Annotated in this window: 95 protein-coding genes, 1 tRNA gene and 3 pseudogenes (1 of these 99 cut by a window edge); 31 read left to right on the forward strand and 68 right to left on the reverse strand. The window is 73.7% G+C overall.

The genetic code is table 11. The features are described from left to right. The 9 genes from ACGFIG_RS06450 to ACGFIG_RS06490 form a co-directional block, all read right to left on the reverse strand. A protein-coding gene (locus ACGFIG_RS06450) for an SIS domain-containing protein (RefSeq protein WP_392999864.1) crosses the window boundary here: on the reverse strand, positions 1–867 show its 5' portion. Its footprint begins 330 nt before the window's first position; only the first 867 of its 1197 coding nucleotides appear in the window; its start codon is at positions 865–867; its stop codon lies off the left edge, out of view. Beyond that, positions 864–1046 carry a Trm112 family protein gene (locus ACGFIG_RS06455; RefSeq protein WP_089001904.1) on the reverse strand — a complete coding sequence of 61 codons (183 nt, stop codon included), beginning with the start codon at positions 1044–1046 and terminating at the stop codon, positions 864–866. The genes ACGFIG_RS06450 and ACGFIG_RS06455 overlap by 4 nt, the downstream gene beginning before the upstream one ends. 62 nt (positions 1047–1108) lie before the next feature. Continuing rightward, on the reverse strand, positions 1109–2494 hold the full coding sequence (locus ACGFIG_RS06460; RefSeq protein ID WP_392999866.1) for a phosphomannomutase/phosphoglucomutase: 1386 nt from the start codon (positions 2492–2494) through the stop codon (positions 1109–1111). 69 nt (positions 2495–2563) lie between these two features. Next, a complete protein-coding gene (locus ACGFIG_RS06465) occupies positions 2564–3703 on the reverse strand; it encodes a hypothetical protein (RefSeq protein WP_392999868.1) in 1140 nt (379 codons plus the stop codon). Positions 3704–3928: 225 nt separating this feature from the next. Continuing rightward, entirely contained in the window at positions 3929–4639 is a 711-nt protein-coding gene (gene nfi, locus ACGFIG_RS06470) for a deoxyribonuclease V (protein WP_393001337.1), read from the reverse strand. A 221-nt stretch (positions 4640–4860) separates the two neighbouring features. Then, complete coding sequence (locus ACGFIG_RS06475; protein WP_392999870.1) at positions 4861–5316, reverse strand: hypothetical protein; 456 nt, start codon at positions 5314–5316, stop codon at positions 4861–4863. Continuing rightward, positions 5313–9662 (reverse strand): toxin glutamine deamidase domain-containing protein, encoded by a 4350-nt coding sequence (locus tag ACGFIG_RS06480; RefSeq protein ID WP_392999872.1) that lies wholly within the window; start codon positions 9660–9662, stop codon positions 5313–5315. Before ACGFIG_RS06480 ends, ACGFIG_RS06475 begins: the two co-directional genes overlap by 4 nt. Before the next feature lie 18 nt (positions 9663–9680). Continuing rightward, positions 9681–10019: a hypothetical protein gene (locus ACGFIG_RS06485; RefSeq protein WP_392999874.1), complete on the reverse strand. Its 339-nt coding sequence runs from the start codon at positions 10017–10019 to the stop codon at positions 9681–9683. Beyond that, positions 10019–10438 (reverse strand): YbaB/EbfC family nucleoid-associated protein, encoded by a 420-nt coding sequence (locus ACGFIG_RS06490; protein ID WP_392999876.1) that lies wholly within the window; start codon positions 10436–10438, stop codon positions 10019–10021. Before ACGFIG_RS06490 ends, ACGFIG_RS06485 begins: the two co-directional genes overlap by 1 nt. 74 nt (positions 10439–10512) lie before the next feature. On the opposite strand from ACGFIG_RS06490, the gene ACGFIG_RS06495 reads away from it, so the two are divergent. After that, positions 10513–11745 (forward strand): SUKH-3 domain-containing protein, encoded by a 1233-nt coding sequence (locus ACGFIG_RS06495; protein ID WP_392999878.1) that lies wholly within the window; start codon positions 10513–10515, stop codon positions 11743–11745. Between the two features lie 96 nt (positions 11746–11841). Here the strand turns inward: ACGFIG_RS06495 and ACGFIG_RS06500 are convergent, their stop codons facing one another. Further along, positions 11842–13281: an aldehyde dehydrogenase family protein gene (locus tag ACGFIG_RS06500; RefSeq protein WP_392999880.1), complete on the reverse strand. Its 1440-nt coding sequence runs from the start codon at positions 13279–13281 to the stop codon at positions 11842–11844. Positions 13282–13500: 219 nt separating this feature from the next. On the opposite strand from ACGFIG_RS06500, the gene ACGFIG_RS06505 reads away from it, so the two are divergent. Next, on the forward strand, positions 13501–15438 hold the full coding sequence (locus ACGFIG_RS06505) for a proprotein convertase P-domain-containing protein (protein ID WP_392999882.1): 1938 nt from the start codon (positions 13501–13503) through the stop codon (positions 15436–15438). Between the two features lie 61 nt (positions 15439–15499). On the opposite strand, the gene ACGFIG_RS06510 is transcribed toward ACGFIG_RS06505, so the two are convergent. The 7 genes from ACGFIG_RS06510 to ACGFIG_RS06540 all read right to left on the reverse strand — a co-directional run bounded on the left by ACGFIG_RS06510 (position 15500) and on the right by ACGFIG_RS06540 (position 21920). After that, on the reverse strand, positions 15500–16288 hold the full coding sequence (locus ACGFIG_RS06510; protein WP_392999884.1) for an ABC transporter permease: 789 nt from the start codon (positions 16286–16288) through the stop codon (positions 15500–15502). A 79-nt stretch (positions 16289–16367) separates the two neighbouring features. Further along, positions 16368–17282, reverse strand: a complete 915-nt coding sequence (locus tag ACGFIG_RS06515; RefSeq protein WP_392999886.1) for an ABC transporter permease — start codon at positions 17280–17282, stop codon at positions 16368–16370. Next, the gene (locus ACGFIG_RS06520) at positions 17279–18445 is read right to left on the reverse strand and encodes an ABC transporter ATP-binding protein (RefSeq protein WP_392999888.1); all 1167 of its coding nucleotides are present in this window, start codon (positions 18443–18445) and stop codon (positions 17279–17281) included. Before ACGFIG_RS06520 ends, ACGFIG_RS06515 begins: the two co-directional genes overlap by 4 nt. Before the next feature lie 5 nt (positions 18446–18450). Next, the gene (locus tag ACGFIG_RS06525; protein ID WP_392999890.1) at positions 18451–19635 is read right to left on the reverse strand and encodes a spermidine/putrescine ABC transporter substrate-binding protein; all 1185 of its coding nucleotides are present in this window, start codon (positions 19633–19635) and stop codon (positions 18451–18453) included. Positions 19636–19928: 293 nt separating this feature from the next. Next, a complete protein-coding gene (locus ACGFIG_RS06530; RefSeq protein WP_392999892.1) occupies positions 19929–20123 on the reverse strand; it encodes a DUF397 domain-containing protein in 195 nt (64 codons plus the stop codon). Further along, on the reverse strand, positions 20114–20881 hold the full coding sequence (locus tag ACGFIG_RS06535; protein ID WP_393001339.1) for a Scr1 family TA system antitoxin-like transcriptional regulator: 768 nt from the start codon (positions 20879–20881) through the stop codon (positions 20114–20116). The genes ACGFIG_RS06530 and ACGFIG_RS06535 overlap by 10 nt, the downstream gene beginning before the upstream one ends. Positions 20882–21551: 670 nt before the next feature. Continuing rightward, positions 21552–21920, reverse strand: coding sequence for a DUF3499 domain-containing protein (locus ACGFIG_RS06540; protein ID WP_392999894.1), 369 nt, complete (start codon positions 21918–21920; stop codon positions 21552–21554). Between the two features lie 152 nt (positions 21921–22072). Here ACGFIG_RS06540 and ACGFIG_RS06545 point away from each other — a divergent pair, with 152 nt between their 5' ends. Next, positions 22073–22522: a metallopeptidase family protein gene (locus ACGFIG_RS06545; protein ID WP_089001916.1), complete on the forward strand. Its 450-nt coding sequence runs from the start codon at positions 22073–22075 to the stop codon at positions 22520–22522. Positions 22523–22557: 35 nt separating this feature from the next. Here ACGFIG_RS06545 and ACGFIG_RS06550 read toward each other — a convergent pair whose 3' ends face one another. The 3 genes from ACGFIG_RS06550 to ACGFIG_RS06560 all read right to left on the reverse strand — a co-directional run bounded on the left by ACGFIG_RS06550 (position 22558) and on the right by ACGFIG_RS06560 (position 27098). After that, on the reverse strand, positions 22558–22815 hold the full coding sequence (locus tag ACGFIG_RS06550; protein ID WP_007455784.1) for a WhiB family transcriptional regulator: 258 nt from the start codon (positions 22813–22815) through the stop codon (positions 22558–22560). Positions 22816–23411: 596 nt separating this feature from the next. Further along, a complete protein-coding gene (locus ACGFIG_RS06555; RefSeq protein ID WP_392999896.1) occupies positions 23412–25919 on the reverse strand; it encodes a bifunctional FO biosynthesis protein CofGH in 2508 nt (835 codons plus the stop codon). A gap of 192 nt (positions 25920–26111) precedes the next feature. Beyond that, a complete protein-coding gene (locus tag ACGFIG_RS06560; protein ID WP_392999898.1) occupies positions 26112–27098 on the reverse strand; it encodes a hypothetical protein in 987 nt (328 codons plus the stop codon). A 99-nt stretch (positions 27099–27197) separates the two neighbouring features. On the opposite strand from ACGFIG_RS06560, the gene cofD reads away from it, so the two are divergent. Both cofD and ACGFIG_RS06570 read left to right on the forward strand, forming a co-directional pair. Next, positions 27198–28145: a 2-phospho-L-lactate transferase gene (cofD, locus tag ACGFIG_RS06565; protein ID WP_392999900.1), complete on the forward strand. Its 948-nt coding sequence runs from the start codon at positions 27198–27200 to the stop codon at positions 28143–28145. Continuing rightward, positions 28142–29230 carry a coenzyme F420-0:L-glutamate ligase gene (locus ACGFIG_RS06570; RefSeq protein WP_392999902.1) on the forward strand — a complete coding sequence of 363 codons (1089 nt, stop codon included), beginning with the start codon at positions 28142–28144 and terminating at the stop codon, positions 29228–29230. The genes cofD and ACGFIG_RS06570 overlap by 4 nt, the downstream gene beginning before the upstream one ends. A gap of 174 nt (positions 29231–29404) precedes the next feature. Here ACGFIG_RS06570 and ACGFIG_RS06575 read toward each other — a convergent pair whose 3' ends face one another. Both ACGFIG_RS06575 and ACGFIG_RS06580 read right to left on the reverse strand, forming a co-directional pair. Further along, entirely contained in the window at positions 29405–30409 is a 1005-nt protein-coding gene (locus tag ACGFIG_RS06575; RefSeq protein WP_392999904.1) for an ArsR/SmtB family transcription factor, read from the reverse strand. Between the two features lie 283 nt (positions 30410–30692). Further along, positions 30693–31727 (reverse strand): hypothetical protein, encoded by a 1035-nt coding sequence (locus ACGFIG_RS06580; RefSeq protein WP_392999906.1) that lies wholly within the window; start codon positions 31725–31727, stop codon positions 30693–30695. Positions 31728–31847: 120 nt separating this feature from the next. On the opposite strand from ACGFIG_RS06580, the gene ACGFIG_RS06585 reads away from it, so the two are divergent. Continuing rightward, entirely contained in the window at positions 31848–32456 is a 609-nt protein-coding gene (locus tag ACGFIG_RS06585; protein WP_393001341.1) for an NUDIX hydrolase, read from the forward strand. On the opposite strand, the gene ACGFIG_RS06590 is transcribed toward ACGFIG_RS06585, so the two are convergent. Beyond that, on the reverse strand, positions 32425–33516 hold the full coding sequence (locus tag ACGFIG_RS06590; RefSeq protein WP_392999908.1) for a mannose-1-phosphate guanylyltransferase: 1092 nt from the start codon (positions 33514–33516) through the stop codon (positions 32425–32427). The genes ACGFIG_RS06585 and ACGFIG_RS06590 overlap by 32 nt on opposite strands. A 62-nt stretch (positions 33517–33578) precedes the next feature. After that, complete coding sequence (locus tag ACGFIG_RS06595; RefSeq protein WP_392999910.1) at positions 33579–34724, reverse strand: glycosyltransferase family 4 protein; 1146 nt, start codon at positions 34722–34724, stop codon at positions 33579–33581. Between the two features lie 148 nt (positions 34725–34872). Between ACGFIG_RS06595 and ACGFIG_RS06600 the strand changes: the two genes are divergently transcribed. Beyond that, positions 34873–35562, forward strand: coding sequence for a TIGR03089 family protein (locus ACGFIG_RS06600; protein ID WP_392999912.1), 690 nt, complete (start codon positions 34873–34875; stop codon positions 35560–35562). Positions 35563–35585: 23 nt separating this feature from the next. Here ACGFIG_RS06600 and ACGFIG_RS06605 read toward each other — a convergent pair whose 3' ends face one another. Both ACGFIG_RS06605 and ACGFIG_RS06610 read right to left on the reverse strand, forming a co-directional pair. After that, positions 35586–37625 carry an acetoacetate--CoA ligase gene (locus ACGFIG_RS06605; RefSeq protein WP_392999914.1) on the reverse strand — a complete coding sequence of 680 codons (2040 nt, stop codon included), beginning with the start codon at positions 37623–37625 and terminating at the stop codon, positions 35586–35588. 197 nt (positions 37626–37822) lie between these two features. Further along, entirely contained in the window at positions 37823–38341 is a 519-nt protein-coding gene (locus ACGFIG_RS06610; protein WP_392999916.1) for an acyl-CoA thioesterase, read from the reverse strand. Between the two features lie 23 nt (positions 38342–38364). On the opposite strand from ACGFIG_RS06610, the gene ACGFIG_RS06615 reads away from it, so the two are divergent. Next, a complete protein-coding gene (locus ACGFIG_RS06615) occupies positions 38365–39021 on the forward strand; it encodes a hypothetical protein (RefSeq protein WP_392999918.1) in 657 nt (218 codons plus the stop codon). An 87-nt stretch (positions 39022–39108) separates the two neighbouring features. Here the strand turns inward: ACGFIG_RS06615 and ACGFIG_RS06620 are convergent, their stop codons facing one another. Then, the gene (locus ACGFIG_RS06620) at positions 39109–40272 is read right to left on the reverse strand and encodes an acyl-CoA dehydrogenase family protein (protein ID WP_392999920.1); all 1164 of its coding nucleotides are present in this window, start codon (positions 40270–40272) and stop codon (positions 39109–39111) included. 247 nt (positions 40273–40519) lie between these two features. Here ACGFIG_RS06620 and ACGFIG_RS06625 point away from each other — a divergent pair, with 247 nt between their 5' ends. Together ACGFIG_RS06625 and ACGFIG_RS06630 are read left to right on the forward strand one after the other, a co-directional pair. Further along, positions 40520–41947 carry a UDP-glucose dehydrogenase family protein gene (locus tag ACGFIG_RS06625; RefSeq protein ID WP_392999922.1) on the forward strand — a complete coding sequence of 476 codons (1428 nt, stop codon included), beginning with the start codon at positions 40520–40522 and terminating at the stop codon, positions 41945–41947. 162 nt (positions 41948–42109) lie between these two features. Beyond that, on the forward strand, positions 42110–47023 hold the full coding sequence (locus ACGFIG_RS06630) for an SCO7613 C-terminal domain-containing membrane protein (RefSeq protein ID WP_392999924.1): 4914 nt from the start codon (positions 42110–42112) through the stop codon (positions 47021–47023). A 981-nt stretch (positions 47024–48004) separates the two neighbouring features. Here ACGFIG_RS06630 and purE read toward each other — a convergent pair. From purE to mca, 7 genes and pseudogenes are all read right to left on the reverse strand, one after another. After that, complete coding sequence (gene purE, locus ACGFIG_RS06635) at positions 48005–48496, reverse strand: 5-(carboxyamino)imidazole ribonucleotide mutase (RefSeq protein ID WP_392999925.1); 492 nt, start codon at positions 48494–48496, stop codon at positions 48005–48007. Positions 48497–48542: 46 nt separating this feature from the next. Further along, positions 48543–49724: a 5-(carboxyamino)imidazole ribonucleotide synthase gene (locus ACGFIG_RS06640; protein WP_392999927.1), complete on the reverse strand. Its 1182-nt coding sequence runs from the start codon at positions 49722–49724 to the stop codon at positions 48543–48545. A gap of 78 nt (positions 49725–49802) precedes the next feature. Beyond that, a pseudogene (locus ACGFIG_RS06645) lies at positions 49803–50525 on the reverse strand (hypothetical protein); the annotation flags it as partial. A 65-nt stretch (positions 50526–50590) separates the two neighbouring features. After that, positions 50591–51848: pseudogene (locus tag ACGFIG_RS06650) on the reverse strand (thioredoxin domain-containing protein); the annotation flags it as partial. An 85-nt stretch (positions 51849–51933) separates the two neighbouring features. Next, positions 51934–54402, reverse strand: coding sequence for a putative bifunctional diguanylate cyclase/phosphodiesterase (locus ACGFIG_RS06655; RefSeq protein WP_393001343.1), 2469 nt, complete (start codon positions 54400–54402; stop codon positions 51934–51936). 243 nt (positions 54403–54645) lie between these two features. Next, complete coding sequence (locus ACGFIG_RS06660; protein WP_392999929.1) at positions 54646–54939, reverse strand: hypothetical protein; 294 nt, start codon at positions 54937–54939, stop codon at positions 54646–54648. A 48-nt stretch (positions 54940–54987) separates the two neighbouring features. Continuing rightward, positions 54988–55869, reverse strand: coding sequence for a mycothiol conjugate amidase Mca (gene mca / locus ACGFIG_RS06665; protein ID WP_392999931.1), 882 nt, complete (start codon positions 55867–55869; stop codon positions 54988–54990). Positions 55870–56059: 190 nt separating this feature from the next. Between mca and ACGFIG_RS06670 the strand changes: the two genes are divergently transcribed. Then, positions 56060–56494 carry a DUF4307 domain-containing protein gene (locus ACGFIG_RS06670; RefSeq protein WP_392999933.1) on the forward strand — a complete coding sequence of 145 codons (435 nt, stop codon included), beginning with the start codon at positions 56060–56062 and terminating at the stop codon, positions 56492–56494. A 143-nt stretch (positions 56495–56637) separates the two neighbouring features. After that, positions 56638–57135: a transcription elongation factor GreA gene (gene greA / locus ACGFIG_RS06675; protein ID WP_392999934.1), complete on the forward strand. Its 498-nt coding sequence runs from the start codon at positions 56638–56640 to the stop codon at positions 57133–57135. Between the two features lie 95 nt (positions 57136–57230). Here greA and ilvA read toward each other — a convergent pair whose 3' ends face one another. Genes ilvA through ACGFIG_RS06690 form a run of 3 tightly spaced genes read right to left on the reverse strand, consistent with a single transcriptional unit; the run spans position 57231 to position 61057 of the window. Next, complete coding sequence (gene ilvA / locus ACGFIG_RS06680; protein WP_392999936.1) at positions 57231–58451, reverse strand: threonine ammonia-lyase; 1221 nt, start codon at positions 58449–58451, stop codon at positions 57231–57233. Positions 58452–58500: 49 nt separating this feature from the next. After that, a complete protein-coding gene (locus tag ACGFIG_RS06685; RefSeq protein WP_392999938.1) occupies positions 58501–59898 on the reverse strand; it encodes an amidase in 1398 nt (465 codons plus the stop codon). 16 nt (positions 59899–59914) lie between these two features. Further along, a complete protein-coding gene (locus ACGFIG_RS06690; protein WP_392999940.1) occupies positions 59915–61057 on the reverse strand; it encodes a cystathionine gamma-synthase in 1143 nt (380 codons plus the stop codon). Between the two features lie 148 nt (positions 61058–61205). On the opposite strand from ACGFIG_RS06690, the gene ACGFIG_RS06695 reads away from it, so the two are divergent. The 8 genes from ACGFIG_RS06695 (at position 61206) to ACGFIG_RS06730 (ending at position 72503) form a co-directional block, all read left to right on the forward strand. Then, positions 61206–63371, forward strand: a complete 2166-nt coding sequence (locus ACGFIG_RS06695) for a S8 family serine peptidase (RefSeq protein WP_392999942.1) — start codon at positions 61206–61208, stop codon at positions 63369–63371. Positions 63372–63552: 181 nt separating this feature from the next. After that, the gene (locus ACGFIG_RS06700; protein ID WP_392999944.1) at positions 63553–63963 is read left to right on the forward strand and encodes an HIT family protein; all 411 of its coding nucleotides are present in this window, start codon (positions 63553–63555) and stop codon (positions 63961–63963) included. Between the two features lie 955 nt (positions 63964–64918). Continuing rightward, the gene (gene msrA / locus ACGFIG_RS06705) at positions 64919–65581 is read left to right on the forward strand and encodes a peptide-methionine (S)-S-oxide reductase MsrA (RefSeq protein WP_392999946.1); all 663 of its coding nucleotides are present in this window, start codon (positions 64919–64921) and stop codon (positions 65579–65581) included. Between the two features lie 359 nt (positions 65582–65940). Further along, positions 65941–67725 (forward strand): N-acetylglutaminylglutamine amidotransferase, encoded by a 1785-nt coding sequence (locus ACGFIG_RS06710; RefSeq protein WP_392999948.1) that lies wholly within the window; start codon positions 65941–65943, stop codon positions 67723–67725. Positions 67726–67727: 2 nt separating this feature from the next. After that, positions 67728–69542: an N-acetylglutaminylglutamine synthetase gene (gene ngg / locus ACGFIG_RS06715; RefSeq protein WP_392999950.1), complete on the forward strand. Its 1815-nt coding sequence runs from the start codon at positions 67728–67730 to the stop codon at positions 69540–69542. Continuing rightward, positions 69539–70723 (forward strand): osmoprotectant NAGGN system M42 family peptidase, encoded by a 1185-nt coding sequence (locus tag ACGFIG_RS06720; RefSeq protein WP_392999952.1) that lies wholly within the window; start codon positions 69539–69541, stop codon positions 70721–70723. Before ngg ends, ACGFIG_RS06720 begins: the two co-directional genes overlap by 4 nt. A 344-nt stretch (positions 70724–71067) precedes the next feature. Beyond that, a complete protein-coding gene (locus ACGFIG_RS06725) occupies positions 71068–71997 on the forward strand; it encodes a ribonuclease Z (RefSeq protein WP_392999954.1) in 930 nt (309 codons plus the stop codon). Then, positions 71994–72503, forward strand: coding sequence for a GNAT family N-acetyltransferase (locus ACGFIG_RS06730; RefSeq protein WP_392999956.1), 510 nt, complete (start codon positions 71994–71996; stop codon positions 72501–72503). Before ACGFIG_RS06725 ends, ACGFIG_RS06730 begins: the two co-directional genes overlap by 4 nt. A 69-nt stretch (positions 72504–72572) precedes the next feature. Here the strand turns inward: ACGFIG_RS06730 and ACGFIG_RS06735 are convergent, their stop codons facing one another. Both ACGFIG_RS06735 and ACGFIG_RS06740 read right to left on the reverse strand, forming a co-directional pair. Beyond that, a complete protein-coding gene (locus tag ACGFIG_RS06735; RefSeq protein WP_392999958.1) occupies positions 72573–73943 on the reverse strand; it encodes a cystathionine beta-synthase in 1371 nt (456 codons plus the stop codon). 77 nt (positions 73944–74020) lie between these two features. After that, positions 74021–74377: a YkvA family protein gene (locus ACGFIG_RS06740; protein ID WP_392999961.1), complete on the reverse strand. Its 357-nt coding sequence runs from the start codon at positions 74375–74377 to the stop codon at positions 74021–74023. 149 nt (positions 74378–74526) lie between these two features. On the opposite strand from ACGFIG_RS06740, the pseudogene ACGFIG_RS06745 reads away from it, so the two are divergent. From ACGFIG_RS06745 to ACGFIG_RS06755, 3 genes and pseudogenes are all read left to right on the forward strand, one after another. Continuing rightward, positions 74527–75602, forward strand: a pseudogene (locus tag ACGFIG_RS06745) (SGNH/GDSL hydrolase family protein); the annotation flags it as partial. Continuing rightward, on the forward strand, positions 75576–76379 hold the full coding sequence (locus tag ACGFIG_RS06750) for an SGNH/GDSL hydrolase family protein (protein ID WP_393001345.1): 804 nt from the start codon (positions 75576–75578) through the stop codon (positions 76377–76379). The pseudogene ACGFIG_RS06745 and the gene ACGFIG_RS06750, both read left to right, overlap by 27 nt. 158 nt (positions 76380–76537) lie before the next feature. Next, complete coding sequence (locus ACGFIG_RS06755) at positions 76538–77800, forward strand: acetyl-CoA C-acetyltransferase (RefSeq protein WP_392999963.1); 1263 nt, start codon at positions 76538–76540, stop codon at positions 77798–77800. 75 nt (positions 77801–77875) lie between these two features. On the opposite strand, the gene ACGFIG_RS06760 is transcribed toward ACGFIG_RS06755, so the two are convergent. The 3 genes from ACGFIG_RS06760 to ACGFIG_RS06770 all read right to left on the reverse strand — a co-directional run bounded on the left by ACGFIG_RS06760 (position 77876) and on the right by ACGFIG_RS06770 (position 79641). Then, entirely contained in the window at positions 77876–78196 is a 321-nt protein-coding gene (locus tag ACGFIG_RS06760) for a hypothetical protein (RefSeq protein WP_392999965.1), read from the reverse strand. Between the two features lie 437 nt (positions 78197–78633). After that, entirely contained in the window at positions 78634–79449 is an 816-nt protein-coding gene (locus tag ACGFIG_RS06765; RefSeq protein WP_392999967.1) for a Bax inhibitor-1/YccA family protein, read from the reverse strand. Between the two features lie 111 nt (positions 79450–79560). Next, positions 79561–79641: transfer RNA gene (locus ACGFIG_RS06770), tRNA-Leu, on the reverse strand. Positions 79642–79743: 102 nt separating this feature from the next. Here ACGFIG_RS06770 and ACGFIG_RS06775 point away from each other — a divergent pair. Next, the gene (locus ACGFIG_RS06775; protein WP_392999969.1) at positions 79744–81579 is read left to right on the forward strand and encodes a hypothetical protein; all 1836 of its coding nucleotides are present in this window, start codon (positions 79744–79746) and stop codon (positions 81577–81579) included. A 169-nt stretch (positions 81580–81748) separates the two neighbouring features. On the opposite strand, the gene ACGFIG_RS06780 is transcribed toward ACGFIG_RS06775, so the two are convergent. From ACGFIG_RS06780 to ACGFIG_RS06840, 13 genes are all read right to left on the reverse strand, one after another. Continuing rightward, complete coding sequence (locus ACGFIG_RS06780; protein ID WP_392999971.1) at positions 81749–83080, reverse strand: NAD(P)/FAD-dependent oxidoreductase; 1332 nt, start codon at positions 83078–83080, stop codon at positions 81749–81751. A gap of 104 nt (positions 83081–83184) precedes the next feature. After that, positions 83185–83745: a hypothetical protein gene (locus ACGFIG_RS06785; RefSeq protein ID WP_392999973.1), complete on the reverse strand. Its 561-nt coding sequence runs from the start codon at positions 83743–83745 to the stop codon at positions 83185–83187. Positions 83746–83918: 173 nt separating this feature from the next. Then, entirely contained in the window at positions 83919–85331 is a 1413-nt protein-coding gene (locus ACGFIG_RS06790; RefSeq protein ID WP_392999975.1) for a DUF58 domain-containing protein, read from the reverse strand. After that, a complete protein-coding gene (locus ACGFIG_RS06795; protein ID WP_392999978.1) occupies positions 85331–86335 on the reverse strand; it encodes an AAA family ATPase in 1005 nt (334 codons plus the stop codon). Before ACGFIG_RS06795 ends, ACGFIG_RS06790 begins: the two co-directional genes overlap by 1 nt. Next, positions 86332–86919 carry a hypothetical protein gene (locus tag ACGFIG_RS06800; RefSeq protein WP_392999980.1) on the reverse strand — a complete coding sequence of 196 codons (588 nt, stop codon included), beginning with the start codon at positions 86917–86919 and terminating at the stop codon, positions 86332–86334. The genes ACGFIG_RS06795 and ACGFIG_RS06800 overlap by 4 nt, the downstream gene beginning before the upstream one ends. Positions 86920–86983: 64 nt before the next feature. Beyond that, a complete protein-coding gene (locus tag ACGFIG_RS06805; RefSeq protein WP_392999982.1) occupies positions 86984–87730 on the reverse strand; it encodes a DUF4129 domain-containing protein in 747 nt (248 codons plus the stop codon). Between the two features lie 78 nt (positions 87731–87808). Further along, positions 87809–88549: a uracil-DNA glycosylase gene (locus tag ACGFIG_RS06810; RefSeq protein WP_392999984.1), complete on the reverse strand. Its 741-nt coding sequence runs from the start codon at positions 88547–88549 to the stop codon at positions 87809–87811. Further along, on the reverse strand, positions 88542–89228 hold the full coding sequence (locus ACGFIG_RS06815; RefSeq protein WP_392999986.1) for a dienelactone hydrolase family protein: 687 nt from the start codon (positions 89226–89228) through the stop codon (positions 88542–88544). Before ACGFIG_RS06815 ends, ACGFIG_RS06810 begins: the two co-directional genes overlap by 8 nt. Positions 89229–89426: 198 nt before the next feature. After that, complete coding sequence (locus tag ACGFIG_RS06820) at positions 89427–89909, reverse strand: hypothetical protein (RefSeq protein WP_392999988.1); 483 nt, start codon at positions 89907–89909, stop codon at positions 89427–89429. A 117-nt stretch (positions 89910–90026) separates the two neighbouring features. Further along, positions 90027–91067: an HAAS signaling domain-containing protein gene (locus tag ACGFIG_RS06825; protein ID WP_392999990.1), complete on the reverse strand. Its 1041-nt coding sequence runs from the start codon at positions 91065–91067 to the stop codon at positions 90027–90029. Then, positions 91064–91396, reverse strand: coding sequence for a PadR family transcriptional regulator (locus ACGFIG_RS06830; protein ID WP_392999992.1), 333 nt, complete (start codon positions 91394–91396; stop codon positions 91064–91066). Before ACGFIG_RS06830 ends, ACGFIG_RS06825 begins: the two co-directional genes overlap by 4 nt. Before the next feature lie 159 nt (positions 91397–91555). Then, entirely contained in the window at positions 91556–93484 is a 1929-nt protein-coding gene (locus tag ACGFIG_RS06835) for a protein kinase (RefSeq protein WP_392999994.1), read from the reverse strand. Between the two features lie 132 nt (positions 93485–93616). Continuing rightward, the gene (locus tag ACGFIG_RS06840) at positions 93617–93916 is read right to left on the reverse strand and encodes a hypothetical protein (RefSeq protein ID WP_392999996.1); all 300 of its coding nucleotides are present in this window, start codon (positions 93914–93916) and stop codon (positions 93617–93619) included. Positions 93917–94069: 153 nt separating this feature from the next. Here ACGFIG_RS06840 and ACGFIG_RS06845 point away from each other — a divergent pair, with 153 nt between their 5' ends. Beyond that, a complete protein-coding gene (locus ACGFIG_RS06845; protein ID WP_392999998.1) occupies positions 94070–94879 on the forward strand; it encodes a Scr1 family TA system antitoxin-like transcriptional regulator in 810 nt (269 codons plus the stop codon). Continuing rightward, positions 94870–95073 (forward strand): DUF397 domain-containing protein, encoded by a 204-nt coding sequence (locus tag ACGFIG_RS06850; RefSeq protein ID WP_393000000.1) that lies wholly within the window; start codon positions 94870–94872, stop codon positions 95071–95073. Before ACGFIG_RS06845 ends, ACGFIG_RS06850 begins: the two co-directional genes overlap by 10 nt. On the opposite strand, the gene ACGFIG_RS06855 is transcribed toward ACGFIG_RS06850, so the two are convergent. The 4 genes from ACGFIG_RS06855 to ACGFIG_RS06870 form a co-directional block, all read right to left on the reverse strand. Then, on the reverse strand, positions 95074–95469 hold the full coding sequence (locus tag ACGFIG_RS06855) for a fluoride efflux transporter FluC (protein ID WP_393000002.1): 396 nt from the start codon (positions 95467–95469) through the stop codon (positions 95074–95076). Next, positions 95469–95867, reverse strand: coding sequence for a fluoride efflux transporter CrcB (crcB, locus tag ACGFIG_RS06860; protein ID WP_393000004.1), 399 nt, complete (start codon positions 95865–95867; stop codon positions 95469–95471). The genes ACGFIG_RS06855 and crcB overlap by 1 nt, the downstream gene beginning before the upstream one ends. 92 nt (positions 95868–95959) lie before the next feature. Next, positions 95960–96889, reverse strand: coding sequence for an exopolyphosphatase (locus tag ACGFIG_RS06865; RefSeq protein WP_393001347.1), 930 nt, complete (start codon positions 96887–96889; stop codon positions 95960–95962). 22 nt (positions 96890–96911) lie between these two features. Continuing rightward, complete coding sequence (locus tag ACGFIG_RS06870; protein ID WP_393000006.1) at positions 96912–97943, reverse strand: ArsR/SmtB family transcription factor; 1032 nt, start codon at positions 97941–97943, stop codon at positions 96912–96914. Positions 97944–98039: 96 nt separating this feature from the next. Between ACGFIG_RS06870 and ACGFIG_RS06875 the strand changes: the two genes are divergently transcribed. Continuing rightward, entirely contained in the window at positions 98040–98939 is a 900-nt protein-coding gene (locus tag ACGFIG_RS06875; protein WP_393000008.1) for an alpha/beta hydrolase family esterase, read from the forward strand. Positions 98940–98972: 33 nt separating this feature from the next. Here the strand turns inward: ACGFIG_RS06875 and ACGFIG_RS06880 are convergent, their stop codons facing one another. Genes ACGFIG_RS06880 through eno form a run of 4 tightly spaced genes read right to left on the reverse strand, consistent with a single transcriptional unit; the run spans position 98973 to position 102059 of the window. After that, entirely contained in the window at positions 98973–99509 is a 537-nt protein-coding gene (locus ACGFIG_RS06880) for an amino-acid N-acetyltransferase (protein ID WP_393000010.1), read from the reverse strand. Positions 99510–99511: 2 nt separating this feature from the next. After that, entirely contained in the window at positions 99512–100069 is a 558-nt protein-coding gene (locus ACGFIG_RS06885; RefSeq protein ID WP_393000012.1) for a DUF501 domain-containing protein, read from the reverse strand. Between the two features lie 35 nt (positions 100070–100104). Beyond that, on the reverse strand, positions 100105–100743 hold the full coding sequence (locus ACGFIG_RS06890) for a septum formation initiator family protein (protein ID WP_393000014.1): 639 nt from the start codon (positions 100741–100743) through the stop codon (positions 100105–100107). A gap of 32 nt (positions 100744–100775) precedes the next feature. Then, complete coding sequence (eno, locus tag ACGFIG_RS06895; protein ID WP_393000016.1) at positions 100776–102059, reverse strand: phosphopyruvate hydratase; 1284 nt, start codon at positions 102057–102059, stop codon at positions 100776–100778. Positions 102060–102292: 233 nt separating this feature from the next. On the opposite strand from eno, the gene ACGFIG_RS06900 reads away from it, so the two are divergent. Then, entirely contained in the window at positions 102293–102982 is a 690-nt protein-coding gene (locus ACGFIG_RS06900) for a hypothetical protein (protein WP_393000018.1), read from the forward strand. Between the two features lie 13 nt (positions 102983–102995). Here ACGFIG_RS06900 and ACGFIG_RS06905 read toward each other — a convergent pair whose 3' ends face one another. The 4 genes from ACGFIG_RS06905 to mfd form a co-directional block, all read right to left on the reverse strand. Continuing rightward, complete coding sequence (locus ACGFIG_RS06905) at positions 102996–104615, reverse strand: DUF885 domain-containing protein (protein WP_393000020.1); 1620 nt, start codon at positions 104613–104615, stop codon at positions 102996–102998. Between the two features lie 9 nt (positions 104616–104624). Beyond that, the gene (locus ACGFIG_RS06910) at positions 104625–105596 is read right to left on the reverse strand and encodes a nucleoside triphosphate pyrophosphohydrolase (protein ID WP_393000022.1); all 972 of its coding nucleotides are present in this window, start codon (positions 105594–105596) and stop codon (positions 104625–104627) included. Positions 105597–105598: 2 nt separating this feature from the next. After that, positions 105599–106369, reverse strand: coding sequence for a hypothetical protein (locus tag ACGFIG_RS06915; RefSeq protein ID WP_393000024.1), 771 nt, complete (start codon positions 106367–106369; stop codon positions 105599–105601). 211 nt (positions 106370–106580) lie between these two features. Further along, the gene (mfd, locus tag ACGFIG_RS06920) at positions 106581–110231 is read right to left on the reverse strand and encodes a transcription-repair coupling factor (RefSeq protein ID WP_393000026.1); all 3651 of its coding nucleotides are present in this window, start codon (positions 110229–110231) and stop codon (positions 106581–106583) included. Between the two features lie 151 nt (positions 110232–110382). Between mfd and ACGFIG_RS06925 the strand changes: the two genes are divergently transcribed. The 3 genes from ACGFIG_RS06925 to ACGFIG_RS06935 all read left to right on the forward strand — a co-directional run bounded on the left by ACGFIG_RS06925 (position 110383) and on the right by ACGFIG_RS06935 (position 113975). Beyond that, positions 110383–111276 carry a helix-turn-helix domain-containing protein gene (locus ACGFIG_RS06925; protein ID WP_393000028.1) on the forward strand — a complete coding sequence of 298 codons (894 nt, stop codon included), beginning with the start codon at positions 110383–110385 and terminating at the stop codon, positions 111274–111276. 521 nt (positions 111277–111797) lie between these two features. Beyond that, a complete protein-coding gene (locus ACGFIG_RS06930; protein WP_393000030.1) occupies positions 111798–112724 on the forward strand; it encodes a cyclase family protein in 927 nt (308 codons plus the stop codon). Positions 112725–113063: 339 nt separating this feature from the next. Next, positions 113064–113975, forward strand: a complete 912-nt coding sequence (locus ACGFIG_RS06935; RefSeq protein WP_393000032.1) for an endonuclease domain-containing protein — start codon at positions 113064–113066, stop codon at positions 113973–113975. Positions 113976–114213: 238 nt separating this feature from the next. On the opposite strand, the gene ACGFIG_RS06940 is transcribed toward ACGFIG_RS06935, so the two are convergent. Then, positions 114214–115254 (reverse strand): S66 peptidase family protein, encoded by a 1041-nt coding sequence (locus tag ACGFIG_RS06940; RefSeq protein WP_393000034.1) that lies wholly within the window; start codon positions 115252–115254, stop codon positions 114214–114216. Between the last annotated feature and the right edge of the window lie 89 nt (positions 115255–115343).

A 115343-nucleotide genomic window follows, 5' to 3' on the forward strand; every position in this document is an offset into this window, starting at 1 on the left:
CTCCCCCTCGGCCAGGCCGCCGAACACACCGTCGAGCAGGCCGACCCGACCACGGCCCGCCTCGCCGAGCGCACCGCTGACCACGGGGTAGCGGGCGTTGGCGGACAGGGTGTCGCCGAAGCGGCGGGCCGCGACGGTGGCCAGCGGTGACGAGCCCCAGACGATCGGCACCGAGCCGGCGAGGCCCAGGGCCAGCGACTTCGCCGGGTTGACGAAGGACTCGGCCGTCGGGCGGCAGCGGTCGGCGTCCGCGTCCAGACGGGCCGCGGTCTCCGCCAGGTCCGCCTCGTTGACCTTCACGAGCCCGAGCGTACGGGCGGCGAGCAGGACCGGCACGGTGAGCGCCCAGAGGCTGGCGCGGGCCGGGGCGCGCCGGGGCACCGGGATGAACGGCGCCCGGGCCCGCTCGGCCACGGACTGCAACTGCGAGTCGGGCGCGCCGACGGCGACCAGCCGGGCGCCCCGCCGGTGCGCGGCCTCGGCGGCGCCCAGCGCCTCGGGGCTGCGACCGGAGGCGCTGACGGCGATGACCACGTCGGCGGCGCCCACCCAGCCGGGCACGCCGGCGCTGCGGTGCGGGATGACCGGCACCGGGCAGCGCGGCCCGGCGACGGTGGCCAGCACGTCACCTGTACGCCCGGCGGTGCCGATGCCGGCGATGACGACGGCCCGGGGGCGCCCCTCGTCGGCGAGCAGCTGGAGGTTGGCCTCGGCGGCCAGGGCGGCCGACTCGCGGACCTGCGCCCCGGCGGAGGCGGTGTGCCGCAGCATGCCGCCCGGGTCGTGCTCGGCCAGCGCGGCCGGGTCGTCGAGGAGTGCCTCGTCGGGCTCGCGCCGGCCACTCACTCCCGCCGTACCGTCGATCACGACTGCTCCGCGGGGCCGCGCGCCTCGTCGAGCAGCAGCACCGGCACGTCGTCGCGGACCTCGAAGATCCGGCCGCACTCGGTGCAGGTCAGCGTCTGCGCCTGCGCGTCGTAGTCGAGCGGGGCGTGATGCGTGTCCGGACAGGCGAGGATTTCCAGCAACTGCGGGTCCAGGGCCACGGCGCGGCTCCTTCCACGTATGCGGTTTCACCGATCGACGGTGCCGACCGGCGCGAGCGATCCTATCGGCGAACCCGGTCGAGCACCTCGTCGCGGAGGGCGGCCATCCGCTCCCGCGTCGGGGCCTCGACGTTGAGCCGCAGCAGCGGCTCGGTGTTGGAGGCGCGCAGATTGAACCACGCGCCGTCCGGGAAGCGCAGGGTGAGCCCGTCCATCTCGTCGGCGTCGGCCTGCGGGTACGCGGCCCGCACCTCGGCCACCTTGGCGGCCTGGTCGGTCACCGTCGAGTTGATCTCGCCCGAGGCGACGTACCGCTCGTACTCGCCGGCCAGCACGGACAGCGGCAGCGACTGCTCACCCAGTGCGGCCAGGGTGTGCAGCGCGGCGAGCATCCCGGTGTCGGCGAACCAGAAGTCGCGGAAGTAGTAGTGGGCCGAGTGCTCGCCGCCGAAGATCGCGTTCGTCCGGGCCATCTCCGCCTTGATGAAGGAGTGCCCGACCCGCGCGACGACCGGCTCGCCGCCGTGCTCGCGGATGATCTCCGGTACGGCGCTGGAGGTGATCAGGTTGTGGATCACCGTCGAGCCGGGGTGCTTGGCCAGCTCACGGGCCGCCACCAGGGCGGTGATCGCCGACGGCGAGACGGGCTCGCCCCGCTCGTCGACCACGAAGCAGCGGTCGGCGTCCCCGTCGAACGCCAGGCCGACGTCGGCGCCGTGCTCACGCACCGCGCGCTGGAGGTCGACCAGGTTGGCCGGGTCCAGCGGGTTGGCCTCGTGGTTGGGGAAGGTGCCGTCCAGCTCGAAGTAGAGCGGCACGATCTCCAGCGGCAGCGCCGGCAGGACGGTGTCGCCGAGCACGGCCGGGACGGTGTAGCCGCCCATTCCGTTGCCGGCGTCGACGACCACCTTCAGCGGGCGGATGGTGGAGAGGTCGACCAGTTGCCGCAGGTACGCCGCGTAGTCGGCCAGCAGGTCGCGGCGCTCGGCCGGCGCGTCCGACGGGTCGGCCGCGCGGGTCTCGCCCTTGTCCAGCAGGGCCTGCGCCCGCTCGCGGATCTCGGCCAGCCCGCTGTCCTGCCCGATCGGGCGGGCCCCGGAGCGGCACATCTTGATGCCGTTGTACTGCGCCGGGTTGTGGCTGGCGGTGAACATCGCGCCGGGCGCCCCCAGCGCGCCGGAGGCGTAGTAGAGCATGTCGGTCGAGGCGAGGCCCAGCTCGACGACCGCGCGCCCCTCGGCCCGTACGCCGGCGGCGAAGGCGGCGGCCAGGCCCGGACCGGTGGCCCGCATGTCGTGCGCGACGAGCACCGCCTCGCCCTGCTCGCCGAAGCCGTCCAGCACCTGCGCGAAGGCCGCGCCGAGGGCCTCGGCGGTGCGCTCGTCCCACTGGTCCGGCACCGTCCCACGGACGTCGTAGGCCTTCACGATCTGGGACAGATCAGACACCGGTCTCGCTCCTTGCGCCGCAGGTCCTCAACGGCCTGAGCGTATCGGAGGGGCGGCGCGTGGCCCGGCTCAGCCGGGGAGCCGGGGCATGAACGCAGTGTGGTCGCCACCGTCGGCCTCCGGCGGCGGGTCACCGGGCTTGCCCCCGGCGGGCGGCGCGGCCGGCGATCCGTACTGCCCGGGAGCGGGCGGCACGGCCGGCGGACCGTACTGCCCGGGAGCGGGCGGCACGGCCGGTGCGCCGGGCACCACCTGGGTGGCCTCCGGGGTGGGGCGGCTGCCGTACACCCCACCGGCCGGGCGCGGCGCGGGCGTGCCGCCGTACAGGCCGGGGGTGGCGGGCTGCTGGCCGTACATCTGGCCGGGTGGGCCGGGCGCGGCGGCCGGGCCCTGCCCGGAGCGGTAGGTGGTGCCGCCGGGGCTGCGGGGCAGCGGGACGTGGCCGGGGCCGCCGGTGGGTTCCTTGTCCGTCCGCGACCGGCGGAACAGCAGGACGATGAGCAGGATTCCGACGGCGACCATGGCGATGCCGAAGAACATGATCATCGAGCCACCGGAGGACTTCTCCTCGGCGGCGTTGCTGACCGCGCCCGCGCCCTGGCCGGGCGCTGCGGTGAGGCTCGGGCCCTCCACACCCGTCACCTCGGCCGCGACCGCGCTGGGCGTGGGCGAGGGCTTCTTCGAGGGCTTCGGCGTCGGCGAGGCCGTGACCCGGCCGCCGACCACCCGGGACGCATCCGCACCCCGGCCCAGGACCCGCCCACGTGCGTCGCTGCCCACGCCGCTCACGGTCAGCCGGCCGCCCGGGGCCTCCGCCGCGAACGCCACCCGGTAGCGCACCGTGATGCTCTTGCCCTTGCAGAGCCTCGGATTCAGCGGCGAGGTGGCCGACGTGGCCGCACTGCCGCCGCCGCCCGAGAGCGGCACCGGGAACCAGCTGCCGCCCACGTTGACCTGTGCGCTGGCCTGGTCGGCGCGCAGGCCGGTGAGGCGCAGCCCCACGGCGGTACGCAGCAGCACGCAGCCGTCACTGCGCTTGCGCACCTCGACCGAGACGCTGCCGGCGGAACCGCCGGCGGTGAAACTGCCCGCCGACCGGACCCGGACCGAGTCGTTGGCGGCGAGCGCTGGCGTCGCGCCGAGCGCCACCAGGCCGCCCAGCAACGCGCAGACCGTCGCAAGCCGCGCCGCGTGCCGACGTACCGCCATGATCACCTCGCCGTTCCTCCCCCGCGACGGGGGGTCCGCCGGTCAGGCTACTACCGGGTCCTGTCAGAGCCGGGTCATCGAGCGCTCCGGATGTGTTCCGCATTACCCGGTCGCCCGGGCGGCAACGGCGGGTCCGGGCGGCCGGTCACACGCCCGCTGGTCCCGGTCGCCGGCAGCTGGCGGCCGAGGTCCCGCTCGATGATGTGCAGCCGCACGGGCGCGGTCTCAGGTGGCGGGGTCCCGGTCGGCCGGGCGGGTTGGCGGCGACGGGGCCGCTCCGGCGGCGGTCAGGGCGTCGCGGCAGAGCCGGTCGGCGGTACGGGTGGTCTCCGGCAGCCGGTAGCGCGGCGTCAACGCCAGCACGTGTGCGGTCGCCTCGTCGAGGCTGAGCCGGTGGCCGACGCTGACGAAGACCGGCTTCACGCCGTCGCGGGTACGCAGCACCCGACCCACGACCTCGTCGCCGTCGCGCAGCGGCGCCCACGCGCCCCGGCGGTCGGCCGGCGGCGTCCACGTGCCCAGCAACGGCGTCTTGCCCACGCCGATCGCCGGCAGGCCGGTCACCACGCCCAGATGGCAGGCGAGCCCGAACCGGCGCGGATGGGCCAGCCCGTGCCCGTCGCAGACCAGCAACTCGGGCCGCACGGTCAGCCGGTCGAGCGCGTCGAGCAGTGCGGGCAGCTCGCGGAAGGCGAAGAGCCCCGGCACGTACCCGAACGCGGGCCGGCCCACGCTCACCGCCGAGTCGACCACCGCGAGGGTCCGGGCGTCGAGCACGGTCACGGCCGCCGCCAGCCGGTCACCGCTCTCGGCGTACGCCACGTCGAGGCCGGCCACCGTCGCGGGATCGGCCGGGCCGGGCCCGGTCAGGTCCACCAGCGCCCGCAACCGCTCCTGTACGGCGAGCGCCTCCGCCACGCTGCCCGGCCTGTCCATCCGGGGGTCCGACTTCTCCACCTGGCGGCTCCCGCTCTGTCCGACGTCACGACAACCTATCGGTACGCCGCCCGCCACGACGCTGCCCGCCAGCGCCCTGCCCCTGCGCGTTTCGGCTCACGGCGTGCTGACTCCCGGAATACTGGTTGGCGGCGGTTAGGACGCCGCCTCCCAGAGCCCAGGACCTGCGGATTACACTGTCCGCGTTCGTGCAGTAGGAACTAGGCCTGCTCTTGCGAGCCCAAGCTAGGGTCCGCCGCCGGATCTCCCAATTGTTGAAGTTGCTCCTCGAACATGACGAACGTCCTGCGTTGAATTCCGGCGATCAGGGCGAGTTCGGTGGCGTTCGGATATCGCCTCTCGCGCGCCACTTCGTCGTGAATCGCCCGGACTGTTTCGTACAGGGCGAAGACAGGACCGTCGCCGCGAAGGTAGTACCCACGGTCATGCTCAGTACGTTGGATGAACTCTTCAGGGGTCAGTTCCTCAACTTCATCACTTTCGGCAGAGAGCAGCTTACCCACGAGGTGATCCACTGGATTCCAACCTCCCGTGTCCTTCGACAATCGCCAGGCAGCGACTCCGCCGTCGCCCGTTACGACGATTTTGACAGGGGATTCGTAATAGCTGTAAAAGGCCGGCACAACGAGGCCCGGGGGGAGCTTCACGACCGTCATTTCTCCCTCCGGTTATCGTCCATCGCCTGCCAATAGGCTGCCTGCCCTTCACGGCTCAGCCCGTACCGCACGGCTTGCTCAGTTGAGGTCAGTGGCCGATCCTGCGCTTCGGCGAGCGCCTCGATATCTCGTCGGACCTCGTACAGAGGATGTTCCCACTTGGCAACCTCGTCTATGGCGGCGAGGTGCAGACGGAGTTCAGCAACGTGCCCGTTTGACATCCGGAGGTTTACAAGGATGTCCCGGTACCCGCTCCGCATTGGCCTCAGGAAACGATCCTTGATCCCGACGATCACTACGCGGGGATCTCGATTCAGCTCATCCAGCGCGTCGTAGAGATCGTCCAGCCGCTGAAACTCCACCTTTGCCGCTGCCAGGTCTTTGAGTCGGGACGCGTCGTTCTCGTACTCGACAAGCTTGTCCTTCACCCGATCTACACCCTTCGGCTTGGCACGCCAGCCTGGCCTGCCGACGTCACGGGACAGACTACTCGCCATCCGGTTCAGCTCTTGCTGAGCATCCTTCGAATCAGCAAATAGACGTTGCACGAAAGCCCACCGATAGGCGTCGTCGTGACGCCTTGTCGTGTCGAAGCCCGACTGGACCGGTGATTGCCCTCGGGCTGCCACACGTTCGCTCAGCAGACGCTGTTCGTTGGTGAGTTCCGCAGGTCGCGGAGAGGCAACGCCCTCTCCGATGACAGCCGAGGCGCCTCGCCGCCCAATGTCTTCGAGGACAGCTCCGAGGACGTCGATTGCCTGTTGCTGGTCAGCTAGATGGAGCATCGTCAACGGCCTAGCTGTCATTGAATTCAACAGGTCGGGTGTAGCGAGGACCATCCGTGCCAGGTCAGGTCGCTGCGCCAACTGTCGGACGAGGCTCTCGGCGAGCATCGGCTCATCCTTGGGCGGCTGTCGCCACGCCTCGTCCAGCATGCGCTGGACGCGCGGATCCGCAAACAGCCTCGCCACGTCTCCGGCGGCCGCCTCTTCGAGCTGTGGTACGAGTCGCCGGAGGGCCGGTGGGTCGGCCTCCGCCGCGACCTCGGCTGGCGTCACGCCGGCAGCGAACACCCGTTCCAGGTCCGTTTCCGCAGCAAGGATCGCGCTGACCGGAATGGGCCTCTCCACCCGCTCCGCCTGCGCCCGTTGCCGCGCCGCTCGCAGATCCTCGGGGGCACCACTCGGTTCGAGGGCTGGGCCCGACTGGTCGGGCTGTCGGGGAAGCCCTGGTGGCTTGGACCCGTCCGAGAGGCCCGAACCCGGCCCGTCGAGCAGGTGGGTGCGGTTGAGGTGCAGTTCGCCGTGCCCCTGGTCGGTTTCGACGGGTGGGTAATCCGGCAGGTCCGGTCGCTGGCTGAACTGTCCCCGCCTGAGCCCTCCCAGGGGCATGGGTCTGCCGTCCGAGCCGAGCGCCAGGACCTCGGTGTCGACCGCGTTGTGCGGATCTGGAACGCCCTGGTGCCGGTACAGGGGCGTGGTCGACACCGCCCCGGTCTGCGGGTCGAGGTAGAGGATGGTGCCGTTCTGGTTGAGGGCGACCCAGATGTGGGCACCGCCCTGCTCCCAGTTGTTGACGACGAAGGCGAAGCTGCCGTGCCCACCCATGCGGAGTTGGGCGTGGAGGTTGCGGTATCCGGTGTCGACGGCCCACTGTCGCTCGACCCCCTGGATGTCCTCCGTCGGCTGGCAGAGGCGTTGGAAGCGTCCTCCGGTGATGTCCTCCACCCGCCCGATGCCGTCCCGTTCGCCGTTGATGGGGCGCGTGACGTCGCCCGCCACGTACGCGTCGAAGGTGCGGGGAGCGGCCACCCGGGGGCGGCCGTGCATCCAGGTGTCGAACAGCGACAGAGTGCAGTCGATGCAGTTGATGCCACGGGTGGGATCGGCCTGCGGTCCGCCGTCGTTGACCAGGCCGAACCAGCCACCCGTGCGTGGGTCGGCGTTCCGCCGGACGCTGCCGTCAGGTTCCCGGGGCACCTGCCGTTCGATGTCGGTCTGGTGCAGGGCGAGCGGCGGGCGTAGACCCCCTGGCTGGCCGTAGTTGCGGGACAGGTCGATCGGCGGCGGGTAGTCGTCGCCCGTCAGCGCCGAACGGTTGCCGGTCTCCACCGCGCCGTGCGCCAGGTCGCCGACATCGTCGTTGATCCGGCGGAAGTCAGCGGGATCGACGACACCTACGACTGACGGCACGACACCGCCGGCCAGGACGGCTTCCGCGTAGTCCAGGTAGTGCCCGTACGCCCGCATCTCGTCGTTAGCTGCCCACTGCCACCCGTCAGCCTGGCGCCCCTGGCCCGTCTGGTGCAGATGAAAGGCGTGGGCGGCGAAGTCCCGTGCCCTCTGGTGGTGCTCGTCCGCGCGCGCCCTGAGGCGCACGGCTTCGTCAAAGCGGCGCTTGTCCTCGAACCAGGCTCGCTGTGACTCGTAGTAGCCACGGTAGCGACGTCTCTCGAACGCCTCCCGGTCGAGGGCCCACTTTGCCGCGTACCACTCGGGGGTGCGGGCCCGGGGGCCGGCCGGGTCACCCCGGTCGGCCGCCGTCGGCATGTTGTGATCGCGTTGTTTCTGCCCGGGTGCCGACACACCGCGCGAGGGCAGGGGCGTCAGCGGTGCTGGCTGCGCCGGTACCGCCGCGGTCGCTCCCCGCGCCATGGCGGACTCAGGGACGACGGCCGGCGGAACATGACCCGTACCTGGGACGGACGTTCTCGGCTCGGGAAACGGGGCCGGGGCCGGGCCGACGGTCATGGTGCCCGCGCCCGCGCTGGGCGCGGCTGTGCCTGGTCCGCTTGCCGGCACCGCCGCAGCCTGCGTGGTGGACAGTCCGGAAGAGGTCGCGACATTGACGGAACCGGCGCCACTCGCAGCACTTCCGGAAATGGGCGACTGACCGTCCACACCGGCCGAAATGCCTCCGGTGCCGACGAGGGGTGCTGCCGTCGTGACCGAGGAGAGAGTCGGGCTGGGCGTGGACTCCGGCGGCGCGGACGACGGGGTCACGGCGTCCGTGCCGGTACGTTCGATTCCAGCAGCAGTCGCCGGCGCGGTCGCGTCGTCGACCCGGGCGGCGACCGTCGTCGCAGGACCGGTCTGCTCTGTACGGGCCTCCGGAGCTTGCTGGGCCGACGGTGCCGCCTCAGCAAGGTGCGCCCCTCGTTGGCCCTCGCCTGGCGCACTTGAGCCGAGTTCCGCTCCCGCACTCTGCACGGTGACGGTTGGCGCGGCTGGCACGTTGGGCTCGGCGACGGATGGCCCGTCCGTTGCCGGCACTGCGGCCGGCGGAGGAGGCACACCGGCTTCCGACAGCGTCAGTGGCATTCCGGCCAGTGCGCTCATCTGGCCGCTGAGCCGCGCCTGCAACGCCGCGTCGGCCTGGGCGGTGGCCGAACCCCGGACGCCGGACACAGCCGCGCGGGCCGCGTCCTCGACGGAGGTCAGTCCCTGGCCGGTGGCGAGGCTGGCGGCCTGGTCGGCCATGACCTCGCCGGCCATCTCGCGGCCGAAGTGCTCCCCGATCCGGGCGCCCCGGCCGGTGGCGTGCCGCCCGAGACCGGCCAGCGGTGCCACCGCCCCGCCGGCCATGCCGCCGAGCGCCGTGGTCCCCAACTCCGTCACGTCCAGCCCGTGCCGGCGGCCGGTCGAGTTCTGGTAGGCCTGGGTGGCGAGGTTGATGCCGCTCTCCTCGGCCGCCTCGGACACCCCGCTCAGCGCCGCCCGCCGGCTGAACCCCCGCACGCCGCCCTTGGTGACCTCCTTCGCCGCCCGCTCGCCGGCCTCCTTGAGCCCCTGCTTGATCGACTTGCGGGCGAGCTGCGCCATCAGCCGTTTGAAGATCTGCTGCACGATAAGCCTGGTGGCGGTGATCGCCGCCCCGGCGGCGGGCGAGGCGGCACCTGCGGTGAGCACGGCCGCTACGGCCAGCGCCAGCAGCTCGACCACCAGGATGCCCAGCTCGATCCAGACCTCGAGCTTGGCGCCCTCGATGTCGCAGCCGCACTCCTCCACGAGCCGCCCCAGCTCGGTGCTGACGGCGAGCAGCACGGGCAACGGCGCCTCGTCGCCCTCCGCCACCCGGCGCCAGGCGGTGTCGAAGGCGGCGGCGACGGCCCCGACGCCGCCGTAGCCGTCGCGCACCTCCCGGGCGGCGGTAACAGCGTCGGCCCGCGGCCCGGACAGCGCTGCCGCCACCGCGTACCACTGGTCGGCGAGGTCCCAGACCGCGCGTTCGTTCCCCTCCGGCCACTCGACACCGATGACCCAGTCGAGTGCCTCGTAGACCCAGCCGGGCAGTTGCCAGGGCGAGTAGTCGAGCGGGTGCGGGATGGGGCTCGGCAACAGACTCATCCGGGTCTCCTCGGCGGATCAGCGCTGCTGGTGCCGGTCGCCGACGCGGCCGAGCCGGCCCGCACTCGCCGCGTCCGTTCGCAGGTTGGCGTCCACCGACCGGACAACGTCGGTGCCGAGGCCCTCCAGGTGCCGGCCGACGCCCTCCCACACGCGCAGGACCAGCTCCTCGAAGCCGCGGTACTTCTGCTCGAACGCGGCCCCGATGTCGTCCTTGCCCCACGGCGACCGGGCGCTCGTTGCCGCGATCGCGCCGCCCACCTGGCGACGACGCGCCACGATCGCCTCGCCGGACGAGGAGAGGTCGACGCCTCCGCGTCGAGCGCGCTGCGGGTCGAGCCAGAGCTGGCTGTCCATCACTCGCTCCGGCGAAGCACGGCGTCGGCCCGGCCCAGCAATGACCCGAAGTCACCCGTACGCAGGAAATCCGTGGCCCCGGAGCCGGCGGGCAGGTAGCCGGCCACGAGTTGCTGGCTGGCCGCGACCGCCGCCTCGCCGGCCCGGCGGACGGTAGCGGTGATCTTCCGGCTCAACGCCTTCGCGTCCCGGTCGTGGAAGGCGGAGGGGTGCAGCTCAACCGAGATCACCTCGCCACGGGCGCCTGCCGTGGCGGTCACCTGGCCGTCCTCGGAGCGCTCGGTCACCCGAAGCTCGGCGAGCCGGCCCTGCAACTCGTCCAAACCGGATCTCAGTCGCTGGTAGTCGCCGTACACCTCGTCGAAGCGCGCCCGTAGCGCGCGATTGGCGTCGCGGTCCACACTTTCGGCCAACGCCACCCTCCCCCGGTTACCGTCGGTAGGGCGAACCATACCGGGCGCCACGAATCCGTGGGGTCCGGTACTTTCAAGCCGTGATCGATCGCCAGCAGGCCGAACAGCTCGCCGCCGTGTGGGCCCGCCGCGAGTCACAGCGCCTCGGACACGAGTGCCGCGCGAGCGTCGACGAGTTCGAACTCGGCTACATCATCACGTCCACCGTGCCCGTCGAGGTCAGGACGGTGCCGGGCGACCTGCCGACCACGGTGGTGGACAGGGCCACCGGCGAGGTGACCACCTGGCCACGCGTGCCGGTCGACGTGGTCGCGCAGATGTACCGCCGGAGTCGGCCGGAGGGCCAGGCTGCGCCCCGCACGGTCGATCCGGCGAGTCAACTGCTCCGCGAGATCCGCCGTCTGCCGACTCCCACCACGGCGGCGCACCTGACGGTCGAAGGGCGACTGTTCCGTGCGCAGGGCGCCAAGGGCGACGTCGCGTTGAACCACCATCCGCTGGTGCGGTCCTACCTGGACGGACTACCTGCCGGCCACCTGGTTCGCGGCGCCGACCGGCACGCCGAGCTGATCGTCGTCTCCGACGTCCTGCACGACTACGACCACCGCCGCGCCGCCGAGGGCATCGCCCCACTCGGCGTGGCCGACGCGAAGGAGATCCTGCAAACCGCCCGGTTCGAGGTCTACCGGGTACGCGAGCCCGGCGATCCGAACGGCGGTCTCGCCGACCGCCCATGCGACTCGTGCGTCGACATCCTCGTGGAGTTCAACGTCCTGCCCTGGTCCGACCGGGCCTTCACAATGCCCTGGCAGCCGGACCCACAGCCGGACCCTGTCCCAGGTCGCTTCCACCCCGACGTCGCGCAGGCACTCGTCGCCGCTGGTTGGCGACCACACTTCGGCGACGAGATCGTCGCCCTGTCCGCCATCAGGGATGTCAGCGCCGTCAGGGGCGAGACGTCCGAGCACGCCGACTTCCCCGCGGTCCTGTCGACACTCACCGCCTTCCCGAGCCTGGTTGGCGCGCGACGCGGCCCCGGCGAACAGGTGTGGATCTCCCGCTTCGACATCCGTCCGCGACAGGTCGCGCACACCGCCGACACGCTGGCCGACTTCGCGGCGGTGCTCGGCGTACGGCTCTTTCCCATCGGCACCGAGCGGCAGGACAGCGTCTTCGCCGTCGACGAGCGGGGTCGGGTCTTCGCGTTGGACCAGGCCGGCGAGTGGTTCCTCGGCGAGGACATCGACGCCGCGCTGACCACCCTGCTGCTCGGCCGGGCACCCGCCCGCGTCCGCGACGACGGCACCTGGTGAGCGGACGACAACCGGTGGCCGCCGGTGAGCGGACGACAACCGGTGGTCGCTGATGAGCAGGGCGGAAACCGGTGAGCGGGCGGCAGCCGGCGAGCGCTAAAGCGACAGGCCGGTCAGCACCATGACCCGGGGTTCGGTGTAGTCGTCCATGGCGCTGCGTACGCCCTCCCGGCCGACGCCGCTGCCCTTCACCCCGCCGTACGGCATCTGGTCGGCCCGGTACGACGGCACGTCGCCGACGATCACCCCGCCCACCTCCAAGGCGCGGTGTGCCGCGAAGGCCGTGTCGAGGCGGTGGGTGAAGACGCCCGCCTGCAGCCCGTACGCCGAATCGTTGACGGCGGCGAACGCGGCCTGGTCGTGCGCGACGCGGGCGACCACCAGCACCGGTCCGAAGACCTCCTCGGCGTGGACCCTGGCGTCCGCCGGTACGCCGGAGAGCACGGTCGGCGGGTAGGTGGCGCCCTCGCGCCGCCCGCCCACCTCGATCGTGGCGCCGGCGGTGACGGCCTCGTCCACCCACGCCTCGACCCGCTCTGCGGCGTCGGCGGAGATCAGCGGCCCGACGTCGGTACGCGGGTCGGACGGGTCGCCGACGCGCAGTTCCTGCACCGCCGCGACGAGCCGGGGCAGGAACGCGTCGTAGAGCCATTCGTGCACGTAGACCCGCTGCACGGCGATGCACGACTGCCCGGCCTGGTAGTTGGAGAACGTCGCGATGCGGTGCGCGGCGAAGGTCAGGTCCTCGTCGGTGTTCCAGTCCTCGCAGATCACGGCGGCGGCGTTGCCGCCCAGCTCCAGGGTGACGTGTTTCTCGGGCACGGAGCGGCGGATCGCCGCGCCGACCGGCCCGGATCCGGTGAACGAGACCACCGGCAGCCGGGGGTCGGTGACCAGTTCGGCGGCGCGCTCGTTGGGCAGCGGCAGGACCGAGAACATCCCCTCGGGCAGGTCGGTCCCGGCGAGCAGCTCGCCCAGCAGCAGTGCCGACAGCGGGGTGGCGGGGGCGGGCTTGACGATGATCGGCGCGCCGACGGCGATGGCCGGGGCGACCTTGTGCGCGACGAGGTTCAGCGGGAAGTTGAACGGCGCGATGCCGAGCACCGGCCCCTTCGGCACCCGTCGGACCAGGGCGATCCGCCCGGTGGCGGTCGGGTCGGTGTCGAGGCGTTGCAGCTCGCCGGAGAAGCGCCGGGCCTCCTCGGCGGCCCAGCGGAAGGTGGAGACCGCCCGCCCGACCTCGGCGCGGGCCCACCTCACCGGCTTGCCGTTCTCGGCGGTGATCAGCCAAGCGAACTCCTCGGCCCGCTCCGCGAGCTGCCGGGACACGTGGTCCAGGGCCGCCGCGCGGGCGTGTGCGGGCAGGGCCGCGGCCTGCGCGGCCACTCCGGCGGCTGCCGCGACGGCCGCTTCGACCTGCGCGGCGGTGGCGAGGGTGGTACGCCCCACGGCCCGCCCGTCGTACGGGTGGTGGACGGTCAGCTCACCCTCGCCGTGGGCGGGGCGGGAGGCGACATGGAAGGCGACGGAGTCCACACGCAGCAGCGTAGACCCTCCGCAGGGAGCTGATCCGCACGCGCGGGCGACAGCCGGGGCCACGGCGATCCATCGATGCTTACCGCAGTTCACCCCCCAAACACAAGGGGCTCTCACGTCTCCACTTTTTGCCGTGGAGGCCCTACGCTCGTGCTCACTTTGATCAATTGCGATCGATGGTGGGACCCGCCGTCGTGTAGCGAGAGGAACACCCGAGGTATGACACTCCCCTATCCAGCCGTGCGTCGCTGGCGCGCCGGTGTGTTGACCGCCGCCGTCGCCACCGCCGTGGCGTTCGGTGCCCCGGCGACGGCCGCCCCCGCCGAGGGACAGATTCTCATGGCCGGCGGCGCCACCGCCGTCGATGAGTCGTACATCGTGGTGTTCAAGGACGCCTCGGTGGGCCGGACCGACGTCACGAAGAAGGCGCGTGACCTCGCCGGCCGCCACCGCGGCGCGGTCAACCGGACGTACCAGAACGCGCTGCGCGGGTTCGAGGCGCGGATGTCCGAGGCGGAGGCCAAGCGGCTCGCCGCCGACCCCTCGGTGCGCTACGTGCAGCAGAATCACACCGTCCGGATCACCGGTACGCAGAGCCCGACCCCGTCCTGGGGTCTGGACCGGCTCGACCAGCGCGCGCTGCCGCTGAACAGCTCCTACACCTACCCGAACACCGGCTCGGGCGTGAAGGCGTACATCATCGACACCGGCGTCCGGGTCAGCCACAGCGACTTCGGTGGTCGTGCCATCTCCGGCTTCGACGCCATCGACGGCGGCACCGCCGACGACTGCAACGGGCACGGTACGCACGTCGCCGGCACGGTCGGCGGCAACGCCTACGGTGTGGCCAAGGGCGTCACGCTGGTCGGCGTCCGGGTGCTCGACTGCGCGGGCAGCGGCACCGACGCCGGCGTCATCCAGGGCGTCGACTGGGTGACCGGTGACCACGCCGCCGGTCAGCCCGCCGTGGCCAACATGAGCCTCGGCGGCGGCTTCAGCCAGGCCCTCAACGACGCGGTGGACCGTTCCATCGCCGACGGCGTCAGCTACGGCCTGGCGGCCGGCAACGACTACGGCGCGAACGCCTGCAACAGCTCGCCGGCCAGCACCGCGGCCGGCATCACCGTCGGCTCGACCACCAACACCGACGCCCGCTCGTCGTTCTCCAACATCGGCACCTGCCTGGACATCTTCGCCCCCGGCAGCTCGATCACCTCGGCCTGGCACACCAGCGACACGGCCACGAACACCATCAGCGGCACCTCGATGGCCACCCCGCACGTGGTCGGCGCCGCCGCGCTCGTGGTCGCCGCCAACCCGACGTTCACCCCGCAGCAGGTACGCGACAAGCTCGTCGCCGACGCCACCAGCAACGCGGTGACCAGCCCCGGCACCGGCTCGCCCAACAAGCTGCTGTACGTCGGCGACGGCGGCACCACGCCCCCGCCGCCCCCGCCGCCCGGCTGCACCCAGACCAACGGCACGGACGTGACCGTCAGCGACAACGCCACGGTGGAGAGCACGATCACCATCGCGGGCTGCACGGGCAACGCCGGTGCCGCCAGCACGGTCGCGGTGGACCTGGTGCACACCTACATCGGTGACCTCGTCGTCAGCCTCGTCGCCCCGGACGGCAGCGCCTACACGCTGCACAACCGCACCGGCGGCTCCGCCGACAACATCAACCAGACCTACACCGTCAACCTCTCCTCGGAGGTCGCCAACGGCACCTGGAAGCTGCGCGTCCAGGACGCCGCCTCCGGTGACACCGGCTACCTGAACAGCTGGACGCTGAACCTCGGCGCCGGCTCGGCGGTCTGCACGGGCACCAATGCCAACAACGTGACCATCGCTGACAACGCCACGGTCACCAGCACCGTCGCGATCGCCGGCTGCACCGGCACCGCCTCGTCGTCCAGCACGGTCGCGGTGCAGGTCGTGCACACCTACATCGGCGACCTCGTCGTCAGCCTGGTCGCCCCGGACGGCAGCGTCTACACCCTGCACAACCGCAGCGGCGGGTCCACGGACAACATCAACCAGACCTACACCGTCAACCTCTCCTCGGAGACCCGTAACGGCACCTGGAACCTGCGCGTCCAGGACGCCGCCTCCGGCGACACCGGCTACATCGACGCCTGGACCCTGACCCTCTAGGGTTCGTCCGCTTCAGGCACGGCCCACAGCACGGCCGCGCCGAAGAGCCCCTCGCCGACGTTCACGCGCGGCGAGGGGCTCTTCGCGTTCGACGTCCGCGTAGGGTGCCGGCGAGCACCAGCAGCAGGGCGACCGCGAACATGGCGGTGCCGATGACGTTGACCTGCGGCGGGATGCCCCGCTGGGCGGCGCCCCAGACGTACATGGGGAACGTGACGGTGGTGCCGGCGTTGAAGTTCGTGACGATGAAGTCGTCGAAGGACAGCGAGAACGCGAGCAGCGCGGCGGCCAGGATGCCGGGCAGCACCAGCGGCAACGTGATCCGCCGGAAGGTCTGCCACTCGCTCGCGTAGAGGTCCATCGCGGCCTCCTCCAGCCGGGTGTCCATACCGGCCAGCCGCGCCCGGACGGTGACCACCACGAACGACAGGCAGAACATCACGTGCGCGACGACGACGGTCCAGAAGCCCTGCGGCACCCCGGCGGAGACGAAGAGGGCGAGCAGCGAGGTGCCCATCACCAGCTCGGGGGTGGCCATCGGCAGGAAGACCAGCACGGTGAGCCCGGCCCGGCCACGGAACCGGTGCCGGGCCAGCGCGAACGCCATCAGGGTGCCGAGCACCGTGGCGACCACGGTGGCGACGAAGCCGATCTGGACGCTGCGTACCACCGCGTCGCACATGTCGGAGGTGGCGCAGGGGTTGCGCCAGTTGTCGAGGGTGAACTCGGCGAAGTCGTACGACAGGCGGCTGGAGGGGCGGTTGAAGGAGAGCGCGGCGACCACAGCGATCGGCAGGAGGAGGTAGCCGAGCACCAGCAGCGCCACGCCCATGACCCAGCGGTCCGCCAACCACCGACCGATCCTCGCACTCACCGGACCGGCCTTCCGTTCGCGACCGCGGGGCTCCGCTGCGCTGCACTCCTCGCACTCACCGGGCCGCCTCCGTGCCCGTCCGACGCAGGTAGCCGAAGACCAGCGCGAGGATCGCGGCCATCAGAAGGAACGACAGCGCGGCGCCCTGCGGATAGTCCAGCCGCACCAGGAACGCCGAGTCGATGACGTTGCCGATCATGTACTCGCTGGGGGTGCCGAGCAGCTCGGCGTTGATGTAGTCGCCGCTGGCCGGGATGAAGAACAGCAGCGTGCCCGCGACGAGACCGGGCATGGACAGCGGCAGCGTGACCCGGCGGAAGGCCCGCAGCGGGCTCGCGTAGAGGTCACCGGCCGCCTCCAGCAGCGCGGGATCCAGCCGCTCCAGGCTCGCGTACAGCGGCAGCACCAGGAAGGGCAGGAAGTTGTACGTCAGGCCGAGCACCACCGCCACGGGGGTGGCCAGCAGCCGGCCGTCGGGGTCGAGCAGGTGTACGTCGCGCAGCAGCCCCACGAGCCAGCCGTTGTCCGACAGGATGGTCTTCCACGCCAGCGTGCGTACGAGAAAGCTGGTGAACATCGGCGCGACCACGCAGACCAGCAGCAGGTTCTTCCAGCGGCCGGCCTTGCGCGCGATGGCGTACGCCAAGGGGTAGCCGGCCAGCAGCGCCAGCACCAGGGCCGCGCCCGCGTAGCCGAAGGAGCGCCCGAACTGCGGCCAGTACGCGGCGAGCGCGTCGGGATAGTTGCCGAACGCCCACGTCATGGCGTACCCGGTGGCGAGGGAGCCGGCAGGGTCGTAGAGGCTGACGGCGGCGAGCTGCACCAGCGGCACCGCGAAGAAGAGGATCAGCCACGCCCCCGCGGGCAACAGCAGCAGGTACGGCAGGAGCCCGGGCCGGCGGGGCTGCGCGGGCGGCGCGGGCGGCGCCGGCTCCCCGGCTCCGGTGGGCAGCCGGGCCGGGGCGCTCACGAGGACGCGCCGACCGGCTCGTCCCGCACCGGCGCGCTCCGGTCCTGCTCGGCGGTGTCCCGGGGCAGCAGGAAGGCGTGCCGCGGGTCCCAGTACGCGACCGTCTCCGCGCCCACGGGCACCGGCCGGGCGGTGCCCGTGTTGGCCACGAAGGCCGACAGCTCGCCACCCCAGCCGGTGCGCAGCAGGTACTGGGTGCTCACCCCCACGTAGGAGGCGTCGGTGACGAACCCGGTGACGTGCTGGCAGCCGGCGGGGACCTGGTCGGCGGAGTCGACCAGGTGCAGCTTCTCCGGGCGTACGCCCAGGTGGACCGGACCCCGCTCGACCCGGGCCCGGCCGGCGGGCACCGAGAAGCGGTGGCCGTGCGCCGACACCGTCACCTCGCCGCCGACCGCGCCGGCCGCCTCGCCGGCAAGGAGGTTGGACTGGCCGAGGAAGTTCGCCACGAACGCCGTGGCCGGGTACTCGTAGAGGTCGGCGGGGGCACCGAGCTGCTCGATCCGGCCGGCGTTCATCACCGCGACGGTGTCGGCCATGGTCATGGCCTCTTCCTGGTCGTGGGTGACGTGCACGAACGTGATGCCGACCTCGGTCTGGATCCGCTTGAGTTCGACCTGCATCCGCCGGCGCAGTTTCAGGTCGAGCGCGCCGAGCGGCTCGTCGAGCAGCAGCACCTGCGGGCGGTTGACCAGGGCGCGGGCCAGCGCGACCCGCTGCTGCTGCCCGCCGGAGAGCTGGGCGGGGCGACGGTGGCCGTGCTCGTCGAGCTGCACCAGCGCGAGCATGCCCAGCACCTCGTCGTCGACGGAGCGGATGCCCCGGCGACGCAGGCCGAACGCCACGTTCTCGAAGACGTCCAGGTGCGGGAAGAGCGCGTAGCTCTGGAAGACGGTGTTCACGGGCCGCTTGTGCGGGCGCAGCCGGGTGACGTCCCGGTCGCCGAGCAGTACCCGTCCGCCGGTGGGCTCCTCCAGGCCGGCGATCATCCGTAGCGTGGTGGTCTTGCCGCAGCCGGACGGGCCGAGCAGGGCGAAGTACGAGCCCTGCGCGACGGTCAGGCTGAGGTCGTCCACCGCCGTCACGGAGCCGAACCGCTTGGTGAGGCCGGCCAGCCGCAGGTCGCCGGCCGGGCTCCCGCCTTCCGCAGTCGTCCCACCCATCCCGCTCACGCCCCGATGACCCGCTGGAACTTGCTCTCGTACTCGCGCTCGCGCTTCTCGTCCAACGCCATGAAGACCGCCGACCTGGCGAGCATGGCGTCGTCGGGGAAGATCAGCGGGTGGGCGGCCAGCGCCGGGTCGATCTTCTCCATCTCGGCCTGGGCTCCCCGTACGGGGCAGATGTAGTTGACGAACGCGGCGAGCCGGGCGGCGACGGCCGGCTCGTAGTAGTGGTCGACGAGCTGCTCGGCGTTGCCCCGGTGGGTGGCCCTGTTCGGCACCACCACATTGTCCGACCAGATCATCGCGCCGGAGTCGGGTACCACGAACTTGATCTTGTTGTCGTCGAAGCCGAGCTGTACGGCGTCGCCGGACCAGCCGATGCAGGCGGCGACGTCGCCTCTGGCGAGTTCCGGCGCGTAGTCGTTGCCGGTGAACCGGCGGATCTGGCCGGCGTCGACGGCCTTCTTCAGCTTGGCGAGCGCGTCGTCGAACTGGGCGCCCGTGAAGTTCGCCGGGTCGTGGCCGTTCGACTGGAGCAGCAGGCCCATGGTGTCGCGCATCTCGGCCAGCGCGGTCACCCTGCCCTTGAGATCGGGGCGGGTGAGCAGCTCGTCGACCGTCCGGATCTCCCTGGTCACCCTGCCGTTGTAGGCGAGACCGGCCAGGCCGGACTGCCACGGGATGGCGAGCTGGTCCTCGGGATCGAAGGACCGGCCGCGCAGCGAGGGCAGCAGGTTGGCGGCGACGTTGGGCAGCTTCGACCGGTCGAGCTTCTGGACCCAGCCGAGCCGGATCATCCGTGCCGCCATCCAGTCGCTGAGCACCATGATGTCCCGCCCGGTGGGCTGGCATCCCGCGAGCTGGTTCTGCACCTTGCCGAAGAACTCGTTGTTGTCGTTGATGTCCTCGGTGTAGGTGACCTGGATGCCGCTCCTGGCGACGAACGCGTCCAGGGTCGGCCGCTTGGACCCGTCGGCCTCGTCCACGTCCATGTACTGCGGCCAGTTGGAGAACGCCAGCGTCTTCTCGGTGCCGGACAGGTCCTCGCTGACGCAGCCGGCCTCCGTCTGGGTGGCGGCCGGGGTGCCGCAACCGGCCAGCGGGACACCCGCCGCCAGCAGCGCTGCCGAGCCGAGTGCGCCGGTCAGCAGCCCGCGCCGGGTGAGGGGCCGGACGGGAGTACGCATATGACGACTCCTTGAGGGTTCGTCGGCGGACGGGCAGGGCGGCCCGCCGGCGAGGGGTCAGGTGCGGTGAATCTTGACATGAGGCATCCGGCAGCGCGACAGCGGTAGCGGCGGGCGGCGGATCAGCCTCCGCGAGGGTGCCGGGCACGTCTGGCCCGCCGACGTAATTGCTGGTCAGTCGGCTGAAGCTGATCGCGTACGCCTGACTGCGCGATCAGCCCCTGCGGTCGGCAACTCCTGCTTCAGCGACGACGCGCCCCGCGGCGCGGTGCCGGGCGCGGTGGCCGGGGCGGTCAGGACGGGCGGCGGGCGAGCTGGCCCACGAAGGCCCGCCAGGTCTCGGGAGCGAAGGCGAGGGTGCCGCCAGTGCGGTCCTTGCTGTCCCGCACGAGCACCCGACCGGGCAGGTTGTCGGCCACCTCGACGCAGTCGCCGCCGTTGTTGCTGCTGCGGGACGCGGTGCGCCAGCGGGCGTCGGTCACGTCCATGCCGTCGCCACCTCCCTGATCAGCTCGATCGACCGGCCGCGCGGCAGTGCCTCGCCCGCGACGCTCTCCCATCTGGCGCCCAGGCTAGCAATGTCGGCACTCTCCGTCACCACCTGACCGCGAAGCTGACTGTCCACATAGGCCGTCTCGGCGCCGTCGGGCAGACGGATCAGCACGAACGCCCCGGCGAGACCGGTGTGCCACGGCACCTCGGCGGGGATCACCCGGACCTGCACGTGCTCCTGCGCGGCGATCGCCAGCAGGTGGGCCAACTGCCCGGCCATCACCGTGCGGTCCCCGACCCGCCGGCGCAGCACCACCTCGTCGATCACGGTGACGAATTGAGGCGGGGCGTCCCGGACCAGGATCTCCTGCCGGGCCAGCCGGCCGCCGACGATCTCGTCGACCTCGGCGGCCGGGAGCAGGCCGCCGGTCGCCAGCACCGCGCGGGCGTACGCCTCCGTCTGGAGCAGGCCCGGCACGAGCGACGGCTGGTAGGACCGGATGGTGACGGCGTCCTGCTCCAGTTCGGCCCACGGCCGGAACCACGGCAGGTCGCGGCGGCGGAACGGCTCGGGCCACAGCTCGGCGGCGTCGCGCCCCAGGATGCCGGCGACGGCGAGCCGCGTCCGGGGATGCGGGATCCGGCCCGAGGCGACCCACCGCGCCGCCGTCTTGGGGTCGACGCCCACCTTCTCCGCCAACGACTCGGCTGTCTCCCCCTTCTCGGCCATCGCCACCCGCATCACCTCGTTCACCATCCGACCTCCCGCGCCCGCCATCACACTGGGGCGCACGGTAGCCACGCTGCGTGCCCTTGTCGTCACGCAGCCGGCGTGTCGCGGCGGGATCTGTTTCGCGCGCCCGAGGTGGCTGACGAACGCCCGGAAAAGGCCCTGGACATGCCTCCGCCGCAGCGTCGGGCCAGGCACCGCAACGAGGCGAACGCACCTCTGAAGGACCGCGTGCCGGCCGTGCCCAACCCACCTCACCCACGCTGTCGAACTGATGTCGCAGACGATTCAGGCCCCGGCGGCACAGCCCGACACCGCCTCGATCGCCAACCCTGCTCCGTCGCGACCGTCGGCCCCGCCGAACCGACGACAGCCAGACCGACGTGCTGGTTGGACCAACGTGGAGGTCGACCGGCGTGGACGCCGAATCGGCGTCGATGCTGGACGGGCGTGGAAGTTGAACCGACGCCTCGTGGGCGCGCCTGCGCCCATGCTCGCCGACGGCTGACGCCACCGGCACCGCGATGTCGTAAACGATTCAGCTCGACAGCGCCCGGCGTGCCCATCCGGCCCGCAGGCAAGCTGCCGAGTCCGCGCAGACTTTGCTCCCCGCGCCCGCGACTCCCGCCGCGACCCTGACTGCGTCCGGGATGCACCGAGGCGGAGATGGGCGCCGCCCTCCCAGAGGGGCGGGTCAGTGGTTCGGGGGGATGACGCGGAGGTGCCCCCGGCGGCCCGTCTGGGGGCTTGAGTTGGTGGTCTTGTCGTCCTCGGGCGGGCGCGGGGCCACCGGGCGGGCGGCCTCGCGGACGGCCTCGGCCAGGGCGACGAGATCGTCGGTGGTGGGCGGCGGGGGCTCGAACTCCCCCTCGTGCCGGACGACGTCCCAGCCACGCGGCGCGGTCAGGCTCCGGGCGTGCGGTTCACAGAGGTCGTACGTGTGCGGCTCGGCGAATGCCGCCAACGGGCCGACCACCGCTGTCGACTCGTTGTAGACATAGGTCAGCGTGGCGACCGCTTGCCGGGGGCAGCCGTTACGGGAGCAGCGCCGTGGTGACCTCACGGCGGCAGGGTATCTCCATTACCGGGTCCGGCGCACTGCTTCGCGTTGCGACACGCCCGTCACGGTGATCACAATTCGGCCCGTCCGCCACGGCGCGCCGCGCCGGTGGCGCTGCCGCAGGCCAGGTCGGTACGGGCGCTAACCTTTCTCTCATGACGAGCCCGGAACACCGCCGCCCCGGCCCCGGCCGGCGCGCACACCGCGACCGGCACGGGCGCGGCCTGCGCGGGCGGCTGGTGCCGGCGACGGTTCCGTTGGCGCGTACGAAGGCGGAGATCTTCGACGACCTGGTGCTGGACACGGTCGAGACCCTCGAACGGCGCTTCGCCAAGGAGTTGGCCGGGGTCGAGTTCGCGGTGGAGGACGTCCCGCCGGACCTCAACGTCTACGACTCGGACGTGCTGGAGGACGGCGAGGTGCCGCTCGCCCGGCTGCTGCCCGGCCGGCCGGGCCGGCAGGAGGTGCCTCCGCGGATCGTGCTCTACCGCCGGCCGTTGGAGTTTCGCGCGATGGATCGCGAGGATCTCGCGGATCTCGTGCACGACGTGATCATCGAACAGGTGGCCAATCTGCTCGGGGTGGACCCCGACGAGTTGGCCTGAGCCGGGCGGCCCCCACCGCCCCGGCCCGGCGACGCTCAGGCGGCCCGCCGCTTGAGCTTGCGCCGCTCCCGCTCGGAGAGCCCACCCCAGATCCCGAACCGCTCGTCGTGGCCGAGAGCGTATTCGAGGCATTCCGTCTTCACCTCGCAGCGCGAGCAGATCCGCTTCGCCTCACGGGTCGAGCCGCCCTTCTCGGGAAAGAACGCCTCCGGGTCGGTCTGGGAGCAGAGCGCCCGCTCCTGCCACTCCGGCGCGTTTCCGAGCAGGTCGGCCACCTCAAGCTGGCCGTCCATCAGATGCCTCCTTGTCGCGCACCGGCGTCACCGCCGCTGCAACCCCCCACGCGGAAGGCGTGCTTGTCCGTCGGTCCCGATTTGCTGCGTTTCGCGCGAACAACCCCATTCAAATTACACGCGTGTAATGCGTGCGCCGTCAAGCCGAACTTGATAATGGAGTCGTCCTCCCGACAACACTCCGGACGGCCACCCGGCCACCCGGCCTCGCAACCTGCCCTATCGATTCAGACCCCGGCCGAGTAACGCCCTCTCCGGCGAGTTGCCCGAGTTTTCTCCCGTGGCGCTTCCCCGCCGACCCGACGAGGCGGGCCGGCGGGGACCTTCGGAAGTCACCCACCACGATCCGTTGATCTTGGTGGGGCACAGGTTAACCCGAGTTGGCGCGGACCGCCCGCCGAGCCTCGAACGGCCGCCCGTCCCGCGCTCACGATGTGGACGGGCCGCGACGGCGCCACGGTCCTGTCCGCGGGTGGACAGTCGTCAACCCGCTGCTGATTCTGGCGACCCGGCCACCGTCGACAGTGGACAGAAATCCCGTCGGCCGATGCCCCATCGTCCCACCAAGCGGTACGTGCGGCGGCCGGTCGGCCCCGCTACGGCCGGGGGCTGCCGTACGCGGTCGTGCGTCTACGGGCCGGTCGACCGGCGGCCGCGGCGATGGCGATCAACTGCTCCTCCGTACGCGCCGAGCCGTTGCCGGAGCCGGCCATCCGGGAGATCGTCTCCTCCATCAGCGTGCCGCCCAGGTCGTTGCAGCCGCCCCGGAGCATCGCCGCCGTGCCCTCGTCGCCGAGCTTCACCCACGAGCACTGGATGTTGTCGATCCGCCCGTGCAGCAGCAGCCGGGCCATCGCGTGCACGACCCGGTTCTCCCGCCACGTCGGCCCCGGGCGGGCGATGCCGGCCAGGTAGATCGGCGCGTTCGTGTGCACGAACGGCAGCGCCACGAACTCGGTGAACCCGCCCGTACGGTCCTGCAACCCGGCCAGCACCCGGAAGTGCGCGAGCCACTGCCCGGGGTGGTCCACGTGGCCGTACATCATGGTGGAGCTGGACCGGATGCCCAGCTCGTGGGCCGTGCCGACCACGTCGACCCAGGCGGCAGCCGGCAGTTTGCCCTTGGTGAGCACCCAGCGCACGTCGTCGTCGAGAATCTCGGCGGCGGTGCCGGGAATGGTGTCGAGCCCGGCCTCGCGCAGCCCGGTCAGCCACTCCCGCACCGACACGCCGGCCTTCGCGGCGGCGGTGACGATCTCCATGGGCGAGAACGCGTGCACGTGCATCCCCGGCACCCGCGCCTTGATCCCCCGGACCAGGTCGGCGTAGACGGTCACCGGCAGCTTCGGGTCGATCCCGCCCTGGAGGCAGACCTCGCTGGCGCCGGCCGCCCACGCCTCCTCGGCCCGGTCGGCGACCTGCTCCACCGACAGCCGGTACGCGTCGGCGTCCCGCTCCCGCTGGGCGAAGGCGCAGAAGCGGCAGCCGACGTAGCAGACATTGCTGAAGTTGATGTTGCGGTTGACCACGTACGTCACGTCGTCGCCGACCGCCGCCCGGCGCACGTCGTCGGCGAGGCGGCACAGCTCGTCCAGCGCCGGCCCGTCGGCGGCGAACAACGCCAGCGCGGCGTCGGCGTGCTTCGGCTCCAGCAGCGTCGCCGGGTCGTCGGCCGCCAGCCGCAGCCCGGCCCGCAGGTCACCGTCGGTGCCGCCCCCGCCGCCGGCGCTGACCTTGGTCGCCACCTCCGACCAGTCGCCGTAGACGTGGTCGAAGTCGCCGCGCCGGTCCCCGGTCCGCCCGGTGGTGTCGATGGTGACGTGCAGGTCGGTCCGGCCGCCGTACGTCTCGTCGGGCTCCTGCCAGGGGCGGCCCACCGGCCGGGCCGCCTCGACGGCCAGCCCCGTCGCCGGGTCGGCCAGCGCGCCGACGTGCGGCAGCAGGCGCGGGTCCAGCCACGGGTCGCCGGCCCGGACGTACTCGGGATAGATCGTCAGGCGCTCGCGCAGGGTGAAGCCGGACGCCTCCGTGTGCCGGGCCAGCTCGTCGATCTGCGGCCAGGGACGTTCCGGGTTGACGTGGTCCGGGGTCAGCGGGGACACCCCGCCCCAGTCGTCGATGCCGGCGCGCAGCAGCAGGTCGTACTCGCCCGCGATGAGGTTCGGCGGGGCCTGGATCCGGGCCTTCGGCCCGAGCAGCACCCGGGCCACCGCCACCGTGGCGGCCAGGTCGTGCAGCTCCGCGTCGGGCATCCCGCGCATCGCCGTGTCCGGCTTGGCGCGGAAGTTCTGCACGATCACCTCCTGGAGGTGGCCGTACTCGCGGTGCGCGCGGCGGATGGCGAAGATCGCGTCGACCCGCTCGGCGAGGGTCTCGCCGATGCCGATCAGGATTCCGGTGGTGAACGGCACGCCCACCCGGCCCGCGTCGTCGAGCACCCGCAGCCGTACCGCCGGTTCCTTGTCCGGCGAGCCGAAGTGCGGGCCGCCCGGCTCCGACCAGAGCCGCGTGGCCGTGGTCTCCAGCATCATCCCCATGCTCGGCGCGACGGGCTTGAGCCGCTGCAACTCCGACCAGGACAGCACCCCCGGGTTCAGGTGCGGCAGCAGCCCGGTCTCCTCCAGCACCGCCACCGCGCAGGCGCGCAGGTAGTCGAGCGTGGAGTCGTAGCCCCGCTCGTCCAGCCACTGCCGGGCCGCCGGCCAGCGCTCCTCCGGCCGGTCGCCGAGCGTGAACAGGGCCTCCTTGCAGCCCTGGGCCGCGCCCGCCCGGGCGATGGCGAGGACCTCGTCCCGGTCGAGGAAGGCCGCCGGCAGCCGGTGCGGCACGGTGGCGAAGGTGCAGTAGTGGCACCGGTCCCGGCACAGCCGGGTGAGGGGGATGAAGACCTTCTTCGAGTACGTGACCACGCCCGGCCGCCCGGCCTCGCGCAGGCCCGCGTCACGGACGGCGCCCGCCACGTCGAGCAGCGCGTCCAGCGCCCCGCCCCGGGCGGCCAGCAGCGCGGCGGCCTCGTCGACGTCGAGCGCCCGCCCGGTCGCGGCCCGGTGCAGCGCCCGCCGCACACTCGCGTCGGTCGGACCGGGCACGGTGCGATCAACCATCCGCCCAGCCTAGGCGCTCAACCGGCCGGTCCCACCCCACCCATCCGGCCCACCCTGGTGACCCGGGACACCCGCTTCACGGTGCGTGACCGCCGGTGCTCGGCACCGGGCCGCGAGCGGGGGCGGGTGGGCAGCGGGCGGGGCAGAGCGAGCGCCCCGCACGGGGCCGTGCGGGGCGCTCGGGTGGGCCGGTCAGCGAGGGGCGTCGGGGCTCTCGCCGGGGTTGATGCGCTGGGTGCGGTCGGTCTCGTCGTCGGCCGGACGCGGGAGCGCCTCGGTGGGCCCGGTGGGCTCGACGGACTGGCGCGGGATCGCCTGGGTGGGCTCGGCCGAGGGCGGCTGGCCGAACGGCGGGGCGCTGTACGACTGGCCGAACGGCGGGGCGCTCTGCGGCTGGCCGAACGGGGGCGCGGACTGCGGCGCGGGACCCGCCGGAGGAGCGGACTGCGGCGCCGCGGCGGCCGGGGGCGCGGACTGCGGGGCCGGCGCGAACGGCGAGCCCTGCTGCGGACCACCGGCGAACGGCTGGGGCTGCTGCCCGTACGGGGCGCCGTAGGGGGCCGGAGCCTGCCAGCCGCCGGGCTGACCGGGGACCTGCTGACCGGGGACCTGCTGACCCGGGGCCGGGTAGCCGCCCTGCTGCTGGGGCCACCCGGGCTGCGGCTGGCCGTACACGCCGGGCTGGGGCTTCGGCTTGGCCACGTAGTAGAGGGTGCGCCAGATCTTGAACACGACGTACGCGGCGACCGCGAAGAGCGCCAGCCAGGCCACGCGGCTGAGCAGGCCCAGGAACGCGTCGAGGATCTCGCCCTCGGCCAGCCGGTCGACCGTCCAGAAGAGGAAGGTCAGCCCGCCGAGCAGCGCGCTGACGACGTACTCGCCCAGGGCCACCTGGGTGATCAGCTTCGCCTTGCCCACCGGGGGCGTCACGTGCGTGGCGAGCAGTACGGCCAGCAGCGGCAGGAACACCGCCTCGACGCCGACGAAGGCGAAGAAGGCGCTGCCCGCCCGACCACCGATCGTGCTGTACTCGGTCGGTGTCGCCAGCCGGATCAGGGCGACGAAGAGGAACACGGCGTTCGCGCCGAGCAGCGCGAACGCGGCGAGTTCACGAAGCGGCTTGGTCAGCTGGCTGGCCTGCGTCGCGTCGGTGGACGCGGGCTCGGCGGGGCTGGTCACGGGATCCCCCTCGGGGCGAATGCGGACAGTTGCCGACGTGAGCCTAGTCTCTCCGCCCACAGGCGGACCGGAGGCGGCCCGTACGCGAGGATGGTCGGCATGCGCATCGTGGTTCTGACGGGCGGCATCGGCGGCGCTCGTTTCCTGGTCGGCGTGCGGGCGTACGCCAGGGAGGTCGGCGCCGAGGTGACCGCCGTGGTCAACGTCGGTGACGATCTGCTCCTGCACGGGCTCAAGGTCTGCCCCGACCTGGACAGCGTGATGTACACGCTGGGTGGCGGCGCCGACCCCGAGCGGGGTTGGGGACGCGTCGGCGAGAGCTGGACGGTCAAGCAGGAGCTGGCAGCCTACGGTGCCGAGCCCACCTGGTTCGGGCTCGGCGACAAGGACATCGCCACCCACCTGGTGCGCACCACGATGGTCAATGCCGGCTACCCGCTGCACGCGGTCACCGAGGCCCTGGCCGATCGCTGGCAGCCCGGCGTACGCGTGCTGCCGGCGACCGACGACCGGCTGGAGACCCACGTGGTGGTGGAGCTCGACGGCGGCCAGCGGGCGATCCACTTCCAGGAGTGGTGGGTACGCCATCGCGGCGACGTCCCCACCCACCGGTTCGTCTTCGTCGGCGCGGACACCGCCCGGCCGGCACCCGGCGTGCTGGAGGCGATCGCCGGGGCCGACGTGGTGCTCGTCGCGCCGAGCAACCCCGTGGTGAGCGTCGCCCCGATCCTGGCCGTGCCCGGGCTGCGGGACGCGGTCGCCGACGGTCCCGCCCCGGTGGTCGGCGTCTCGCCGATCATCGGCGGCGCCCCGGTACGCGGGATGGCCGACCGCTGCCTGGCGGTGCTGGGGGTGGAGTGCAGCGCGGCCGGCGTGGGCCGGCTCTACGGCGGCCGGTCGGCCGGCGGGCTGCTCGACGGCTGGCTGGTCGCCGAGGAGGACGCCGGCACGGTGGTGCCGGGGGTGACGGTGCGCGCCGCACCGCTGCGGATGACCGACGAGGCGGCGACGGCGGCCATGGTCCGCGCCGCGCTGGAGCTGACGTGAGGCTGGAGATCCTGCCGGTGCCGGGCATCGGCCACGTGTCCGAGGGCGACGACCTGGCGGCCCTGATCGCCGCCGCCGCGCCCTGGCTGCGCGACGGCGACGTGCTGGTGGTGACCAGCAAGATCGTCTCGAAGGCGGAGGGGCGTCTCGTCGACGTCCCGCCGGACGGGCCGGAGCGCGTCGCCGCGCGGGACGAGGTGCTGGCCGCCGAGACGGCGCGGGTGGTGGCGACCCGGGGCGCGACGCGGATCGTGCAGACCCACCACGGCTTCGTGATGGCGTCGGCCGGCATCGACGCCTCGAACGTCGACAAGACCCGGCTGGTGCTGCTTCCCGAGGACCCGGACGCCTCGGCCCGGGCGCTGCGCGCCGCCCTGCGCGAGCGCCACGGCGTGGACGTCGCGGTGATCGTCAGCGACACGATGGGCCGCCCCTGGCGCAACGGGCTCACCGACGTGGCGCTCGGCGTCGCCGGGATGGACGCGATCCGCGACCACCGGGGCGAGGTCGACCCGTACGGCAACGAGCTCCAGCTCACCCAGATGGCGGTGGTGGACGAGCTGGCCGGCGCGGGCGAGCTGATCAAGGGCAAGTGCGACCAGATGCCGGTCGCCGTGGTGCGCGGCTACCTCACCGCGCCCCGGCCGGACGACGACGTCGGCGCGTCCGTGCTGGTCCGCGACGCCTCGATGGACCTCTTCTCGCTGGGCACCGCCGAGGCGACGGCAGCCGGGCTGGCCGCCGCCGCCACCCTGCCGGACGGCCTCAACCCGACCCCGCCCGACCCGGCGGTCGTACGCCGGGCGATCGGCGCGGTCGCGGACGTGGTCGCACCCGGCACGGTCTTCAGCCTGGTGGCCGACGACGAGGCCCGTGCCGGGCTGACCGCCCGGGTGCCCGGCTGGCCGGCGGAGGCGACGACGCTGGTGCTCGGCGTCCCGGCCACCCCCGCCGGCCCGGTCGACCTGGTCCGCTTCGGCGCCGACCTGCAACGCCTGCGCACCGCGCTGGCGGCCGAGGGCGTCGCCTCACTGCTGCTTCCCCCGCCCCCCGGCACCACCGCCAGCGCCGCCCTGGCCCTGTGACGGCTGGGGCGCCGACCCCGCGACGCCATCCCGGCCCCGCGCCGACCCCGCGACACCGCCACCCTGGCCCCGCGCCGGCCCCGCGGCACCGCCGTCCCGGCCTGCGGCCCCGCCATCCGGAACCGCGCCGACGGCCCGGCACGGTGACGGTGCCCGGGTGGGCACGGGCGGCGGTCAGGAGTTGAGCATCGCCCGCCCCAACGGGGTCAGGGTGTGCAGGACGGTGTTGCGGTCGCGCTGGCTGACCAGCAGGCCGGCGTTGCGCAGCACGGTGGTGTGCTGGCTCGCGGCGGCCGCCGAGATGTTGAGCCGGCGGGCCACCTCGCCGGTGGTGCAGCCGTCGTCGCTGGCCGCCAGCACGGCGGCCCGGGTACGGCCCACCAGCGCGGCCAGCGCCTCCCGGCCGGGGTCCGACGTGCCCGGGCCGCCGCCCTCGCCGGAGGCCGGCAGCAGGCCGCCGAGCCGGTCCACCGGATAGACCAGGACCGGGGGGAGCGCCGGGTCGAGCAGGGCGACCGGGGTGGCGGCACAGAAGAACGACGGCACCAGCAGCAGCCCGCGCCCGTCCAGGTGCAGCTCCCGGCTGTGCGGGTAGTCGCGGACCTCCAGCACCCCGGAGTCCCAACGCACGGCGGGGCGCAGGCCGGCCAGCAGCCCCTCCGTCCCGCCGTCGAGCAGGGCGCGGGCCCGCCGGGCCCGGTCGGCCTCCACCGCCGCCTGGATCCGGGGCCAGTACGGGTCGATCGCCAGGCCCCGGTAGCGCTCCATCGCGCCGGTCAGATCGCGCAGCGTGTCCGGCTCCCCCTGGGCCAGCGCCTGGGTGCCGGCGGGCGGGGAACTGCCGGCGGCCAGCAGCGTCAGGTCGCGTTGCAGCAGGGCCACGGGGGTACTGCGGATCGCCTCCATGCCGGCCTCGAAGCCCGACACGCTCTCGAACGGGGTGAGGAAGTCGGGGAAGTAGCCGCGGGGCGGGTTGAGCGTCAGGAGCAGCCGCAGCCCCGCCGAGTCGCTGTCGTCGCGCAGCCCACGCGTCACGCTGCTCCGCCAGCCCGCCAGCAGCGGATCGCGGCCACGGCCGGGCAGCAGGTGCAGGCTGAGAACCAGCTCCCACACCGGATTCGCCGCCGGAGCCACCCGGGTCCGGAGGATGTCCTCGGCGGAAAAGTAGATCTTCAGCATGGACAGCTCCCCGCGCCGCCGGGCAGGGGGATGCCTGGCAACCGTTTGCACTGTACCTGGCCGGCACTTATCTCCGACTTTAAGCGTGGGCTGAAAAACCTCGACGCCCCCCGGGGCGGTTGGGCATGCTTCCACTGCCCGCACACGGGGGCGGGCGCGTCACCCGACACGCCCGGAGCCGGGCACCCCCGGGGGACGGGGAAGGACCGGCGGCCGGGCGACATCACGAGGGTCTGCGGCCATACTCCGCGGAGGTGTCGTCCGGGCGTCGGTCCACCGCAGGTCAACCGACCCAGAGCGCCACCCGATGGTCCTCGTCGGTGACGTAGAAGCTCTCCCCGCCGCACTCGACCAACCCCTCCACGTGGTGGAACGGCGCCAGGTCGGCCACCAGTTCGCCGGGCACCAGATGCCCGTCGCCGGGTGGGCGGAACCGCACGTGCCGCGAGGTGACCTCGCCGCCGGCCGGGTGGTCGTCGAGCAGCACCGAGCCCTTGCCCAGCGCGTCGATCGACCCGACGATCGCCGCGTAGCCGCCGTCGTCCGTGGGCGCGATCGCCCGGAAGCCGGCCAGCGCGCCGGGCGGCGTCACCCCGGTCAGGACGTACGCGCCGGACGCCTCCGGCCAGCTCGGCGTGAGATCGAACATGCCCGGCACACCGGTCAGCTCGACCAGGATCGGCTCACCCTCGGCGGTGACCGGGAACCGCAGCCCGAGCAGCACACCGCCGGTCGGCGTGAAGGCCGCCGCCTCGACGTTCAGCGGCAGGTCGTCGGGGACGAGCCGGTCGACCCAGCCCTTCGACCGGGCGGTGCCCCGGGCGACGGTCTCCCCGATGAACCGGGCCCGCACCCGGTCGCCCGGCGGCAGCGGGGTGAACGCCGCCTTCAGCAGGGCGTCGTTGACCGCCCGGTGCAGCCGGAACCGGTTGCGGACCACCTGCACCGGCAGCGGGCCCACCGCGGCGTCGTCCTCCCGGAACCGGGCCACGAAGGCGCGTCGCGGGCGCAGTGGCCCCGCCTTCGAGCCGAAGTGGGAGCCGAAGACGTACACCCAGCCGTCGTGGTGGGCGAGCGCCTCGCCGTCCTCCGTGCGGCCGTTCTCCACCCCGGCGTCGGCGGCCACGTGGTGGGCGACCCAGCGGCCGTCGTCCAGCTCCAGCAGCAGGGCCAGGCAGTGCTCCATCGGCCCCTCGTCCAGCACGGTCCAGAAGCCGCGCCGGGCACCGTAGGCCCGCAGCAGCGGCGCCGAGCGCACCGGCAGCAGATCGCTGGCCTCGTTGCCGGCCACGACGAACTCCAACAGTCGCAGGGTCATCGCGCCAGGGTACGAAGCGGCTGCTCGTACAGTGTCGGCATGACCGACTCCCCCACCGCCGCCGCCTGCCGACCGTCGCCGGAAGCGGGGGCGCAGACGGCGCGGCACGCCGAGGCGCAGATGGCCGCACACGCCGCGCCGGACGAGACGCGGCACGACGAGGTGCACGCGGCGCTGCACGCCGACGCCGTCGCGACGCTGAGCCGCTGGGAGCCGACCGGTACGGCCGCCGCCGAGGCCCGGGACCGCACGGTCGCGCTGCTGGCCGACGGGCCGGTGGCGATGAGCCGGGCGCACCTGCCCGCGCACGTCACCGCGAGCGCGCTGGTGTTCGACGCCACCGGGTCCCGGGTGCTGCTCTGCCTGCACGGCAAGTTCCGGCGCTGGGTGCAGCTCGGCGGGCACTGCGAGCCGGCCGACCGGACCCTCGCCGCTGCCGCCCTGCGGGAGGCGGGCGAGGAGTCCGGCATCGCCGGCCTGCGCATCGACCCGGTACCGATCGACGTCGACATCCACCCGGTGAGCTGCCAGGGCGGCTCGCTGCACCACGACGTACGCTTCGCCGTCCTCGCCCCGCCCGGCGCGGTCGAGCGGGTCAGCGAGGAGTCCGAGGCGCTGGGCTGGTTCCCGCCGGACCGGCTGCCGGAGCCGCTGGCCGGCGGGACGGCACGCCTGGTCGCCCCGGCCCTGGCAGCGCTCAGACGAGCCCCTCTTCGCCCCGTTCCTTGAGTTCGTCGACGACCTTCTTGACGTCCTGCGCCCGGTCGCGGGGGCAGACCAGCAGCGCGTCCGGCGTGTCCACGATGATCAGGTCGCGTACGCCGACGGCCGCCACCAGCCGCCCGGAGTGGGGCACCACCACCAGCCCGCCGCTGTCGTGCAGCAGCACCCCCGGCTTGGCGTCGGTGCCGAGCACCACGTTGCCGTCCGCGTCGGCGGGCAGCACCTCGCCCAGGGTGTGGAAGTCGCCGACGTCGTTCCAGCCGAAGTCGCCCGGCACGGTGGCCACCCGGCCGGCCGTCGCCGCGCCCTCCATCACCGCGTAGTCGACGGAGATCTTCGGCAGCGTCGGCCAGACCGTGCCGAGCACGTCGTCCTGCTCCTCCGTGCCCCACGCCCCGGCGATCGCGGCGATCCCGGCGTGCAGGGCGGGCTGCTGGCGGGCCAGCTCGGCGAGGAACACGTCGACCCGCCAGACGAACATGCTGGCGTTCCAGAGGTGCCGCCCGGAGCGCAGGTACGCCTCGGCCACCTCGGCGCTGGGCTTCTCCTTGAACTCGGCGACCGGCCGCAGCGGACCACCGTCGACCGGGTCGCCGGTCTCGAGGTAGCCGTAGCCGGTCTCGGCCCGCGTCGGGGTGATGCCGACGGTCATCAGCAGGCCCTGCTCGGCGCCGCGTACCGCCTCCCCGACCACCGCCCGCCACCGCTCCGGATCGCCGATCAGGTGATCGGCGGCGAAGGAGCCCATCACGGCCTCCGGGTCGCGCCGCGCGATGACCGCCGCGGCCAGCGCGATCGCCGCGCACGAGTCCCGAGGCGACGGCTCGACCAGGATGTTCTCCTCCGGCACCCCGGCGAGCTGGCGCGCGACCGCCGCCGCGTGCGCGGTCCCGGTGACCACCAGGGTGCGCTCGGCAGAGGTCAGCGGGCCGAGCCGCTCCACCGTCGCCTGGAGCAGCGAGGCGGTGGAGCCGGTCAGCGGGTGGAGGAACTTGGGATGGCCGGCACGGGACAGCGGCCACAACCTCGTGCCACTGCCACCCGCCGGGATGACGGCGTAGATCACCCGCACATCATGCCCGATTCGCCTGACCGGGGACGCATTCTCACGTCGCCGGCCGTGGCCGGTCAGGCCCGGGCCCGACTCCAGGCGGCGATGTGCACCTCGGCGCTGGACTCCCAGGTGAACTCCTTGGCCCGGTCGAAACCGGCCTTGGCCAGGGACAACCGGCGCTGCTCGTCGTCGAGCAACGCGGCCAGGTCGGCGGCGATCTGGTCGGCCGCCTCGCTGGTGTACGCGACCGCGTCGCCGCCCACCTCCGGCAACGACAGCCGGGGCGTGGTGAGCACCGGCGCGGCGCACGCCATCGCCTCCAGGATCGGCAGGCCGAAACCCTCCCCGTAGGACGGGTAGGCGGCCACCAGCGCCCCGCCGAGGAAGCCGGGCAGGTCGGCGTAGCGCAGGTAGCCCGGACGGAGCAGCCGCAGGTGCGACGGAACCTCCGCCACCGCGCGGTCGATGTCGTCGTCGTGCCCCTGGCCGCCCGCGATCACCAGGGCCGGCGGGTCCTTCCGCTCGGCCACCGCACGGGCCCAGCCGCGGATCAGGTTCGGCACGTTCTTGCGCGGCTCCTTGGCACCCAGGAAGGCCACGTAGTTGGTGCCACCGAGGCCCAGCCGGGCCCGCACCCGGGCCTTCTCCTCGTCGCTGGGCGCGTGGAAGGCGGCGTGGTCGACGCCGTGGTAGGCGACGTCGATCCGGGTGGGGTCGGCGTCGAGCAGCCGGATCAGCTCGTCCCGGGTGGCCTTGCTCGGCACGATCACCCGGCTGGCCCGGCGCAACGACGTCTTGATCGCGCTGCGGAAGAAGGTGCGGCGCGACTTGTCGTAGTGCTCCGGCTCGGTGAAGAACGTCGCGTCGTGCACGGTCACCGTGACGGGGCAGCCGGCGCGCAGCGGGCAGGTGTAGAACGGCGAGTGCAGCACCTGCGCGCCCACCTGCTGGGCGAGCAGCGGCAGGCCGGTCTGCTCCCAGGCGAGCCGGGCGGGGCGGTGCGCGACGGCCGCCGGGGCCGGGATGATCTCGGCGCCGGGCAGCATCCGGGTGTAGCGCTCCAGGTCGGTGCGCAGGCAGACGACGGCCAGTTCCACCCCCGACCCGCACACCTTGCCGAGGGCGCCGAGCAGGCCGTCGACGTATCGACCGACACCACCACGGTCGACTGGGACACTCGTGGCGTCGATGAGCACGCGGGGCGGTCGACCGGCGGTCACGGGGCGACTCCTTGAACTGACGGGCCTGTGGGGAACAACACTCCGGCAAGCCTACGCCGGAGCCCGGCATCGACGCTGACTGCGACCCGACCGTATGCCGACTTGTGGCCGTCATCTGGTACGACCGGTGGGCGTATCGTTCGCGCTGATGGCCGAGAACATTGCCCGGGTCTTCGCCGCCGCGATCGCGGCCGATCCGACCCGACCGCTGCTGACCTGGTACGACGACGCCACGGGCGAACGGACCGAGCTCTCCGGGGCCACGCTGGCGAACTGGGTGGCCAAGACGGCCAACCTGCTCGTCGACGAGGTGGCCGTGGGCCCCGGCGACGTCGCCGGGGTGGTGCTGCCCCCGCACTGGCAGACCGCCGCGGTGCTGCTCGGCTGCTGGTCGGCCGGACTGACCGTCGTGGACACGCCGGGCGACGTGGACGTGCTCTTCGTCGCCGCCACGCGGCTCGACGAGGCGGACGCGTGGTCGGCGGGCGAACGCTACGTCCTCGCACTGCACCCGTTCGCCCTGCCGATGCGTGAGGTCCCGCCCGGCTTCGCCGACTACACCGCGGAGGTACGCGCCCACGGCGACCACTTCAGCCCGTACGCCCCCGCCGGGCCGGGCGAGGCGGCGCTGCTGGGCCGTGCGGCCGTCCGCGTCACGGAGCTGGGCATCGCGCCCGGCGACCGGGTGCTGATCGACACGGGGACCTACCCCGACCCGGTCGACTGGCTGCTCGCCCCGCTGACGGCCGGCGCCACCACGGTCCTCTGTGCCAACGCCGACGCGTCCACTCTCGCCACCCGCGCCACCACGGAACGAGTGACCCGCCCCCTCCCCTGACCGCCCATCCGGGGCGGGGTGGGTCAGGAGCGGGGGTGCCGGGTCTGGGCCAGGGTGGCGAAGGCCGTGAGGGACTCCGGGTTGGCCAGGGCTCCCCTGGCCGCCGCCGAGTCGACCGGGGTGCCGGTGAGGATCTTCTTCACGGGGACCTCCAGCTTCTTCGCCGAGAGGGTGCGCGGGACGGCCCGCACCTGGTGGATCTCGTCCGGGACGTGCCGGGGCGACAGCGCCGTACGCAGCTCGCGGCAGATCATCTTGCGCAGCGCGTCGTCCAGCTCCAGCCCCTCGGCGAGCACCACGAACAGCAGCAGCTCACCGGCGCCGCCCTCGGCGTCCTCCAGGTGCACGACCACCGAGTCGACGACCTCGTCGAGCCCCTCGACCACCGAGTAGAACTCGGCGGTGCCGATCCGCACCCCGCCCCGGTTGAGGGTGGCGTCGGAACGGCCCGTGATCACGCAGCCGCCCCGGTCGTTGATGGTGATCCAGTCGCCGTGCCGCCACACGCCCGGGTAGAGGTCGAAGTACGCCTCCCGGTAGCGGATGCCGTCCGCGTCGTTCCAGAAGCCCACCGGCATGCTCGGCATCGGCTCGGTGATCACCAGCTCGCCCAGCTCGCCGACGACGGGGGTGCCGTCGGCCGACCGGGCCTCCACCTTCGCGCCGAGCGCCCGGCAGGCGATCTCGCCGGCGTGCACCGCCAGCAGCGGCACCCCGCCGACGAAGCCGGTGCACACGTCCGTGCCGCCGGAGAGCGACTGGAGCTGGAGGTCGTCACCGACCGTCTCGTACACCCAGGTGAAGCCCTCGGCGGGCAGCGGCGCGCCGGTCGAGCCGACCCCGCGCAGCGCGGAGAGGTCGGCGGTCTCCTTCGGCACCAGGCCCGCCTTGCGGCAGGCCAGCAGGAACGGCGCGGACGTGCCGAAGTAGGTGGTGCCGGTCTCCCCGGCCAGCCGCCACAACGCCCCCAGGTCGGGGTGGCCCGGGTTGCCGTCGAAGAGCACGATCGTCGCGCCCACGGCCGGCCCGGAGACCAGGAAGTTCCACATCATCCAGCCGGTGGTGGTGAACCAGAAGAAGCGGTCCTCGGGGCCCAGGTCGTGGTGCAGGGCCAGCATCTTCAGGTGCTCCAGCAGGATGCCGCCGTGGCCGTGCACGATCGGCTTCGGCAACCCGGTGGTGCCGGAGGAGTAGAGCACGTAGAGCGGGTGGTCGAAGGCGACCGGGGTGAAGGTCAGCGGCTCGTCGGTGTCGGCGGCCAGCTCCGACCAGGACAGCGTCTTCGGCCGGTCCGCGCCGCCCGCCGACGGCGCGGCCTCCGTCCGGCCTGCGGCGCCAGCCGACGGCGCGGTGGCCGGATCCCCGGCCGGGTCGAGGTAGGCGATGCTGACGGTGTGCTCCAGCGACGGCAGGGCGGCCCGGATCGCGGCCACCTCGGCCCGCCGGTCCACCGGCTTCTCGCCGTAGCGGTAGCCGTCCACCGCGACGAGGACCTTCGGCTCGATCTGCTGCCACCGGTCGGTGACGCTGCGGGTGCCGAACTCCGGGGCGCAGGAGGAGAAGATCGCGCCCAGGCTGCTGGCGGCGAGCAGCAGCACGTACGTCTCGGGGATGTTGGGCGCGTAGGCGGCGACCCGGTCGCCGGCGGTGACGCCGAGGCGGCGCAGGCCGGCGGCCACCCGGCGGACCTGCTCGCGCAACTCGGCGGCGGTGAGGGTGGCCGGCGCGCGGGTCTGGCCGTACGCGACGACCACCGGGGCGTCGTCGGCGCGCCCCGGCATGCGCAGCACGTTCTCCGCGTAGTTGAGGGTGGCGCCGGGGAACCACCTGGCCCCGGGCATCCCCCGGTCGGTCAGCGTGGCGGTCGGCGGGGTGTGCGCGAGCACCTCGAAGTGGTCCCAGATCGACCGCCAGAACGCGTCGAGGTCCGTTACCGACCACCGCCACAGCTCGTCGTAGTCGGCGAAGTCCAGCCCCCGGTGCTCACGCAGCCAGCGCAGGTAGTTCCCGATCCGGGACCGCTCGCGTACGTCCGCCGGCGGCGTCCACAGCACGTCACCCACTGCTCCACCCTCCCCTGGCCCCGCACGACACTGTGAATGGGCCGTGGCGCCATCTTGCCCTACCTCAGAGCGCCATTCTCCGCACCCGACCTCCGTCGGCGCACGTGCGGAGCCCACATGCCCCACCTCTTCCCTGTGTGGACCTCGGGCGTGCGGAAGGGTCCCTTCCGCACGTTCCCCACACAGGAAGGGGCCTGTCAGCCGGCGCGGTGTGCCTGGATGGCGCGACGGCGGGCCAGCCGGTGGGCACGGCGGATCTCCGCCTCCCGGAACCGGCGCTCGTCCTCCGGGCTCTCCGGCAGCACCGGGCGGACCGCCCGTGGCGCGCCGCCGAGGTCGACGCCCACGAAGACGAGGTACGCGGTGGCGACCCGCACCGGCTCGTCCTCGGCCGAGTCCCACCGCTCGGCCACCACCCGCACCCCGACCTCCATCGAGGTCTGCCCCGTCCAGTTCACCTGGGCGTGCGCGTGCAGCAGGTCACCGACCCGTACCGCCTCGGTGAAGACGATCTCGTCGATCGCCGCGGTGACCGCCGTGCCGCCGCTGTGCCGGGCCGCGGCGGCCCCCGCCACGTCGTCGATGAACTTCATCAGCACCCCGCCGTGCACGGTGCCGTACAGGTTGACGTCGACCGCGGTCATGATCCGGCTCAGGGTGACCCGGGAGTACGAGGTCGGCTTACCGGTCGGCGCGGTGGAGGGGTGCTCGGTCATGTCGAAAACGGTACGGTGCGCGGATGCGACATCTCTGGAGCTTCCTCGCAGGGTTGGTGGTGGTACCCGTCACGTGGGTGCTGGTCACCCTCGGGCAGGACGGGTCGGCGGGCACCGTCGACCGCTGGGTCGAGATCGGCAAGTTCAACTCGGCCAATCTCATCGAGCCCGCCGTCTACCTCGCCGTCGGCGGGGTCCTGCTCGGCCTGCTCGGCACGCTGCGCACCTCGCCGCTCGGCCCGCTCGTGGCCGGGCTGCTGCTCGCCGCCCCGTACGTGGGGATGTTCGTCGCGCCCTTCCAGGTCCGGGACCGCATCCCGGACGGTTGGAAGGTCTTCGGCGACCCCCTGCCGCTGCACGTCCCGGTGGAGAACGGCACGCTCTTCCTGATCGGCCTGCTGCTGGTCGTGGCCGCGTTCAGCCGGCAGCGCTGGCGGCAGTGGCCCCGGCCGGCCGAACCGAAGCCGGCGACCGCCGAGGGGCCGGACCGCAGCGACTTCACGCTGACCGACTGGCCGCCGACCGAGTCGACCGACCGGGACACCGCCCCGCCGAGTCTCGGCTACCCGGACCCGACGCCGACCGAGCCGCTGCCGCGTCGCTCCGGTGGGGGCTCGCCCTGGTCGGCGCCGCCGCGCGCCACCAACCGCCCCGAGGAGGACACGACCGAAATCCGGTGACGGTCCGGCCGTACGCGTGCCGTACGGCGGGACCGGGGACCGGGGAGGATGCGGGCGGGTCGGACGTCCGGCCCGCCCGCCGACCGGTCAGCCCTTGAGGAGCTGACGGGCCATCACGATGCGCTGCACCTGGTTGGTGCCCTCGTAGATCTGAGTGATCTTGGCGTCCCGCATCATCCGCTCGACGGGGTAGTCGCGGGTGTAGCCGTAGCCGCCGAGCAACTGGACCGCGTCGGTGGTGATCTCCATGGCCGCGTCCGAGGCGAAGCACTTGGCCGCCGCGCCGAAGTAGGTGAGATCGGCGTCGCCGCGCTCCGACTTGCCGGCCGCGGCGTACGTCAACTGCCGGGCCGCCTCGAGCTTCATGCCCATGTCGGCGAGCATGAACTGCACGCCCTGGAACTCGGCGACCGCCTTGCCGAACTGCTTGCGCTCCTGGACGTACCCCTTGGCGTAGTCGAGCGCGCCCTGGGCGATGCCGACGGCCTGCGCGGCGATGGTGACCCGGGTGTGGTCGAGGGTCTTCATCGCGGTGCCGAAGCCGGCGCCCTCGGCGCCGATCATGCGGTCGGCGGGGATCCGGACGTTGTCCAGGTAGACCTCGCGGGTCGGCGAGCCCTTGATGCCGAGCTTCTTCTCCGGCGCGCCGAAGCTGACCCCGGCGTCGGACTTCTCGACCACGAAGGCGGAAATGCCCCGGGAGCGGGCCGACGGGTCGGTCACCGCGAAGACGGTGTAGAACTCCGAGACCCCTGCGTTGGTGATCCAGCGCTTCACGCCGTTGAGCACCCAGTGATCGCCGTCACGCTCGGCGCGGGTGGTCATCGACGCCGCGTCGCTGCCGGCCTCCGGCTCGGAGAGGCAGTACGAGAACATCGCGTCGCCGGCCGCCACCGGCGTGAGGTAGCGCCGCTTCAGCTCCTCGGAGCCGGCCAGCAGCAGCGGCATGGTGCCGAGCTTGTTGACCGCCGGGATCAGCGAGGACGAGGCGCAGGCCCGCGCCACCTCCTCGATCACGATGGCCGTGGCCAGGGCGTCCGCGCCCGCGCCGCCGTACTCGACGGGAATGTGCGGCGCGTGGAAGTCCGCGGCCCGCAGCGCGTCGTAGGACGCCTTCGGGAACTCGCCGGTCTCGTCGGCCTCGGCGGCGTGCAGCGCCACCTTGGCCGTACAGACCTCGCGGACCGCCTCCCGGACCGCCTCGTGCTCCTCGGGCAACCGGTAGACGTCGAACGACTGCTCTGCGGCCATGTCGGCCCCCTCCCCTTCACCGCTATCATGCGCAGTCTGTAGCGTCACCTGACCGCCGACGGCGCAGACTGAAGGATAGCGGCCACCCCGGGCGATGTTACCGCCGCGTAGGCTGGGGCATGACGCGCGTCGACGCCGCCCGGCGATGATGGAAGTGACAGGCATAGAGTCCCTTCGGTGCCCGCCCAGGCGCCGCAGCAGAACGCGACGCGACGAAGCGCCGCCAGCGCGAGCGGAGAAGACAGGCGTGACGATCCCGTACCCGAACACCCAGCCGATGCCCGCCATCGCCGCGGTGACGCCCCCCTCCGGCGCGCAGCGGCCGCGGGTGACCTTCCTGGGCACCGGCTATCTCGGTGCGACCTACGCCATCTGCTACGCGGAACTCGGCTACGAGGTCCTCGGCTTCGACGTCGACGCCGACAAGATCGCCATGCTCAACGCCGGCGACGTGCCGATCCACGAGCCCGGTCTCGACGAGCTGCTCAAGCGCAACCTGGCGGCCGGGCGGCTGCGGTTCAGCACCGACATCGCCGAGGTCGCCGAGTTCGGCGACGTGCACTTCATCTGCGTCGGCACGCCGCAGCGCGCCGACGGGATGGGCGCCGACCTGTCGTACGTCGAGGCGTCGGTCACCAGCCTGGCCCAGCACCTGACCCGCAAGGCCCTGATCGTGGGCAAGTCGACCGTGCCGGTCGGCACCGCCGAGTGGGTGGAGCAGCTGGTCAGCAAGCACGCCCCGGCCGACCTCGGGGTCGAGGTGGCGTGGAGCCCGGAGTTCCTCCAGGAGGGCTTCGCCGTCGACGACGTGCTGCGCCCCAACCGGATCGTCGTCGGCGTCAAGAGCGAGTGGGCCAACGGGATGCTCTACGCCGCCCACAAGGGTGTCTTCGACCTGGCCGCCACCGAGGACCGCGAGGTGCCCCTGGTGGTCACCGACTTCGCGACCGCCGAGCTGGTCAAGGTGGCCGCGAACGCCTTCCTCGCCACCAAGATCTCCTTCATCAACGCGATGGCCGAGGTCTGCGAGGCGTCCGGCGGCGACGTCACCCACCTCGCCCGGGCCATCGGCTTCGACCCGCGTATCGGCAATCGGTTCCTCCAGGCCGGGCTCGGCTTCGGCGGCGCCTGCCTGCCCAAGGACATCCGCGCGTTCCAGGCCCGCGCGCAGGAGCTGGGCGCCGGGGAGGCCCTGCGCTTCCTGCACGAGGTCGACCTGATCAACCTGCGCCGCCGGACCCGGGTGGTCCAGCTCGCCGCCGAGCTGCTCGGTCGCCGCTCCGGCCCCGCCGGGCCCGATCTCTCCGGCACCCGCGTCGCCGTGCTCGGCGCGACCTTCAAGCCCAACACCGACGACGTACGCGACGCGCCGGCGCTCTCCGTCGCCTCGCTGCTGCGCAAGGCCGGCGCCGACGTGCACGTCTACGACCCGCAGGGCATGGACCGGGCGCGCGCGGTGGCGCCCGAGCTGGTCTACGAGCCCGGCATCAACGAGGCCGTGACCGGCGCGGACCTGGTCTGCGTACTCACCGAGTGGGCCGACTTCCGCAACGCCGACCCGGTGGCCCTCGGCGAGCTGGTCGCCGGCCGCAAGGTGGTCGACGGACGCAACTGCCTGGACTCGGCACTGTGGACCCAGGCCGGCTGGGAGTACCGCGGCATGGGCCGCCCCTGACGATCGACGACTGACGGCCGGTCGCGCGGCACCCTGCGCGACCGGCCGTTCGCCGTCCGCTCTGACGATCTTTGCCCCGGACCCGCCGACAACTGTCGAAATCCTCGCCCACATTGGGCATGCTGCGAGGGTGGAAGTCCACAGTGCGGGCGGAGGGGTGTCGTGGCGACCTTTCAGTGCTCCTCGTGCGGTCGGGAGATCAAACCGGCCGTCAGCTGCCCGCACTGCGGCGCGCACCAGCCACAGTGGGTCGAGCACCTGGCGGAGATCGAGCGGTCCATCGCGGAGATGAAGGCCCGCGAGGCCGCCATCGCCAGCGAGCAACGGCAGATCGCCGCCAAGATGCAGGCCGCGCTCTTCCAGCGGGACACCCTCGCCCACGCCAGTGAGGAACGTCTCAAGCAGGCCACCCGCCCCCGCCGGGTGCTGCGCCGCAGGCCGGGCCGCCGGCCACCCACGGCCACCACCGGCGCCCCGCCCCGGGTGCCCCGCCAGGGCACCCCGCCCGGCCCGGAAGACCCTCCGCCGCCCCCGGAGTCGACCGCCACCTGGCTCGACGCCGACGACCCGGAGCACCCGCCGGAGGCGTCCTCCCGGGAGGTGCAGAACATCCCCCTCGGGCTCGGTGCCCTGCTGCTCGGGGTCGCCGCCGTGGTCTTCGCCGCGGTGGCCACCAGCTCGATGGACGCGCTGGCCCGGCTGGGCATCCTGCTGCTCGCGACCGTGCTGATGCTGCTCGCCCCGCCGGTGCTGGCCCGGCGCGGGCTCACCTCGACCGCCGAGACCATCTCCGCGGTCGGCCTGCTCCTGGTGCCGCTCGCCGGCTACGCGCTGTGGGCGGTGGACCGGATCGGCAACGGCGGCGCCTCGGGCGCGGTCTTCGGCGCGATCGTCTTCGCCGTCACCGCCGGCGTCTCCTTCGGCTACGCCCGCTGGACAGGGCTGCGCGCGCCCCGCTTCGCCACCGTACTGGCCGCTCAGCCCGTGCTGCCGCTGCTCGCGTACGACCGGATCACCGGCCCGGGTGGCTGGGCGCTGGTGCTGACGGCGGTGGCCCTGCTCGACCTCTGGCTGGCCCGCTCGACCGTCACCGTGGAGCGGCCGGTCCGCCGGGACCTGCCCGAACCTCCGGCCGCGCCCGCCGCGTCCCCGGCCGCACCCCGGCAGCGCGGCGCCGACGGCCGGCCGGAGGGGGCGCCCGAGGAGGCCGGCGAGGTGCTCGACGGCGGGCAACCGGTGCGGGACGGGGTTCCGGCCGCCCGTCCGGTGCCGTGGCTGAGCGAACTGACCTGGGCGCTGCACGGGGTGGCGGTCGCCCTCGCCCTCGCGTACGCCGTCTCCGCCCTGCTCCGCGCGGGCACCGTGCCGACCGCGACCGGAGCCGGGCTGGCGCTGCTGCTGGCCGCCGCGGTGGGGCTGGCCGGCACGCTGGTGCTGCGCCGGCCGCCGCTGCCCGACCTCGGCGCCGGGATCTTCACCCTGGCCGTGATCGGCGCGCTGAGCCGGATCGCCTCGGTGGCCTTCCCCGGTCGGGCGCTGCTGCTGATCGCGGCGGTCATCACCCTCACCGGGCTGGCCGTACGGGCGGTGCCGGAGGCGGCCCGACGCGGGCCGCAGCTCGCCTCGGCGGTGGCGCTCACGGTCAGCGGGGTGGTGGTCGCCGGGGGCGCCCTGCGCGCCGGGGCCGCCCCCGTCCGGGCCGCGCTACCGGCCTGGGCCGCCGATCTGGAGCGCTATCCGGCCGAGCTGGCGGCGGCCGTGGGCCCCGCCGCCTGGCAGCTTGCCGCGAGCGCCTTCCTGCTGACCGTCGCGGCGGTGCTGGCCCTGCCGTCGGAGATCCGCCGGGAGTTCGCCGTGGTCGGCGCGGCGCTGACGGCGCTCGCCGTGCCCGCGTCGTTCGGCCTCGCGTGGGCGGTGGCGCCCTGGCCGATGGTGTTGACGGCCGTCGGCATCGGGGTGGTCGGGCTCTCCGCCCGCACCGAACGCGCGGCGCTGGCGCACGCGGCGACCGCCGCCGGCGTCGGCCTCTTCGGCGCGGGCGCGGGACTGGCCCGGCCGGCGCTGACCGCCGCGGTCCTGCTCACGCTGTGCGCCGCCGGGATCCTCGTCGCCGCGGCGCCCAGGATGCGACTCGCCCCGGCCGCGGCGGACACGGTCTCGGCCTGGGCCGCCGGGGGTGCGGCGTTCGCGCTGCCGGGCGCGGTGGCCGCCTTCGTCGCGGCGACCGTACCCGTCGATCCGACGCCCACCCCGGCGAGCCTGCGCGAGGTCACCGTGCCGGTGCTCGCGGCCAGTTTCCTGGCGGTCTGCGTAACCCTGGGTTACGCCGCCATCGTGCAGGTCTCCCAGCGTCGCATCCCGACGCCGCTGGCGGTCGGCACGGCCCTCGGCGCGGTCACCGTCACGGCCGCCGCGTTCGGGGCACCGGGCGCCACCGCGGCCGACGCCTGGGTCGGTGGCCTGCTGCTCGTCGCCGGCGCGATGGTGGTGTTCGCCGGCCCCATCGACGCGGGCCGACGCTCCGACCTCACCCTGGACGGCTCCGACCTGGCCGCCGCGGCGGTGACCACCGCCCTGATCGCCACCCTGGCCCGGATCACGGCCGTCCTGGCCCCCGGCGGGCAGCTCGCCGTCGCCGCCGGGCTGGTGCTGGTGGTGGCCGTGGCCGCCCGGGCGATGCCCGAGGAGTGGCGACGCGGCCCGATCCTCGGCATCGCCGTCGGCGGCGTGCTGATCGGGCTGCTCGCCGGCTGGAGCGCGCTGCGGGGCGGGGTGGGGGTGCTCGCGACTCCGGGCCCGATCTGGGCCGGTGACCTGACCGGCTGGCCGGCCGCGCCGACCGGCGGGTCGACGTGGCAGGCCCCGATCGCCCTGGCCCTGCTCGGCGTCGCCGCCGCGATCCTCCTGCCGCCGCCGTCGAAGTACGACGTGTCGGGCGCGGCGGCCGTGCTCGCCACGATCGGCGCGCCGGCCGCGTTCGACCTGCCGTGGTGGTCGCCCGTCCTGGTGGGCGGCATGGTGGCCACGGTCTTCGGGGCTGCCGCCGTCGCGGCGATCGACCCGCGCGCCGCCCTGTCCCGGGCGGTCGTGGCCGGTGTCGTCGCCCTGCACGCCGCCGGGGCGGGCCTGGTCCGGCCGTGGACGACCGCGCTGGCGCTGGGCAGCATCGCGCTGATCGGCATCGTGGTGGCGGCGCTGGCCCGGTCGCTGGCCGTGCCGCTGGTGGATGACATCGAGTACGAGGGGATGCCGCCGCACCTTGCCCAGATCGGGGGTGCCGCGGCCGGCGCCGCGCTGCTCGCGTTCCCGGGCGCGGTCGCGGCGCTGGCCGCCGAGTTCGGGCACGCGCCGGAAGTGCTGATCACCGCCGCGTTGGCCGCGTCGAGCCTGGGCCTGGCGGCGGTGGCCGCCGTCCGGCGGCGGATCCCGCAGTACCTGCCCTGGGCCAGCGCGGCGGTGGCCGGCGGCGCCACGGTGAGCGCCCTGGCAGCCGTCCCCACCGACCAGCCCGTCGGTGTCTACGCCGCCGCCGCGGCCCTGCTCGGGGTGCTCGCCGAGCTGGTCCGGGGGGCGACGGAACCGCCGGTCGGCGCGGCCCAGCCGGTGCGGCGCTGGTCGGTGCTGCTCGACGGCGCGCTGCGGCGGCTGCCGGACGACGGGACGCGGCGCTGGCGGGTCAGCCCCGCCGCCGGTGCGCTCGCCGCCGCCGCGCTGCCCACCGTCCTGGCGCTGGTGTCGATCGCGCCGGCCCTGGTCGTCGCGCTGGTCGACCCGCACCGCAGCCTCGGCCGGGTCTGGCAGGGACCACCGCCGGAGCTGCTCACGCCGCCGTCCTCGGCGGTGGACCCGACCCACGTGCTGACCGCGTTGCTGCTCACCGCGACCGCCGCGCTGGCCGCCACCGGCTTCAGCGGCGGACGACGCTCCCGGGCGGTACCGGTCGTGCTGCCCGGCGCCGCCGTGACCCTGCTGATCACCCCGGCGTCCCTCGGCAACGGCTGGCCCGCGAGCACGCTGGCGGCGCTGTCCGTGTTCACGATCTCGATGCTGGGGCTGGCGCTCACCCCGCCCCCGCCGCTGGTCGAGCGAGCCCGTTCGCTACGCCTGACCAGGGTGCTCGTCTTCGCCATCGGGCTGGCCGCCGGCAGCGCGGGCCTGGTCGGCGGCCTGGCGACACGGGAGCTGACCCTGTTCACCCTCGGCGGCGCGGTCGGCGTCGGCACGGTGGCCGCCATCTTCGGCACCACCCAGCGGGCCCGCATCCTCGGCTGGCTCTTCGCCTCGCTGATGGCGCAGCTCTTCGTGCTCACCGCCAGCCTGGTGGCCGGCCTCGCGGCCGTCTGGTCGGCGATCGGCGTACTGGCGGTCGGCGCGGCCCTCCAGGTGTTCGCCGCGACCCTGCCCCGGCTGCGTCGCCCCGAGGCGCAGCGGGAGGCGGCCACCGTCGAGTGGAGCGGGCACGCCGCCGCCCTGATCGCCCTGGCACTGGCCTTCGACTCACCCCGGCACATCGCGGCGCTGCTGGCCGCCTGGGGCGCGGTCCTCGGCGTGGCGGCCACCCGACCGGGCCGCCGGCCGACGGAGCGGCGCATCCTGTTCTGGGCGGTGGTGGTCTGCGAGATCGCCGCCTGGTGGATCCTGATGCGGGTCGCCGACGTGGCGCTGCCGGAGGCGTACACGCTGCCCTTCGCGGCACTCGCCCTGCTCGTCGGAGTGCTGGAGCTGCGGCACCGACCCGACCTGAGCAGCTGGGTCGCGTACGGGCCCGCGCTCGTCGCCGCGTTCGTGCCCACCCTGGCGATCGTGCTGGCCACCGACTCCAGCACGGTGCGCCAGGTGCTGCTGCTGCTCGGTGCCGTCGCCGTCCTCGTCTTCGGGTCGATGAGCCAGCAGCAGGCGCCGGTCATCATCGGGGCCAGCGTCACCGCGATCACTGCGGTGCACGCGCTGTTCAGCTTCGGCCCGTGGCTGGCACTGATCCCGGTCGGCCTCCTGCTGCTGGTGCTCGGCGCGAGCAACGAGCGCCGACGCCGCGCCCAGGAACGCCTCCAGACGGCCCTACGCGGCATGCGGTGAGGTCGGCGCGGGACCGCCCGTCGGCTGCCGGCACGAGCGGCCCCGCAGCCACCGAGCCGGCCCGCCCACGGACCGTCGCGCGGCTCGTCTCCCGTCCGCAGCGCTCATTCCCAGCCCGGTGGCCACCAACAGCCGCCGGACAAGACCCGGGAGCCGCAGACGACGGTCAGCCCGACCTCGCCGGCCCGCGCGCCATGCCGTGGCCACGACCTCGTCCCGGTGGCACTGCCGAGTGGGTGAGGCCGGCCCGGCGGACGAAAGCGCTGCTGTCCGGGCCTTTCCCCCGGTCGACGAGTGGATGGCGGTGCCGGCGACGGCACGGCGGCCGTAACCGACCGATCGGCTAGGGCTGGGGCGTGGTGAGAGCCGATGCGCTGCAGCGACTACACAACGTGACTTGCCGTGCGGGACCACCACCAACCCTTCGCGCCCTTTGCTCTGCAGCCACCGACGCAACAGTCACGCAGCGTTGCCGACGTCCACTGCATCCACCCGATCCCGAAATACGTAATGCCAGTTCAGGAACCTGGTGCGTGGATGGCTGCAGAGCAAAGGGCGCGGGAGGACAAGTCCCGTTCGGCCAGAGCCGCAACGCTGAGTGACTGACGCACCTGGTTGCGAGGAGTAACCATGGCTGGTGTAGGCAGCGCAGCGTGTCAGCCGGCGCCGGGTCGGGGGCAGGCGAGGGCCGCCGCAGGAGACAGGGCAGCGGAGGCGGCCGCGGGCAGAGCAGCCAGCGCGGGCAGAGCAGGCAGAACGGGCAGAGCAGCAGCGCAGGCAGCGGCCACAGTCGTCGTCGCGAGGGCGGAGCGCGGGCCGCACGGGGCCGCGGGCGCGCAGAGGGGCACGGGCGGCATGGGGGCGCGCGGCACAAGGAGGGGCCGCGCGGGCACCACCAAGGCGGGGGCGGGGCGGGGACGGCGGCCTCGGGCGGGGGCCGGGAAGGCGGCACGGGCCGCGCGGGGCGCGAGGCCCGGGAAGTCAGGCCAGGGAGGCGCGCAGGGCGGCGTCCTTCTCGGCCACCAACTGCTCCAGGTCCGCCTGGTAGGCCGCCATGCGGTCGAGCAGGGCGCGGTCGGCGGCGGCCAGGATGCGGACGGCGAGCAGGCCGGCGTTGCGGGCGTTGCCGATCGACACGGTGGCGACCGGCACGCCGGCCGGCATCTGCACGATGGAGAGCAGCGAGTCCATCCCGTCGAGGTGCTTCAGCGGCACCGGTACGCCGATCACCGGCAGCGGGGTGACCGAGGCGATCATGCCCGGCAGTGCGGCGGCGCCACCCGCTCCGGCGATGATGACCTTGAGGCCCCGGTCGGCCGCAGCGCGTCCGTAGTCGATCATCTTGATCGGTGTACGGTGCGCCGAGACGACCTCGACCTCGTACGGCACCTCGAACTCGTCCAGCGCCTCGGCGGCGGCCTTCATCGTGGGCCAGTCCGAGTCGCTGCCCATGATCAGTCCGACGGTGCTCACTGGTCTCCGCCTCTCGTTCGCGACTTCGGGCCCCACGAGCTGAACCTCACGCGTGGCCCTCGCGCAGCCAGCGGGCGGCCCGCGCGGCCCGCGTCCGTACGTCGTCCAGGTCGTCGCCGAGCACCGTGACGTGCCCGATCTTGCGGCCGGGCCGCACCTGCTTGCCGTAGAGGTGCACCTTGGCGCCGGGCTCGGCCGCGAAGAGGTGGTGCAGCCGCTCGTCGATCGACATCCCACCCGGCTCTCCACCGAGCACGTTCGCCATCACCACCACGGGAGCGGTCAGCGAGGTGTCGCCCATCGGGTAGTCGAGCACCGCCCGCAGGTGCTGCTCGAACTGCGACGTACGCGCGCCCTCGATGGTCCAGTGCCCGGAGTTGTGCGGCCGCATCGCCAGCTCGTTCACGACGATCCGGCTGCCGGCGGGCGCTGTCTGGTCGGCCACCTCGAACAGCTCCACGGCGAGCAGGCCGACCACGCCGAGCGCGGTGGCCAGGTCGATGGCGAGCTGCTGGGCGGCGACCGCCAGCTCCTCCGGCAGATCCGGTGCGGGGGCGAGCACCTCGACGCAGATGCCGTCGCGCTGCACCGTCTCGACCACCGGGTACGCGGCGACCTGCCCGAACGGCGAACGGGCCACCTGCACGGCCAGCTCCCGGCGCAGCGGCACCCGCTCCTCGACGATCAGCCGGGTACCGCCCGCCAGCAGGGTCGTCGCCAGCTCGGCGGCGTGGGCCGCGTCGTCGACCAGCCAGACGCCCCGACCGTCGTACCCGCCCCGGGCCGCCTTGAGCACCACCGGCCAGCCGATCTCGTCGCCGAACGCCACCACGTCGGCGGGCTCCGCGACTCCTCGCCACGCCGGGTTCGGCGCGCCCAGCTCGCCGAGCCGCTCCCGCATGACCTGCTTGTCCTGGGCGTGCAGCAGCGCGTCGGCCGGCGGGAAGAGCTTCACGCCCTCGGCGGCCAGCGTGCGGATGTGCTCGGTGGGAACGTGCTCGTGATCGAAGGTCACCACGTCGCAGGCCTTGGCGAAGGTGCGCAGCGCGGCGAGGTCGGTGTGGTCGCCGTACTGGACGTCGGCGGCGACCAGTGCGGCGCCGTCGTCGGGGGCCTGCGCGAGCACGCGCAGCGACTGGCCGAGGGCGATCGCGGACTGGTGGGTCATCCGGGCCAGCTGGCCACCGCCCACCATGCCGACAACGGGCAGACCGGTACGGGAATCCATAGCGGCGCCAGCCTATCGGGACGCCCTGCCACCCGCGCCGCCGGATGGCCGATCGCACACCCGCCGCAGCCGGGCTCCTCAGCGCCGGCCGAGCTGGCCGACCAGGTCGTCCACCGCCGTCACGGGACGCTCGCAGACGAAACCCCGGCAGGCGTACGCGGTGGCCCGCCCGTCGACCATCGGCCGGTCGGCGAGCAGCGGCACCCCGGGCTGGCCCGGGCGGCCCGCCACGATCACCGCGCCGGGCGGGGCGTGCCGGTGTGCCGCCGCGACCAGCGGGTCCCCCGTCGGCTCGTCCGTAACCACCGCGATCTCGTACGGCCCGGAGAGCAGCGCCTCGCCGACGGTGGCCGCGTAGCCGGTGAAGCGGGCGTGCCGGCCGACGATCGGCGCCACGGTCGACAGGGCAGCCTCGGCGGCCTCCCGGTAGCGGGTCTGACCGGTCAGCGCCGAGTACGTCACGAGCGCCGCGACGATCGCCGAGCGCCCGGACGGCGTGGCGTTGTCGGTCGGGTCGGCGGGGCGGGCCACCAGCCGCTCCGCGTCGTCGGCCGTGTCGTAGAAGGCGCCTCCGGGCGCCGCGAAGCGCGCCAGGGCGACGTCGAGCAGCCGGCCGGCCAACTCCAGCCAGCGCCCCTCGCCGGTGACCTGGTGCATGGCGCAGAACGCCTCTGCCACGCAGCCGTAGTCCTCCAGCACCCCGGCGGGGTCCCCGACCACCCCGTCGCGGGACACGCGGCGCAGCCGCCCGTCGACGACGTGCACCCTCGCCAGGTACTCGGCGGCGTCGCGCATCACGCCGTAGGTGCCGTCGGCGACGCTCTCCAGCGTCTGCGACTCCTCGTCGGGACCGGCCGGACCGAACGTGTCGGCCACCTGGTTGAACTCGGCGAGCGCGGTGACGGCCAGCCCGTTCCAGGCGGCGACCACCTTGTCGTCCCGGGCCGGCTGCGGCCGTTCCCGGCGGGCCGCGAGCAGCCGGCCGACGACGTCCTGCCAGCGCCGCGTCACCGCCGGGTCCGCGTCGTCCACGTCGCGGGCGAGCCGCAGCACACTGGTGCCGTGTTCGAAGCTGCCGGCCTCGGTGACGGCGAACAGGTCGGCGGCCCAGCGGCCGTCCTCCTCCCCCAGCACCTCGACGAGCTGGGCCGGCGTCCAGACGTAGGTCGATCCCTCGACGCCCTCGGTGTCGGCGTCCAGCGCCGACGCGAACCCACCGGACGGGGTCCGCAGCTCGTCGGCGAGGAACCAGGCGGTGTCCTGCGCGACCCGGCGGGCCAGCGGGTCGCCGGTCAGGCGCCAGAGCTGGGTGTACGCCCGCAGCAGCAGCGCGTTGTCGTAGAGCATCTTCTCGAAGTGCGGCACCGTCCAGTGCCCGTCGACGGAGTAGCGGGCGAAGCCGCCGGCGAGCTGGTCGTAGATGCCGCCCCGGGCCATCGCCTCGCAGGTGTGCCGGGCGATCTCCAGGCTGCGCTGCGAGCCGGTGCGCTGGTGGTGGCGGAGCAGGAAGAGCAGGTTCATGTGCGGCGGGAACTTCGGCGCACCGCCGAACCCGCCGTTCACGGCGTCGTACTCCTTGGCGAGCTGGTCGGCCGCGGTGTCGAGCAGCGCGGCGTCCAGCGGCGCGGTGGGCCCGCCCACGGCCTGCGCGCCGCCGATCGCCTCGACCACGGCGGCGCCCTGCTGGATGACGGCGTCGCGCTGGTCCCGCCAGGCGGCGGCGACGGACTGGAGCAGCCGGACGAAGTTCGCCCGGGGGAAGTACGTGCCGCAGAAGAAGGGCGTGCCGTCCGGGGTCGCGAAGACGGTCATCGGCCAGCCGCCCTGCCCGGTCATCGCCTGGGTGGCGGTCATGTAGATCGCGTCGACGTCGGGGCGTTCCTCGCGGTCGACCTTGATCGAGACGAAGTCGTCGTTCATCAGGGCGCCGACCTGCTCGTTCTCGAACGACTCGTGGGCCATCACGTGGCACCAGTGGCAGGCGGCGTAGCCGACCGAGATGAGCACCGGCACGTCCCGCCGTTTCGCCTCGGCGAACGCCTCGTCGCACCAGGGCCACCAGTCGACCGGGTTGTCGGCGTGCTGGAGCAGGTACGGGCTCGTGGCGTCAGCGAGTCGGTTCACCCGACGACCATAACCATCCCCCGACGCGCCCGCCCGCGCTCCCGCGCGGAGGCACCCCCGCTTCCTCGGCGGGCGGCGGGTGCGGTCAGGAGGCGCCGTCGGCGCGCAGCGGGAAGACGTTGGGGCGCGCCTCGTCGAGCAGGGTGCCCAGCACCGCGCCGATCTTGTCGGCCGGCATCGGCTTGAAGAAGTGGTAGCCCTGGGCGGCCGTGCAGCCCAGCTCGGCCAGCGCCAGCCGCTGCTCGGCGGTCTCCACACCCTCGGCGACCACCCGCAGCCCCAGCTCGTGGGCGAGGCCGACGGTGGTGCGTACGATCGCCGCCGCCTCCGGAGAGTCGGCCATCCGGATCACGAAGGAGCGGTCCACCTTCAGCTCGTCCACCGCGATCCGGGTGAGGAACGTCAGCGAGGAGAAGCCGGTGCCGAAGTCGTCGACGGCGAGCTGCACGCCCATGGCCCGCAGGGTGGCGAGCACCTCGTCGATGACCTCCAGCTCGCTCATCACCACCGTCTCGGTGATCTCCAGGACCAGCCGGTCCGGCGGTACCTGGTGCTGGTGCAGCGCCTCGGCGATCTCGGCGGGCAGGCGGGGGTCGAGCAGACTGCGCGCCGACAGGTTGACGGAGATCGGCACGTCGAGCCCGTCGCGGGCCCAGCCGGCGGCGACGGCGAGCGCCTTGTCCAGCACGTAGCGTGTGAAGGTGCCGAGCTGCTCGCTGTTCTCCACGGGGCGGATGAAGTCGTGCGGCCCGAGCCAGCCGCGGCGCGGGTGCCGCCAGCGGATCAGCGCCTCCACCCCGGTCGGCGCGCCGGTGGTCAGGTCGACGGCCGGCTGCAACGCCAGCACGAGCTGGTCGTCGGTCTTCAGCGCCTCGCGCAGCTCCGCCAGCAGGGCCAGCTGGTCGGTGCTCGCGGCGTCCCGGGCGGAGTCGTACGCGGCGACGCTGCCGCCGCCCTCCTTGGCCTGGTACATGGCGATGTCGGCCCGGCGCAGCAGCTCGGTCAGGTCGGCGGTCCCGGCGTCGGCGACCACCACCCCGACGGAGACCTCGACGGACATGCGTACCCCGGCCACCTCGGTCGGCGCGGCGAGCCGCTCGGCGATCTCGCGGGCCTGCCGCAGCGCGTACGACATCGGGGCGGCCCGGTCGCCGATCACCGGGACCGACGTCAGCAGCAGCGCGAACTCGTCGCCGCCGAGCCGGGCGAGCAGGTCACCGGGGCGGGCGAGGGTGCCCAGCCGGTTGGCGGTCAACCGCAGCAGCTGGTCGCCGGCGGCGTGCCCGAGGGTGTCGTTGACCTCCTTGAACTGGTCGATGTCGAGCAGCAGCAGCGCGACCGGGTGGTCGTGGGCGAGCTGACGCAGCGCCTGGTCACCCTTGCTGAGCAGGGCCGACCGGTTCACCAGCCCGGTGAGCTGGTCGTGCACCGCCTCGTACGACGAGCGGGCGGTGACCAGCCGCAGCTCCCGGTGGGTCGCGGCGTCGTGCAGCGCGGCGGCGAGCGCGTCGCCGAACGCGGCCACCGCGTCCCGTTCCCGGGCGTTGGGCGGCGCGCAGCGCGGGAACCGGACCCGCAGCTCACCGACGCGGGCGGCCCCGACGGTGAGGGTACGCACCAGCTCGTGGTTCTCCGGCTCGCCCCGGCCGGGCGGGGCGACCTCCCGGTCGATCAGTTGCCCGCCCGGATCGCCCCGGTAGCGCCGCCACCGCCCGTCGCCCCGGGCCACGTCGACGTCGACGAGTTCGGCGTTGAACAGGGCCAGCGCGCCGGTCACCGCGGCGGTGGCGACACCGCGCTCGTCGAGTTGGTTGAGCGCGGCGGTGGCCTCGGCGAAGGCCCGCCAGGTGCGGCGTTCCTCCTCGGCGCGGAGCCGGTGCCGGTAGGTCTGCTGGAGCAGCCAGAGCGGCGGCGGGAGCAGCAGCAGCCAGCGCGCGTCGAGTTCCAGCAGCGCCACCACGGCCAGGCCGACGGCCACGTTCCCGACGAACATCAGCAGCTTGCCCCGCAGTGCGGCGAGCAGCGGCGGCCCGACGGGCATGCCGTGGCGCAGCGCCAGGCCGGCGCCGCCGAGCCAGGCGGTGGCGAACAGGTAGGTGACCGATCCCGCGAGCACGGCCAGGGCCAGCCCCGGGGTGGGCGGCGCCAGCAGCGGCGCACCGAGCACGGTGGTGACCGAGACGGCCAGGGCGGTGGCGGCGGTCAGCGAGGCCGTGATCCGGACGACCTCCAGCACCGGCCGTCGGTCGCCGAGCAGCGACATGGCCGACCAGGCGAGGGCGGCGCCCAGCAGCGCGGCGGAGGGGATCCAGCCGGTGGGCGTCAGATAGAGGCAGATGATCAACGCCGCCTCGCCCCAGGTGATGCTCACCATCCCGGCGGCGGTGCGGAACCGCAGCCGGGCCAGCTGGGCGACGGCGAACACGGCGACGGCGAGGCCGAACCGGGCGGGCCCGCCGAGCGGGTCGTCGGCGGGAAGCCCGGCCGGCGCGGTCCATCCCAGACCTGCGGCGACCAGCGCGGTGAGCGCGACGGCAGCGGTGAGCAGGAGCAGCCGCGTGGGGGTGCCGCAGGCTCCGAGCCGGTCGGTCGACTCGCCGGCCCTGCCGGAGGTCACCGGGCCGCTCCGCCCGGAGGCCGCTCGCCGGTACGACGGGCAGCCGCTGGTGCGATGGTCATCGGCGCCCCCTCCCGCGCACGGCTTGGGGAACTCTTGGTCCCCCCGGCGAGAGGCTAAGGCAAACCCGGTGGCCGCAACAGGGGGCGATGGCCGGGTTCGACGTGAATCATGGGCGGACTAACCGTTGCGGCGCTGCTGACGCCCGGTCGGAGCGGCGGAGGATGAATCGTGCGCCGGCGCGCCTTCTGTCGGATCGACGACTGCCGCGTCCGCCCGGTCGGGGGTCGCCGGTGGACCCTGCTGGGGGAACCGCTCGGGCAGCCGGCGCAGCCGGGAGTTCATGTTGCGGATCAGCAGGATGGTGGCGGCGGCCAGGACGAGGATGAGGAACAGGCCCATCGGCCCGGCCAGGCCACCCGTGCGGGTGTCCCCGAAGTTGTTCTGGGCGAGCACCTGTGCGGCGGTCAGCATGGCGTTCCTCCGGTGTGCGGTAGGTGACCAGGGTAGCCCGGCGGAGAATCAGCGGGCATGGGCCGTCTCGCGCACCCCGGCGAAGAGGTCCGACTCGGGCAGCGGGCTGTCGACCAGGGAGCGCACCAGCTCGAAGTCCTCCGTCGGCCACGCGCGCTTCTGCAGCTCCATGGGCACCTGGAACCAGAAGCCGTCCGGGTCGATCTGGGTGGCGTGGGCGCGCAGCGCGTCGTCGCGGACCGGGAAGTAGTCGGCGCACTCGACCCGGGTCGTGATCCGGGGGCCCTTGTCAGGGCGGTCCTCCCAGCGCTTGATCCACTCTTCGTAGGGCGACTTCAGGCCGACGGCGAGCAGGCCCTCGTGCAGCGCCATGATCTTGCCCTTGGAGAAGCCGATGTCGTAGTAGAGCTTGAGGGGCTGCCACGGCTCACCCAGCTCCGGGTGGCGCTCCGGGTCACCGGCGGCCTCGAACGCGGCCATGGTGACCTTGTGGGTCATGATGTGGTCGGGGTGCGGGTAGCCGCCCTCCTCGTCGTACGTCGTGACGACGTGCGGACGGAACTGGCGCATCAGCCGCACCAGCGGGCCGGCCGCCACCTCGACGTCCTGGAGGGCGAAGCAGCCCTCGGGCAGCGGCGGGAGCGGGTCGCCCTCGGGCAGGCCGGAGTCGACGAAGCCGAGCCACGCCTGCTCGACGCCCAGGATCGCCCGTGCGGCGTCCATCTCCGCCCGCCGGACGTCGGCGATGTTGGCCCACACGTCCGGCCGGTCCATCTTCGGGTTGAGCACGCTGCCGCGCTCGCCGCCGGTGCACGTGACCACCAGGACGTCCACGCCCTCGGCCACGTATTTCGCCATGGTGGCGGCACCCTTGCTCGACTCGTCGTCGGGGTGCGCGTGGACGGCCATCAGTCGCAGTTGCTCTGCCAACGTCGGCGCTCCTCGTCTCTGCCGGCCGGCGGACCCCCCGCAGGACCGCCCGGCTGACCTGCCGGAATCCTCCCCCGCGCCGGGAACCGTCGGTGCCCACCTGTCATATTTGACGACAGCCGGGCCGGGAGGATGGAACCCTGCCATTCTTGCCGATGCCTCCGACAACGACGCCAGGAGATACCCCGCGGTGACCGAGACGCACGCCACACTTCCGCCGGGCGCGCCCGCCTTCCCGCCGGGCCGCTACGGCCGTCGCCGGGAGCCCGGGCGCCGCCGGCCGCTGCTGGCGGCGCTGCTGGTGGTCGCCCTGGTCGCGGTCATGACCCTGGTCGCGGTGCGGCTCTACCGGCAGTACGGCGACCCGAACTACGACGCCGAGGTGATCACCTACACCGAGATCACCGACAGCCAGGTGCTGGTCGACTTCCGGGTCATCGTGCCGACGGGCGGTTCGGCGGTCTGCCTGCTGCGCGCCCGGGACCGCGCCGGCGCCGAGGTGGGCCGGGGAGAGGTGACCGTGACGGCCGGGCCCGACCAGCGAAGCGTGACCGCGCGGCACCGGCTGGCCACCACCGCCCGGCCCTTCGTCGGCGAGGTGGTGCGCTGCCAGCCCCCGTCCTGAGCAGGCACGACGCGGTCCGGCCCGGCCGGCGCGGACGCCCTCGCCCGCCTCGGGGGCGGCGATCGAGCGCACCCTGTGTCGTACCGCACTGGTAACTTGGAAGTTCACCTGTCAGCCAGCACGCACGAACGAGGAGACCGCCTGTGTCCACTGGCAACGAGGCGCCCGCCACCTGGCTGTCCCAGGACGCATTCGACCGGCTCCAGGCCGAGCTCGACGAGTTGATCGCCAACCGGCCGGTCATCGCCGCCGAGATCAACGCCCGGCGCGAGGAGGGCGACCTGAGGGAAAACGGTGGCTACCACGCCGCCCGCGAGGAGCAGGGCAAGGCCGAGGGACGCATCCTCTACCTCAAGGAGCTGCTCCGCACCGCCAAGGTGGGCGGAGCGCAGGCCGCCGACGTGGTGTCGCCCGGCATGGTCGTGACGATCTACTTCGACGACGACAAGGACGACACCGAGACCTTCCTGCTCGGCTCCCGGGAGATCGCGTCGACCACCGACCTGACGGTCTACAGCCCCGAGTCGGCGCTGGGCCAGGCGATCCTGGGCGGCCGGGCCGGCCAGACCTGCACCTACACCGCCCCCAGCGGCGCCGACATCAAGGTGACCGTGGTCAGCTTCGAGCCGTTCTCCGGCTGAGCCACCGCGGGAGATCGACCGCCTGACCGGGCACCGGTCCGGTCAGGCGGCAACGACGACGAACGACGCGCCGAGGCGTGGCACCGGTCCCGGTGTCACGCCTCGCCGGCGAAGACGACCTGGTAGCCGCTGGCCCGCAACGCGCTGAGCAGCGTGTCGGAGTGCTCGACCCCCCGGGTCTCCACCGACAGGGCCACCTCCACCTCGCCCAGGCGCAGGTGCGGATTGGCCCGCTGGTGCTCCACGTCCACCACGTTCGCCCGGTGCTCGGCGATCTCGCCGAGCAGCGACGCGAGCTGGCCCGGGCGGTCCGAGCAGCGCACCGTCACCCGCAGGTAGCGCCCTGCGGCGGCGAGCCCGTGCTCGATCACCCGGAGCATCAGCAGCGGGTCGATGTTGCCGCCCGAGAGCACCGCCACCACCGGAGCCTGCACCTCGACGACACCCGCGAGCAGCGCGGCGACGCCCACCGCGCCGGCCGGCTCGACCACCTGCTTGCCCCGCTCCAGCAGCATCAGCAGGGCCCGGGAGATGTCCTCCTCGGACACCGTGACGATCTCGTCCACCAGCTTGCGCACGTGGGTGAAGGTGAGCTCCCCCGGCCGGCCGACGGCGATGCCGTCCGCGATGGTGCCGAACGTCGGGAGGCGTACCGGCTCGCCGGCCACCAGGGAGGGCGGGAAGGCGGCCGCCCCGGCGGCCTGCACCCCGATGATCCGCACGTCGGGCCGCAGCGCCTTGGCCGCCACCGCCATGCCGGAGACCAGCCCGCCGCCGCCCACCCCCATGATGATCGTCTTGACCTCGGGGCACTGTTCGAGGACCTCCAGGGCCACCGTGCCCTGGCCGGCGATCACGTCCCGGTGGTCGAACGGGTGGATCAGCGTCGCCCCGGTGCGCTCGGCGTAGGTCTGCGCCGCGACCAGGGACTCGTCGACGGTGTTGCCGACCAGCTCGACCTGTGCGCCGTACCCCTTGGTGGCGGCCACCTTCGGCAGCGGCGCGTTCACCGGCATGAAGACCGTGGCGTGCGTACCGACGAGGCCGGCGGCGAGCGCCACCCCCTGGGCGTGGTTGCCGGCGCTCGCCGCGACCACGCCGTCGGCCCGCTCGGCCTCCGACAGCCGGGAGATCCGCACGTACGCGCCACGCACCTTGTACGAGCCGGCGCGTTGCAGGTTCTCGCACTTGAGCCACGTCGGCCCGCCCAGCGCGGCGCTCAGCGGGCGGCAGGGCTCCAGCGGGGTGGTGCGGACGACGCCGGCGAGCAGTTCCCGCGCGGCCCGTACGTCGGCGAGACCGACCAGTTCCGTCATGCCCTGATCGTGCCACCCTCCGCCCGCGCCGACGCGGTACGCCACCTGTCTAGACAGCGGCGGGGATGCGGGGGTAGCCGGGGGCGTGCCGGGGCCAGGGCGCCTGCATCTCGAACTGGCCGGCGACGCCGAGGAGCAGCAGCTCGCTGCCGGGCGGGCCGATCAGCTGCACGGCGACCGGCAGCCCGTCGGGGCGACGGCCGACCGGCACCACCAGCGCGGGCAGGCCGGCGATGTTCCACGGCGCGGCGAACGGGGCGTACCGGATGCTGGCCAGCATGTTGGCCCGCCAGGACCGGCCGGACCAGCCCGTGGCCTCCGGCGGCACGGTCGCCAGGGCCGGGGTGAGCAGCAGGTCGATCGAGTGGTCGGCGAAGAAGCCGATCGAGCGCTCGCGCCAGGCGGCCCGGTCCGACTCCCGGACGTACCCGCGTCGCTGCGCCCACTCGCCGAGGGCGACGTGCCGGCGGCTGCGCCGCTGGAGGCCGCGCCGGTCCAACCCGGCGGCCCGGACGTCGGCGGCGGCCGCCGCGAACCAGGTGGCGATGCCCTGCAGGCCCAGCGCCGTCGGGTAGACCGGATCGGCCGGGACGGTGTCGTGGCCCGCGCCCGCGAGCAGCCGACCGGCGGCGGCGACGGCGTCCCGGTTGGGCGCGTCGGCGTGCACGCCGCGCACCGGCGAGCGCAGCGAGACGCCCACCCGCAGCCGCTGCGGCGGCACCAGCTTGTCGGGGCGGCGGCCGGCCAGCACCGAGAAGCCGACTGCCGCGTCGGCGACCGTGCTGGTCAGCACGCCGTGCTCGGTGAGGCCCAGCCAGTCGTCCGCGCCGAGCTGGCACGGGACCACCCCCCGGCCCGGCTTGAGCCCGATCAGGCCGCAGCAGGCCGCCGGGATGCGGATCGAGCCGAGGCCGTCGTTGCCGTGGGCGATCGGCACCAGGCCGGCGGCGACGGCGGCGGCCGCCCCGCCGGAGGAGCCGCCGGGGGTACGCCGGGTGTCCCAGGGGTTGCGGGTGACGGCCGTCTCGTCGTCGGTGACGGCCCACAGGCCGAGCTCCGGCATCCGGGTCACCCCGAGGATCACCGCGCCGGCGCCGCGCAGCCGGCGGACCACCTCGTGGTCGGCCTCGGCCACCGGCGTACGCACCGCGGCCGACCCGTTCCAGGTGGGCAGGCCGGCGACGGCGGTGTTCTCCTTGACCGCCACCGGCACCCCGGCCAGCGGCAGGTTGGCCAGGTCCTCCTGCTCGTCGACCTTCTCCGCCTCGGTGATCGCCGCCCCGCCGCGTACCGTGCGGAACGCGGCGAGGTCGGCGTCGACCCGGGCGGCGTGGTCGAGGTGGTCCGCGACGACCTGGGTGGCTGTGACGTCACCCCGCCGTACGCCCCGGGCGATCTGCTTGGCGGTCGCCCCCACCCAGGTCGGCATGATGTCCTGCACGGCCACCCTCCCTCACCAGCGGTCAGCCCAGCGCCTGCTCCAGATCGGCGAGCAGGTCGTCGACCGTCTCGATGCCGACAGACAGTCGCACGAGATCGCCGGGAACTTCAAGCGGCGAGCCGGCAGCACTTGCGTGTGTCATCCGGCCCGGGTGCTCGATCAGGGATTCCACGCCGCCGAGGGACTCGGCGAGGATGAAGAGCTTCGTCCGGTTGCAGATCTCGACGGCGTGCTCCTCGCCGCCGGCCGCCCGGAACGAGATCATCCCGCCGAACCGGCGCATCTGCTTCGCGGCCACCTCGTGACCGGGGTGCGCGGGCAGCCCCGGGTAGATGACCTGACCGACCTTGGCGTGCCTGTCCAGGTAGGACGCGATCCGCTCGGCGTTGTCGCAGTGCCGGTCCATGCGTACGCCCAGGGTCTTGATGCCGCGCAGGGTGAGCCACGCGTCGAAGGGGCCGTTGATCGCGCCCATCGCGTTCTGGTGGTAGCGCAGTTCCTCGCCGAGCCCGGCGTCGGCGGCGATCAGCGCGCCGCCGACCACGTCGGAGTGGCCGCCGATGTACTTGGTGGTGGAGTGCACCACCACGTCCGCGCCGTGCGCGATCGGCTGCTGGAGGTACGGCGACGCGAACGTGTTGTCGACGACCAGCAGGGCGCCCGCGTCGTGCGCGACACCGGCCAGCGTGGCGATGTCGGCGATGCCGAGCAGCGGGTTGGTGGGCGTCTCCACCCAGACGATCCGCGTCCGGCCGGGCTCGACGGCGGCCCGGATCGCGTCGGGGTCGGAGACCTTCGCCGGGGTGAAGTCCAGCCCCCAGCGCTCGGCCACCCGGGCGAAGAGCCGGTACGTGCCACCGTAGGCGTCGTCGGGGATCACCACGTGGTCGCCCGGCTTGCAGACGGCACGCAGCAGGGTGTCCTCGGCGGCCAGGCCGCTGGCGAAGGCGAGCCCGACCGGACCGCCCTCCAGCGCGGCGAGGCACTCCTGCAGGGCGTCGCGGGTCGGGTTGCCGGAGCGGCTGTACTCGTAGCCCAGCCGGGGCGCGCCGACGGCGTCCTGGGCGTAGGTGCTGGTCTGGTAGATCGGTGGGATCACCGCGCCGGTGCGGGCCTCGGGGTCCTGGCCGGCGTGGATGGCGAGCGTGTCGAAGCCGTGACTCATGCCCGGAACGTTAGTCGTCCGGTCCGCCGGGCGTATGAAACCCACCCGCGTCGCATCTGATCATGCGCTGGTGCGGCTCTGCCACCATGCGGGGAACCGCCGCGGAGGCGTTCCCCCCGCCTCGCGGCCGTACCCCCGAGGAGATCCCATGGCTCGTGTACCGCGCCGCCGCCTCCTGGCCGCAGCGGCGGTCTTTCTCCTGATCACGTCGGGCGGGCTGCTGGCGCCGCCGGCCCCGGCGTTCGCGGCCGAGAAGTTCGCCCCGGCTCCCGCCGCAGGGGTGGCCGACAGTTGGATCGTGGTGTTGCGCGGCGACGCCACGCGGGACGTCGACGGCAGCGCGCGCTCGCTGCTGCGCCGGCACCCCGGCGCGCTGGCCGCCAGCTACCGGGCCGCGCTGCCGGGCTTCGCGGTACGGATGTCCGCGGCGGACGCCCGCCGGCTCAGCCAGGAGCCGCAGGTGGCGTACGTGGCCCAGAACTCGCTGCTGGTCCCGCAGGACACGCAGACCACCCCGCCGTGGCACCTCGACTCCCTCGACCAGCACGGCGGCGAGTGGGACCGCTCGTACACCTACGACACCACCGGCCAGGGCGTGCACGCCTACGTCATGGACAGTGGGATGCGGCACACCCACACCGACTTCGGCGGACGGGCCACCGGGGACGTGAACTTCGTGCCGCAGGGCATCGACCAGTGGGGCACCGGCGACTGCTCCGGGCACGGCACGCGGGTGGCCGGCCTGATCGGCGGCCGGGTGCACGGCGTGGCGAAGGGCGTACGCCTGCACACCGTCCGGGTGGGCGGCTGCACGCCGGGGCAGGTCGAGTGGGCCATCTCGGCGCTCGACTGGATCGTCCGCAACGCGGTGCGGCCGGCGGTGGTGAACATGAGCCTGGCGACGACCGCGAACCAGGCGCTCGACGACGCCGTCAAGGCGGTGCTCGCCGCCGGCATCCCGGTGGTGGCCTCCGCCGGAAACCACGGCCGGGACGCGTGTGGCTTCTCCCCGGCCCGGGTGCCGGACGTGATCACCGTGGGCATGGTGCACGCCCTGCGGGACAGGTTGCCCAACTCGAACTTCGGCCCGTGCGTGGACCTGTTCTCCTTCGGCGAGCAGGTGTCCACCGTCACGCAGGTCAGCGACACCTCCACCACCACCGACTTCGGCGGCACCTCGGCGGCCGCGCCCATCGTCACCGGTGCGGTGGCCCGCTACCTGCAACGCTTCCCCACCGCCTCGCCACGGACCATCGCCGCGCGGCTGGCCGACGAGGCGACCCGGGACCGGATCGTCGACCCGGCCGGCGCGCCCAACCTGGTGCTGCACGCCGATCCGGGCGGGCCGGGCAACGACGGCTTCTCGGGACGGTACGCCGACGTCAACGGGGACGGCCGCGACGACGTCGTCAGCTTCACCCGGGGAACCTCCGCCGACGTGCACGTGGCGCTGTCGAACGGTGCCAGCTTCGGCGCGGCCACCGTCTGGCACACGTACTTCGCCGCCGGCCAGGAGTTCCCCGTGCTCGGGGACGTCAACGGCGACGGCCGCGACGACCTGATCACCTTCACCCGGGGCAACGCGGCGGACGTCTACGTCGCGCTCTCCACCGGCACCTCGTTCGGGGCGTCCCAACGCTGGCACACCTGGTTCGCGGCCCTCAGGGAGACCCCGGTGGTCGGTGACTTCAACGGTGACGGGCGGGCCGACATCGCCACGTTCGTCCGGGAGGACGTCCGGGACGTCTACGTCGCCCTCTCCGACGGCACGCAGTTCGTCGGCACCGGCGTCCGTTGGCACGCCGACTTCGTCGGCGACGACGACATCCCGCTGGTCGGGGACGTCAACGGGGACGGCCGGGACGACGTCGTCGCGGTCGACCGCTTCACCGGTCACGCGGTGAACGTCGGCCTCTCCACCGGCAGCGGTTTCGTGCTGTCGTACCAGTGGCTCGACTACTTCCTCAACCTCGGCACCAGCGAGGTGCCGGTGGTGGGCGACTTCGACGGCGACGGACGCGCCGACCTCGCCGCGGTCAACCTCAACCAGGGGTACGTCGACGTGGCCCTCTCCGTCGGCAACCGTTTCCTGCCGCGTACCCGCTGGGCCTGGAGCTTCCCGGCCGGTGGCGCGATCCCGGGTGCCGGTGACTTCACCGGCGACGGCCGGGCCGACATGGTCGCTTTCAGCCGGGGGGCCGTGGCCCACGTGCACGTCGTCCGGTCGGCCGGCGGGTACTTCACCGACCTGCGCCGCTGGCACGACAACTTCGCCGGTGGCACCGCGGTCCCGATGCCCGCCAGCCTCTGGTGAACGCGCGCCCGGGCAGGACCGGACAGGGCCTCTCTGACGCGTCCTCTCGAGCAGGGCACCCTGGCCGGGGGTGAGACGGGCGGAGCAGGGCACCCCGGGTCGGGGGCGAACCGAGCCGGGGACGGGCACCCCGGGCCGGCGGGAGGGCGCGCTCGGCCGGCGGCGGCATTACCCTGCCGGGGTGAGCGGGTGCGTGTTCTGCGGGATCGTGGCGGGCGAGGTGGCGGCTTTCCGGGTCGCCGACGAACCGGACGGGGTGGCGTTCCTCGACACCCGGCCGGTCTTCAAGGGGCACGTGCTGGTCGTGCCGCGCACCCACCTGATCACCCTGGCCGACCTGCCCGCCGAGGCCCTGGCCGGCTACTTCGGCCTGGTACGCCGCCTCGCGGTGGCCGTGGAGGCCGGTCTGGGGGCCGGCGGCACGTTCGTGGCGATGAACAACCGGGTGTCCCAGTCCGTCCCGCACCTGCACACCCACGTGGTGCCTCGGACCAAAGGTGACGGGCTGCGCGGTTTCTTCTGGCCGCGCACCCGCTACGCCGACGACACCGACGCCGGGACCTACGCCGCCCGGATCACCGCGGCCCTGTAAGGCGACGTCCCTCCCACCGGCAGACCGGAAGAGCGGGGCGAGACGGCGGGACGGCGAGACGGTGGGAGGCGACGGGCGAGGGCACCAGCCACCCGCACGGCCCGCGCCGCCCGCACGGTCCACGCCGATGCCGGTGAGCGCCACGCGCCCACCCCGGCGCCCGCTGCGACGCGAACACCACAGGCATCTTCGGGATTGGCACGCTGCGCGCCCAGCCCGAACCGGAAGTCGGCCACCGCAGCAGTCACGGAGAGCAACGATGAAGTAAGTCACGTTCGGTAATGGCGTCTCGCCGACGCCGACAACCCATCTTCTCGCTTTGCTCTGCAGCCACATCCGCACCACCACGCTGACGTGCACCGACAGCATCGACGGCTTCACGCGCGCCCGAGGCGACCATCACTGAGAGCTACTGGTGCGTATGCGGCTGCAGAGCAAAGCGCTCGGCGCCGGGTTTGCCTTGGAGACAAACGTCGTCACCCACAGTGGCGACACCGCAACGTGAGCCCCATCGTGCACTTCAGGCTGACGACCGGTCGGACGGCGGCGAGCGGAGGATGGCGAGCGGAGGGCGGCGAGCGGAGGAGGGCGGCGAGCGGAGGGCGGAGGCGGAGGCGGAGGGCGGCGGCCGGAGGGCGGAGGCGGAGGGCGGCGAAGCGGAGGACGGCTGAGCAAGGGCGGCAGGGGCCACAGCGGCCGGCAGGCGGTAGGCCAGCGGGCAGCCGGCCAGCGGCGGGCGCGGGCGGCGGCCAGCGGCGGGCGGCGGCCAGCGGCGGGCGGCGGGCGGCGGCGGGCGGCGGGCGGCGGCCAGCGGCGGGCGCGCGGCGGGCAGCGGGCAGCGGGCGGGCGCTGGCCGGCGACGGGTGGCGGTTGCTGTCTGAGTGCGGGTGGAGCGGGTAAGGATGGCGGGTCCGGCGGTGTTGCACGCTGGGAGAGGTACGAGAGGAGTCCCACTGTGTTCCTGCGCCGCGTGAAGGCCGAACTGCCCACCCCCGACCAGGCCCTGCCGGGCCGCCCGATCGCGATGCCGATCGCCGACCGGCACGAGGTGCTGGGCACCCCGCTCAAGGGCCCCTTCCCGGAGGGCTCGCAGGTGGCCGTCTTCGGCATGGGCTGTTTCTGGGGCGCCGAGCGGCTGTTCTGGACCCTGCCGGGCGTGATCACCACGTCCGTCGGCTATGCGGGCGGCATCACGCCGAACCCGACGTACGAGGAGGTGTGCTCGGGCATGACGGGGCACGCCGAGGTCGTCCAGGTCGTCTACGACCCGACCAGGATCAGCTACGAGGATCTGCTGAAGGTCTTCTGGGAGAACCACGACCCGACCCAGGGCATGCGCCAGGGCAACGACGTGGGCACCCAGTACCGGTCGACGATCTACGTGACCACCGACGAGCAGCTCGCCACCGCGCAGGCGTCCCGGGAGGCGTTCGCGCCGATCGTGGCGCGGGCCGGCAAGGGCGAGATCACCACGGAGATCGAGCGGCTCGGCAACTACTACTTTGCCGAGGATCTGCACCAGCAGTACCTGGCGCCCACGAAGAACCCGAACGGTTACTGCAACCACGGCCCGAACGGGCTGAGCTGCCCGGTTGGTGTCGCCCGCACCTCGGGCTGAACCCGGCGCACCACCATCGGCACGGCACATGGGGCCGGCGCGGCTGATACCGCGCCGGCCCCGTGCCATCTGGGGAACTGACCGTCCGGGCGGACGGCCGGCCAGGGCCAGGCCGCGCCGGGCCGCCGGGGGCGCTGGCCTGGGACGGGTACGTGGTGCGTGGAGAGCGGCGCCGCGCGGGAATGAGCGGTCGATCACATCTGCGTCGGGTGGAAAAACGCCCCTGCCGGCACTCTTGACGCGATCTGCCATCATGACCAACGCGTGCCGTGGCAAAACCGTGCAGTGTAGCAAATCTTCAAGAAACTGTTATCAGCCCAACGGGCAATCCTCGCTGGCCTCTGGCAGCATTGTCTGGCATGTGCGGACTTGCGGGAGAGTTCCGCCGTGACGGCTCACGCGCCGACGTGACGGCGGTGGAGCGCATGGCGGCCACGATGAGCGACCGGGGGCCCGACGACAGCGGCGTCTGGGCCCAGGGCCCGACGGCCCTCGGACACCGACGCCTGAAGATCATCGATCTCTCCGCCGCCAGCGGGCAGCCGCTGGTCGACCCCGGCGCGGGACTGACCGGCGTCTTCAACGGCTGCATCTACAACTACCGCGAGCTGCGCGCCGAACTCCAGGCGAAGGGCCACCAGTTCTTCTCCTCGGGCGACAGCGAGGTCGTGCTCAAGGCGTACGCCGAATGGGGGCTCGACTTCGTCGACCACCTGATCGGCATGTTCGCCGTGGCGATCAGCGAGCGGGACACGGGCCGGCTGGTGCTGGCCCGGGACCGGCTCGGCATCAAGCCGCTCTACCTGGCCGAGACGCCCGGTACGGTGCGCTTCGCCAGCACCCTGCCCGCGCTGCTGGCCGGGGGCGGCGTCGACACCGGCATCGACCCGGTCGCGCTCGCGCACTACCTGAGCTTCCACAGCATCGTGCCGCCGCCGCGCACCATCCTGCGCGGGGTCACCAAGCTGCCTCCGGCGACCGTACGGGTCTACGAGGCGGACGGCCGCACCTCCGAGCGGGTGTACTGGGATCCGGCCTTCACCCGCTCCGCCGAGCGGGCCGGCTGGTCCGAGAAGGACTGGCAGGACGCCCTGCTGGAGTCGCTGACCACCGCCGTACGCCGGCGGATGGTGGCCGACGTGCCGGTCGGCGTGCTGCTCTCCGGCGGCCTCGACTCCAGCCTGGTGGTCGCCCTGCTCGCCGGGGAGGGCCAGCGCGGCCTCTCCACTTTCTCCATCGGCTTCGACGCGGTCGGCGGCCGGGAGGGCGACGAGTTCCGCTACTCCGACCTCGTCGCGAAGACGTTCGACACCGACCACCACCAGATCCGGGTGGCCGCCGCCGACCTGGTGCCGCCGCTGGAGGCGGCCGTCGCCGCGATGTCCGAGCCGATGGTCAGCCACGACTGTGTGGCGTTCTACCTGCTCAGCGAGGTCGTCTCGCAGCACGTCAAGGTCGTCCAGTCCGGCCAGGGCGCGGACGAGGTCCTCGGCGGCTACCACTGGTACCCGCCGCTCGCCCGGGTCGGCCGGGAGCAGGCGCTCGACACGTACGCCAGGGCGTTCTTCGACCGGGACGCGGCCGGGCTGGCCCGGGTGCTGAACCCGGCCTGGCTGACCGACGGCGACCCGGCGCGGGAGTTCGTGGCCGCCCACCTGGGCCGCGCCGGCGCCGAGACCGCGGTGGACGCCGGCCTGCGCCTCGACACCCAGGTCATGCTGACCGACGACCCGGTCAAGCGGGTGGACAACATGACGATGGCGCACGGGCTGGAGGCCCGGGTGCCGTTCCTCGACCACGAGTTCGTCGAGTTGGCCGCGAGCTGCCCGCCGGAGCTGAAGCTGGCGCAGGGCGGCAAGGGGGTGCTCAAGGAGATCGGCCGCCGGGTGCTGCCGCACGAGGTCATCGACCGGCCGAAGGGCTACTTCCCCGTCCCGGGCCTCACCCACCTGGAGGGCAAGCTCCTCGACCGGGTACGCGACGCGCTCAGCGCGCCCGAGGCCCGCCGCCGCGACCTGTTCCGCGCCGACTACGTCGACGCCCTGCTCGCCGACCCGAACGCCGAACTGACCCCGTTGAACGGAAACAAGCTGTGGCAACTCGGACTCCTGGAAATGTGGCTCCAGAGCCACGGAATCGACTGACCGTGACCGACACCCTGGCGACCGGCGCGGCCCGGACCGACCGGTCGCGCCACGGCCGGCGACGGGAGCGGGTGGGCCCCGGCGGCGATCCGATGGCGGCGGAGCCGGCGGAGGTGCCGGCCCGCGAGGGCGACAGCGACGTGGTGCTGGACTGCGGCTGGGGGCGGCTCGTCTTCGGGCAGACCTTCGCCGACCAGGCCGCCGTCGCCGCCGTGCTGCGTTCCGAGGCCGCCGGCTCCCGGGACATCTGCATCTACCTGCGCGACCCGCACGTGCTGGTGTCCCGGCTCCCCGACGAGCTGTTCATCGATCCGTCCCTGACCTACCGGCTGCCGCTCGTCGACGGCGGGCCGACGGGGGACGGCGACGTGCCGGGGCTGACCGTCCGCCCGCTGGCCGACGCCGCCGACGCCGAGGCGGTGAACCGGATCTACGCCTGCAACGGCATGGTCACCGCCGGAGTCGACGTGCTCGTCGCCAACGCGCGTACCGACCGGTTCCTGCACCTGGTCGCCGAGGACGTCACCGGCGAGGTCGTCGGCACCATCACCGGCGTCGACCACGTCGCCGTCTTCGACGACCCGGACAACGGCGCCAGCCTGTGGTGCCTGACCGTCGACTTCAACAGGGCGCCGCCGGGCACCGGCCAGGCGCTGATCACCGCGCTCGCCGCCCGGCTGGTCGAGCGGGGCCGGGCGTACGTGGACCTGTCGGTGCTCGCCGAGAACGCCGGGGCGATCCGGCTCTACGAGCGGCTCGGCTTCTACCGGACGTCGACGCTCTGCGTGAAGCGGAAGAACCCGATCAACGAGCGGCTCTTCCTGCCCGCCATGCCCGAGGGGTACGACCGGCTCAACCCGTACGCGAAGATCGTCGCCGACGAGGCGATGCGGCGCGGCATCCGGGTGGAGGTCACCGACCCGGACTGGGGCGAGCTGCGGCTGAGCAGCGGCGGGCGGACCATCCTGACCCGCGAGTCGCTGTCGGAGCTGACCTCGGCGGTGGCGATGAGCCGCTGCGACGACAAGCGGGTGACCCGCCGGATCCTCACCGAGGCGGGGCTGTCCGTGCCGCGCGGCCGGACCGCCACCGGCGACGACCGCGACGCCGCCTTCCTCGCCGAGGTCGGCCAGGCGGTCGTCAAGCCGGCGCGGGGCGAGCAGGGCAACGGCATCACCGTGGGGGTACGCACCCCCGAGGCGCTGACCGCCGCCGTCGAGCTGGCCGCCCGGTTCTGCCCGGACGTGCTGATCGAGGAGATGTGCGCCGGCGAGGACCTGCGCGTCGTCGTCATCGACCACGAGGTGGTGGCCGCCGCGGTCCGGCGTCCCGCCTCGATCACCGGCGACGGGGTGCACGACATCGCCGACCTGATCGAGCGGCAGAGCCGCCGCCGGGCCGCCGCCACCGGTGGCGAGTCCCGGATCCCGCTCGACGACATCACCCGCGACGTGCTCGCCGAGGCCGGCCACGAGCTGCACGACGTGCTGCCCGAGGGGCAGGTGCTGGCCGTACGCAGGACCGCGAACCTGCACACCGGCGGCACCATCCACGACGTCACCGCCGAGCTGCACCCGACGATCGCCGAGGCGTGCGTGACGGCCAGCCGGGCCCTGGACATCCCGGTCACCGGGCTGGACCTGCTGGTCGGCGCCCCGGACCGCCCGGAGCACGTCTTCATCGAGGCCAACGAGCGGCCCGGCCTGGCCAACCACGAGCCGCAGCCGACCGCCGAGCGCTTCGTGGACCTGCTCTTCCCCGGCACCCGCGCACCGCAGCGACTCTGGACCCCGGCCGGCCCTGGAGGTGCCGCGTGAGCCCGAGACCGCTGGAGATCGACCTGGAGTACCTGCGCCAGGTGCTGGTGGAGCTGCTGGAGATCCCCAGCCCGTCGGGGCGTACGGACCACGTGCAGCAGTACGTCGGGGAGCGGCTCTCCGCCCTCGGCATCCCCTCCACGCTGACCCGGCGCGGCGCGCTGAGCGCCTGCCTGCCCGGCCCCCGCTCCACGGGTGCCGACCGGGCGATCGTGGTGCACACCGACACCATCGGCGGCATGGTCAAGCGGCTGAAGGAGAACGGCCGGCTGGAGCTGAAGACGATCGGTACGCACAGCGCCCGGTTCGCCGAGGGCGCCCACGTGCGGATCTTCACCGACGACCTGGACCGGGTGATCACCGGCCAGGTGCTGCCGCTGAAGGCCAGCGGCCACCGCTACAACGACGACGTGGACCTCCAGGGCGTCGGTTGGCAGCACGTCGAGGTCCGGGTCGACGAGCCGGTCTCCGACATCGCCGGGCTGCGCGCCCTCGGCATCGACGCGGGCGACTTCGTGGCGTTCCTGCCCAACCCGACGATCACCCCCAGCGGGTACGTCAAGTCCCGGCACCTGGACGACAAGGCCGGAGTGGCCGCCGTCCTCACCGCCCTCAAGGCGATGGTCGACGCCGGCGTACGCCCGGCGGTCACCGCGCACCTGCTGGTCACCGTGACCGAGGAGATCGGGCACGGGGCGTCGCACGGGCTCGACCCGGACGTGGCGGAGATCGTGTCGGTGGACGCGGCGGTGGTGGCGCCCGGCCAGCAGTCCCGCGAGGACGCGGCCACGCTCGCCATGGGCGACGGGGTGGGGCCGTTCGACTACCACCTGACCCGCAACCTGGCCTCGATCGCCGCCGAGCACGGGGTGGACCTGGTCCGGGACGTCTTCGAGTACTACCGCTCGGACGTGGCGGCGGCCGTGGAGGCCGGCGCGCACGCCCGGGTGGCGCTGCTCGGTTTCGGCGTGGACGCCACCCACGGGCACGAGCGCACCCACCTGGAGGGCCTGCGCCAGCTCACCCAACTGCTCTGCCTCTACCTCCAGAGCGACCTGGTCTTCCCCGAGTGGGACGCCGAGCCGGAGGGCGACCTGGCCGACTTCCCGTCGCTGGCCGTGCAGCCGGCCAGCGAGGAGGGCCCGCGCGAGGGCCCGATCGGCATCGCCGAGAACGCCTGAGCGCCGACCCGCCATTCCCCGCCGCCGTGTGATCGAAATCCGTTGCCGGGGACCTGAGGGGTGGATAGCGTGGCGGTACACGGGAAAGGAGGTGGTCCAGACTTGTATAGCAATCGGACTCGTGAGGTGGCTGTCCGCTAGCCGCTGTCCTCGACAGTAAACTCGTCCGCCGCGAGGCGGGCACAGCACCATCGTCGAGACCGTGTGGCAGCGGTGCGGCGAAACCACGACAGCCACCCGACCCCCGGGGTGCCGGCCCAGTCCAGCCGGCCCGCGCGCGAGCGCGGAAGCCCCGGGGGTCGACCCTTTCGCGGGCCGGGTGGCCGACGCAGCCGGAGGTCGCCGTGTCGATGCGCGAGCTGGTGGTGCTCGGGACGGCCAGCCAGGCCCCCACCCGGCAGCGCAACCACAACGGGTACGTGCTGCGCTGGGACGACGAGGTGATCCTCTTCGACCCGGGCGAGGGCAGCCAGCGGCAGCTCCTGCACACCACGGTCACCGCGACCGACCTGACCCGGATCTGCGTCACCCACTTCCACGGCGACCACTGCCTCGGCCTGCCCGGCACCATCCAGCGGCTCTCCCTGGACCGGGTGCCGCACCCGGTGGCCGTGCACTTCCCGGCCGGCGGCGCGGAGTACTTCGCGCGGCTGCGGCACGCCTCCAGCTTCCACGAGACCGCCGAGCTGCGCGTCGAGCCCGTCGAGGCCGACGGGCAGCGCATCGCGCTGGGCGTCGGCACGCTGGAGGCCCGCCGGCTGCGGCACCCGATCGAGACGTACGGCTACCGGCTCGTCGAGCCCGACGGCTGCCGGATGCTGCCGGAGCGGCTGGCCGCGTACGGGATCGCCGGCCCGGCGGTCGGGGAGCTGATCCGCGTCGGCCACCTCGACGTCGACGGGCGTCGCGTCACCCGCGAGGAGGTGAGCGTGCCCCGCCCCGGGCAGCGCTTCGCCTTCGTCATGGACACCGGCCTCTGCGACGGGGTGTACGCCCTCGCCGAGCACGCCGACCTGCTGGTCATCGAGTCGACGTTCCTCGACTCGGAGGCCGCGCTGGCCGCCGAGGTCGGTCACCTCACGGCGGGCCAGGCCGCGCGGGTGGCGGCCGAGTCGGGCGTACGCCGGCTGGTGCTCACCCACTTCTCCCAGCGGTACGCCGACCCGGCCCGGTTCGCCGACGAGGCCCGCGCCCACTTCGACGGCGACCTGGTGATCGCCGAGGACCTGACGACCGTGCAGGTCCCGCCCCGGCGGGTAGCCTCGGCCGGATGACGGTCACCCTGCGTCCCGCCACCGTCGACGACCTGATGGCGGTGGGCGCGCTGCACCAGCGTTCCCGGGTCGCCGCCTACTCGGCCTTCCTGCCGGCGGAGGCGCTGGCCGACCCGACGCCGGAGGCGATGGGCGCCTACTGGACGGAGCGGTGGACGTGGGAACGGGACGAGCACCGGATGACGGTGGTCGAGCGCGACGGCCGGCTGGTCGGGTTCAGTTATCTCGGCCCCGACGACGAGGACGACCCGGCGACCGGCCTGCTCAACGCCATCCACCTCGAACCCACCGAGCGCGGCCGGGGCACCGGCCGGGCCCTGATGGTCGACGCGCTGGACGCCATGCGCGTCCGCGGCTGGTCCCGCGCGGTGCTCTGGGTACTGCGGGACAACGCGCCCGCCCGCCGCTTCTACGAGCGCGGCGGCTGGACCCCCACCGGCACCGAACGCGACGAGCACATCGGGCCGGTGCTCACCCCCCAGCTCCGGTACGCCCGCGCCCTGTAGGGCGCGTCGCCTGCCGGAAAGGGCCCCCTGCCAGCGGTTCTCACCTGGCAGGGGGCCCTTTCTGACGCGTCAGCGGGCGCCGAGGTGGGCCAGCAGGTCCTGCCGGGTGAGGACGCCCTTCGGCTTGCCGTCGACCAGCACCAGGGCGGCGTCGGACTTCTCCAGGAGGCCGACCGCCTCGCTCACCGGCTGCCCGCCACCGATCATCGGCAGCGGCGCGGCCATGTGCCGCTCGATGGTGTCGTGCAGGTGCGCCTGGCCGGTGAAGAGCGCGTCGAGCAGGTCCCGCTCGGCGATCGAGCCGGCCACCTCGCCGGTCACCACCGGGGGCTCGGCCTTGAGCACCGGCAGCTGCGAGACGCCGTACTCGCGCATGTAGTCGATCGCGTCGCGGACCGTCTCGGTCGGGTGCACGTGCACCAGCTCGGGCAGGCCGCCCGGCTTGTCGGCGAGCGCGTCGGCGACGGTCGGCTCCGTGCCCGAGTTGTCCAGGAAGCCGTACCGGGCCATCCAGTCGTCGTTGAAGATCTTGGACAGGTAGCCCTTGCCGCTGTCCGGCAGCAGCACCACGACCACGTCGTCCGGGCCGGCCTTGCGGGCCACCTCCAGGGCGGCCACCACGGCCATCCCGCAGGACCCGCCGACCAGCAGCCCCTCCTCGCGCGCCAGCCGCCGGGTCATCTCGAAGGACGCCTTGTCGGAGACCTCGATGATCTCGTCGGCGACACCCTGGTCGTACGTCTCCGGCCAGAAGTCCTCGCCGACGCCCTCGACCAGGTAGGGCCGGCCCGTGCCACCGGAGTAGACCGAGCCCTCCGGGTCGGCGCCGACGACCCGCACCCGGCCCTCCGAGGCCTCCTTCAGGTAGCGCCCGATGCCGGAGATGGTGCCGCCGGTGCCGACGCCCGCCACGAAGTGGGTGAGCTCGCCGCCGGTCTGCTCCCACAGCTCGGGCCCGGTGGTCTCGTAGTGCGAGCGCGGGTTGGCCGGGTTGCTGTACTGGTTGGGCTTCCAGGCGCCGGGGATCTCCCGGGCCAGCCGGTCGGAGACGTTGTAGTAGGAGCGTGGGTCCTCCGGGGCCACGGCGGTCGGGCAGACCACCACCTCGGCGCCGTACGCCCGCAGCACGTCCTGCTTGTCCTGGCTGACCTTGTCGGGGCAGACGAAGACGCACTTGTAGCCCCGCAGCTGCGCCACCAGCGCCAGGCCGACTCCGGTGTTGCCGCTGGTCGGCTCGACGATCGTGCCCCCGGGCTGGAGGAGGCCCGCCTTCTCCGCGTCCTCCACCATCCGCAGCGCGATCCGGTCCTTCACCGAACCGCCCGGGTTGAGGTACTCCACCTTCGCCAGCACGGTGGCCTGGATGCCGGCCGTGACGTTGCGCAGCCGTACCAGCGGGGTGTTGCCGATCAGCTCGACGACGTTGTCGTAGTACCGCACCTCGTTGTGCCCTTCTCCTCCGGCGCCGCCGGCGGCGGCCGGGCAGACGTCTTCTCGACGCCCAAGGGTACGTGGGTTCAGGACGCCACGTGCCCGGGGATCACCGAGCTGCGCCGGGCCTCCCACTCCAGGAACCGCTCGGTCTCGGCCAGCACGCTGCCGGCGAGCCAGGTCACCATCACCGCGTCGTCGGCCAGCCCGAAGATCGCCAGCGGGATCTCCGGGATCAGGTCGATCGGCGAGACGATGTACGCCGTCGCCGCGGTCATCAGGGCCAGCCGCAGGCCGCCGTCGTACTCCCCCCGGGCGGTCGCCCGGATCATCCGGGGCAGCGCGCCCAGCCGCGCACCGAGGGACGGCCCGCTCCGCGCCCCGACCGCGAGCGCCCGGGCCAACGCGCTGAACGCCGCGCTGCGCTTCAATGTCTTCCCCATCATCTGCCCCTCTCCACGTGCCAGGATGACGCGCCCGCGCAAACCGTCCCCCTGTCACCCGTGGAGGTACCCAGGACCGTCGACTTCCAGGCACCCGCGAGCCGACACGACGACAGCGGCGTGTCGTGCCGGCGCGATAATGTCGCTGTATGGGGGTCGCTGGTTCCGTCGTCCCGGTCGGTCCGCGCTGGCAGCGCGCTCTGCAGGTCGCCCGCCTCGCGGCGATCGGCACGGTCGCCACGGCCGCGGCCGCGGCGGCCACCGGCGGGGTGCTCCTCGGGCAGGCCCGGCAGGCCCGGCGCACCATCCCGATGGCCGAGGCGCCGCCGCCACGCTGCGACGGCGTCTACGGCGCGAAGCTGCCCGGCCCGCCGGTCACCGTCGTCGTGCTCGGCGACTCGTCGGCCGCCGGCTACGGCGTGCACCGCCGCCGCGAGACGCCCGGCGCCCTGCTCGCCACCGGCCTGTCCCGTCGTCTGCAACGCCCCGTCCGGTTGCACCGCTTCGCCGTGGTCGGCGCCATCTCGGCCGTGCTGCGCCACCAGGTGGAGGCGGCGCTGGAGTGCCGGCCCGACGTCGCGGTGATCCTGATCGGCGGCAACGACGTGACCAACCGCACGCCGCCCGCCCTGGCGGTGCGCTATCTGGTCGAGGCGGTCCGGGCGTTGCGCGCCGCCGACTGCGAGGTGGTCGTCGGCACCTGCCCCGACCTGGGCGCGATCCAGCCGATCCGGCCGCCGCTGCGCTGGCTGGCGCGCCGCTGGAGCCGGCAGCTCGCCGCCGCGCAGACCGTGGCCGTGGTCGAGGCCGGCGGCCGGACGGTCTCCCTCGGCGACCTGCTCGGGCCCCGGTTCGCGGCCGAGCCGACCCGGATGTTCGCCTGGGACCGGTTCCACCCCTCGGCGGAGGGCTACGCGGCGGCCGCCGCCGTGCTGCTGCCGACCGTGCTGTCCGCGCTCGGCGCGGGGCAGGAGCGGCGCCCGGCCCACATCCGGGGCGAGGGCGTACGGTCGCTGCCACAGGCCGCCCAGGAGGCTGCCCGCCACCCGGGCACCGAGGTCAGCGGCACCCGGGTCAGGGGGCGCGAGCGCGGCCCCGCCGGCCGGTGGGCGCAGCTGCGCCGACGGGCCTTCTTCGGTGTCGGCGCTGTGCCGCAGCCAGGCCCCGCCGCCGACTCACCCACACTGGAGGGACTGGCATGAGCGAGCGCTTCATCCCCTCGGGGCTCGCCAACCGACTGGGCCGGGCAACGGCGCTCGGCCTCATCGCCGGCACGGTCGGCGGTGCCGCCGTCCTCGCCGGTCAGGCTTTCGCCGCCCGGCACCGCCGGTACGCCCAGCCGGAACTGGCGCTCGCCCTGCGCGCCACGATCGGGCGCGCCGACGCGTCGCCGCTGCGGCTGGTGCTGCTCGGCGACTCGTCCGCCCTCGGCGTCGGGGTCGGCCGACTCGACGAGACCATCGGCGGGCAGCTGGCAAACCTGCTCGCCGAGGGCCCGAACGGCCGCCGGGTGCACCTGTCCAGCGTCGGCGTCTCCGGCTCGCGCTCGACGGACCTGGCCACCCAGGTGGCCCGGGCGCTGCTCGGCGAGCGCCCCGACGTGGCGGTGATCCTGATCGGGGCGAACGACGCCACCACCCTGCGTCGTCCGGTGGAGGCAGCCGCCTACCTCGGGGCGGCCGTGCACCGGCTCCGCGAGGCCCGGGTGGAGGTCGTCGTCGGCACGTGCCCCGACCTGGGTGCCGTACGCGCGATCGCCCCGCCGCTGCGCAACGTGGTCGGCTGGTCGGGACGGCGGGTGGCCCGCGCCCAGACGGCGGCGGTGCTCGATGCCGGCGGCACGGTGGTCGACCTGGCCACCGAGACCGGGGCGGTGTTCCGGGCCGACGCCGGGACGCTGTGCCACGACGGCTACCACCCCTCCGCCGACGGCTACCGGGTCTGGGCGCACGCCCTGCTGCCGGCCGTCGCCGCCGCCGCGGCGGTCGCCTCCCGGCACTGACCCGCCCGGCCCGCCGGTGGACCACGGCCGCCGAAGTGTGCCGTCCCGCCCCCGGCCCGGGGGCCTCCCGGTGCCGGCCGGTTCTCTTGCCCGGGCGTGACATTTCCCGGCCGGCGGGCAGCTTCCGCCCGAAGTTACCGACGGGTTAACGTTGGTTCATGCCGACCGAGTCGTCCCGCGACGCCGTCATCGTCGCCACCGCCCGCTCCCCCATCGGCCGGGCGCACAAGGGGTCCCTGCGCGACGTCCGCCCGGACGACCTCGCCGCGACCATCGTGCGTGCCGCCCTGGACAAGGTCCCCCAGCTCGACCCGGGCGAGATCGACGACCTCTACCTGGGGTGCGGTCTGCCCGGCGGCGAGCAGGGCTTCAACATGGCCCGGGTGGTCGCCACCCTGATGGGCCTGGACACCCTGCCCGGTGCCACGCTCACCCGTTACTGCGCGTCCTCGTTGCAGACCACCCGGATGGCGATGCACGCGATCCGGGCCGGCGAGGGCGACGTGTTCGTCTCCGCCGGCGTGGAGACCGTCTCCCGGTACGCCCGCGGCAACTCCGACGCGCTGCCGAAGGAGGCGCAGGCGCTGGTCGGCGGCGGCTGGGAGAACCCGCGCTTCGCCGCCGCCGCCGAGCGTTCCCGGGCCCGCGCCCAGGGCGGGGCCCCGGTCTGGACCGACCCGCGCGAGGCCGGCGAGCTGCCGGACATCTACCTGACCATGGGTCAGACCGCCGAGAACCTGGCCCAGGTGTACGACGTGAGCCGCGCCGACATGGACGAGTTCGGCGTACGCAGCCAGAACCTCGCCGAGAAGGCGATCGCCGACGGCTTCTGGGCCCGGGAGATCACCCCGGTGACCACCCCGGACGGCACGGTGGTCGGCACCGACGACGGCCCCCGCGCCGGGGTCACCCTGGAGGGCGTCGCCGGGCTGAAGCCGGTGTTCCGCCCCGACGGCCGCATCACCGCCGGCAACTGCTGCCCGCTCAACGACGGCGCCGCCGCCGTGGTGATCATGAGCGCCCAGCGGGCGAAGGACCTCGGGATCACCCCACTGGCCCGGATCGTCTCGACCGGCGTGACCGCCCTCTCGCCGGAGATCATGGGTCTCGGCCCGGTCGAGGCCACCCGGCAGGCACTCAAGCGGGCCGGCATGACCATCGACGACGTCGACCTGGTCGAGATCAACGAGGCGTTCGCCGCGCAGGTGATCCCCTCGTACCGCGAGCTCGACATCCCGCTGGAGAAGCTGAACGTCATGGGTGGCGCGATCGCCGTCGGGCACCCGTTCGGCATGACCGGCGCCCGGATCACCGGCACCCTGCTCAACGCCCTGGACTGGCACGACAAGACGATCGGCCTGGAGACCATGTGCGTGGGCGGCGGCCAGGGCATGGCGATGGTCCTCGAGCGCCTGAGCTGAAGCCGGCCAGGGCATGGCCGGGGGCCGACAAGCACCTGAGCTGAGACCGGCCCTCGGGCCGGGGATCCGGGCAGGCTAGAGCGCGTCGCGGGTCGCCGTCACCTCGGCGGCGGCCCGCGCCAGCACCTCGGGCGGCGGGGCGGCGGCGACCAGGTCGGCGGCCACCACCCGGAGCTGGTCGGGCAGCGCCAGGTCGTTGTCGAGCCGGGGCACCGTCCGGCGGGATCCGCCCTCGACGTCGGCGACCAGGTTGGCGATCTCCTGCACCAGCCGGTGCACCAGGTCGGCGCGGGACACGTTGCCACCGGCGGCTACTGCCGCCCAGCGGGGCTGCTGCCAGTGCCCGACCTGACGCACCAGCAGCTCGACCGCCCGTTCCAACTCCCCACCACCCACGCCCCGAGTCTACGAACCACCCCACCGGCCCGAACGGGTCGGGCACGAACCGCTGCCGGCCGAGCCCCGCCCGGGAGCCGCCGATGCCCCGCCCCCCGGCCGCCCTGCCTTCCGCCCGCCCCACCTACCTCCCACGCGCAGGTCGGGCCCGAGCGCGTCCGGCACCCGCCCGCCCACCCACTCGCCCCGTCGATCATGGACTTGCGGTGGGCAACTAAGGATGTTCTGCCCTTTTTGCCGGGCACCACAACTGCGTGATCGACGGCGTGGGCCGGGGCGGTTCGTGCGGGGGCGGGCGGGGGCGGGACGAAGCCGGGTCGACGGCTGCTCGACGTGCTGATCCCGGCACGGGGAAGGCGGGGTGGGGAAGGTGGGTGGGACGACGGCGCCCGCCCTCGCGGATGCGGAGGCGGGCGCCGGTCGGTCGCGGGCGACGGTCAGTCGTCGCCCTGGAAGTAACTCAGCAGGCGCAGGATCTCGATGTAGAGCCAGACCAGGCTGACCAGGATGCCGAAGGCGGCGACCCAGGAGTAGCGCTGGGGCAGGCCCATCCGGACCCCGTCCTCGATCTCCTTGAAGCTGAGCACGAAGCTCAGCGAGGCGACCACGATGCAGACCAGGCTGAACCCGATCGCCAGCGGGCTGCCGTCGCGCAGGCCGGTGTTGACGCCGAAGAGCGCGAACACGAGGTTGATCAGCATGACGGCGAAGAGGCCCGCCATCACGGCGATCATGCCCTTGACGAACTTCGGGGTCGCCCGGATGACCTTCGCCTTGTAGAGCATGGCCATCACGAAGAAGACGCCGAACGTGGCGGTCACCGCCTGGACCACGATGCCGTCGTAGAGCGAGTCGAAGAACTTGCTCACCATGCCGACGAAGACGCCCTCGACGACGGCGTACGCGACGACCAGCGCCGGGTTCGCCATCCGGGAGAACGAGATGACCAGGCCGAGGACCAGGCCGACCACCGCCGCGCCGATCCACGCCGCGCCGAGCAGGGCGTCGGGCACGAGCACCCAGGCGGCCGCGGCGGAGACGCCGAGGATGCCGAGGAGCGTGACGGTCTTGACCACCACGTCGTCGATCGACATGGTGTTGACGGTCGGCGGGGCCGCCGGGTAGCCGGCCTCCGTCGGGTACTGCTGGGGATAGCCGGGCTGTCCGTACGGCCCGGTCGGGGCGTACCCGGCGGAGCGCTCCCGCTCGGCCGCCTGGCCGAGCCGGGCGAGCACCGGGTTCGAAGTCTTCACTGTCAGGCCTCCCTCAGGGGGTCGTTGCACGTGAACGTGCACCCTCAAGAGTAAACGCCCAGGGCAGCCGAGTGGAGATCGCCAAGCTGAGCGGAAGCTGAGAGTGCGGCGTGCCCGGGGCGGGGGTCGAACCCGCACGCCTTGCGGCAGCCGCTTTTAAGGCGGCCGTGTCTGCCTTTCCACCACCCGGGCGGGTGACACCGCGCGGGTCGACACGCGCGGTGCAGTGTCACGGTAGCGGGTCGGCGGCGACCCGGCGTACCCCTGCGTCCGGGTCGCACTAGGGTCGAGACCGTGAGCAGCGCAGCCCCCACGGCCCCCGACGCGGTCCCTGACCAGGCTGTCGTCGCCACCGACCGGCCGTCCCGCCGACTCCGGCCGGCGCGCCTGCTGACCGCCGTGCACCGGCGCCGGGCGGACGTCACCGTCGCGCTGGTCTTCGTGGCGCTGGCCGGTTGGCTCACCCACGGGCTCTGGCCCGACCCGGCGGCCCGCGTCCTGGCGCTCAACCCCGAGGACCAGGCCCTCTACGAGTGGTTCCTCGCCATCGACTCGCGGGCGCTGCTCGGCGACTTCGACCTGCTCACCCGACGGCTCAACGCGCCGGACGGGGTCAACCTGATGACCAACACCACGGTCATCGCGCTCGGCGTGCTTTTCGCCCCGGTGACCCTGCTGCTCGGCGCGCCCGTCACGTTCGCCCTGCTCGCCATGGCGAACCTGGCCGGCACGGCGGTCGCCTGGTATCTGCTCTTCACCCGGCTCCTGCGCGCCCGCCGGGTCGCCGCCGCGCTGGGGGCGGCGCTCTGCGGATTCGGCCCGGGGATGGTCTCGCAGACCAACAGCCATCTGCACATGACCGCGCAGTGGCTGGTTCCGGTGATCGTCTGGCTCGTGGTCCGCCTGCTGCGGGCCGCCGACCCGGCGACCACGCTCGACGGGCGGCCGGACCGCCGGCGGGTGGTCAGCTCGGCCGTCGGCCTGGCGGCGGCGGTCACGGCACAGGTCTTCGTCGGCGAGGAGGTGCTCTTCCTCTGCGCGGTCACGCTGCTGGTGATGGCGGTCACCTACGCGGTCGCGGACCGGCGCCTGGCCCGCCGCGCCCTGCCCGGCTTCGCCGCCGGGATGACGCTCGCCGCCGGGCTGGCGCTGCTCGTACTGGCGGGGCCGCTGTGGTTCCAGTTCGCCGGCCCGCAGGGTGTCGCGGACGGCATGTTCAGCCCGCACTACTTCTCGGCGGACCTGCGCAGCTGGTGGACGGTCTCGCCGCTGTCGATCGCGGGCGACGACGGGGCCGCCCGGCTGACCACCGGGCCGGCCGAGTACAACACCTTCCTCGGGCTCCCGCTGCTGCTGGTCGCCGCCGGCTGCGCGCTCTGGCTGGGCCGTCGTCCGCTGGTGGTCGCGTGCGTGGCCGGCACGCTGGTGACGGGGGCGCTGTCGCTCGGCCCCCGGGTGGTCGTCGACGGCGAGCGCACCGGCGTGCCGGGCCCGTACGCGCTGCTGTCGGGACTGCCGGTGGTGGATGGTGCGCTGCCGATGCGGTTCGCCCTCGCGGCGCTCCCGCTGGTCGCCACCCTGCTGGTGCTGGCGGTCGACCGGGCGCTGCGCGGCACCGGCCGGGCCCGCCGCCTGGTTCCGGTGGCGGTCGGCCTGGCGCTGCTGCCGCTGCTGCCGGCGCCGCTGCCCACCGCCGAGCGCCCGCCGCTGCCCGAGTTCGTCACCGGCGGGCACTGGCGTCAGTGCGTCGAGCCGGGCGGGGTGCTGGTGCCGGTGCCGCTCGCCACGCCCAAGCAACCGTGGCCGATGCGCTGGGCGACCGCCGCCGACGCGGCGTTCGGCATGCCGGAAGGCTTCTTCATCGGCCCGTACGGTCGCGGCGGCACGGCGGCGATGGGCACCTACCCGCGGCCCACCTCCGCCCTGCTGGCCGAGGTCGCCAGGCGCGGCGGGCAGCCGGTCGTCGACGACGGGCAGCGCCGGCAGGCCGCAAAGGACGCGGACTTCTGGGGGGCCTCCTGCGTGGCGCTGGCCGTCGACACCCCACACGCCGACAGCCTGCGCGGCACGTTGGAGCAGCTCTACGGGCCCGCCACCCGGATCGCCGACGCCTGGACGTGGCGCGTCTGACCTCGCGCCCGGGCGCGACGCCGGCTACGGCCGGACGACGGGCTGGGGTCAGGGTGGCGGACTGGCGCGCCCGCGCCCGTCGACCGCCGGACAGGCGGGAAGGCCTCTTCCGACCGGACCAGCGCGAAGGCCCCTCCGGCCGGGGACGGAGGGGCCTTCGTGTGGCTGGTCAGGCGCGACCGGCGCCCACCGGCTGGGACGCCTCGGCGAACTCCTCGCGCGGATCGTGCAGCTGCCCGAGGGCGACGACCTCACGCTTGAGCACGAACGCCAGCGACCAGTCGACCACGACCCGGACCTTGCGGTTCAACGACGGGATCCGGCTCATGTGGTACGTCCGGTGCATGAACCACGCCGGCCAGCCGGTCATCTTGATCCCGTACACCTGGGCCACGCCCTTGTGCAGGCCGAGGCTGGCGACGCTGCCGGCGTGCTTGTGCTTGTACTCCACCGGCTCCCGGCCGCGTACGACGTTGACGATGTTGTCGGCCATCCGGGCGGCCTGGCGGACCGCGTGCTGCGCGCTCGGCGAGCAGTAGTTGCCGGGCTCCTTCGTCAGGTCCGGCACGGCCGCGCAGTCGCCGGCGCTCCAGGCGCCCTCGACCACCCGGTCGCCGTCGACGACCTGGAGGGTCGGCAGGCAGGTGACCCGCCGCCGCTCGTCGCGGGGGAAGTCCGTCGCGTCCAGCATCGGCGACGGCTTCACGCCGGCCGTCCAGACGATCGTGTCGGAACGGAAGGTGTCGCCGTCGGAGAGCTTCACGACCCCGTCGAGGCAGGACTCGAGGCGGGTGTCCAGCCTGATGTCCATGTTCCGCTTGAGCAGCTGCTGCACGGTGTAGGCACCCATGTCCCGGTCGACCTCCGGCAGCACCCGCTGGGTCGCCTCGACCAGCACCCAGCGCATGTCCTCCGGCTTGAGCTCCGGGTAGTACTTCAGCGCGTCGCGGGCCATGTCCTCCATCTCGGCGAGCGCCTCGATGCCGGCGTACCCGCCGCCGACGAAGGTGAAGGTCAGCGCCGACCGGCGGACGGCCGGGTCCGGCGTGGCGGCGGCAACGTCGAGCCGGTCCAGCACGTGGTTGCGCAGGTAGATGGCCTCACCGATGGTCTTGAAGCCGATGCCGTGCTCGTGCAGGCCGGGAATCGGCAGCGTCCGGGACACCGAACCCGGGGCGACGACGACGTGGTCGTACGGGATCTCCCGGGTGGGGCCGCTGATGGGCTGCACCACGGCCGTCTTACGCGCGTGGTCGATCCGCGTCACGGTGCCCGCGACCACCTTGCACCGCCGCAGCTCCCGCCGCAGCGGCACCACGGAGTGCCGGGGGGAGATGTTGCCGGCCGCGGCCTCCGGCAGGAACGGCTGGTAGGTCATGTGTGGCTGAGGGTCCACCACGACGACCTCGGCCTCACGGGAGCTGAGCTTCTTCGACAGGCGCAGGGCCGCGTAGAGACCGACGTGCCCGGCACCCACCACAAGGATCCGCTTCGGGTTCACGTCATCTATCTTTCCCCGCGCGGCCCGGCTAATCCCGCTCGCGCCCCTTCTCTGTGACCGAACACAAGCCCTGTGACCTGCACGACTTGCCCCAAAAGTGCCCGTCACCTGCGGCGCAGCAGCCACCCCAGCAACGCCGCCACCGCCACCGCCACGAGCAGGCCGACAACCGTCGCCGCCTGGTGTCCGGCGTCACCACCGAGCCGGCCGACCTCGACCAACAGCACACCGAGGACGAAGGTGGCCAGCAGCACCCCGCCGGCCCGCGCCAGCCAGCGCACGATCAGGTCCGGATCGACCACCGCGTCGTACGGCAGCACGGCGGCCAGCGCGCAGAGGGTGTGGGTGAGGTAGAGGACCGCCGCCACGGCGAGCAGCCGCCAGAGGGCGATGGGCCGCCCGTACCCGTCGGTGGCGACCAGCCAGCCGCCGACCGTGACCAGCGCCGCGAAGGTCGGCCAGACCCGGCGCGGCCCGACCGCCGGCAGCACCGCCACCGCCACGAGAGCGAGCAGCGGCCGGCCGAGGAGCACCTGCGACGGGTACGCCAGCACGAGGCCGACCAGCACGGTGAGGAAGATGCCGGCGCGCACCAGCAGCGGCGTCAGGCTGATCCGAGCCGCGGCGTAGCGCAGCGCCCGGACCCGCTCGGTGACGGCGTTCATGGGTGCCACCTTCCGTTCGCGACTGCGGGACTCCGCTGCGCCGCGTTCCTCGCGCTCACCGGGCCCACCTTCCGTTCGCGACTGCGGGACTCCGCTGCGCTGCGTTCCTCGCGCTCACCGGGCCCACCTTCCGTTCGCGACTGCGGGACTCCGCTGCGCTGCGTTCCTCGCGCTCACCGGCCGACCCTGGGTGCGGTCGCCAGACGGGCCACGTCCCGCAGCACCTCGTCGAGGCTGCCCGCACCGGCCCAGCGCACCACCGGCACGCCGTGCTCGCGCAGCTGCCCGATCATCGTGTCCCGGTCCAGCCGCCACAGCCGGTACGCCACCTCGGCCCAGCCCCGGTCCTTCGGCGGGGCGAGATCCGCCGGCAGGGTGTCCACCGCGACCACGAACCGCCCGGAGCGGGCCAGCCGGGCCAGCATCTGTGCCGACCGCTCGTCGAGCAGCGGGGTGAGGACCACCACCAGCGCGTCCGCCGACAGCAGCTGCGGCCCGAAGACCTGGTCGTACGGCTCGTGCGGGGAGGACTCCGCCCGCACCTCCAGCAGCCACTCCAGGACCGTCAGGTACTGCCGGCGGCCGGTGGCCGGACGCAGCCGCCGCGCGGCGGGGCCGTACTCGAGCATCGACACCCGGTCGCCGCGGTGCAGGTAGTGCTCGGCGATCGCGGCGGCGGCCCGGACGGTGGTGTCCAGCACGGAGGCGGCACCGGAGACACCCCCGGAGCGGCCGGCCTCGGCGAGCACGTCGAGCAGCACCACCACCTCGGCGTCGCGGTCGGAGAGGGTCGCCGCCACGTGCAACTGCCGGGCGCGCAGCGAGACCCGCCAGTCGATACGACGCAGCCGGTCCCCCGGGGCGAAGACCCGTACGCCGGCCAGCTCGCCGCCCTCGCCGGGACGGCGCGAGTGGTGCGCGCCGACCAGGCCGGCCGCCCGGGGCATCGCCTCGACCGCGTCGAACGGCTCGGTCCTCGGATAGATGCGCAGCCGGGCCGGTTCGGCGATCACGGCGCGGGAGACCAGCAGCCCCTGTGCGGCGGCCACCCGGGCGCCGGCCGGACCGATGGGGTGCCGGCCCCAGCGCAGGGCGGTGCCGGACAGCTCCAGATCCACGGCTGCCGCCGTCGGGACGGCCGTCGCGAAGGGCCGCTCGGCGACGGACGGGGCGTTTGCCGAAGCGGCGCCGGACACCGCGGTCGCCCCGGCGATCGTGGCCCGCTCCACCCGCAGCCACGGCGAGACCCGGCTGCGCAGCACCGCCACGTCGTAGTCGAGCAGGTCGGGGTTGCCGACGGTGACCGTGCCGGTCAGCTCGCCGCCCTCGACGAGGTGGCCCTCGTCGGCGGTGATCCAGACCTGTGGCAGGGCGGTCGGCCGGCGACGCAGCGCGTACGCGGTGCCGAGCGCGAACGGGGCGGCCAGCACGACCAGGTCCACCCGGCCGAGCAGCACCCCCGCGATCAGCAGCAGCCCGGCGAGCAGGACCGCCCGGCCGAGCGCCCAGGTGGGCGTCCAGCCGGTCGCGGGTTCCGGCTCCTGCGGTGGCGACTCGGCCCGGGGCGACACGGCGGGCACGACCATCAGTGCGCGGGGCCGGCGGCGTAGCTGGGCAGCGCTCCGCTGGCGGGGGCCGGGGTCGCCTCCAGCACCTCGCCGACCACGAAGGACGGGTCGACGCGGCGCAGCCACATCTCCGGGCGCAGCGTGATCCGGTGCGCCAGGGCGGGGGCCGCCACCTCCTTGACGTCCTCGGGCACCACGTAGTCGCGGCCGGACATGACGGCCCGTACGCGGGACAGCAGCAGCAACGCCAGCGAGCCGCGTGGCGAGGCGCCCACCAGCACCGACGGGTGCTCACGGGTGGCGGCGGTCAGGGCGACGATGTAGCGGCCGACGGAGTCCTCCACGACCACGTCCTCCAGCGCGGCCTGCATGGCGCGCAGGGTCGCCGCGTCGACCACCGGCTTGATGTCCGCCTCCTCGCGGCGACGGGCCATCCGCCGGCGCAGCACCTCCCACTCCTCCTCGGCCTCCGGGTAGCCGAAGGAGACCCGGAGCAGGAACCGGTCGAGTTGCGCCTCCGGCAGCGGGTAGGTGCCCTCGTACTCGATGGGGTTGGCGGTGGCCAGCACGTGGAACGGCTCGTCCAGCTTGTACGTCACGCCCTCGACCGAGACCTGCTTCTCCTGCATCGCCTCCAGCAGGGCCGACTGGGTCTTCGGCGGGGTCCGGTTGATCTCGTCGGCGAGGAGCAGGTTGGTGAAGACCGGCCCGGCCCGGAACGAGAAGTCGCCGCTGCGCTGGTCGTACAGGAACGAGCCCGTCACGTCGGCCGGCAGCAGGTCGGGGGTGAACTGGAGCCGGCGGAAGTCCAGCCCGAGCGCCTGCGCGAAGGACCGCGCGGTCAGCGTCTTGCCGAGGCCCGGCAGGTCCTCCAGCAGCACGTGCCCGCCGGCCAGGATCCCGGCGAGGACCAGTTCCAGCGCGTCCCGCTTGCCCACCACGACCTGACCGACCGCCTCCAGCACCGACCGGGCGAGGTGGCCGACCTCGGTGGCGGGCATCCTGCGGTCCACGTCGTTCATATCTTCTCCAGTTCGGCGACGATCGCCGCGAGGTCGCGCGGCGACGGGGGGCGGCGGGAGGGGGTGCTGAGGAAGGTCCAGAGCCGCTCGCCGAGCAGGGCGCGGGCCCGCTCCGGGTCGGATTCGCGGGTCAGGCCGTGCCGCTGGCGCAACCGTTCGTCGGCCAACTCGCCGATCCGGGGCAGGATCCGTTCGGCGAACCGCTTGCGGTCCCTCGCGGCCCAGTCGAGCGGCCGTTCCCAGCCGTTGATCGCGGCCCGCAGCGCGTCGCGGGCGCCCCAGTTCCAGGTGCCGTCGTCGTCGGCGGCGGCCGGCACCCGCCTGCCGGAGCGGGGCGGGGGCGGGGGCGCCAGGGCGGCGACGACGCGGCGCACCAGGAACAGTGCGACGACCCCGGCGACGAGGACCGGCAGGGAGACCTGAAGGCCCACCGCGCGCAGGGCGGCGACGAGCACGACCACGACGGCCCCGACGCCGGCCAGCGGGCGGAGCACCCGACCTGCCCGTCCGCCCCGGGACCGCTCGACGGGTGCCGGCCGCTCCTCCTCGAAGCTCAGCAGGTCGTCGATGCTGGTGCTGCTCACCGCGCCACCCCGCCCCGCCGGTCGGGTGCCGGCCACGCCCCGGTCACGTCGGTATCGGTCCCGGTCACGCGGGCACCTCGGCTGCGTCGGCGGCCACCACGGCGGTCAGCTCGCCGCGCAGCCGGCGCAGCGCGGCGCGGGCCTGGTCGCGGGTGCGCTGGTCGACCTCGCGGGTGGCGTACCGGGCCTCGCGGTAGACGTGGGCGAACTCGGCCAGCACGTCGGCGCTGGCGATCGCCGGGACGCCCGCCGACGGGTCGCCCCGCAACAGGCGGGTGACCAGGTCGGTGGGGGTGTCGCCGGCCAGCCGGGGCACGCCGGCCCCGGCGGCGGCCTCCTCCAGGCGGACCCAGCAGGCGATGACCGCCGTACGGGGGTCGACGTCCCGGTCGTCCAGCTTCTCCAGGCCGGCGTCGAGGGCGGCGGCCACCTCGCGGGCGGTGCCCTCGGGCGTACGCCGGGGACCCCGGGCCGGCAGTGCCCGGGTGGTACGCCGCAGCATGCCCCGGGCCAGCGTCCAGGTGAGGTAGCCGAACGCGGCGAGCAGGGCCAGCCCGAGCAGCACGAGGGCGCTGGTGAGGAGCCACCCCGGGATCCGCGCCCCGGTGGCCTCGGCGGTGTCCCGCGGCTCGACGGGGATCGACGGGACCGGCTCGGCGGTCGGGTACTCGGGGACGTAGGGAATGCTGTCGGCGGCGGGCGGGATCCGGCTGGCGCCGATCGACGAGTGGGCGGACGACAGGGCGGCGCCGGCCAGCAGGAGCACCACCGCCGCGACCGGCCACCACCTGCGCAGAACGCTGATCACCATCGAGGGCTACCTCCGGGCCACCGGGGCGACTCGCACGGGCCGACCCGTCGCGTCCGTCATCGCCACCGCCCCCACGCCTCAGTCCACCCCGGCCAGTTTCTTCGCCCGGGCGAACACGTCGTCCAGCATCCCTGGTGTCAGCCGCCCGGTGAAGGTGTTCTGCTGGCTGACGTGGTAGCAGCCGAGCAGCTCCGGTGCGCCCGTGCCGGACCAGTGTGCCCCATGGCCGAACGCCGGTCGCGGGCTGGGCGGGCGCAGACCGTACACCTGGCGCAGCGCCGGCCACCACGAGGCCCATGCGAACGCGCCCAGCGCGACCACGACGCGCAGGGTGGGCCGGATCAGCGCCACCTCGCGGTGCAGCCACGGCGCGCACGTGTCCCGCTCCTCGGGGGTCGGCTTGTTGTCCGGCGGGGCGCAGCGCACGGCCGAGAAGATCCGCAGGTCGCGCAGGGTCAGGCCGTCGTCGGCGGCGACGCTGGTCGGCTGGTTGGCCAGCCCGGCGCGGTGCAGCGCGGCGAACAGGACGTCGCCGGAGCGGTCGCCGGTGAAGATCCGGCCCGTGCGGTTGCCGCCGTGCGCGGCGGGCGCCAGGCCGAGGATGGCGATGCGCGCGTCGGCGACGCCGAAGCCGGGCACCGGGCGGCCCCAGTACTCCTGGTCCCGGAAGGCCGCCCGGCGGACGCGGGCCACCTCCTCCCGCCACCGCACCAGCCGGGGGCAGGCGAAGCAGTCGGCGACGGCGGCGTCGAGGTCGGCCAGGTCGGTCGCCCGCGCGGCGCGGGCGAGGACCTCGTCGGGCGTACGGGGCTCAGCCAAGCTTGGCCCGGAAGAGTTCGAGGGTACGGGCCCAGGCGGTGGCGGCGGCGCGCTGGTCGAAGTTCTCCGGCCGGTCCTCGTTGAAGAAGGCGTGCGAGGTGCCGGGGTAGTCGTGGACCTGGCAGGTGCCGCCGGCGCTCTCGATGGCGCGGCGGACGGTGCGTACGCCGTCGGCGGCGGAGGTGCCGTCCTCTTCGGAGCAGTGGATGAGCGCCGCCTTGCCCGCGTAGTCGGGCCACTCGGGGCGCATCCCGTCCCACGGCAGCCGGGGGTAGAAGGCGGCGGTCGCGACGATCCGCTCGGAGCGGGTCGCCGCCCAGAGGGCCAGGCTCGCCCCGGCGCAGAAGCCCGCGCAGCCCACCTTGCCGGCGACCTCGGGCCGTCCCGTGAGGTATTCCGCCGCGCCGGCGATGTCCGCCGCCGCCTCGTCCATCTGCGCGCTGTTCAACATCTGCCGAGGCTCGCTCGGCTTGCTGGCCGGACCGCCGTGGCGGAAGTCCGGGGCGAGGGCGACGAAGCCGGCCTCCGCGAAGCGGTCCACGACCGCCCGGACGTGCGGCACCAGGCCCCACCAGTCCTGGATGACGATGACGGCAGGGCTGGTCGCACCGCCGGAGGGTATCGCGAGATACCCCTCGCCTGTCCCCCCGTTGCCGCGGTAGCTCACCATCTCGCCCATCGGCCGTCCTCCTAGCGGTCAGTAATCGCTGGCTGGTCGCACAGTGTTGCTACGTGTCGGTAGCCTGCCACGCCGCGAGCGCCCCGGGGAAGACGCCGGAACAGTGGCATTCACCTCCTGTCGGCCGCCCCACCCACAGACGCCGACGGCGGCGCGGACGTCGTCCGCGCCGCCGACGGCGGTCCTGTGCTGCCGGGGTCAGGCCTTCTTCGTCAGGCACAGCAGGTAGCCGGTCTTGCCCGGCTCGATGCTGTAGTAGACGTAGCCCTCCTGGCCCTCCTTGATGTACTCCCCGCACGCCTCGCCGGAGCGGGCCTGCGCCTGGGTCTGTCCGTCGACGCGGCCGACCACGCTGTAGACGGCGTCGGTGGAGGTGCACTCGACGACCTTCGCGCCGTCGACCTCCTCCTCCTCGGTGCCGGTCACCTCCGGCAGCTCGGCGATGCAGTCGCCGACCTTGGCCTCGGCGGTCTCGTCCTTGTTGAGGAAGTTGCTGATCGCCGAGCCGATGCCGAACTTGAGGCCCGCGACGACCAGGAACACGACGATCGCGCCCACGATGCCGAGCACCTTCTTGGATCCGGACTTCTCGGCCTGGGGCTCCGCCGGGGGCGGCGCCTGGACGGCCGACGGGGGCTGGGCGGCGTCCGGCGCGGGGGGCGGTGCGACCTGCTCTGACACGCGTTTTCCTTCCGGGGGGTGAGTGAGCAGACGACACCGTAGCGACCGGGGCCGACACTCGTTGCCCCGCTGGACTCATCCGTTCAGCTATTTCCCAGCTTCACTACGAGATCTCGTTCACGTCCGGCTCGGCGCCGGGGTGCCGGCCGGCATGTCCGTCGATGCGGGCGCGGGGGTCGAGGCACCCGCCGGCGTGGGCGTCGGGGTCGGGGTCGGGTCGCCGCCCGGCGCGGGCGAGGCGTCCGGGGTGGCGGGCGCCGGCAGCCCCGGCGGGTTCAGCCGGGGCGGGGCGCTGGCGGCCGGCCGGGGGCCGAACGGCGCCGACTCCGGGCAGTACGGGTACGGGCGCAGCAGCGCGTTGGCCAGGTTCAGGTCCGGCGGGTTCGGGCACATCGGATGGCCGAGCCGGATCGGGTCGCCGTTCTGGTCGAAGAGCCGGGCGTTCTCCACCAACCGGCCCTCGCTGTCGTAGACGAAGACGTCGCGGATGTGGTCGTAGCGGTCGTCGATCGAGACCTGCTCGTAGCTCAGGTCGCCGGAGCCGACGCGGCCGTTGACGTCGGCCAGGCCGATCAGCCCGAAGAACACCAGCACCGCCGTGCCGGCGTGCAGCAACCGCCGCTTGGGCCGGGTCAGGCCGGGCGTGTGGTGGCCGAGCCAGATCGAGGCGAGCACGCTGCCGGCGAGCAGCACCAGGCCGGCCAGCGTGCTGCCGTTGAGCTGGGGCAGCACGCCGGCCGAGTCGCCGGTCGTGAGCACCGTGAGGAGCATGGCGGCCAGGTAGCCGCGCAGCACCCACCACGCCGGCCGGAGCAGCCGGAGGAACTCGCTCGCGGTGGTGTACCCGAGGGGTGGCCCGAGTTGGACGTCCCAGCGGTGCGCCCGCGCGCGGAGCCGATCCACGGCGGCGCCGAGGCGACGGTGACGGCGTGCGGTGGCGCCGGCCGCGGCGACCCCGGCGGCGGCGCGCAGCTCGGCCGCGTACGCCTCGGGCTCGCCCAGCCGATCGAGAAGCGAACCGTCGGCCTCGGCGGCGACCTCGGCGAGGTGCTCCGGCAGGTCCTCGGTCAACTCGTCGCGGTAGGCCGGCGGCAGGTCGGCCAGCGCGGCCCGGACCCGTGCGGCGTAGTCCGCGATCTCCTGCTCCGTGACGGTCATGCCGCCATCCCCCGATCCTCGAGCAGTGCGTCCATGGTGGTGGCGAACGAGCGCCAGAGCTTGCCGGAGCGGGTGAGCTGGTCCCGGCCGGCGGCGTTGAGGGAGTAGTACTTGCGGTGCGGGCCGGATTCGCTCGGCACGACGTAGGTGGTCAGCAGGCCGGCGGCGTAGAGCCGGCGCAGCGTGCCGTAGACCGAGGCGTCGCCGACCTCCTGCAACCCGCCGTCGCGCAGCCGGCGCAGGATGTCGTAGCCATAGCCGTCCTCCTCCTTGAGCACCGCGAGGACCGCGAGGTCCAGTACGCCCTTCAACAGCTGTGTGGTGTCCACGCATTGCACACTAGTGTGCAATGCGCAGTACCGTCAACGAACCACGGCACGGATCGGACCGACTGCGGCCCGACGACCGCGAGCAGGCGGCGGTCACGCGATGAGGGCGGTCAAGGGCCGGGCCGCGGTCGGCCGTCACGACCGGGCGGGCCGGGGCGGTCAGGACACTATTCGCCAGCGCTGGCGCTCGCTGCCGTCGCACGCGACGTAGCTGACCGGCTGGCCGGGGCCTCCGGCGGTGAGGCATCCGCTCACGTTCCGCTTGCGGATCTGGCGCTTGCCGGAGTCGTAGACCCACCCGTAGAGGTTGCCGAAGCTGGTCGGGGACAGAATTCCGCGCTCGTCGTAGTTGATGGTCAACTGCATGGACGGCAGCGACCGCACGACCATGACCTCGCCGTCCGACTCGAACTTCCAGCGCTGGCCGGACAGGTCCTTCCAGGCGGCGGTCACCACCTTCGAGCCGTGTTTCGTGCCCGTGGTGCTGAGCACCGTGCCGTCGGAACTCACGATCACCATGTTGCCGGGGTCGTACGGCCCCGAGGGCAGCCCCGCGGTGCGCGACGCGCTCCGGGTCGGCACCGGGACGCCCGGGTCGTCCTTGGCCGGCGTGCGGTCGACCCTCGGGCTGGTGCCCGCGCCCGGGCCGCCACCGGGCGCCCCGGGCGCGTTCGCCGCACCGGTCGGGCCCGGCGCACCGGCCCCAGCGGTCACCTCGGGAGCGTGGGGAGACGTGGCGGGGCCGGAGGGGCCGGAGGGGCCACCGGCGACCGGGGCGGCGCCGGCGGCGAGATCGGTCGGCGGGCCGCCGGCCGGAGGTTCACCGGATCCCACACCGCCACTGGCGAGATACGCCCCGCCCAGCGCCACCACGAGCACGCCGGCCGCAGCGGCGACAGCCGGCCGCCGCCAGCTCCGACGCCGGGTGTCGACCGGCGGCACGGCCTGGATCGTCACGTCCGGCAGCGTCGTCGGCTCCGAGACCTTCGTCGGGTCCGGCCGCGTCGTCAGGTCCGAGACCTTCGTCGGGTCCGACAGCTTCGTCGGGTCCGGGGCGACCGGTTCGACGGCGGTGTCCCGACCCGGAGCGCCGTCAGCGAGCCCGTCCGGGCCGAGCGGCCTGGTGACGGCCAGGGTCGGCGCGACGCCGGGCGGCCTCGCGGGGACGGTCAGGGCGGCGTCGATCTGGAGAAGCGTCTCTTCGAGACCCTCGGGCAGCCAGCCCTGCCCGGCCGCCGCCGCGCTGCGGTCGACGTAGGCGGCGATGACGTCCTGCGGCGTCGGGCGCAGCTGCGGGTCCTTCGCCAGGCACCGGCCGACCAGCTCCCGCAGCCCTGGATCGGTGATCCCGTCGAGGTCTGGTTCGCCCTGTGTGACGCGGTAGACGAGTTCCACGGCGTTGCCGGCACGGAAGGGAGCCCTCCCGGTGGCGGCGAAGGCGACGACCGAGCCGAGCGCGAAGACGTCCGTGGCGGCCGTGGCCTTCTCCCCGCGTACCTGCTCCGGCGACATGTAGGACGGGGTGCCCATCCGTACGCCGGTCTGGGTGAGGTCGTACTCGCCGTCGATGCGGGAGATGCCGAAGTCGATGACGCGGGGGCCGTCGGCGGCGAGCAGCACGTTGCCGGGCTTCAGGTCCCGGTGCACGATGCCGGCGGCGTGGATGGCCTTGAGTGCCTCGGCCACCCCGGCGGCGAGTCGCCACACACCGTTCAGCGGCAGTGTTCCGTGGCGCGCGACGGCGACGGCGAGGTTGAGGCCCGGCACGAAGGCGGTCGCCAGCCACGGGCGGGCGGCCTCGGCGTCGTGGCTCACCACGGGGGCGGTGAAGACGCCGCCGACCCGACTGGCGATCGCGGCCTCGCGCGCGAAGCGGGCGCGGAAGGATGGGTCGGTCGAGTAGGGATCCTTGACGACCTTGACGGCCACGGCCCGGTCGGCCTGGGTCAGCCCGAGGTAGACACGCCCCATGCCGCCTTCGCCGATCCGGCCGAGCAACCGGATGTCGCCCACCGCAACGGGATCCTCCGGCTCCAACGGGAGGAACTCCAGCCCGAGCTCGGGCAGGGTCGGGATGATGTCGTCCACGCGGCGCCCCCTCGTCGTCGCAGCGATGCTACAGACGCGAAAGGGTTACGGAGCAACGGCGTTCTCCGATCCCGACCGCCGCCGACCAGGGCGGTCCGCAAGCGACCGTGAGCGCCGGGAACGGGTGCCGGATCAGGCCGCGCGGCGGGCCGCCGCGTCCGCGGTCCGCAGCAGATCCCGGAGTACGTGCACCAGCGCGCGGGCCTGCGCGAGGTCGATCAGCCAGCGCTCCGGCTCGTCGTCGGCGGACAACTCCAGCAACACTCCGGACGGGCGCAGCGGCCCGACGTCCATCTGCCAGAGCCCGGCGCGCACCTGAATCACCTCGTCACCGCGGGGCGCGACCGGCCGCAGGCGGGACAGGTGCAGCGCGCTGGCCCCGCAGCCGCTCTCGGGTACGCACCACGCCGGGTGGACGCCTCGGATCGCCACGTCGTCGCTCCTCGCTCGCCTTGTGAGGGCACTGTGGGCCCACGGTGGTTCCCATTCTCGTGACCGTCCGACTACGGTCGGAAGTCGCGCGCGGGGCACCGGTCGACGGTGGTCAGCGCAGCCCGTCCCGTGAGACCAGGTGAGCGAGGTGTGATGACCGGAGCGCAACTGTCGGCGTTGGAGCTGCTGGCCGGCGAACTGCGGCGGCTGCGCACCGATCGCGGGCTCAGCCAGGAGGAACTCGCCCGGCGGATCAACTACTCCGGCTCCCTGGTCGGCATGGTGGAGATCGGCCGGCGTACGCCCTCGCTCGACTTCGTCCGCCGCACGGACGAGGCGCTGGACAGCGGTGGCCTGCTCGGGCGGATCCTGCCGCTGGTCAGCCTGGAGACCGCGCCGGCCTGGTTCCGGCCCTGGGTGGCTGTCGAGCAGGAGGCGGCGACGCTGTGGTGGTTCGAGATCTCGGTGCTGCCCGGCCTCCTCCAGACCGAGGCGTACGCCCGCGCGGTCCTCAGCGGCGGCGGCCTCCACCCTCCGGAGCAGATCGAGCAGCGGGTGTCCGCCCGGCTCCAGCGGCAACAGATCCTCGATCGCGCCCAGCCACCGCAACTGGTCGTGGTTCTCGACGAGGGAATCCTCCGTCGACCGGTGGCCGACCAGTTCGGGGCGATGCGCGAGCAGCTCGACCACCTGATCGCGCTGGCGACACGTCCGCACGTGCACCTGCATGTCGTTCCGGCAGAGGTCGGTGTCTACCCGGGCCTGGCCGGGCCGTTCATCCTCGCCGGCTACGCCGACGGGGGTTGGGTGGCGCATCTCGACAGCCCGCTGCGCGCCCAGGTGCTGGACCGCGCCGAGGAGATTGCCAGCCTGCACCGCAGGTGGGAAAGTGTCCGCTCGGAGGCGCTGTCCCGGCGGCAGTCGCTGGTGCTGATGCAGGAAGTGGCGAAGACATGGAGCTGACCGGCGCCCGGTGGCGCAAGTCCACGCGCAGCGACAACGGCGGCGCCTCGTGCGTGGAGGTCGCCGACAACCTGCCCGGCGTGGTGCTGGTACGCGACAGCAAGGACCGCTCGGGCCCCGTGCTCTCCTTCGGCCCGGCCGCCTGGTCCCGCTTCGTCAACGGGGTCGCGGGCGGCCCGACGCCGGGGCACTGACTAGAGCTGGCCGCCGAGCCACAGGCCGAGCGCGGCCAGGACGAGACTCGCGCAGAGGCTGCCGAGCACGTTGAAGGCCTCGACGGCGGCGTTCTTGCGCAGCAGTCCCAGCGTGTGCCACTCCTCCGTGGAGAAGGTGGTGTAGGCGCCGAGGAAGCCGACCCCGACGATCGCGGCGAAGTCCTGGGCCCCGGCCCCGACGTTCTTCACGGCGTAGCCGGTGACGATGCCGAGCACGAACGCGCCCGAGACGTTGATCAGGAAGGTGCTCGCCGGGAATGCCTTGCTGGACCCGCTCGCCCGCCTCGCCCACCAGGGCTTCACCAGCGCGTCGACGCCGGCGCGGCTGAGCGCCCCGAGACCGCCGGCCAGGAAGACGCCGATGCCCACCCACATCAGGCGTGTCCGCTCGTCGGACGGCCCACCCGCGATTCCGCCAGGCGGGCACCGAGCGCGGCGGCGAGCACGCCGACGACGATGCTCGCGACGAGGTAGATGATGCCGATCCCGGTACGCCGCGCCCCGATCAGTTGATCGGCCTCGACGATGAAGTGCGACCAGGTCGTGAAGCCGCCGAGGAGACCCGTCGACAGGAACGGCTTACCCCACGGCCCCGGCAGCCGGTGCGCCGCGAGCAGCGTCATCACGGCGCCGAGGGCGAAGGCCCCCACTATGTTGATCGTGAAGGTGACCCAGGGGAAGTCCGGCGGCGTGGGCGGGGCGAACTGGAGCCCCAGGACGTACCGCAGGGTGGCGCCGATGCCACCGCCGACGATGATCGCTAGGACTGTCACGCACCCATTAACCCACCGGCGACCCTGATGACCGCTGCCAGCGGAGGACCGTCACCCGCACGACTGACCCGCCCGGACAGAACAGCCAACCATCAGGCCAGCGACCAGGCGATGCCGTCGAGGATGTCGTGCTCGGAGGCGACCACCGAGTCCATCCCCGCCCGCTCCATGATCACCCGGAGCACCAAGGCGCCCGCCCCGATCACGTCGGCCCGGCCCGGGTGCATCACCGGGATCGCCAGCCGCTGCTCCCTGGTCTTGCCGAGCAGGTCGGCGGTCGTGCCGGCCACCGCGTCGTACGACACCCGGGCGTGGTGGATGCGGCCCGGGTCGTACTCCTGGAGGCCCTGGGCGATCGCGACCACGGTGGTGACCGACCCGGCGAGCCCGACCAGCGTGGCGGCCTGCCGGCCCGGCACGGCCTCCAGCGCGCGGTCCACCGCTGCCGCGATGTCGGCCTGCGCGGCGGCGACCTCGTCCAGCCCCGGCGGGTCGCCGTGCAGGTGCCGCTCGGTCATCCGGACGCAGCCGATGTCCATCGAGATGGCCGCCTCGACGCCGCCCGCGCGGGTGCCGACGACGAACTCGGTCGAGCCGCCGCCGATGTCGACGACCAGGTACGGCTCACGCGCGTCGGCGGGCAGCCCGCGCACCGCGCCCGTGAAGGAGAGCCGCGCCTCCTCGTCGCCGGTCACCACCTCGGGCGCGACCCCGAGGGTCCGCTCGACCATCTCGCGGAACTCGGCCGCGTTGGAGGCGTCCCGGGACGCCGACGTGGCGCACATCCGGACCCGCTCCGCGCCCAGCTTCTCGATCTCGGCGGCGTAGGAGGCCAGCGCGACCCGCGTGCGCTCGATCGCCTCCGGCGCCAGCCGACCCGTCCTGTCGACGCCCTGCCCGAGACGGACGATCTCCATCCGCCGGCTCAGGTCGACCAGCGGCGCCTCCGGGCCCGCCGAGACGTCGGGCAGGTCGGCGACCAGCAGTCGGATCGAATTGGTCCCGCAGTCGATGGCGGCCACACGCGTCGTCACGGCAGCCACCCTACGTCAGGCGCGGTGGGGCGGCGGGGCGTCGTCGCGCGTCAGGCGCGTGGGGCGGCAGGGTGTCGTCGCGGCCGAGCAGTTCGACGCCGAGCGGGGTCAACCGGTGCACCACGGCCCCGCCGTCGCGGACGCTGCTGACCAGGCCCGCCGCCCGCAACGCCCCCGCGTGCTCGGACGCCGAGGAGACGCTGATCCCGACGGCCCGGCCGAGCGTCGTGGTGGTGTGCCGGCCCGGGCCGCCGAGGCGGCGCAGCACCGCCGCCCGGGTGGCCCCCAGCAGGCGGCCGAGCGGGTCGACGGCACTCGTCTCGACCCGGCGCGGCATCGGCGCCGGATACACCACGAGTACGGGCTGGCCCGGCTCCACCAGCACCCGGGGATGCGGCCCCGCCAGCGGGGAGGGCAGCAGGAGGAGGCCGTAGCCGGTGCCGGTCAGCGTCGCGCTCCACCACGTACGCACGGTCAGCGTCGGCTCCTCCCACCGGATCGCCGGGTGCAGCGCGTTCAGCAGACCGTCCAGCCCGTACGCCGCGAGGTGGCCCGTCGCCTCGGCCACCTGGTGCGCGTGCGCCTCCGCCAGCTCTCCCCAGTGCGGCGCCAGCACCGCGTCGTGCCAGGTGCCCAGGGCCCGGCCGAACAGACCCATCGTCTCCCCGTCGGCCTCGGCGAACCGCCTGCGCAGCGGCGTACGGGGCAGGTGGGCGTACGCGGCGGCGACCTCGACCCGCACGCGCCGGGCGGGGACGGCCCGGATCGCCTCCAGACCGGCGGCCACCGACTCCAGGCCGTCCAGCGGGGTGAGGAAGTCCGGCAGTCGACCGCGCGCGGGCAGCAGGTGCCGCAGCACCGAGGCGGCGGAGCGGACCCGGCCCGTCGCCGTGGCGGCGTCCGCGGCGGGGCCCGGCACCGTCCGGACCGCCGTCGGGTCGTGCAGTGCCTGGCAGGCGAGCACGGCCGTACCGACCGGGTGCAGGCGGTCGGCGAAGCGGACCCGGCACAGGTCCGCCGGGCCCAGGCGGAGACGAAGCATGCCAGCAGACTGCCCTCCTTCGGCCTGGACCGAAAGGGTTGCCGGCGCGGACGGAGCCGGTCCAGTGTGGATCCGGGGTCACGAAGGGGGCGGGGCGTGCGACGGACGGTGGCAGTGCTGACGGGGCTGGTTCTCGCCGCCGTCGCCACGGCGTGCGGCGGGGACCGGGGTCAGTCCCGTGCCACGCCGGCCCCGTCGCCTTCGGGGGCCGTCGAGCGCCCCGCCGCCGGCGACCACCAGCTCGCCCTGCCGCACGGCGGGGCCGACCGCCGCTACCTGCTGCACGCCCCACCCGGCTACGACCCCGCCCGGCCCACCGCGCTGGTGATCGCCCTGCACTTCTATCCCGGCAGCGGGGCGCGCCTGCGGGAGATGGTGGGACTGGACGCCGTGGCCGACCGGGAGAACTTCCTGGTCGCGTACCCCGACGGGATCGGCGGCGGGTTCAACGCGCTGATCTGCTGCGGGACGAGCGACGACGTGGGGTTCCTCAAGGACCTCACCGCCCATCTCGTAGGGACATGGCGGGCCGACCCGGACCGGGTCTACCTGACCGGAATCTCGAACGGCGGGGACATGAGCTTCCGCGCCGCCGTCGAGGCCGAAGGGCTCTTCGCGGCGATCGGCGTGGTCAGCGGCGGCTACAGCGGCCCCCGCACGACCCCCGAGACGTACGTGCCCCGGCGGCCCGTGTCGGTGATCACGTTCATCGGCGGGCAGGACCGCTACGCCGGGACCTTCGCCGAGGGCCTGCGCACCTGGCAGCGGCGGCTGCGCTGCACACCGGTGTCCGGCGCTCCCACGGCGGGCCCGCCGCGCGTCACCCGTACCGACGCGCGGTGCGGCGACGGCAGCGACGTCACCGTCTACACCCTGCCGGACATGGGGCACTCGTGGCCGGGCGCGCCGGGCGGCGAGCTGGCCGCCCCCGACGCGGGCCTCGCCGCCACCGAACTGCTCTGGGAGTTCTTCGCCGCCCACCCGCGCCTCGGCTGAGCACGCCGGGCCGCCTCGGGCCCCGGAGGCGGGTCAGAGGCGCAGCAGCATGCGGGTGTTGCCGAGGGTGTTCGGCTTGACCCGTTCCAGGTCCAGGAACTCGGCGACGCCCTCGTCGTAGGAGCGCAGCAACTGCTCGTAGACCGGTTGCGGCACGGGCGCGCCGTCGATCGCGGTGAACCCGAACGAGCCGAAGAACCGGGTCTCGAAGGTGAGCACGAAGATCCGGGCCACGCCCAGCTCGCGGGCGCCGTCGATCAGCTCGGCGACGATCCGGTGGCCGAGCTTGCGGCCCCGGCAGGACGGGTCGACCGCCACCGTACGGATCTCGGCCAGGTCCTCCCACATCACGTGCAGCGCGCCGCAGCCGACCACCGCGCCGTCTCCGGGGCGGACCGCGACCCGGAACTCCTGCACGTCCTCGTAGAGGGTCACCGTGGCCTTGCTGAGCAGCCGACGGTCGTCGGTGTAGGTGTCCACGAGCCGCCGGATGCCGCGCACGTCCGAGGTGCGGGCCCGCCGCACCACGATGTCGTCGGCCCCCGCCGGGCTCCCGTCAGTGCCCGCCATGGTCAGTCCGCCGCCGACACGTCCACGCAGGGCCCGGCCGCCCACCACTTCTCCACCAGCTCCAGCGTCTCGTCGCCGAACGGGTTGACCCCCGGCCCGGCCCCGAGCGCGTGCCCGAGATGCACGTGCAGGCACTTCACCCGGCCGGGCATCCCGCCGGCGGAGATGCCGGCGATCTCCGGCACCTCGCCGATCGCGTCCCGGCGGGCCAGGTAGTCCTCGTGCGCGGCCCGGTAACGCGCGGCCAGCTCCGGGTCGGCGGCCAGCCGGTCCGCCATCTCCTTCATCAGCCCCGCCGACTCCAGCCGGCTGCACGCGGCCGTCGCCCGGGGGCAGGTCAGGTAGAACAGCGTCGGGAAGGGGGTGCCGTCGGCCAGGCGGGGGGTCGTCTCCACCACGTCGGGCAGGCCGCAGGGGCAGCGGTGGGCCACGGCCCGGGTGCCCCGGGGCGGGCGGCCGAGCTGCGCGGCCACCGCGGCCAGGTCGGCCTCGGTCGCCGGTTCACGCCGGGGCGGGGGTACGGAGTCCGCCGCCGGCTCCTGCGGTGGTACGACAGTCACGATGCTGGTTCCTCGTCCGGTGCTCGGGGGGCTGCTCACTTGTCGGGCTGCTCGCCGTTGGCGGCCTGCACGCTCGACCAGAGGGTGTCGTACCAGGTGGCGGGGGTGGCGGGCGCCGACGGGGCCGCCGACGAACCGGCGTCGCGCGCGGCGCCCTCCGGGTCGGAGAGCACCACCAGCAGCGTCTCGCCCGGGGGCCCCATGAAGAACCGCTCCCTGGCCTGGATCTTGATGTATTCCGGGTCCTGCCACTTGGCGGCCCGCTCGGACAGCTCCTCGATCGCCTTGCGCTGGGCGGCCTGGGAAGCCTCCATCCGTTCGATGTCGGCCTGCTGGTCCAGGTAGACGCGCACCGGGTAGGTGTAGGCCAGGGCAAGCGCGATCAGCACCGCGAAGAGCACGGTGGCCCGCCCGGTGAGGCCCCGGGATCGGGGTGCGGAGAGCCGCTTGACGGTGCCGGCGGCCGTACGCCGGGCCGCGGCGGGCCGGCTCGCGGAGCGTACGCCCTCCGCGCCCCGGGCCGCCCCCGACGCGCGACCGGCCGTGGCCCGCGACTCGGCGCGGACGCCGCCCTCGCGCAGCGGCGTACGGGCGCCCCGGGCCCCGCCCGGCCTGCCGGTGTGACCCGGCCGGCGGGCGGGGCGCTGACCGCCCGGTGTGCGGCGCTGCTGCATCGTCACACCCCTCCCCCGAGGCCTCGCGCGTCTCAGGCCGAACGGTAGCGCGGGAACGCGCCCGCCCCGGCGTACCGCGCCGCGTCGGCCAGCTCCTCCTCGATCCGCAGGAGCTGGTTGTACTTGGCGACCCGGTCCGAGCGGGCCGGCGCGCCCGTCTTGATCTGGCCGCAGCCGGTGGCCACCGCCAGGTCCGCGATGGTGGTGTCCTCGGTCTCGCCGGAGCGGTGGCTCATCATGCACTTGAAGCCGGCCCGGTGGGCCAGGTCCACCGCGTCCAGGGTTTCGGTCAGCGAACCGATCTGGTTGACCTTGACGAGGACCGCGTTGGCGGCCTTCTCGGCGATACCACGGGCGATGCGCTGCGGGTTGGTGACGAACAGGTCGTCGCCCACGATCTGGATGCGGTCGCCGACGGAGGCGGTCAGCGTCTGCCAGCCGGTCCAGTCGTCCTCGGCCAGCGGGTCCTCGATCGAGACGATCGGGTAGTCGTCGGCCAGCTTGGTGTAGTAGTTGCTCATCTCCTCGGCGCTCTTCGCGGTGCCCTCGAAGGTGTAGACGCCGTTGTCGAAGAACTCGGTGGCGGCCACGTCGAGCGCGAAGACGATGTCGGTGCCGAGCCGGTAGCCGGCCTTCTCCACCGCCTCGGCGATCAGGTCCAGGGCCGCGGCGTTGGTGGGCAGGTTCGGCGCGAAGCCGCCCTCGTCGCCGAGGCCGGTGGAGAGGTCCTTCTTCTTCAGCACCGACTTCAGCGCGTGGTAGACCTCCGCGCCGGAGCGCAGCGCCTCGCGGAAGCTGGGCGCGCCGATCGGCGCGATCATGAACTCCTGGATGTCGACGTTCGAGTCCGCGTGCGCGCCACCGTTGAGGATGTTCATCATCGGCACCGGCAGCAGGTGCGCGTTCGGGCCGCCCAGGTAGCGGAAGAGGCTCAGCTCGGCGCTGCCGGCCGCCGCCTTGGCCACCGCGAGGGAGACGCCGAGGATGGCGTTCGCGCCCAGCTCGGACTTGCTGTCGGTGCCGTCGAGGTCGAGCATCTTCTGGTCGATCAGCCGCTGCTCGCTGGCCTCGTAGCCGATCAGCTCGTCGACGATCTTGTCCTCGATGTTCGAGACCGCCTTCTCGACACCCTTGCCCTGGTAGCGGTCGGCGTCACCGTCGCGCAGCTCGATCGCTTCGAAGGCGCCCGTGGAGGCGCCGGAGGGCACCGCCGCCCGGGCGATCGTGCCGTCGTCGAGCCCGACCTCGACCTCGACAGTCGGGTTGCCCCGCGAGTCCAGAATCTCCCGCGCGACGATTCCCTCGATGGTTGCCACTGAGTCGCTCCTCGTTTGTGTGTTCCGGTCCGGTATGGGCCGCGACGGTGCGGCTGAGGCAGTTGTTGAACGCAGCGTATCGGGCGGCGCTCGGGCACGGGCGGTCCGGGCGCTGGCCGACCCGGCCCGGAACGAGCCTCAGGGCGGCGCTTTACCCGGACATTCCCGGATTCTCGTCTCTCAACCGGCAACGGGTTTGCGCGCGGTTGACCTGATCGGCAAGGCTGGTCGCCATGCCCGCCGCCTCGACCACCCTCCGCATGCTCGCCGTGTCGGTCATCGCGTCGCTCACGGTGACCGGTTGTCAGACCCTCGACGACGCCGGCCGGGCAATCGGGCGGGCCGACCTGGTGAACGACCTGGCCGCCCGGCTCGACCGGGCGCTGGAGCTGACCTACTCCGCGGACTACCAGCTCCCCGGCGGGCAGACCGCCACCATCGCCCAGGCCCAGGACCCGGTCCGCTCCGCGTACACCTGGCCCGGCGGGAAGCTCACCGTGACCCCGGAGGCGACGGCCCGCTGCGAGACCGCCGGCCGCGCGACCTGCACCCTGGAGGCCCCGCCCGCGCCCAACGCGAAGCCCACGGTGACCATGTTCACCGAGGCCAAGCAGCGGGGGCTGCTCACGCCGCCGGTCGTCGTGGGGCTGCTCACCACCGCCGCCCTCGACCCGGACGCGGTGATCAACCAGAGCGACACCACCCTCGCCGGTCACCACGCCACCTGCGTCGACGTGGAGCAGTCCGCCGGCGACTTCACCGCCTGCGTCACCACGGACGGAGTGCTCGGCAGCTTCACCGGCCAGGTCGACGGCAGGCAGGTCGAGCTGGCGCTGAGCCGCTACCGCGAGACGGTCGACGGCGCCGTGTTCGACCTCCCGCCCGACGCCGGCGTCGTGGACCGCCGCCCCGCCAGCTCGTAGCGGCTGCCCTCGCCTACACCCCGAGCAGGGTGCGCAGGTGGCGCGGGGGTGGGCAGTCGTGGGCGAGCATCGCGTCGTGCCACTCGCGCACCGACGCGCCGGCCGGGCGGGCGGCGGCGATCCCGGCCACCTCGCTGTAACCGACGAAGTACGTCGAGAGCTGCGTCGAGGTGAGCAGCGCGCGCCGCCACTTGCCGGCCGCCTCGCCCTCCTCCTGGAAGCCGCGCCCGGTCATCAGCGCCATCGCCTCGGACTCCGGCAGCTCCTCGCAGTGCACGAGCTGGTCGAGCAGCGCGTTGATGGTCATCCGGAGCTGCATCTTGAGCTGCTGCAACCGGACCGGCAGGCCGCCGAAGCCGAGGCCGGCCATCAGCTCCTCCGTGTAGACCGCCCAGCCCTCGATGAAGGGCCCCGACTCCGTCAGCGCCCGGACCCGGGTGGGCCCGACGTGGCGGCGGGCGTGGGCGAGCTGGAGGAAGTGCCCCGGCATCGCCTCGTGCACGGTCAGGTTGCGGATCATGTGGTCGTTGTACTCCCGGTAGAACGACTCGACCCGGTGCGCGGGCCACTCCTCCGGGGTGGGCGCGATGCAGTAGAACGTCGGCACGTCCGCCGTCTCCAGCGGGCCGGGCGAGTCGCAGTAGGCGACCGCCACGCCCCGGGCGAAGCGGGGCATCTCCTGGATCACGCACGGGTCGTCGACCAGCGTCACCAGGTCGTGGGCGCGGACGAAGTCGGTCGCCTCGTCCAGGGTCACCGAGGCGAGGTCCACGATCGTGTGGTCGTCCGGGTGCTCGGCGGCCAGCACGTCCAGCGCCCGGCGTACCGTCTCGTCGTCGGCCGGCCCACCGACCAGCTCGACGGCCGCCGCGCGGATCTCCTCGCCCACCCGGTCCAGGTTGGCCCAGGCCCGGCGCTGGATCTCGGCGGCGCCCAGTTCGGTGTCCAGGGTGTGCCAGAGCCGCGCCTCCCAGCGGCGGCGGCCCAGCCGAGGGTCCCGGCCGGGGCCGGCGTCGGCGGCCAGGCCCTGCCGCAGCCAGGCGACGAACTCCTCCAGCGCCGCGATCGCCGCCGAGGCGGCCGGCTCGACCCGGTCGTGCAGGGCGGGGGCCTGCGCGAGCAGGGCCGGCACCTCGTCACGGACCAGCGCCGCCGCGCCGGTGAACTGCCCGACCGCCGTCTCGGCGTGGATGCGCGGCATGTCGCGCAACGTCGCGCGCGCGGTCGCCAGCGCGTCCGGTACGGCGGCCAGCCGCCCGGCGAGGCTCGTCAGCCGGACCTCGACCGGCGCGTACGGGCGGGCGAGCAGCGCGTGCAGCAGCGGCCCGGGATTGTGCCGCAGCGGATCCCACTCGTGCGAACGGATCTCGCTGGACTCGAACAGCTCCCGGTCCACGAACGAGGTGAGCAGCGCGTGGTCGACGCGCTCCTCGACGTCCAGCGCGTCCGGATCGAGCTCGGCGAGCGCGTCCGCGGCCTCCCTGAGCATGGCCTGGTCGGCGGCGACCGCCTCGACGGAGAGGTCCGGCAGCCGGTCGTCGTGCCGGTGGTCCCCGGTGGTGGTCGACAACCCCGGCCGGCTCTCCAGCAACGCGTCGACGATCCGCTCCGCGAGCGGCACAAACGATTCCACTCGCCGACCCTACCGGCGTTCGGCGCTCCTGACAGCGTCCGCGTAGGCGAGGGCGGCGCGGCGCAGGGCCGCCTCCGGCTCCAGGCCCGCCTCGCGGGCCGCCGCGACCGTGGCGAGCAGGCTCGCGCCCAGCCTCGCCTCCGGGTCCACCTGGGACTCCGCCAAAGGCGGCGGTACGGCCAGGCCGGCCCGGCCGGCACGTTCCAGGATCTTGGCGGCCAGGGCGAGGGCGGGCTGGCTCAGCGCGATGCCCTCCAGCACCGAGTCACGCGCCTTCTCGGCCCGCTTGATCCGCTCCCAGCTGGCCTCGATCTCCTCCAGCGTGCCCGCCTCGGCGTCGGCGAAGACGTGCGGGTTGCGCCGGACCATCTTGTCGACCAGATCTCCGGCCACGTCGTCGACGGTCCACCGCCGCGCCTCGGGCAGCTCCTCGGCGAGTCGGGCGTGCAGCACCACCTGGAGCAGCACGTCGCCCAGTTCCTCGCGCAGCGCGTCGGTGTCCCCGGCGCTGATCGCGTCGTACGCCTCGTAGCACTCCTCCAGCAGAAAGCCGGCGAGGCTGCGGTGGGTCTGCGCCCGTTTCCAGGGATCACCGCCCGGGGAGGCCAGCCGGTCCATCACCGCCACCACGTCGAGCAGCCGGGCGCCCGGCGGATCCCAGGAGCCGTACATCAGCTCCAGCTCGGCCAGGCCGGGCTCACGCGCCAGCCGCAGGCCCAGCTCACGGGCCAGCGACTCGTCGCCGGCCGGACCGGCCAGCCACACCGCGACGCCGTGCGCCGCCGCCGCGTCCAGCAACGCCTGCGTCGCCCGGCCGTCGACCACCGTGACCTCGGCGCCCGCCGCGCGCACCGCCGTCGTCAGCTCGCTCTCCGCCCCGGCCAGCACCGGGTGCCGGCGTACGACGTCCCAGGCGGCGGCGGTCAGCAGACCGGCCGGCAGCCGGGGCGAGGTGACGAGCAGGACGATCCGTGCGGGCATGCTCAGCTGTCGGTCCCACCGGCCGCCTGCGGCCCGGCGGGGGCCAGCGGCTCCGGGGTGGAGACGTCGGTGACGCCGTTGGAGCCGGTCTCGCCCAGCGGCACGCTCACCGCCGGCGCGTTGTCGGAGAAGCTCAGGACCGGGAACTCCAGCGGGCGGTAGCGGGGGTTGACCGTCACGTCGTACGCGGTGACCGCCTCGGCCAGCGGCTTGCGGGTGGCCAGCGCGGCGCGCAACTGCTCGCCGTCGAGGCGGGCGGCGGCCTCCTCGTCGGGCATGTCGGCCGGGATGGCACCCGCCCGGCGGCCCGCCGCCACCACGTCCGCCAACTCCTGCGCGGTCGGCTGGGCCTGCGCCACCGGCGGCACCCCCGAGAGGCAGCTGTAGAGCTCGGCGGACCGGCGCACGTAGCCGGTGTCGGGCGTCAGACGGAGCTGCTGGGCGACCTGCTCCGGCGCGACCTGCCCGCGCGGCTGGTAGTTCTTCTCGGCGGAGAGCCGCTCGCAGACCTCGGTCAGCACCAGCATGCTGACGATCTGGCTGCGGCCGGGCAGCTGCGGCGCCTGCGCCGGGGGCTGTCCCTCGGGCGCCTCGGGCTGCCCGGTCGGCGTCGGGTTCTTCGCCCGCACGTCGTCCAGGACCTCGGTGACGGCATCCTCGGTGATCCGCAGGTCGCCGACGTAGGCGGCGACCCCGGGCTCGGTACGGCAACCGGAGAGGGCGACGAGGCCGAGCGCCACGCTGGCGACGGCGACAAGACGGCGAGCACGCATGACGGCCACTCTCTCATGCCGGCCGCGACCCGTGTGACGCCGCCCGCCCGTCCCGCCGGCCGCCCGCCGCCCGTTCGCCGTCCGGCCACCGGAGGTCACGCCCGGTTCGGGGGCGGGTGCGCCCTCGTGAGTCGCGTGTCCCCCGCTCACCCCGCCGCGATGCGCGCCACCGCTCCCCTGGACTGCGCCGCCGGCGACGCGTGTCCTTCGCTCACCGGGCGGCGGCTCCGGCCGTCGCCGGCTCGCCCAGCACATCCTTCAGCAGCTGGGCGCACCACTCCAGCAGGGCCTGGTCGCGCAGCGGCTCGCCGCCCACCCGCCGGGTGCTCGGCCGGGGCACGCTGACCTGGTCGAGCGCGGACTTGTAGACCGAGTCCGGGTGGTAGCGCTTGAGCCGCAGCTGCTTCGAGTCGGGCAGCGGCAACGGGCCGAACCGGATGTGCTTGCCCTGCATCGAGACGTCGGTCAGGCCGTAGCGGCGGGCCAGCAGCCGGAACCGGGCCACCGCGACCAGGTTCTGCACCGGGGCGGGCGGCTCGCCGTAGCGGTCCGTCATCTCGGCGACCACCTCGCGCAGCCGGTCGTCGTCGCGGGCCTCGGCGAGCTTGCGGTACATCTCCAGGCGCAGCCGCTCCACGCCGACGTAGTCGTGCGGCAGGTGCGCGTCGACCGGCAGGTCGACCTTGACCTCGGTCTCCTCCTCCGGGCGCTCGCCCTTGAACGCGGAGACCGCCTCGCCAACCATCCGCACGTACAGGTCGAAGCCGACGCCCTCGATGTGCCCGGACTGCTCGCCGCCCAGCAGGTTGCCGGCTCCCCGGATCTCCAGGTCCTTCATCGCCACGTACATGCCGGCGCCCAGCTCGGTGTGCTGGGCGATGGTGGCCAGCCGCTCGTGGGCGTGCTCGGTGAGCGGCTTCTCCGGCGGGTAGAGGAAGTAGGCGTACGCCCGCTCCCGGCCCCGGCCGACCCGACCCCGGATCTGGTGCAGCTGGGCCAGGCCGAGCAGGTCGGCCCGCTCCACGATCAGGGTGTTGGCGTTCGGGATGTCGATGCCGGACTCCACGATCGTGGTGCAGACCAGGACGTCGAACTCCTTCTCCCAGAAGCCGACCATGACCTTCTCCAGGGCCTCCTCGCCCATCTGGCCGTGGGCCACCGCGACCCGCGCCTCGGGCACCAGCTCCCGGAGCCGGCGGGCCGTCCGGTCGATCGACTCGACCCGGTTGTGCAGGTAGAAGACCTGCCCGTCGCGGAGCAGCTCGCGGTGGATGGAGGCGGCCACCTGCCGCTCGTCGTACGCCCCGACGGAGGTGAGCACCGGGTGTCGCTCCTCGGGCGGGGTGGCGATGGTGGACATCTCGCGGATGCCGGTGATCGCCATCTCCAGGGTGCGCGGGATCGGGGTGGCCGACATGCTCAGCACGTCGACGGAGGCGCGCATCGTCTTCAGGTGCTCCTTGTGCTCGACGCCGAAGCGCTGCTCCTCGTCGACGATGACCAGGCCCAGCGACCTGAACCGGGTGGCCGCCTGGAGCAGCCGGTGGGTGCCGATGACGATGTCGGCGGTGCCCGCCGCGGCCATCTCCAGGGTCTGCTCGGCCTCCTTCGGCGTCTGGAAGCGGGAGAGCTGCCGGATGGTCACCGGGAACTGGCTCATCCGCTCGGCGAAGGTGTTGTAGTGCTGCTGCACCAGCAGCGTGGTGGGGACCAGCACCGCCACCTGCTTGCCGTCCTGCACCGCCTTGAACGCCGCCCGTACCGCGATCTCGGTCTTGCCGTAGCCGACGTCACCGCAGATCAGCCGGTCCATCGGGACGGTCTGCTCCATGTCCCGCTTGACCTCCTCGATGGCGGCGAGCTGGTCGGGCGTCTCCTGCCACGGGAAGGCGTCCTCCAGTTCCCGCTGCCACGGCGTGTCGGGGCCGAAGTTGTGCCCCTTGGACGCCTTGCGGGCGGCGTAGAGCTGGATGAGCTGGGCGGCGATCTCGCGGACCGCCTTGCGGGCCCGGGCCTTGGACTTCTGCCAGTCCGAGCCGCCCATCTTGTGCAGGGCGGGCTGCTCGCCGCCGACGTAGCGGGAGAGCTGGTCGAGCTGGTCGGTGGGGACGAACAGCCGGTCGCCGGGCTGGCCGCGCTTGCTCGGGGCGTACTCGATGACCAGGTACTCCCGGGAGGCTCCGTTGACGGTGCGCTGCACCAGCTCGACGTAGCGGCCGATGCCGTGCTGCTCGTGCACGACGTGGTCGCCGGCCCGCAGCTCCAGCGGGTCGATGGTGTTGCGCCGCCGGCTCGGCATCTTGCGCATGTCGCGGGTGGAGGTGCCCCGCCCACCCGTGACGTCGTTGCCGGTGAGCAGCGCGAACTTCGACGCCTCGTCGACGAACCCGCCGGTCAGGCTGCCACAGGTGACGAGCACCTCGCCGGGGGCGGGCGCGGTCGGCACCTCCTCGGTCAGCCGCGCGCCGAGGCCGGCGTCGCGCAGCACCTCGACCGCCCGCTGGGCGGGGCCGTGCCCCTCGAAGACCAGCGCGACCGACCAGCCCTCGCCGACCCAGCGCGACAGGTCCTCGACCACCCGGGCGGTCTCGCCGTGGTAGAGCGGGGCCGGCTGCGCGGCCAGGGTCACCGCGATCGCGTCGTCGGGGGTGACGTCGTACGCCTCCGGCGCGTCCTCCCAGGGCTGCCGGGCCGGGGCCGCGTCCGCCTCCACCAGGCCGAACGGCGACAGCGTCCACCAGGGCTGGCTGAGCTTCGCCGCGGCGGCGCGGACGTCGGCCAGGGTGCGGAAGGCGGCGGCGCCCAGGTCGATCGGGGCCTGGCCGCCGACCGCCGCGGCGGCCCAGCTGGCCTGGAGGAACTCGTCCGAGGTACGCACCAGGTCGTGCGCCCGGGTACGGATCCGCTCCGGGTCGCAGAGCAGCACGTGGGTGCCGGTCGGCATGACGTCCAGCAGCAGCTCCATCGAGTCGGCGCCGATGAGCGCCGGGGCGAGCGACTCCATCCCCTCCACCGGGATGCCCTCGGCCAGCTTGTCGAGGATCTCGGCCAGCTCGGGGTGCTCCTCGGCGAGTGCGGCGGCCCGCCCGCGTACCGCCGGGGTGAGCAGCAGCTCCCGGCACGGCGGGGCCCAGAGCTGCGGCACCTGCTCGATGGTGCGCTGGTCGGCGACGGCGAAGGTGCGGATCTCCTCCACCTCGTCGCCCCAGAACTCGACCCGCGACGGGTGCTCGTCGGTGGGCGGGAAGACGTCGAGGATGCCGCCGCGCACGGCGAACTCGCCCCGCTTGGTGACCAGGTCGACCCGCGCGTACGCCATGTCGGTCAGCCGGCGGGCGACCTCCTCCAGGTCGGCCTCCGCCCCGGCGGCGAGTTGCACCGGCTCCAGGTCGCCGAGCCCCTTGAGCTGCGGTTGCAGCACCGACCGGACGGGCGCCACGACGACCCGCAGCGGCCCGGTGCGGCCGTGCGCGTCGGCCGAGTCGGGGTGCGCCAGCCGGCGCAGCACGGCCAGCCGCCGGCCGACCGTGTCGGAGCGGGGCGACAGGCGCTCGTGCGGCAGCGTCTCCCAGGACGGGAAGACCGTCACCTGCTCGGGCGGGAGCAGGCTGCCCAGCGCCGCGGCCAGGTCGTCGGCCTCCCGGGTGGTGGCGGTCACGGCGAGCACCGGACGGCCCGCGCCGCCACCCGGCCCGCCGTCGCCGGCCCGGTCGGCCGCGACCGCGGCGACCGCGAAGGGACGCAGGGCGGGCGGCGCGGTGATGTCGAGGCCGTCGACCTGCGCGGCACCGGAGCGCGCCAGGTCACGCGCCCGGGCCAGCCCGGGGTCGGCGAGGGCGGCGGAGAACAGACCGGTGAGCATGTGATCACTTCCAGCGGACGGCACGACGATCACCCCGCGCCCGGTCGGGCGGGGGGTCCACCGGTCGACACTATCTCTCCGACCGGGCGCGGCACCTCCGCGTAGGTTGGATCGCCGACGATCCATGACGGTCATCCGAGGGGGAGAACGAATGCCTCAGGGAATCGGCAGCGACCCGCGTCGTAAGACGACGCCCGCCCGGTGGCGGGTGCTGGGTCACCCGGAGGGAATCCTCATCTACGAGGTGCGGTGCATCGTCGAGAACCACGGCTGGACGGCACCGGCCGCCGAGCTGACCCACAAGATCATCCTCGGGCGGTCGGGGGCGTACCGGCGGCGGCTCAACGGTCGTACGGCGTTCTCGGACGCCACCTCCGTGCTGCTCACCCGGCCGGGCGACGAGATGTCCGTGTCCCACCCGCTGGGCTGCGGTGACACGTACACCTGTCTAGAGGTCGACGCGGCAGTGCTGGCCGAACGCCCGGACGCGGCGCGTTGGTTGGAGGCCGCCGGCTGGGAGGGCACCTCGGACACGCCGCTCGACCTCGCCCACCGGATGCTCGTCGCGGAGTTCCGGCGCGGGCTGGACCAGTTCGAGATGGCGGAGCGGCTGCACCGCTTCCTCGACGGGGTGCTCAACCTGACCGACGCCCGGGCCACGCCGCCCGGGGCGGACCTGGATCGCGCGGTCGGCCGACGGCCCGCCACCCAGGCCGCCCACCGTCGCCTGGCCGACCGGGCCCGCGAGGTGCTCACCGCCGGCGACTTCTCGCTCGGCCTCGACGAGGTCGCCCGCGAGGTGGGCGCGTCCCCGCACCACCTGAGCCGGGTCTTCCACCGGATCACCGGCAGCAGCCTGACCGCCTACCGCAACCGGCTGCGGGTCCGGGCGGTGCTGGACACCCTCGCCGAGGCGGACGGACGACCGCTGCGCGCCGTGGCGGCGGAGCACGGCTTCGCCGACCAGGCCCATCTCACCCGGGTGGTCCGGGACCACGTCGGTCACCCCCCGGCCCACCTGCGCCGCCTCCTCACCCAACCGTGACCGACCGACCGGGCCAAACCGAGCATCGATGTTCAAGACCCGGGCCGCCCGGCGACGGAGGATGGATTCCGTCAGCCGGGATCGAGCCGCCGCAGCGGCCGTCGCGGGGTGCGCGGACCTGTTCGGGGAGGCCCGCAGCTCCACCCGGCTGCGACCTCGGCGACGGCGGGTGCCGTCGCTGCCCCGCCGCAGTGCCGTGCACCCCCCTGTACGGCACTCCGGTGGGCCCGGGGGCAGCCCTGTCGGCGGTCCCCGCCGACGACCGGGCTCCACCTCGGCCGGTGAGGCCCGGATCGGCGCGCGTCACCGCCGGCCGCAACCGCACGCGGGTGCCGTGGCCCGTGTCGGGGATCCGGGACCCGATAACCACACGCAGGTGCCGTGGCCGTGACGGGGATCCGGGACCCGACAACCGCACGCGGGTGCCGTGGCCCGTGTCCGAGGCCCGGGATCCGACCGGGCGTCGCACGAGCAGCCCCAAGGATCTTGACGGGGACGGTCGGCCGTGATCGGCTGCGCTGATGGGCAACCAGTGGCGGGCGCAGTTCGACGCGGAGGTCACCTTCGCCAACGGTGGCGGGCTGCGGACGGACGGTTTCCGGCTGGACATCCCCGGCACCGACATCACCGACGACGACCTGGCGGCGCTGTTCGTCCGGCACCTCGGGCTGCTGATGGTGGCCGAGGTGCGGATCACCAACAGGACACTCGTCCAGGAGCCGCACAAGGGCGGCCGGGGTGTCGCGCCCCGGACCGCCCCCGACGGCGTCACCCGGCGACGGTTGGTCGAGCTGAGCCACGTGGTCACCGACGGCATGACCACCCTGCCCGGCTGGCCGGCGCCACGGATCACCGAGTGGCTGACCCGGGAGGCGTCCCGGGCCAACTACGCCCCCGGCACCGAGTTCCAGGTGGGGCGGATCGACATGATCGCCAACACCGGCACGTACGTCGACACGCCCGCCCACCGCTTCGCCGAGGGCGCCGACCTCGCCGCCACCGGGCTGGACCGCCTCGCCGACCTGCCCGGCGTCGTCGTCCGGGTGCCGGCCGGCACCCGCGCGGTGGACCGCCTGCTGCTGGCGCCGTACGACGTCGCGGGGTGCGCGGTGCTGCTGCACACCGGCTGGTCGGCACACTTCGGCACCGACCGGTACGGCGCGCGGGAGGCGCCGTACCTCACGGGCGACGGTGCCCGGGCGCTGGTGGACGCGGGTGCCGCCCTGGTCGGCATCGACTCGATCAACATCGACGACATGAGCCCGGCGGCTGCCGGCGAGCGCCCGACGCACAGCACGCTGCTGGCCGCCGGCGTCCCGGTCGTGGAGCACCTGACCGGGCTCGACGCGCTGCCTCCGACCGGGTTCCGGTTCACGGCCGCCCCGCCGATGGTGGCCGGCATGGGCACGTTCCCGGTGCGGGCGTTCGCCGTCCTCGACGCCGCCTGACCGGCCCCACCACGGCCCCACCACGGCCGCCCCCGTCCGCCCCCAGTCAGGACGCCGGCAGCCGGGCTCCGGCACTCCGCAGCCGGGCTCCCGCAGCCTGCGGCCGAGCCCCGCACTCCTGGCCGGACTCCCGCAGCCTGCGGCCGGGCTCAGCAGCCTGCGGCCGGGCTCAGCAGCCTGCGGCGGGGCCACGGCAGCCTGCGAACGGGAGCGGATCCGCCCGGCAGGAACGGCGCCAGGTGGCTCGGGGGGCGGTGTCAGGCGGCAGGGCCCGCGACAACACCCCGGGATCGACCTTCGGGTCAGCGCGCGAGCGGGCCGTGACCGCAAGCTGCCGGAATGCCCCGGGTACCGCGCATTCCCAGCGAGTTGGCGTTCCTCCCGTTCTCCGGCAGTCGGGCTGTCGCCGCCGGCCTTGTCACGTGGCGGATGCTTCGTGGGTCGTCCTGGCACCGGCTGCTGCCCGACATCTACGTCCACGTCGACGGCTATCGTGAAAACGACCACCGGATGTGGTGCGACGCCGTTGCCCTGACCGTGCCGGCGGGAGCCGCCATCAGCGGTCTCAGCGCGGCGTTCCTGTGGGGCGTGGACCTCCTTCCGCGCGCCAGCCCGGTCTTCGTCACCCTGCCGGGGGCGGCCCGCCGACGCTCCACCCGACGGGTTTCGGTCGATCAACGGTCGCTCTCCGCCCCGGAGATCACCCGGTTCGCCGGCTTGCCGGTCACCACCGGTGTCCGGACGGCCTTCGACCTCGGGCGCCAGTTGCCCCGGGCGGCGGCGCTGGTCGCGGTGGACGCGCTGCTGCACCGACGGGTGGTCAAGCTTCCCGCGTTGAGCAGCCACCTGGAGGCGCACGGCCGCTGGCCCGGCACAGCCCAGCTGCGTGAGGTGCTCGCGCTGGCCGAGCCGCTGAGCGAGTCCCCGATGGAGACCCGGCTCCGGCTCGTCCTGCACGACGCCGGTCTGCCGCCCCTGGCCGCACAGCATGACGTGTACGGCACCCACGCGCAGCGCGGACGCGTCTTCCTCGGCCGCGTCGACCTCGCCTATCCCCGGTGGCGGGTCGCCATCGAGTACGAGGGTGACCACCACCGGGAGCGCACCCACTTCCAGCGCGATGTGGCCCGGCTCAACGCACTACGCGAGGCCGGCTGGTTGGTGCTGCGCTTCACGGTGGACGACGTACTGCGACACCCTGCCCGAATTGTCCGCCTGGTCACTGGCGCAATCCACGAACGCCGCAACTGATCACGCCCTGTCCATGACGATCAGGACGCCATGGACCCCAAAACGGCCAGGTAACGTCCATGCCGTCATGATCACCGGAGCACTCGCTCCCGAGGCGGCAGGCGCCGCGCGAAGGCGGGGCACAGCCCCGCGCAACACGCGCGAGGCAGAACTCGCGGAGGCCGGTGCGGCGCCGTGGCTGCGCGCCACCGCCGCCGGGTTGGCGCGGGAGAGGGTGGGTCCCGCGCGGGAGGGGCGGTCAGTAGCGGACGGAGATGCGGCGCTCCACGGCGTCCACCCGGACCTCGCCGCCGTACGGGACGATCAGCTGCGGGTCGGTGTGGCCCAGGTCGACGTCGAAGACCACCACCGCGTCCGGGCGGTAGGCGGCGAGCGCCCGGGTGACCGCCTCCCGTTGCGCGCCCGCCCACTCCCGCCGCTGGTCGGGGGTGTGCGGCCGGTCGAAGTCCCACGCCTTCGGGCGGCCGACGAGCACCGCCGGGAAGCCGGCGAGCAGTCCCCGCTCCCCCATGTTGCGCAGCATCCGGAAGACCTCGGTGGCGGAGGGGAGTTCCTCCGAGGTCTCGATCACCAGTACCGACCCGGCCAGTCGACTGGCGGCGGGCACCCGGTCGGCCGCCAGCAGCCAGTGCAGGATCTCCAGGTTGCCGCCCCAGGTGCGCCCCTCGACCACCGTCGTCGGCCCCTGCCAGCGCCAGCCCTCGCCCGGGAACATCTCCGGCTCGTCGGCCAACGCCGCCGGGTCGTGCCAGTCGTTCGGCCGGTCGCCCCACTGCGGGGCCGGGGCCAGGTCGTACCAGCCGGAGGTGAAGAGGGCGGCGCGCAGCGAGTCGAAGGTGAGCGGGTGCGGGCTGCCCGGCCGGCCGAGGTGCACCAGCACCGACCCGCCGTGGTACGACACGACGCCCAGCCGGTACAGGTGGTTGAGGACGTTGGTGTTGTCGGAGTAGCCGAAGTACGGCTTCGGGTTGGCGCGCAGCACGTCGTCGTCCAGGTACGGGGTGACCGTGATCAGGTCGTCCCCGCCCACCGTGGCGAGCACGGCCGTGATCGTGGGGTCGGCGAAGGCGGCGGTCAGGTCGCGGGCCCGGTCGCGAGGGTCGGCGCCGAGCACCCGGGTGGTCGGATACTCCACCGGCTCCAGGCCGAACTCCTCGCGCAGCCGGCGCAGCCCCAGCTCGTACACGTGGGGGAAGAGAGCCGGCAGGCCGGCGGAGGGCGAGACGACCGCGACCCGGTCTCCCGGTCTGGGCTTGGGGGGATAGTTCGGCGAAGCCATGACCGGAAGCTACCGACCGCCTCCACCGGTTTTCCGGTCGTCACGCCCGTCGGGGCCGCTGGTGGGCGGCCTCTACGCTGGCCCCGCCG

Source organism: Micromonospora sp. NPDC049048 (genome assembly GCF_043197615.1).
In the GTDB taxonomy this organism is placed as follows: Bacteria; Actinomycetota; Actinomycetes; order Mycobacteriales; family Micromonosporaceae; genus Micromonospora.

What these genes read in the sequence shown, in the direction of transcription:
- ACGFIG_RS06465 (WP_392999868.1), bottom strand. Translation starts at nt 3,703, where the DNA reads ATGGCGGTACGTCGGCACGCGGCGCGGCTTGCGACGGTCTGCGCGTTG.
- nfi (WP_393001337.1), bottom strand. Translation starts at nt 4,639, where the DNA reads ATGGACAGGCCGGGCAGCGTGGCGGAGGCGCTCGCCGTACAGGAGCGG.
- ACGFIG_RS06475 (WP_392999870.1), bottom strand. Translation starts at nt 5,316, where the DNA reads ATGACGGTCGTGAAGCTCCCCCCGGGCCTCGTTGTGCCGGCCTTTTAC.
- ACGFIG_RS06480 (WP_392999872.1), bottom strand. Translation starts at nt 9,662, where the DNA reads ATGAGTCTGTTGCCGAGCCCCATCCCGCACCCGCTCGACTACTCGCCC.
- ACGFIG_RS06485 (WP_392999874.1), bottom strand. Translation starts at nt 10,019, where the DNA reads ATGGACAGCCAGCTCTGGCTCGACCCGCAGCGCGCTCGACGCGGAGGC.
- ACGFIG_RS06505 (WP_392999882.1), top strand. Translation starts at nt 13,501, where the DNA reads ATGACACTCCCCTATCCAGCCGTGCGTCGCTGGCGCGCCGGTGTGTTG.
- ACGFIG_RS06520 (WP_392999888.1), bottom strand. Translation starts at nt 18,445, where the DNA reads ATGGGTGGGACGACTGCGGAAGGCGGGAGCCCGGCCGGCGACCTGCGG.
- ACGFIG_RS06525 (WP_392999890.1), bottom strand. Translation starts at nt 19,635, where the DNA reads ATGCGTACTCCCGTCCGGCCCCTCACCCGGCGCGGGCTGCTGACCGGC.
- ACGFIG_RS06530 (WP_392999892.1), bottom strand. Translation starts at nt 20,123, where the DNA reads ATGGACGTGACCGACGCCCGCTGGCGCACCGCGTCCCGCAGCAGCAAC.
- ACGFIG_RS06545 (WP_089001916.1), top strand. Translation starts at nt 22,073, where the DNA reads ATGACGAGCCCGGAACACCGCCGCCCCGGCCCCGGCCGGCGCGCACAC.
- ACGFIG_RS06550 (WP_007455784.1), bottom strand. Translation starts at nt 22,815, where the DNA reads ATGGACGGCCAGCTTGAGGTGGCCGACCTGCTCGGAAACGCGCCGGAG.
- ACGFIG_RS06555 (WP_392999896.1), bottom strand. Translation starts at nt 25,919, where the DNA reads ATGGTTGATCGCACCGTGCCCGGTCCGACCGACGCGAGTGTGCGGCGG.
- cofD (WP_392999900.1), top strand. Translation starts at nt 27,198, where the DNA reads ATGCGCATCGTGGTTCTGACGGGCGGCATCGGCGGCGCTCGTTTCCTG.
- ACGFIG_RS06575 (WP_392999904.1), bottom strand. Translation starts at nt 30,409, where the DNA reads ATGCTGAAGATCTACTTTTCCGCCGAGGACATCCTCCGGACCCGGGTG.
- ACGFIG_RS06580 (WP_392999906.1), bottom strand. Translation starts at nt 31,727, where the DNA reads ATGACCCTGCGACTGTTGGAGTTCGTCGTGGCCGGCAACGAGGCCAGC.
- ACGFIG_RS06585 (WP_393001341.1), top strand. Translation starts at nt 31,848, where the DNA reads ATGGCCGCACACGCCGCGCCGGACGAGACGCGGCACGACGAGGTGCAC.
- ACGFIG_RS06600 (WP_392999912.1), top strand. Translation starts at nt 34,873, where the DNA reads ATGGCCGAGAACATTGCCCGGGTCTTCGCCGCCGCGATCGCGGCCGAT.
- ACGFIG_RS06610 (WP_392999916.1), bottom strand. Translation starts at nt 38,341, where the DNA reads ATGACCGAGCACCCCTCCACCGCGCCGACCGGTAAGCCGACCTCGTAC.
- ACGFIG_RS06615 (WP_392999918.1), top strand. Translation starts at nt 38,365, where the DNA reads ATGCGACATCTCTGGAGCTTCCTCGCAGGGTTGGTGGTGGTACCCGTC.
- ACGFIG_RS06620 (WP_392999920.1), bottom strand. Translation starts at nt 40,272, where the DNA reads ATGGCCGCAGAGCAGTCGTTCGACGTCTACCGGTTGCCCGAGGAGCAC.
- ACGFIG_RS06640 (WP_392999927.1), bottom strand. Translation starts at nt 49,724, where the DNA reads ATGGATTCCCGTACCGGTCTGCCCGTTGTCGGCATGGTGGGCGGTGGC.
- ACGFIG_RS06660 (WP_392999929.1), bottom strand. Translation starts at nt 54,939, where the DNA reads ATGCTGACCGCCGCACAGGTGCTCGCCCAGAACAACTTCGGGGACACC.
- ilvA (WP_392999936.1), bottom strand. Translation starts at nt 58,451, where the DNA reads ATGACGGAACTGGTCGGTCTCGCCGACGTACGGGCCGCGCGGGAACTG.
- ACGFIG_RS06690 (WP_392999940.1), bottom strand. Translation starts at nt 61,057, where the DNA reads ATGAGTCACGGCTTCGACACGCTCGCCATCCACGCCGGCCAGGACCCC.
- ACGFIG_RS06695 (WP_392999942.1), top strand. Translation starts at nt 61,206, where the DNA reads ATGGCTCGTGTACCGCGCCGCCGCCTCCTGGCCGCAGCGGCGGTCTTT.
- ACGFIG_RS06710 (WP_392999948.1), top strand. Translation starts at nt 65,941, where the DNA reads ATGTGCGGACTTGCGGGAGAGTTCCGCCGTGACGGCTCACGCGCCGAC.
- ACGFIG_RS06730 (WP_392999956.1), top strand. Translation starts at nt 71,994, where the DNA reads ATGACGGTCACCCTGCGTCCCGCCACCGTCGACGACCTGATGGCGGTG.
- ACGFIG_RS06740 (WP_392999961.1), bottom strand. Translation starts at nt 74,377, where the DNA reads ATGGGGAAGACATTGAAGCGCAGCGCGGCGTTCAGCGCGTTGGCCCGG.
- ACGFIG_RS06750 (WP_393001345.1), top strand. Translation starts at nt 75,576, where the DNA reads ATGAGCGAGCGCTTCATCCCCTCGGGGCTCGCCAACCGACTGGGCCGG.
- ACGFIG_RS06755 (WP_392999963.1), top strand. Translation starts at nt 76,538, where the DNA reads ATGCCGACCGAGTCGTCCCGCGACGCCGTCATCGTCGCCACCGCCCGC.
- ACGFIG_RS06785 (WP_392999973.1), bottom strand. Translation starts at nt 83,745, where the DNA reads ATGAACGCCGTCACCGAGCGGGTCCGGGCGCTGCGCTACGCCGCGGCT.
- ACGFIG_RS06790 (WP_392999975.1), bottom strand. Translation starts at nt 85,331, where the DNA reads ATGGTCGTGCCCGCCGTGTCGCCCCGGGCCGAGTCGCCACCGCAGGAG.
- ACGFIG_RS06795 (WP_392999978.1), bottom strand. Translation starts at nt 86,335, where the DNA reads ATGAACGACGTGGACCGCAGGATGCCCGCCACCGAGGTCGGCCACCTC.
- ACGFIG_RS06805 (WP_392999982.1), bottom strand. Translation starts at nt 87,730, where the DNA reads ATGGTGATCAGCGTTCTGCGCAGGTGGTGGCCGGTCGCGGCGGTGGTG.
- ACGFIG_RS06815 (WP_392999986.1), bottom strand. Translation starts at nt 89,228, where the DNA reads ATGGGCGAGATGGTGAGCTACCGCGGCAACGGGGGGACAGGCGAGGGG.
- ACGFIG_RS06825 (WP_392999990.1), bottom strand. Translation starts at nt 91,067, where the DNA reads ATGACCGTCACGGAGCAGGAGATCGCGGACTACGCCGCACGGGTCCGG.
- ACGFIG_RS06845 (WP_392999998.1), top strand. Translation starts at nt 94,070, where the DNA reads ATGACCGGAGCGCAACTGTCGGCGTTGGAGCTGCTGGCCGGCGAACTG.
- ACGFIG_RS06850 (WP_393000000.1), top strand. Translation starts at nt 94,870, where the DNA reads ATGGAGCTGACCGGCGCCCGGTGGCGCAAGTCCACGCGCAGCGACAAC.
- ACGFIG_RS06855 (WP_393000002.1), bottom strand. Translation starts at nt 95,469, where the DNA reads ATGTGGGTGGGCATCGGCGTCTTCCTGGCCGGCGGTCTCGGGGCGCTC.
- ACGFIG_RS06870 (WP_393000006.1), bottom strand. Translation starts at nt 97,943, where the DNA reads ATGCTTCGTCTCCGCCTGGGCCCGGCGGACCTGTGCCGGGTCCGCTTC.
- ACGFIG_RS06880 (WP_393000010.1), bottom strand. Translation starts at nt 99,509, where the DNA reads ATGGCGGGCACTGACGGGAGCCCGGCGGGGGCCGACGACATCGTGGTG.
- ACGFIG_RS06890 (WP_393000014.1), bottom strand. Translation starts at nt 100,743, where the DNA reads ATGCAGCAGCGCCGCACACCGGGCGGTCAGCGCCCCGCCCGCCGGCCG.
- ACGFIG_RS06900 (WP_393000018.1), top strand. Translation starts at nt 102,293, where the DNA reads ATGCCCGCCGCCTCGACCACCCTCCGCATGCTCGCCGTGTCGGTCATC.
- ACGFIG_RS06910 (WP_393000022.1), bottom strand. Translation starts at nt 105,596, where the DNA reads ATGCCCGCACGGATCGTCCTGCTCGTCACCTCGCCCCGGCTGCCGGCC.
- ACGFIG_RS06915 (WP_393000024.1), bottom strand. Translation starts at nt 106,369, where the DNA reads ATGCGTGCTCGCCGTCTTGTCGCCGTCGCCAGCGTGGCGCTCGGCCTC.
- mfd (WP_393000026.1), bottom strand. Translation starts at nt 110,231, where the DNA reads ATGCTCACCGGTCTGTTCTCCGCCGCCCTCGCCGACCCCGGGCTGGCC.
- ACGFIG_RS06925 (WP_393000028.1), top strand. Translation starts at nt 110,383, where the DNA reads ATGCCTCAGGGAATCGGCAGCGACCCGCGTCGTAAGACGACGCCCGCC.
- ACGFIG_RS06930 (WP_393000030.1), top strand. Translation starts at nt 111,798, where the DNA reads ATGGGCAACCAGTGGCGGGCGCAGTTCGACGCGGAGGTCACCTTCGCC.
- ACGFIG_RS06935 (WP_393000032.1), top strand. Translation starts at nt 113,064, where the DNA reads ATGCCCCGGGTACCGCGCATTCCCAGCGAGTTGGCGTTCCTCCCGTTC.
- ACGFIG_RS06940 (WP_393000034.1), bottom strand. Translation starts at nt 115,254, where the DNA reads ATGGCTTCGCCGAACTATCCCCCCAAGCCCAGACCGGGAGACCGGGTC.